This window comes from Candidatus Melainabacteria bacterium (assembly GCA_003963305.1).
Taxonomy (GTDB): domain Bacteria; phylum Cyanobacteriota; class Vampirovibrionia; order Obscuribacterales; family Obscuribacteraceae; genus PALSA-1081.
Genome location: RXJR01000024.1, coordinates 1 through 115,343 on the forward strand (window position 1 = coordinate 1; position 115,343 = coordinate 115,343).

Below are 115,343 nucleotides of genomic sequence, written 5' to 3' on the forward strand. Positions count from 1 at the left end.
AACAACAACAACAACAACAACAACAACAACTTTACGTCGCTCGTGCAGCCACCGCCACTGAGTGGCACAAACAATAAGTTGACCAATCTGACGAACACAATAAACTCAGCAGCGCACCGAAAACAGCAGCAGCTTCAATCGTCGAAACACTTGCAATCTCCCCAGGCGCAAGTTGGACAAGCGCTTGCCAATCAAAGTAGCCAACGACTCTCTCTTGTTGGTCAACCTGTAACCAGACACACGACACCACTTTCAGCGCCACTCCCACCCGAACTTTCGCACGCGAATGTGCCGCGCAAGGTACAGTGGAACGGTAACTGCGGTCGAATCAGTCCGCGCGATATCTTCGTTATCATGCTCGTCAACCCACTCATGTGGCTTATGGTAAATTTCGGTTCCAACGCCCTGGGAATCGATGCGCAGCTTGCAGCGCATGCCGTTACGGTGCCGGCCGTCGTCACCAACGTGGACACTAACTTAAGCTCAAAAAATTACAGAGTGGTTGATTACAAATACACATTCAACGGCAAGGTCTATCACCAATCAGAGGAGCGCAGCATTAGTGCTCCCGAGTATACGAAGGGAAGTACTTATCCAATCGCAGTTCTGCCCTCAAACCCGACAATAAGAGAGCCACTGGGTGCTTCACCCGGCAAAAAGCTTAGCGTGGATAATACATTGTTCGCGCTAATGGCACTGGTCAATCTTATCATTCTGACAGCACTACTTTCACCGGCGCTCTGGCAAAGAATGCTGGCAAGAACTGGACAGGCCTTTAGAGCCAGAGTCGACAGTACTCGAGTACTCGGCGAGAAGCTTTGCGTGGCAGATTTGAGCTGGCTGATGAACGGTTCGACGGTTCGTCGAACCATTCAGATTTCAAAAGACGAGTACTTCTCCTTATGCGCTGGCGACACAGAGATTATTCTGTGCGACAAAAACGCAAACAACGTTGTGCTGTATCGCTTCTGCCGTTACAACGCAGTACCGCCCAGGGCGCCGGCTATAACAGTAATCAATCCGTAGAAACTGTAGCCAATTTTTCAGTGCAGGCGTCAGCCAGATCTTTGAAGAGCTCAGCCAGCTTAACGCTGAACTGGTCACCCGATTGATTGACGACTTCAATAACTCGAGAGCCGACTATGACACCGTCGACTCCAACCTCAAGCAATGCTGTAGCAGTTTGCTTGTTGGAGACACCAAAACCAGCACAGATGGGCAACGGAGATTGGCTCTTCAAGCGTCCGATTAATGACTTGAGATTGGAAAGATTATTGGCAGACTTGTCTGTACCGGTGACGCCCAATCGAGACACGAGATAAATGAAGCCACCAGCATTAGTGGCAATCTTAGCCAACCGCTCTTCCGTTGTTACTGGTGAAACGATAAATATCAAATCAACATCGTTGGCTTTTGCGATCGGCAAGACCTCGTCCGCACTCTCAACTGGCAGATCGGCAATCAAGACTCCGTCTATTCCTGCAACTTTTGCCTGTTGGAAGAAAGCCTCCACGCCAAAAGCCAATATGTTGTTGTAATAGACAAGAATTCCAATCGGAATCTCTCCATCTATTTTTCGCACTTCACTGATCAAGAAAAAAGCATCTGCTGTCTTGAAACCAGACTCGAGCGTGTCGAATGCCGCCTTGGCAATTACCGGACCGTCAGCAACCGGGTCGCTAAAAGGAAACCCCAGCTCCAGCGCAGATGCACCAGACTCGATCATCGTTTTAATAATGGCTAAGGACTTTTCCTTGTTCGGCCAACCCAGCACCGTGAACGGCATAAACGCCTTCACGTTTTCCGTTTTGAGCTTCTCGAAACGTCTCTCGTAACGCTTACTCATGCCTGAGAACCTCCGCCAGATCTTTGTCACCGCGACCGGATAAATTGATGAGCACACGACTGCCAGGTTTCAACTCCAGGCAAAGCTTCTTTGCATACGCCAGGGCATGAGCGCTCTCAAGCGCTGGAATAATGCCCTCTCGCCTCGACAATTCATTGAATGCAGCCAGTGCTTCTTTGTCGTCGACTGAAACATAGCGAGCGCGATTGATCTCTTGCAGGTAAGCGTGTTCAGGGCCGACAGAAGGATAATCGAGCCCGGCCGCAACGCTATGAGCCTCGATGATTTGTCCATCTTCATCTTGCAAAACCATGCTCTTCATGCCATGCAAACAACCCGGCTTGCCTTTGCTCAAGACAGCACCGTGTTTGGTGCTAGACAAACCATGCCCACCCGGTTCAACGCCAATCAATTTAACATCTGCATCATCCAAAAACGCAGAAAACATGCCGATCGCGTTGGAACCACCGCCGACGCAAGCGATCACGTAGTCTGGCAATGTCTGATAGCGTTCGAAAAATTGTTGACGCGCCTCTCTGCCGATAATACTCTGGAAGAACTTGACCAGTGTCGGGAATGGATGCGGACCAGCAGCTGTTCCAAGCAAGTAGTGCGTATCGCCGAGGTTGCTTATCCAGTCGCGCAGCGCTTCGTTAATGGCATCCTTGAGCGTCTTGCTTCCTGTTGTGACCGGATGCACCGTCGCTCCCATCAATCTCATGCGCTGAACGTTGGGCTGCTGTCTGGCAATATCGACCTCACCCATATAAATTTCTGTCTGCAAATCGAGCAAAGCACCTGCCATGGCACATGCGACACCATGCTGCCCAGCTCCTGTCTCGGCAATGATGCGCTTCTTGCCCATTGATTTAGCAAGCAGCGCTTGCCCCAGGGCATTGTTTGTTTTGTGCGCGCCACCATGCAGCAGGTCCTCACGCTTGAGAAAAATGTCGGCGCCCCAGAGGCGAGAAAGATTTTTGGCATAGTAGAGAGGAGTTGGACGTCCTGCATAATCTCGAAAGAGATTGCCGAGTTCGCCCATGAAGCCTTTATCTTCCTTAGCTACAAGAAAAGCCGACTCCAATTCTTCCAGCGCCGGCATGAGCGTTTCGGGCACATAAACGCCGCCGTAAGTACCAAAATATCCAAGCGTCTTCATCAGGAAATTGCCTCATTGACCAGATTCGCACCAGTTCCAAAACTATCTTTGACGGCATCGCAGAATGCGATCATCTTGTCCATCGCTTTCAGCCCGGGAGCAGTTTCGACACCAGATGCAACATCTAGTGCATAAGGATTAAGTCGGTTCAAAACCCGCCTCACATTCGTGTGATTCAACCCACCTGCAAAGAAGTAGGGGCGGCTCACATTCAGACTTTCCACGAGTTCAATTGCTTCATCGAGCCATTCAGAGAAATCCAAATCTTTCGGCTTATCAAAAAGTATGTAAGAACAAGACTTGTACGCATCTATTAGACGTTCCAGATCAAGAGCCTTGCTGCCAGCCTGCAACTCGATTACCTTAATCACCGGCATTTGCAACGTTCGGCAAAAATCTGGTGACTCCGCTCCATGAAGTTGAATAAAGTCAAATTTGTGTATTGAGGCTATGCGCTTGATCTCATCAAGCGAGCTGTTCTTAAAGACAGCAACAGTCCTGGCGCGCCCCGCAATTGCCTGCGAAATATCTGCGGCAGCAACTTCATCGACTTTACGGGCGCTGCTGTCGACAAAAATCAAGCCCAGATATGTCGCTCCAGCAGTTATTGCATTCAAGGCATCGGTCGAATTGGTGATGCCGCAGATTTTGACTAGAGTCATGATACGACTCCTGCTTTCGGCTGCAAACTCACAAACTCTGATAACAAAGCATCCATATTGTCACTCTTCATGAGAGCCGAACCGATCAAAAAATTTGAACAATAGGGAAGCAATCTCTCAATGTCTGCTCGCGCTAAAATTCCGCTTGCGGAAATTAAAATCGTACCTGCCGGTATGGACGCCGCAAGACGCTCAGTCGTGCTCAGATCCATCTGGAATGTGCCTAAATCACGATTGTTAATCATCATGATAGTTGGTTTGACTCGCAAGGCTCTTTGCACTTCTTCAGCCGTCTGCACTTCAACAACGGCATCCATTCCCAGGGAAGTGATGCACTGGTAAAGGCTGCGCAACTGAGCGTCGCTGAGAATTTTCACGATCAGCAAGACCGCACTGGCACCAGATTCCCGAGCTTCAAAGCACTGATATGGTGTAATCACAAAATCTTTGCAGAGAGTAGGTAACTGGCTTTTACTATTGACTGAAGACAAGAGTTCAAGACTGCCGCCAAAGTATTTGGCATCAGTCAACACAGAAATTGCTCTGGCGTGGCGGCTGTAACAATTGATTATTTCATCAACATTGACTTGCTCGCGCAATACGCCAGCCGACGGCGATTTCGGTTTGAGTTCGCAAATCAAGTTCACCCCGGGCTGATTTAGCGCAGCAGCAAATTCGTGATTTGCCTTAGCAACACGCAGTCGGATTGAATCGAGCTCACGTCGCCGCATGCGCTCAGACAATTCGGATTTCTTATTCTCAACGATTTCAGCTAGCGAACCAGGCATAAGCCCTCCGGCATTCCTCATATTTAGCCGCCACAGCGCCTGTGAGCAGAAGCTCTTTAGCCAGAGCCACGCCATCGTCCATGATGCCGACCTTATCCGCCACAAGGAATCCGGCAGCGGCATTGGCCCAGACCAAATTCATGAAGTAAGGCTCCGCGCTGCCGACAAGAACCTGGTGAAAGACTTCGTGGCTGTATTCAGGAGTCATAATGTCCTGATCTTCCTCGATGTCATCAACAGGTGGCACAGTCATCGTCTCCGCCTTGCCATTAAAGATGTGAATATAACTACTGGTGGTGCAGGGATCGAATTCATCCAGCCCCCGCTCGGATCGCACCACAATTGCCCGCTCGGTAAACGAATCCGAAAGCAAATAGTCGGCCACCAGCCGCTGGATCAGTTCATCACTCGTACCCATGACGCGCCTTTTTGGATTGAGCGGATGCAGCAGGGGACCAATCGAGTTGAAAATACTGGGACCCGGCAAGGTGCGCCGAATTGCTGACAGTTTCGCCAGCGCCGGATAGTAATGAGGGGCGTAGAGAAAGACCAGCCCAACATTATCAAGCAATTCATTGATATGCTCGTAAGGTATAGAAGCGGGTATGCCCAGAGCTTCCAACAAATCGAAACTGCCGCTCAGACTGCTCGAGGCTCGATTGCCGAACTTCGCCACTCTAACGCCACCAGCAGCCAGCACAAAGGCCACTGTTGTCGATGTATTGAAGTGAGGTAATCCGCTCCCGCCAGTGCCACTGCAATCAAGAGCATCTGTCGCTCCGTCGAACTGCAGAGCACATTTTTCTTTCAGCGATCTGATGAACGAGGTCAATATGCGCAAGTCGATTCTGTCGCTGCTCAAATCGATCAAAACCTGTCGAATCTTGTCGTCAGGCAGTTCGCAATCGACCAGGCTGGTTATGGTATCTTCGCTCAGCATTTGTCGATGAAATTCTCCAACATCTTCTGCCCTTGCGGCGTACCAATCGACTCAGGGTGAAACTGAACTCCATAAAGACGGTCAGATTTGTGCTGCAAGGCCATGATCAGCCCCTGACCTTCCTCTTGCGCTGTCACGGTTATTTCGACAGGCACTGTGGACAGTTCAGCAATCAGAGAATGATAGCGCATCGCCTCGAATTCATCCCCGATACCATCGAAAAGCGGTGAAGTGCTCTTCACTCGAATTTTACTTGTCTTTCCATGAATGATCTGGGGCGCCCGAACGACTTTGCCACCGAGATGATGCACAATGCCCTGATGCCCCAGGCACACTCCCAATACGGCTGATTTCAGGCTCTTGCGATTCAAAATTACGTCTTTGCAAACGCCGAAGTCCGAATCGTTTCCGGGGTGTCCGGGACCAGGCGAGAGCACGACATGGTCCGGATTCAAGTTACGAAGCTCTTCGAATGTGATCTCGTCATTGCGAAATACTCTAATCGGCTCCGAGATAAGAGGTTGCAACATCTGGAATAAATTGAAAGTGAACGAATCATAGTTGTCAATGATTACCAGGCTCATTTGCTGCTCACCTCCGCATATTTAACGGCTTGCAGCAAGCTCTTCGCCTTATTGCGGGTCTCTCGGTACTCCATTGTCGGATCGGAGTCATAGACGATTCCCGCCCCAGCGTTAACGTGCACCTGATTGTCTTTTACAAGCGCTGAACGAATGGCAATCGCGCCGTCCATGTTTCCAAGCAGGTCAAAATAACCCACTGCTCCGGAATAAATGCCACGCTGCTCCGGCTCCAATTTCGAAAGTAACTGCATGGCGCGGATTTTAGGCGCACCAGATACAGTACCAGCAGGAAAACAACTGCGAAAGGCGTCGAAACAAGTCTTTTCTTTAGAGAGCACGCCGTATACTTCGGTGAACAAATGCATTACGTGCGTATATCTGGTCAGACAGGCGATCTCACCGACTTTGACCGTGCCGGCGGTGCAGACTCGCCCCAGATCGTTTCGGCCCAGATCGACAAGCATGCGGTGCTCCGCCATCTCCTTCTCGTCGGCCTTGAGCTCCTGGGCCAAACGATGATCGGCATCGTCGTCAACACCGCGCGGACGAGTGCCGGCAATGGCACGCAGCAAAACATGTCCGTTCTGAGAGCGCACAAATGTTTCGGGCGATGATCCCAGATAGACGAAGTCAGGACATTTTAGAAAGTATGCATAGGGTGATGGGTTGGTGGCCTGCAGCGCGCGATAAATATTGATAGCAGGAATAGAACAAGGCGCAGAGAACCGCTGCGAGAGAACAATCTGGAAGGCCTGACCCTCGGCGATAAATTCTTTCGTCGCGGCTACGGCATCTGTAAATTGCTTCTCGCTGAATGGACCGGTGACGTTATGAAAGATCTGTTCTTCATTTAATGCCTGCGAAGGAATCTCTTGCGGCGGCAACTTGACCGGCGAGAGAGCCTGCTCCAGAAGCTGCCTGGCGTGCGCCTCTCCGCGATGCGAAACAAATGAAACTTTTCGATATTGTTGGTCGAAAATTACTACCGAATCGTACAATCCATAACGGGCGTCTGGCACCTCGTATGGCGCAGATTGCTGACGCGGGATATTCTCCAGTGCCGTAACCACACCGTAGCCCATATAACCAACCAGACCGCCGATGAAGGGCAGCTCGAGCTTCTGTATGATCGAACCTTTCAAGAATTTTCGCAGCTCTTCCTCGCTGCCGAACGTAGACTTTACGAATTCATCCACCTGCAAACGTAAAAGCTCAATTGGATCGACCGCATCGATAGTGCTCACTTGCCCGCGATGATCGGCGGTCTCAGCCACCCCATCCTTTAGAGAGATAGTGCGAATCGGATCGATCCCGACCAGTGAGAAACGCGCTAACCGTCCGTCGCCTTCGGTACTCTCAAACAAAAATCCGTCTTTCGAGAGCTGACTGAGGTTGTGGAAAACAGAAACAGGCGTGCCAAAGTCAGACGCGACGGTGATAACGGCAGTATTGATAGCGGTTTTGATGTCAGATTCCAGATTCTGAGTTCCTGATTTGTTCATGGTAGGTTGCACTTCCTTTTATCCGAGACAAAAAACAAACGACCGCAAGCTCCATAACAGGTAAGCTTGCGGTCAATGAATTCGGTTTGGTGTTCGAAAGCGACTACCAACCGGGCATAAGCTTACCTGGCTGTTGCGACCAGCGCCACCAACCTTTAAAGCCAGGCAAATTTGTCTCGAGTTGGATCATTGTTCCGAGCAGTGCTTTCCGGTTTCTACCTTCGAGCTGCCATGGTAGCACAAGGGTAGAGAATGGCAAGCTGTTTTCAACTTTTGCAAAGTTAATGACTGTCTTGAGAAGTTTACGGGGCACCCGATTACGGAACGAAGTAGCTGACGATCCATAACGCGCCGATGAACAAGAAGACAAAACCAATGCGCGTCCCCATCGAAACTCCATTGTTGCGCTCCCCAGCAGCCTTGCTTGCCCGTCCCATGAGGAAAAACATAAACGCCATACCAATACAAAAAATTGGTGTGAAATAATGCAGCAACCAGATCGGTGTATTACTCGGCAGACGCACGATGCACAATTTGGGAGGTCTGCCGGCTTGGGAAGCGTTGATAGGCTCCGGCAAAAACTGTTTACCGTTGCTGAATGCCACTAAATAGATCGTTCCGGGAACGGAGCCTGCAATGAATTTGCTGTTGCGATCGAATGCGTGAGCAAAGAATTTACGCACTTCGCCGCCGGGCAATTTTTCAATCGCGCGTAAACAGTGGATACCACCGCCATACGGAGCCGCTTCTCTCAGCCATTTTCCATTTTCAGCAGACTCGAGAATTTTCTCGAGCGGTAAATTGTTCACAGGAACGTCGACAAAATCCTGCACATTCTCGCTGCCACTCTCGAGCCGATCGATAGAGGGAGTCTCAGGTCTGAGGCTGACGGGATTCTGCGATAGTTCTCCCAATTGAATTTCGCCCTGACGGCTTGGATATTCGCGTCGCTGTTGAAACCAGGAGCTGGCAATCTTCGAAATCAGTTCAAGCTGGCGCACCACCTTTAGCTCAGGTCCGTTCTTAGCGTATAGAACCGTACCGTCCTCGCGTTGCAAACCAAGGGGCGTCTCTTCGAACCAGATTTCTCTGTTCAGCAGCGAGCTCAGAATGGACTCCTTGAAGTCCATCAGATCTGGTCCCATGGCGGTGACAGTGGCAACAAAGGTTTGATTTCCAACTTTGTAGGTCGGGTCACCATTTGCCGAAATAACAAGGTCAATCTGACCGTCCGAAGTCTTGTATGCAGTGCCCTTCAGATGATTCAGTTGTGTTGGTTTCGTTGAACTGGTGTTCAATACATTGAGCATCATGAAACCACAGAAAATCAAAACACCGACGACAATGAGCGACATCACAACGCCACTGGCTCGCTGCATCGAAATCAGCAGGCTCTGCATTGCATCGCTTTTAGTTCCATCTTTCTTCTTGCCCGGCCGCGAACGTGGAAGATCCGCTGGAGGTGTTGGAGGTTCGACGTCTTTGAAGCGACTGGAGCGAGTTGCACCTGTCCTGACCGGCGCCGACTCAATACTTTCGGATGGAAGAGCCTTCACTTCAGGCAAAGGTCTGTTCAATGTTGCCATAGATGACTGCGACATCGTGTTGGCGCGTCGAAATAACGTCTCGGCATCGGCGTCGAGTCCGAGCTGCTGATAAGTCGATGCCAGACGCAGCACCATATCAATAACCATTGGGTGCTTGCGCCCAAGCACCTTTTCGCCGATGACGAGCAACCGCTTGTAGTGCGCCATCGCCTCGGTGTAACGGCCCATCTGATAATAAATGTCACCGAGACTTTGCAGGCAGGCGATAGTATCGGGATCGCTGGCACCGAAATTGCGTTCCAGCACCTCGAATGCCCTGCGGTAGATAGGCTCGGCAGCACTGTAGTTCTTCTGCTTAAACGCCTGCGCGGCATACTCTAACGATGCTACGACATCGCTAAGTTCTCGTTCTGAATCTCCGGCAGGCATCCACTAATCTCGGGTACTGTCATAAAAAACATACCCGAAATCGGTGGATAATCCCAGGAAATAGTCACCGATTCCGACTTGTCTGACTGCTCTGAGTGCCATGGTAATTGAAGAAGCTTCCGCTTAAAATGGCTCGGCGAGCGGCTTGAATGTCGGCTTCAGACATAGCATAAGAGCCGACAGACCTGACCATGGCTCGCCCTCCTCTCGGCAACATACCGGTCTGGTTAGAGTCGGCAGCGTGTGAGTTGTAAGCATTAGAGACACCACTCTGTGCAGCAGTCCAGGAGTCTACCGTTGAGTTTGGTGCAGATACCCCGTTTGAATAGTCAAACGGTTGGTTGGAAAATCCGGGGTTGTTTCCGGCAGCAACGCCGCCTGAAATGTTCTCTCCTTGATTGATTGCTGGGTAGTCGAAGTTGTACTGAGAACTAACCGATGGCGCTGCACCGGGTGCTTTATAGGCAATCTGATTTCTTGCCGAACTCGGCACCGCGTACATCTGCCCTTGCGCTTGTGCGCATTGCGGCAGAAGCGCGCAAACGAGAGCTAGCAGCATTGCTGCTAAAAGTGGTTGCATAGTAACCTCCCAAGTTGCAAGGCAACTTCGGCAGTGAGAATCTGGTAATGGAGCTAATCGGGCTCCATGTCAGTTATATACGGGTACGAATATTTTTGGACAATCGGTCAGAAATTTCGGTCAAGAATTTTCGGTCAAAAAAAAATTTCGATCAAGCGTTTCGGTCGGCATCATCATACGATCTGCCACCAAATATAGTGCTTCGCCCTGGAGCGCAAGTCGGCGAGGACATGACCCACGCCCCAGCTACGAAGCTCCTGAACCTTAGTGGAAGGTATCGACGTCAGTTTGCGCTTGAATCAAGCGCCAATATTTGGCCAGGTCGGCACTTGGTTCTGGTGGTCTTCTAAATCCTTCTCCAGTCCCGTATGGATTGTGAATAGTCCAGGAATCTTTTACTGCTTCGGCATATTTCTTAGCATCGGCATCGATCTTAGCAATTTGTTCGGGAGTCATGTGAGAACGTACTTCAGCGGTAATCTTCTTCTCTTGCTCTCGTGCGCGCTGCTGCACCAATTCATGCATTGGGCACTTAGGGGCCTCGGGGAATTCACCAGGCATAAGTGTCATTTGCAGTCCCCAGTTGCTCACTGCATCTTTATACTTCTGAATCGCTTTCTCTTCCTCTTCGTAAGCCTTGTACTTGGCTTGCTCCTTTGGATCTTTGCTGTTCTTCATGCCTTCGACGACCTTTTCCTGGATCTGCTCGTCGAGTGTCTGGTGATGCTTGCCAAAAAATTCCTGTACACCATGCCAGACTTTTTCCAAGCCGGTGGCATGATCTTTGGCTTCCTGTCCGAACCCTGTCAAATCAACTTGCGGTAGAAATTGCGAAACATCCTTCAAACCCTTATCGAGCTGTTTGAAAATGTGCTGGCTGCCTTGATCGTAAATTCCAATACGTGTGCTCTCCAGAACGTCAATTTTTTCTGCAGTGCGCACGCGTTCGGATGGATCTTCTAGTAATTGTTTAAAGCTCATGATGCAGCTCCTGGTAAAATCGGGCGGGCCACAAGATTCTGACAACAAATGTTGTCGGGGTGTTTCTTATGGAGAGAAAGGCATCTCTGAGGCTAATATATGCGACCGCTCGTGACAACCTTGTGACAACTGCGTGACACTCGGAAAAGCGGAGAGCCTCCGCCTCGAAAATGAAGACGGAGGATTTTTTCAGACTCGCATTGCACTGCAGCTAGTTGGGATAGCCCCAGGCGTCCGGCAGCGCGCTGCGATGACCGGTCGTCAATCCGGGGTTATAGATTCCGCGCTCGATTCTATGACTCTCGTCGAATCCGTAGAACGGAGGGGGTCCGTCGTAGCCCTCGTCTCCATAGATCAAATCAGCATTGCCGGCGGAATTGCGCACAAAGCTATCGGTCGATGTGGGAGGCAAAAACATCAGGCGTCCGAAAGTGCGATCGAGAATCGCTGTTCTCGCCGGAGCCATGACAACTCCCTGCGTCCCCGTCGTGCGCGGTGCGCCATGAACAGGTCGGCGTGTCGGGCCTGACGCGTTGCCGTAGGTTCCGCCCGTTCCTGATGTGCCGACTCCACCTGAAACACCCGACTCAACACTCTGAGAATAATTGGCCGACGCAGCAGAAAGACTGGAGGCACCCAGATCGAATTCCTGATAAGCCCCTGAAACTGGTGCGGCATAAGCGATGTCTGATTCGGCAGCCTGCGCGGGGGCATTAAAGAACATGAGGGCTGCAAATCCAAGAACTTGTAATTCAATTTCTCGTCCTGATTTGTTTTTTCGATGCATTGCTTTATCTCTCGAGAGGAACGACATCCTGCACATGTCCATGATGAGAGACTGGAGCATCATAAGACTGGAATAAGCCGTGAATTATTTGGGTATGTGTTCAGACTGGCTCGACTGGACTGAGATGGGCGCGGTTGAGACCTCTAAGAGGCTGTATTCACCTTCGTCTTTGACTTTCCGAAGCCCCGGACATACCGCCGGTAAAAGGTCTGAGACGCTGCTTTCCGCAATCAGCACATGCGGCGCCGGCGTGTCTCGCACAAATCGCAGGTAATCATCGACGGTGGAAAGACTGTTTATAGGTTTGCGCACATAAAACAGAGAGCCCGGAGCAAATCGTAAGAAACTTCCGACGCTTGAATTCTGAGCGGCGACAGTGCGGTACAGAGAGCGAAGAGATCTATTTTTCACCTCGTCATAGCAATGCAACGATGCGGCCAGCGAAGCAGTAATACCCAGCGACAGACCACAAACACTGATAGTCAAAACTTGAGCTGAGCGACGCGCCCTGTGCGCGAAAAAAGTGACAAAAGGAGCAATCGCCAGAGAGAGTGCAAGAACCAAAAGGTCATTTCGATCACATCTGAATCTAAACAGCAAAGCAGCCCCGACTGGTGCTGCAAGCAAAATGAAATTGGCTATCGAGGCTGATAGCACTATTCTTGAGGTTTTTCCAAGTCGAATCAAATAGTCCATCGAAATAGCCACAAGCACCGACATTGGAACGGCGCAAGGCACAATGTAAGTAGCCAACTTCGCTGAAGACAGGGAGAACGCCGTCAGGATCACAGCTATCCAGACCATAGAAAATCGCACCAGCCTGGAACGAATCCGAGTAGCAGGGCCAAATAATTGACGGACCGGTGAGACGAAACCAGTAAGAAACGAAGTCCACGGCAATGTACCGACCGCAAACACAACCAGATAAAAGTACCAGGGCTCCTGGTGACTGAGAGCTCCCTGCAAGCGGGAGAAATGCTGCCTTACGAAAAACTCCTGAAAGAAGGCACCCCGTGTATGCACGCACTCGTAGAGGTACCACGGCAAATTCACAGCCATAATTATGGCCAGAGCGCTGAACACGCCGAATGATGAGAGCCCGGCAAACAACTTGAAAAAGTAATCTGCAAAAGGCGGTTTTGCTGAGGCTGCCGAATGGTTCGACGACAACACCGCAGATGGTGCCACAGCAGCCCCAATCAGCTGTTTCAAAAGTATTATTGCAACAACCAAAACTATAGCAATTGGGCCTTTAATCAGAACGGCTAATGCCAACAGGAAATAGCCCAGAAGTAAATAATGCCCATTCGCGCTGGTGCAGGCATAGTAAAAAATAGACAACAGCGAACTGCTCAAACATGCACTCAGAGGCATATCGGTCAAGCTAAGACGCCCGACAATTCCGAAAAGTGGCATCGTCAGCAAAACCAGCGCACTGAAAAAGCCGACCCGACGAAGATGTAGTTTCGAAAGTATATATCCAGTAAAGAGCGCTGAGGCGATAGCAGCAAGTGCCGACGGCAATCGAGCCGCGAATTCGCTGATTCCAAATAACTTGTAAGCACCGATTATTAGCCAGTAAATGCCAATCGGTTTCTCGAAAAAAGTGTGGAAATTCAAATAGGGAGTAAGGAATTCCCGCCTTTCCAACATCTCACGGGAGGCTTCAGTATAAAAGCCTTCGCTTGGATCAATAACACCAAATAAATTCAACGAAAGGAGCAGACCCAGCGACGCCAGCGCGAAGCTGATTATGACCCATTTCTGATACTCTCTAGAAAGCATCGTCTTTGATTCCAACCAATATTCCGTTCAGATTTATTCAGTTAATGCAGTCAGGACCGCGCTGGTAGTTTCCTCAGCGCACGGGCTATTCATCGAACTTACGGTTATGAGCAGCTCCGTACAGTCGTCGCAACCGGGCACACAAGTAATAACAATGCTGTGAGAGCCGCGATCGAACAACTGCCCGGTTAGACCGTCCTGGCAGGTTTCCACAATGTTCCACCCCAGACTTTCGAGCCTTTTTGCAAAGTGCCTCAGCGCCTGCTTTGAACCTGCGGCAAATGTGACCTTTTTGTCAACGACGCATACATCAGGTGTGTACATCTCATGACCCTCACGATACTTTCGAGGAGTGACGCAATGATCTTTGTCGCGGCAGTAAACCGGCGCGATAGAATTTCGCAATATCGGCATATGTGGGACGAACTGTCGTTCCCAGAACGAAATCTGCGAATGGAAATACAACGTTCATGTTTTTTGATGGATACTTATGATGCATCAGGTGGTGGCGCGCCAAATATTTATAGACAGGCCACTGACTGAAAAAACGCCCCTCAGGCTTGTGCATCTCCAGATGAATCAAGTTCCAGATCATGTGATGCAGCGCCACCACTAGAACAAAAACAACCGCTCCAATTTTTGATATCAACGAAATAAACAGCGCAAATATCAGGGACTCGGCAACGCCTTCAGGAACACTCAAACGAATACCCTTGTCTTCGCCTTTAGCCACAGGGCTATCTGTAAAGGCAACAGCATATGTTGAATGGTGCAAACCAGCGTGATGACGAAACACTTTTTCCAACGCTGGAATTTTGCTGGCCAAGAAAAAGCGCTGGTGCATAATGCGTGCGTGCACCTGGTGTTCAACGAACGACATGAGCACGCAAGAAAAGACAAACCATACAAAACACTGGACGAAGAACATCGGATACCTTCAAAACCATGATCAAAGCTAAGCGGACAAGCAAGTGATCTCATCTTCAGCGTAATAGGGAAAGGTGTGTTTCTGGTGTAGAAAGTGAATTCGTCAGGCTAGCGGCAACAAAATTTTGAAAGTCGACCCCTGACCGGATTCACTGGTAACACTGAGGGAACCTTTATATTTTTGAACGATCGTTTGAGCGATCGACAGTCCTAAACCACTGCCAGTACTACCTGTAGCGATATTCGCGGCGTTTGCACCTGTGGTTCCTGAGCGTGCTTTATCGGCTCGCCAGAAGCGGTCGAAGATTCTTGTCTGGTCCTCAGGACCGATGCCGACACCAAAATCTTGAACCTCAATCTGGACAAGGGATTTGTGCGCTTTCAAAAAGACCATCACCTTCGATTCCGATGGCGAATACTGAATGGCATTTTTTACAACGTTGGACAAGACCCTCTTGACGTCGACGTCAGATACTGAAACCTTCAAATCGGGGTTCTCGACGTGAGGAACAATCTGAATATTTTTTTGCTCAGCAAAAATAGATAATTCGGCAAGCACTTCAGTAAGCAACACTCCCAAGGTGGAACGCTCCTCCACTTGCGGTTCAATTGCCTCTACTCGAGCCAAGAGCAAAAGATCTTGCACGGTTCTATTCATCTGCTGCGCCGCATCGGAGATGGAAGAAATCAATTGTTTCTCCTGAGGTTCCAGCTGCGAATACTGGGCCAGAACATCAGCGTTCATCTTAATGGCAGTGATCGGTGACTTTAATTCATGAGACGCATCAGCCGTAAATTGAGAGAGCTTCTCAATTACGTTTCGCGCACATTTTAATGCCTCTTTCACAATCAGCCAGGTTGCCAGCGCCGTAAGTCCAAGACTGGACAGGAGCGCGAAGACAAGCCCATTTCGCAATCGCTCGCGCGCACGGTCAGTAAATTCCATAGACATGCCCGTACGAACATAGCCAACCAATTTCCCTTTGCGAAATACAGGTTCTGTAAGCAGTATTGCGTGCGGTTCCTTTTGCGTTTCAAAACCGGCCGTTACTGACAATGGCAAATTGAGCTTGATTCCGCCCTTCGAGGCTAGCAACGTCCCATCGTCGCTATACCATTGCAGGCCGAGGCTCTGTTGATTGACTACAGGTCCATGTTGCTCGAGAACATCCGGTATCTTGCCCTCCCTGTCAGTAAACGCATGCTCTCGAGCCTCCTCATCAGGCGGCTCGATTGATGTACTGATTGTCCGACTGAAGGTTTGCAGGTTCTTCTTGTCCTCAACTTCAAGTTGATGACTCACCCACCAGTAAACAGCCACAGCAAAGAAACTAAATAGAACAAGAAAGACCGTAATGATAAGTGCAGTTAAACGGCGACCCAGGGCATCAAGCATTTTTTCTAAGCCTGTATCCCATGCCGTACACGGTCTCTATAATATCTTTGGAAGCTCCAACGGCTTTCAGTTTGCCGCGCAGCCCTTTCATATGCGTCTTAATGATATCGTCGCTGATTGACGTATTGTGTCGCCACAAAAGATCGATCAGGTCCTGCTTATCATAGACTTTCGAAGGGTTGGCTAGAAAGTGGGCCAGAAGCCGATATTCAGTAGGTGTCAGCTTGATCGGAGTACCACGAAAACGAGCGATGCAGGCATTTTGATCTACTTCCAGATCTTCATAGGACAGAATCGGGCGATCGAGTTCGCGCCCACGCCTGGAAATAGCTTTGATTCTCGCACTCAACTCACTGAGCTCGAACGGCTTAGCAAGATAATCATCGGCGCCCATTTCCAGTCCGGCAATTTTATCTTTCGTTGTATCGCGGGCAGTAATCATGATGATGGCGGAATTACATCCTGCGTTGCGTAGCTGATGAGCTACGCTCAGTCCATCCAATTCAGGCAGCATGATATCAAGCAATATAAAGTCGAATTGATTTTCCAGCGCCATAGCCAGGCCGGTAGACCCGTCGTAAGCGACTTCTACTTGATGATGTTCGTGCTTCAGATGCAATTGAAGTGGATGTGCAATGCGAGCATCATCTTCAACAATCAAGATATTCATTATCAGAATTGTAATCGATAAACATACTGCACATTATGTAAATGCGCACCATTTCCACACTTTCGAAAGGTAAGCGGATTAATTATTGTGATGGTGTCATGACAAAGGCAATGCTCCAGGCCCGATGTCGGCGTAAAGATTCTGTCAAGAATTTAAGAGAATCATCCTTCCTGTCAGCCCAAGAGCACCACAGGTACTGACTCAACGTCTTGTCGCGCAAAAGAGGCAATGTCCAGCACACAAACTCTGCACAATACTCAGCTATACAAAAATAGTTAGCTCTGATTTCGCTGGTGGCTGGCGCGCTGCGCCAGGCTGTCAGCGTGCGCATTTCGACGACTTACTGCGGTCTCAAGGAAGTCCCGTGAATAAATTTTTTGAGCACACACTGCACAAACCTTTTTTAGTGCTGGTGCTTGCGGCAATTTTGATCGCCTGTGGTCTCGCTGCATATCAGAAGCTTCCACTAGAAGCGTACCCAGACGTGGCAAACATGCAAGCGCGCGTGATCACGCAGGTCCCCGGTAAAGCGGCGGAAGAAGTAGAAAAATTAGTAACGATTCCAATCGAGAAGGAATTGAACGGAATTCCTCACTCCGACCCGCCTCGCTCTATTTCAATTTTCGGACTCTCAGTAATAACTGTTGTCTTTGACGACACAGTCGATCCGTACGTAGCCAGACAACAAGTACTGGAAAGGCTTGCCAATGCTGCCGTACCGAGCAATGTGCAACCGCAGCTCGATCCAAATGCCTCGCCGGTGGGCGAAGTTTTTCGCTATACGGTGGAAGGGAAACACTGGTCTTCAATGGACCGCAAGGAAGCGCAGGACTGGATTCTCAATCGCAAGTTCAAATCAGTACAAGGAATAGTCGATTCGACCGGCTTTGGTGGACCGTCAAAGGTTTATCAAGTAGAAATCGACCCTGGCAGATTGAGGGCGACAGGCATTTCTCAGTCACAAATAGCGGCTGCAATTACCAGTTCAAACGGTTCCACCGGCGGAAGTTATATTGTTCAAAACGATCAAAATTACATGGTTCGAGGTCTGGGTCTGCTGCGGTCAGTTAAAGACATCGAAAACGTCGTTATCACCGCCAACCAGGACAATGTGCCAATACGTGTTGCCGACGTAGCACATGTAAGCCTGGGTGCCGCAATCAGAAAAGGACAGGTAGGAAAGAACGAAGACGACGACGTCGTTGAAGGAATTCTCCTGATGCGTCGCGGTGAGAATCCATCTGACGCAGTCGACAATATCAAAGCACACTGGGACGAAGTGGCTCGCTCGCTGCCTGAAGGAATGCACCTGGAGCCGCTTTACGATCGTACCGCGCTGGTCAAAAGAACCATCAATACTATCGGAGAAAACGTCGCCGAAGGAATTGTTCTCGTCGTAGTTTTGCTCATGCTTTTCCTATTCCAGGTGCGGAGCGCACTGATTTGCGCCGTAGTGATTCCACTGGCATTACTCTTCGCATTCTGCATGTTGACGTTCTGCAAAGTGCCGGCAAACCTCCTATCACTGGGCGCCATCGACTTCGGAATCATCGTTGATGGTGCAGTTGTAATGGTTGAAAACATCATTCGTCACCTCTCCCATTTGAACGAACAGAATAAATACGGCGGCGTGGATGTGCGTCACACAATCGTTCACGCGGCCGTAGAAGTAGCCAAACCGATTCTGTTTTCGACATCGATTATCGTCATGACGTTTCTGCCGATTCTAAGCTTCGAAAGAGTGGAAGGAAAGCTCTTTCGACCGCTCGCGGTGACCATGAATTTCAATTTAATCGGAGCCGTAATCGCCACTATGACGGTTATTCCAGTGCTCTGTTATTTGATATACAGGCGCAGACTGCCGGCTGAAAGAGAAAGTCCGATTATGGCATGGCTGGAGAGACTGTATTTGCCGGTTTTAAACTTCGCCATCAGTCATCGCATCATGATCAGTATCGTTGCATTCAGCGCCCTCCTCTTTTCGCTCTGCCTGACGCCGTTCCTGGGCTCGGAATTTTTGCCTGAGCTGGAAGAGGGCAACATCTGGATGCGCGTCACAATTCTGCCGACCAGCGCATCGCTCGACAAAGCCGTGTCAGTAGCCAGAGAGATCAGGCACGTGATCAAAGAGTACCCGCAGGTCACCAACGTGGTATCGCAAGTGGGATCACCCGACGACGGGACAGATCCAAACACGTACTCGACTATCGAAATCCTCGTTGACCTGAAACCACAGTCTGAGTGGGGTCCTGAATTCAAAACCAAAGAAGCTCTGGTCAAGTCGATCGAAGCAAAGCTTGACCACGAGATGCCGGGATTCTTATACAACTTTTCGCAGTACATCAAAGACAACATGGATGAAGCCATCGGTGGTGTCAAAGGAGAATTCGGTGCCAAAATCTTTGGACCGGATCTCAATACCTTGACGGAAATAGGCAAACACGTCCGCAGAATTGTGGCCAGCGTGCCAGGCATGGTCGATGTCGCAAACGATCAATTGTTGGGACAACCGCAGCTTATCGTGACGATCGACAGGGAACGAGCCGCAAGATATGGCATTACTTCAAATGACATTCTGGATATTGTGGAAACGTCAGTTGGCGGTAAAAGTATCACTGAAGTGATTGATGGCGAGAAACGATTCCCGGTCGTCTTGCGATTCCAGAAGGCATATCGAGAGAATGAAGCAGATCTGCCGAACATTCTAGTCACCACTCCGGCGGGGCAGAAGATTCCGCTCGGACAATTGGCCAGCATATCAGAGCAAGCGGGTGCGACGGCAATTCTGCGCGACGAAAACGAGCGGCGCATTGCAGTCAAGGCTAACATTCGCGAGCGAGACCTTGGCTCGGCGGTGCTGGAAGCGCAAAAAGAAATCGCCAAAAACGTGATTCTGCCCCCTGGCTACCATATCGAATACAGCGGTCAGTTTGATAGAGCGCAAGAAGCAATGGCCAGGCTGGCTGTGGTTGTGCCAATCACCCTGGGACTGATTTTTCTTCTTCTCTACACTGCTTTCAACAGCGCATACATTGCGGCGCTCGTTATGCTGACGGTACCGCTTGCTGCGACCGGCGGCATTATTGCTCTGTTCCTTTCAGGAACTCACTTCAGCATCTCGGCAGGTGTCGGATTTATCGCGCTTTTCGGAGTGTCGATTCAATGCGGTGTAATTCTCGTATCCAAAATACGCGAAATGTGCGGCATCGAGTCGTTCGATAGAGAGGCGCTGGTGGCCGCATGTCTGATCAGATTGCGTCCGGACATGATAGCAACACTGGTGGCACTCGGCGGGCTGATCCCGGCAGCGCTATCAAATGGAATTGGCTCACAGAGCCAGAAACCATTTGCAATAGTGATAGTGGGTGGCATCCTGCCAGCCACCTTGCTAACACTTGTTGTTCTGCCATCGTTATATAGCTGGTTCGCATCCGGCTGCAAGATAACGTGGCGCTGGCCGGTCCGAGTACCTCCGGAACAACCACACACGGAGCCGAATTCGAATTTCTGAGTTAAAACTCGGAAACCCTGCACTGCTGATTCCAAGAATCACTTCTGCCTGTACAGGCTCAGCCTGCTGCCATCAGGCAGTTGATGACTGCCGACCTGGGTAAAGTGCTCTCCTGTTTGAACGAAGCGTATCAACTGCTCGAACGCCTTTTTCGATGCCGGATCAACAAAACCCTGGTAGTGATTTTCGCTTTGCAATAAATACCACTGGTAATACAAGGCTTCAGCAGGCGTAAAGTGCACCTCGTCACCACCAATGGTGTAATTTCGAGAAGTCGTCGGAACGACAGTGCTGTTTAGATCATGTGCGATCAACTCAAAGGTATGCACATTTAAGTCTGGCGAGTTGGAAAGAATATTCAAATAAACCTTATGGCCTTTATCTACTTTCTCAATCTCTCTCATTGCCCAGTATTGACCCCAATCGACGTCCGGGCGCGGATTGACAAAGGTTATCCCGAGTCGCGGCTCAGAAATTGTGTTCCCGGCGGCTCTGCCGAAGTTGCTGATCCACTGCGGCGATGATAGCGGATAAGGTGCAAACTCCAGAGAGATTATTTGCAATGTCGCAGCTGCAAGAATCAACCAACCACATCTCTTCAACAAGGTATTGCGATTCTCGATTAAGAGACCAAGGAAGCAGCCTGAAACAACTGCAGCAGTAATCAGAGCTGGTGCAATGTATTGAGGTTTTGGCAAAATCCAGCCCAGTGTGCTAACCGCAGCCACACCACCTATCGCAGAGAACAGTAGAGGATAGAGTTGTCGCGCGACAATGTTTCGCGCGGCAAACAATCCCACAATAAACACTGCCATCAAAAGCGGTGACATTGTGGCTGGAAGAACTTGCGCATAGTGCAGCAAATTCTCAGCGAATGATTGTGTATGTGTGATATGCACGGCGCAATCATCAGCCATCAATCGAGCTTTTGCCGCGTTCAAAAGAAACCAGGGAGCACTCAGGGCACCGGTGATAAAACCAGCCATTACTAATTTGCCCGCATCCGCATACGATTTCCTGTGTCCAATAACGCGCTCAAAAAAAACAACTGCCGCCGGTAGGATAAGATAGGCGACGGCTATCTGCTTGGTCATGCAAGCTGCGCCCAAACAGAGACCCGCTAACAGGGCGCGTTTCCAGGTCGGATTAACCCGAAAGTGGAAAAGGGAGAACAGTCCTAATCCAACCATAGCTGTGAGCGGGAAATCGAGCCAGAAGGCGCGATTGAGTAGAGCCAGCTCAGGATAGAGATTGATGATGACTGCTGAAAGCACTGCCGCAACATAAGAGCGAGTCAAGTGTTTTGTAATACCGTAGGTGCTGAGCGTAAGCACCACATTGAACAAAGTCAGCACAGCGATATCGACAGCCCGACTCGAGCCCCAGATTGCCTTAAACAGACCATTTGTCATATGTGCAAAAGGCGGGTAAAAACTGTTTACTGTAAGAAAGTGATGCCACCATTCTGGTTGCAGCAGCCGCGGGTGCCTGAATAAATCGGCGTAAGCGAAAGCATTGAGAATATGTCCCGATTCATCGATAGTCGGAATTCTGTGCTCAAACGCAAACCAAATCGGAACCAGAGCTGCAAAGAACAAAACTGTTGCCGGCAACAGAAAGATTCTCAACTGCCGCCACGGAGCATCAGCCGACTCGGATTTCGAGGCGACAGTAACATCATGATCGATCGTGTTGGACACGGGAACACTAAACCTGGCGGGAAAAACCGATGCCAAGATCCTACGACAATGTGTGAACCGAAGTCCGTGCGTAAAAGCAACTTAATGACGACAGCAAAACGCCTGAAGAGAGCCCTCTCAGACTGTCGAGCCGAGCGTCTGCTCCAGAAGCCACCAGGGTGGGAGATTCAAGGCTTAAAGTGTAGTGCCCAAAGCCACCGAAAGCAGCCGAAGTATGATAACTTCTCTAGCGAATTCGAGACATTCCTTAGCAAGGCGTGCGTCTCGCAGATGCTTTACTACTGCTCAAGTCAGTATTTGCTCAAGCCAGAGGCTGCAGCACTGTCCATTTCGGTTAAGGCGAAAGAAAATCCCAGGAAAGTGACGAGGTAGGCGAGACATTTCGACAATGGGGATAGCATGAACGTAGCGATTATTGGATGCGGACTGATTGGCCACAAACGAGCGAAAAACTTGAACGGGCACAACCTGGTCGTAGCTGCAGATGTGGACATGGACAGAGCCGAAGCGCTGGCGCGCCTCTACCCTGAAACGATTCCGATGCAGTCATGGGAAGCGGCAGTTTCGCACGAGAACGTTGAAGTTGTGATCGTTGCGACCACTCCTGACAATCTAGCACGCGTCACCCTGGCTGCACTGCAAGCAGGCAAGCATGTGCTCGTAGACAAACCAGCAGCGCGACACTATGAGGAGCTGGACGCGGTTGTCGAACTGGCTGAACAGAAGAATCTCAAAGTCAGAACCGGCTTTAATCACAGATTCCACCCCGCCATACGCAAAGCAAAAAAGATCGTCGATTCCGGCGAGATTGGGCAATTGATGTTCATTCGCGGTCGCTACGGACATGGCGGACGACCAGGTTACGAGAAAGAATGGCGCGCCGATCCTGCCATCGGTGGTGGTGGCGAGCTGCTGGACCAGGGCATGCACATGATTGACTTGTCGCGCTGGTTTCTTGGCGATTTCGTGCACGTCGATGGCTACGTCAAAACATACTTCTGGCAAATGCCGGTGGAAGACAACGGTTTCATGATGCTGCGCACTAAACGAGATCAAATGGCATGGTTACATGTGAGCTGGACCGAGTGGAAGAACACTTTCTCTCTGGAGATTTACGGACAGCACGGTAAGCTACAGATTGACGGACTGGGCGGCAGCTACGGTACAGAGCAGCTTGCCTTCTACAAAATGTTGCCGCAATTAGGTCCTCCAGAAACGACCATCTGGCAATTTCCAGGAGAGGACCTGTCGTGGAGCCTGGAATTTAAAGAATTCATCAAAGACATAGAGCAAGACCGCGACCCGGAACCGAGCGCCAGAGATGCAAGAGAAGCGCTGCGCATCGTAAATACGATTTATGAGAGGACCGTCGAAGCAGTTGCAGGGGGTATTCAATGATTATCGCGCGCAGTCCGCTTCGCATATCAATCGGTGGTGGTGGCACAGACCTGCCTTCATACTATGAGCAACACGGCGGATTCCTCATAGCAGGCGCAATCGACAGATACGTCTACATCACACTGCATCAGACATTCGGCGATGACATGATCATCAAGTACTCGCAGATGGAAAGAGTCCGCGATGTCGAATCCATTCAACATCCGATTATTCGCGAGGCTGTGAAACTACTCGAAATTGAAGAATTGAACCTCGAATTGACGAGCATGGCAGACATACCAGCGGGCACGGGACTTGGTTCCTCGGGCAGTTTCGCGACCGCGCTGTTGAAAGTTTTGCATCACTACAAAAAGAATCTGATCCATCCGAAAGAACTGGCAGAGCAAGCCTGTCATATCGAAATTGATTTATTGAAAGAACCGATAGGGAAACAAGATCAGTACATAGCCTCATATGGCGGTATCAATTGCTTCGAATTCGCCAGAAACGGAGAAGTTAAAGCCTGGCCCCTCAAACTATCGAACGAAGATCTGTTCAACTTCGAAGACAACCTGCTGCTCTTCTTTACCGGCTACTCTCGCTCAGCCGGTTCAATCTTGGAAGAACAAGATAAAAAGACGAAAGGTTCAGATAGCGAAATGGTAGAGAACCTGCACTTCGTAAAAGACCTCGGTCTGCAGATCAAAGATGCGCTCGAAAGCGGCAACTTGCATCAATTTGGGCTGCTCATGAACGAGCACTGGCAGTACAAGAAACGGCGATCCGGTGCGATGACCAACAAAGACATCGACGACTGGTACGAACTGGCACTTAAAAATGGCGCAGTCGGTGGCAAACTGATCGGCGCCGGTGGCGGTGGCTTCCTAATGTTCTATACGGAAGAAAAGGTGAAGCTTCGTCACTCCATGCGCAACGCCGGGCTCACGGAAGTGCGTTTCCGCTTTGATTTCGAGGGAACAAAAATTGTCGTCTGACTTTCCGCCAACGATCATACTGGCTGGCGGCGTTGCCACCAGGCTCGGTGCCATCGCGGAAACGACGCCCAAGGCAATGATGCCCATTGCCGGAACGCCGTTCATAGATTATCAGCTCAGACTGCTTGCCGAACAACATGTAGACGAAGTCATACTGAGCGTTGCACATCTTGCCGGACAGATAGAAGAATTCGTCGGCGACGGTTCTCGCTATGGCATTTCGATCAAGTACGCGTACGATGGTCCCAAAAGACTGGGCACAGGTGGCGCAATTCTCGCAGCGCTTGACACAGTCCCGGATAATTTCGGCATTCTATACGGCGACACCTATCTGGACATTGAATTCGCACCTGTATACAAAGCCTTTCTCAAGAGCGGTAAGAAGGGCTTGATGACAGTGCTTCAGAACAAAAACAGCTGGGACAAAAGCAACGTCCTATTCGAAAACGGTGAAATAAAGGTTTACCGCAAACACAATCCGACTGCTGAAATGCAGCATATTGACTACGGTTTGTCGATTTTAAGCAAATCCTGCTTCTCAGAATTCAAACCGGACGAAACCTTTGACCTATCGCAGGTTTTCGAACGCTGTATCGACCTCGGCGATATGGCGGGCTTCGAAGTAAGAAAACGTTTCTACGAAATCGGAACCCCAGCCAGTCTCGCCGAAACCGAACAATATCTGTTGGACCGTGCCCAGTCTCGCAATTAGACACAGTGGGTCCCCGCCCCGAATGTGGAGCGCAGGCATCCTGGTGCCTCGAAAATTGAGCGCGCGCATCCTGCGTGCCCCTCTAACCCGACTTGCGTGCCCCAAAAACCCCGCACACCACCAGTGCGTGCTCTATACTTATCAAATCACAGAACAACAAAGCCGAGAGGAGTTGTAAATTGGGTTCCTGGGATGTAAGCAGCTTTGGAAACGACGGCGCCCGTGACTGGCTCCAGGAACTGCTGCAAGCCAAAGGTGCAGACCGGGTCTTCCGTGCCCTGATGGCAGCAAGCAGACTCAGCGCTAACGACTACCTGCAATCAACGGAGTGCGAATGCGGCATCGCGGCAGCAGAAATAGTGGCTGCCGGCGCTGGCAATCCATCATCAAAGCTTCCTCCTGAAGCCGTGGAATGGGTAAAAGACCGCAACTTTATTCCCGGCGCAGAGATAGTAGATATGGCATTGCGCGTTGTAGAGCGCGTCAGCAAAAACTCAGAACTGAAAGAACTCTGGGACGACACTGACTCGGCCGAAGAATGGTATCGCATCATCGAAGACTTGACAAAGAGACTGCGCGAGAGCGAGGTCTATGCGACAAAACTAGCAGAGAGTATGCAGCAAGCAAGTTCGACCGTGGAAGGCACAAACCAACTTTGCGATGAAGCGCTGGCGCTTATATCGAGAGGAGACCACGAAGGTGCCGTTGCAAAATACGATCAAGCGTTGAAACTCGATCCAAATGCTCAGCTTGCTTATTTGGGAAAAGGCACGTGCTATCTGTCTCTCGGACGCTATGAGAAAGCCGTCGACAGCTTCGAACGTTCACTGCGCATCGGAAAGGAAGTCACGCAAGCCTACCATCTGCGAGCACAAGCTTATTTCCACCTGGAGCGCTATCACGAGTGCATAGACGATCTGACCACACTCATAGCGAAGAAACCTGATGGATGGGATGCTTACTGGATTCGAGGCATAGCCTATGAAACCCTGGGACTATATTTGAAGGGCGCTACAGACTTCACAAAAGTAATTGAACTGAATCCGAATTTCGAGGAAGCGTTCGGTCGAAGGGCTGATTGCTACGAGGCTCTGGGCAGCTTCGACATGGCAGCCAAAGACCGCGAACGCATGAAAAAGATGATGGCTAAATAGCAAGTAGCAGAGCGGTAGGACTTGTGCGACACACATTGAATCGCATCAAAGGGCGCTTGCAACGAGAGATTGAATCTCGTCGCAGTTTCGACCGCGTCGCAATTTTCAATCACATTCCGAAAACAGCAGGAATGTCGTTCCATCAATTCATTAAAGACAACCTGCCCAGCAATTCCGTTTTGGATTTTTACACGCTCGACAATCGTGACAGACTGGTCGAGTACGCAAGTCAGCCGCAGTCCCGCTATGCGGCAATCGTCGGACATCTGCCGTTCAGCTTCTTCGTAAACCTGACACTACCGGCGAAGCCACTGCACATTACCGTGCTGCGTGAGCCGGTGGCTCGACTGATTTCATATTATTACTACATCCGCACCAGTGAAAGTCACTATTTGCATGACTGGGTAGTCAATGAAGATATTTCACCGCAAGCGTTTTTCGAAAGCAAGCCGACGATGGAAATAGATAATCTCCATCTGCGCTTTTTGTGCAGCACCGATTGCTCGAACGTTCCTATAGGCGGTTGCACACGTGAAATGCTTGAAGAAGCAAAAGACAATGTGAAAAATCGATTTGCAGTGGTTGGTCTTCAGGAATATTTCCCCCAGAGTCTCGAGCTGACGGCAAGAGTCATGGGCTGGAAGAACATCACGAATCCTGAAATCAATCGAGCGCCTGAAAAATCAAAGGCAGCGGAGAAAGACGCGCAGACAATCGAACTAATTCGCTCTATGAATGAGCTGGACATCGAACTTTACGAATATGGTCAGGAGCTTTTCGTAAAGAAGTGCGCGGAGCTTGGAATCAAGCTCTAGTTGCATGTCCTTCAGAACATGCTTACTTCCAGGCGCTAACTCTGATTTGTCATCTTCCAAAAATTGTCGGCGACAGTGCGCATAGCCTGCAGTTGCCTCTCAAGTTGCAATCGCAGCGACTCACGCTCGTCATCAGTAGAGCCATCACGCACCACTATAGGATCACCAAAAACATGCAAGATAGGGCTACCGAAGTGAGTGGCCATGAAACTGTCCCACCCCCACATGTACATGGCGTTACGAGACGAAGCAGAGAAGGGAATAATCGGCAGTCCTGTAATTTCAGCCATCTTGATGATGCCCGGTTTTACTTCGTATGCCGGTCCGCGCGGTCCGTCGATCATAACGACAAGATGCTTTCCAGCTTCTGCTGCTTTGACCATCTGCAATCCGCCTTTGACGGCTCCTTGCTTCTGTGAACCGCGAGAAGCGGTCAAACCAAGATTGGTGATAGTTCGGGCGATAATTTCTCCATCGCGACTGGGACTGATCAAAATTGTTACTCGCGAACGCACGTCCTGAAAACGCAGTAAGCCGATCATTCTTCCGTGCGGAACAGCAAATAAAGCAGAATTGCCTGCGTCGAGGAAAGCTTTGGCTTTTGGCGAGTAGACGCGCTGAGTAGTGTAACTGCTATCGAAAAAGTGGATTCCGTTAGTGCAAAAGCCTTCCAACGCACTCAAGCGCAAGCCGTCGGTAAATGGCAACTTGCCGAGAATGTTGCGTACTCGAAATTTAGCCATCAGACTCGATTGTAAGCGCGCTTAAGAATATTGATTGGTGCTTTTTCCGGAAGCACGAGATCTCGCTTGTCGACTATAATCGTCTGCTCCATGGCATATCGCCCCGAGAGCACCGAGTGGCTGACCATGTCGGTGAAAACAATCCAGGAAGAATTGGGCGGAAATTGCCACAAATCCTTGCGCGTCTTTTCCTGAAACTCACTGTTCTCTTTCAGGAAATTGTGAAAGTCGAGCATCCAGCTATCGTATGGAGAAGTGCCGTTTGCCTTCAATCCCAACATTTTTTTGAAAGCGGTAAGAGCTGTAGGCGCATCCGGCGTGACTTTGTTCAAATCTCCGGGAACTCGCACATCAGATTGAAACTGCTCGACCAGCTTTTCAAACGTCTCAGATGTGTTCCAGACGCGGTTCTCGGTCGGGTTGATGTTGATAAAGGTGCGTAAAATTCTGTCACCAAATATGGGGCGCGTCGGGAACGAATCGACATGCAATAAGTCGTTTCGAGCGCGCAGACGCATCTTTCTGCCCTTCTCTTCGATTGGTCTGAAGCTGGCAAAATCGATTTTCCAGTGCCTCGCATATGGGGCGAGAAAGCTTGTCAGAAAGCGAATAGATTGGGAGTGAAAGTCCGCCATGATGCGCCGCAGTTGCTCAGCTTCCTCTTTGGTCGGCGAAACAAAGCCCGTGACGCGATCTTCTTTCGGTCGATAAGCGATGTTTTTGTGATAATCAGCGTCCTTCTGCTTTTGAGCAAGTAAAAATGCGCGATCACTTTCGCTGAACTTGAACGGTGATTCGGGGAAATAAATGACACCACCCTTCTCCAAAAACTGACACGCAGTTTCGGCGCCGGCTTGATCTCGTTTGACCGAGATTTTGGAACTGCCATCGGTCATGAAGACCTGGTAGTCGATAGATGTTGTTGCTGTCATATTTCACCGCTTACTTATCTTTGTTGACATCGGCTTTGTTAAGTCAAACTACAGCCAGACACTCATGACAAGTTCAAAAATGGAGGGAGGTCAAAAACCTCTGTCAGTTGGGTTACCACGTAATCAGGCACACATGCGCCAAGAGCGTTATAACCTTGTTGTAAGTATACCGTTCCAATGCCGGCAGCCTTGCCGGCTAAAATATCCTTATAGCTGTCGCCAATGATAATCGCTTCATCGGCGCGCCGGTCGTACTTTTGCAAAAGCCCTGAAATCATGCCTGGTTTTGGCTTTCGGCAGTCGCACTGATCCCGATCATCATGTACGCAATGAAGAATTTCTGTGAACTTAAATCGCGCCTTCATTTCGGCGATTATCTGCTCCAGGTCAGCCGCCGCGATAGCGCCCCGCCGCACATCGGGCTGATTTGAGACCACGAATACACTCAAGGAACTACTGTCGAGACGCCTGTAGAATTCAATGAAGTCCGGGCGTATAACGAACTCGGAAAGCGTCCGCGGCGAAGAGACAACGTCCTCGCGCATGACGATTTCGTTTATGATTCCGTCTCGATCTAGAAAAAGTGTCTTGAGCATCGGTCACCGATAAAAGCGAAGCCAGAGGAGATCATACAGCGTGTCTGACAGGCTAAAGAAGCTATTTAAGCCTGAAACGCTTGTGCCGGTCCTGATTTTGCTTGCGCTCTTGAACATACTATTTTTTCCGGTTATCTGGGGAAACAAGACACTGATTCATAGCGCCGGCGATGCCTCCAGTATTATGCCGTATGGCGCTTATGAGCAAAACAAAGAAGTGCGTCAGAGCCGCCGTTCAAATGACGATGGCGCTCCGGCCTGGTTCTCAGAGCCCAGCTACGCACTTTTGCATAACCAATACTTCAAGCTAATGATTCCACCGTTATGGAATCCCTACAACGGCTTCGGCGCACCGCTGCTGGCGAATATGCAATCACAGCCGTTTAACCCTCTCGTTTTGATCGCCTGTCTGGCGCCCAGCCCACGCACTGATGACCTTTTCGTATTGGCGCGACTCTTGCTCGCCGGAGTTTTGACCAACCTCTATCTGCGCCGGCTCATTGGAGCCTATGGCTCCATATTTGGTGCAATTTCTTTCATGCTGACCGGTTACATGATTATGTTTTTGAACATGCCGGAAATAAGCGTCTCGATGTGGATGCCGGGGTTATTTCTCGGGCTGGAGCTTTTAGCCGAATCCATCTCGTTCAACCGAGTCATCTTGAGTGGATTTTTCACCGCTATGATTCTTCTTGGTGGCATGCCAGAAGTGGCATTTCTAGAGCTTTTCATCGGCGGCATATATCTGCTCATCCGCGTGCTCACTCTAAAGACCGGCTGGAAAACGAGAAATCGATTCTTTCTTGCGTATGCGCTGAGCTGCATTATCGGGCTTGGCTTAGCCGCTCCTCAAATACTGCCTTTTCTGGAATATATTCGAGAATCGTTCAACTCACATGCCGGAACAATTGGCTCAGGAGAAGCGTCCGGGCCTGGTTCAGTCTTTCAGCAGAATTTTCCGGCGCACTTTCTGAACTATCTTGCGCCCCTCATTTATGGACCACTCGGGGAAGCAAAAGTCCGCCCAGGTTTTGGATACGATGGATTTAACGGATATTGGGGCGTGCTCTGCTTTGCGTTTGCAATGGTGGCTGTTTCATTCGCTTTGGATAGAAACGCTGGAAAGAGTGCAGCGGCAAAACCCATAATTCTTTTCTTTGCGGGCGCTGCAACCATCCTGCTTTGTAAGAAATTCGGCGTTCCCTTTATCAATCTTCTAGGTGCACTGCCACTCTTCAAACTGGTTGTATTTTGGAAATACAGCGAGCCCATTCTGGGCTTCGCTATGGCCACACTCGCGGCGATTGGATTCGATTTGCTATCCACAGGCAGATTGCAAAAACGCACTCTGCTAATTGGCTTTTCGACGGCGACCGCCATTCTGCTGGCTACGGCTCTCTACGACAAGCGCTTCTTGTGGGGAGACCATGTCGTTCATATGGTCTTCAACAAGATACTGTCCATCTCGATTGCACTTTTGTGCATCGCATGTGGTATCAGCCTGCTGTCAACAGCAAAGCCGCTATTGCGCCCTAAACTCTGCCGCTTTTTGCTAATTCTGCTTTGCACCGATTTATCTACTTGCTTTTTGCTACCAATGTTTTACTGGTTCCATCAGCTTGCAGACCAGCAAGCAAATCCATACAAAGGCGCTCCGTATGTAACCTGGCTCAAATCCAATTTGAATGACTCCGAGCGAGTGCTGGGATTCGATGGAGTGCTCTTTCCAAATTGGTCTAGTGCATTTCAGCTGCGAGACATTCGTAACCTGGATGCAATGTATCCAGCCAGATATCTTAATTTCATTCGCAATTTCTTGACGGAACACGAGCCAACTGAGCTTGCAGACTTCAACCTGACAAATCGATTCAACGGTACGGAAAAGCTCGCTGATCCGCTCTTTGCCAGCGCCGATCAATTCAAACTGGATAGGCTCTGGTATCTTTCTTCAATTCGGTATCTGCTAGCAACTAGAGATCACTTTCAAGGGAAACCGACTGAAATTATTCAGTCAATTGTCGATCGCTCGAAAGCCGAACCACAGTTCCTAAGACTGGATGCATTCACGATCGACAACCAGACGAAGCACGTCTTATTTCAGCATCCACGCGGCTCTCGAGCCCTAGACAGCGTGGATTATCAATGCATCGTTGATAGAACCAAACCATTTTTAAATTTCTCCATCGCGATCGATCCACAGGTGCGCGATATAGCAGACAGTGATGGCATGACCTTTGCGGTGCACGTAATTGCAAGCGCAAAAGACATCAATGTTTTTAGCCGCAACATAGAACCGAAGCGCAAAGATGCCGATCGGCACTGGCTCTCAGAATCGGTTGATTTATCTAAATTTGCGGGTCAATCAATCAAATTAGTATTCGAAGTCACGCCTGGTCCGGGCACGAACACATCAGGCGACTGGGGCGGCTGGGCGGACATTCAGCTTTCCAACTCGACACTCGCTCCCTCCAAACCGACGGCAGACAACACCGCAGAAGCCGCTCCTCAACTTGTTTACGACAAGGAGGTCAAAATATTCAAAACAGCAACTGCTTTGCCTCGCGCATCGATGTTTTACCAGGCATTAATAGCAAAAGACGATTCAGAGACCCTAACAAAACTAAGATCGAAAGACTTCAACATCCACTCGACTGTACTCTTGTCGCCCGATCAAATAGAGCCAGCGATGCTTCCGCCGGTTATAACAAACGAAGAGTTACGCAGCCAGAAGATAATCCTGGATACGCCGCTGACAGTAAAAGTTGCGGTGGATTCGAAACACGACGGAATTCTGATGCTGAACAACCAGTTTTACCCGGGCTGGACCGTGTACGTCGATGGTAAGCCTGATGAGTTGCTGCGCGCAGATTACTTGTTCGACGCAGTGCTGGTGAAGGAGGGTCAACACGAAGTGCTATTTCAGTACGAACCGCTTTCGTTTTACGGAGGCGCCTGCCTCTGGGCGTTGACACTCTTCAGCATCTCGGCATACGCCTTCTTCATCGGTCGACGAAAGACAAGCGCCAATGACCATTCCGCTTGACTATTTCGATCAAAATGGTTAAAATGTACAAAATAATCAATTTGGACATAATCCTGAAAAACCGCAACTATGGCTAACTCCCCTGGACTTTGAATCCAAATGTCATCTGCAATCCGAGGCTGGCTATGAAGACGATCACGGCGACCGAGCTGAAAACAAAAACGGGGGCGACTCTGGACGCAGCACAAAGAGAGCCAGTTGCCATCGAAAAAAATGGACGTCAGGTTGCTGTCATCATCCCCAAAGCCGATTACGACCGCCTTATGAAGCTTGAAAACGAATATTGGTTGGCACGAGTTGAAGCCGCCGAGAAAACTGGTTACATCGGAACAGAAGCCACAACAGCATTCTTCAAAGAGAAACTAAAAGGCGATGCTGAAACCGGATCTGACTAATGATGCAATGCGATTCCTGAAAAAGCGTGATGGTAAGCAGTTTATGCAAATATTTCAGGCAATCACAGCTCTCTGCAATGAACCGCGACCAACCGATTCAATTTCGATGGGGAACGGCGCCCACTTCAGAAAAGACGCAGGCGAGTTTCGGGCAATTTACAGATTCGACGAAAACACTCTTTATGTAACCGTCGTCGGTAATAGAAATGATAGTGCTGCTTATCAAGAATTTGACAGAAAGTAATACGCACGCCCTTCGTGCTGTGCCCGTTAACTTGACGTAGCCGGCAATATATCTAATTTCTGCCAAAATCATCGCTGGCGCTTGAGTATAGGCAGCCATTTGAGTAAGCTTGTGCGGTTATGAGTCAATCATCGAGTACCTCCACCTTAGTTTTGACCGCCCCCGGCATAAATGTTGCCGGTTACCTCACATCAGAGTCGGGCGTGGCTGAAGGCGCACGTGGATATGTGAAAGCGCTTCAGCACTTGAATTACAACATTGCCCTCAATAATTTCGAAGTTGCGGCAAGCAGAAAAGAAGACAAAACGTTTACGACTTTTGCCACTAACAACCCGCATCCAATCAATCTTGTTTGCGTGAACGCCGACCAGCTCCCGGCGTTTATTCAACAATTCGGCGCAGACTACTTCAAAGACAAATACAACATTGCTGTCTGGTGGTGGGAAACTCCTGAATTTCCAGAGGAATGGTGGGAGCATTTCAATCATTTCGACGAAATTTGGGTAGGCAGCTCATACATTCAGCGGACTCTGGCAAATGTAGCGCCGGTGCCGATCGTCGTGGTTCAGCCCGTCGTCGAACCAAAAGCATTTTCTGTTGACAGAAAGAAATTTGAACTGCCGGAAGACGAATTTTTGTTTTTGTGTGTTTTCGATTTCCTTAGCAGCTTCGAGCGAAAGAATCCCCTTGCCACCATCGAGGCTTTCAAAAAAGCATTCTCTCCAGAAGAGCCGGTGAGACTGGTTCTTAAATGCATCAACGGAGAAAGGAACCCCAAATTATTAGCCGAATTACAAGAACGCGCTAATGGACTGAGAGTGACAGTTTTGGATCGTTATTTGTCGCCTGATGACAATCAACTCCTGAGTAATTCCTGCGATGCATACGTTTCGCTGCATCGCGCTGAGGGGCTTGGATTCCCGATTGCAGAAGCCATGCTGAATAAGAAACCGGTCGTCATTACTGGATGGTCCGGCAACATGGATTTCAACTCCATCGCCAATTCTTACCTCGTTTCATACGAATTAATTGCAAACCAAATTCAAGTTGGACCCTACAAAATTGCGGATACGTGGGCGAATCCAAGCCCTGAGCATGCGGCGCAACAGATGCGTTCTGTTTATACAGATGCGATAACGCGCGAGAAGATGGTCGCCAACGCCTTCAAAACGGCATCGGATTACTTCTCACGGCAGACAGTTGGTGAAATCATCCAGACCAGACTGACAGCTGTTGCGGCATTCAATCGACCAACTTCAGAGCCTCCGACTGACGCAAAAATATGCGACATCGATGCGCTAACAGAACAAAGACTCAAGATAATTGAATCTGGTGAAGACCCAGCCGACACAAGCGCTTCCAAGTCGCGGATTCGCAAGGTAATGATGAATTTCGTTGAGAAGAGCGGCTATCTAAACCGCATCTACAGCGCTCTTTTCCGAAAAATCTTTACCGACTCATCTAAAATCCAAACCAAAGTTGAGCTGATTGATTCTCGCACCAGACGAGCGGTCGCGGATGCAGATCGCAGAATAGCGATTCTGGAAGAACGAATACGAGAATTGGAAAAACAAAATCAATGACTCTAGAAATGGTGACAGCGTGGTGCACTTAAGACATGACGAACGGCATTTCACGGACAATGATACGGTGCGAGACATCGTCATTGGCATGTCTGACGGGTTAACGGTTCCGTTCGCTCTTGCGGCTGGATTGTCCGGCGCCGCGCTGAACTCAAGCCTTGTAGTCACTGCGGGGCTGGCAGAAATCGCCGCCGGCTCCATTGCAATGGGACTGGGCGGATACATGGCTGCAAAAGGCGATGAGACCCACTATGCCCAAGAATTGCACAGAGAAAACCGAGAAGTGGCTGAGATTCCTGAGGCCGAGAAAGCCGAAGTCAAAGCAATTTTCCACGAATACGGACTATCAGACGACGAGATCAAACCAATCGTAGAGACCCTCTCGGCAAGACCAAATGACTGGGTGAAATTCATGATGCGCTTTGAATTGAACATCGAAAAGCCGGACCCTCGCCGCGCGCGCATCAGCGCATTCACAATCGCTGCTTCCTATGTAGCCGGCGGCATTGTGCCGCTCGTTCCCTACATGCTGGTGTCTAACGCAAATACTGCGTTGCTTATCTCAGTAGCTTGCACGCTCATAGCACTGTTCATTTTCGGCTTCGTCAAAGGGAACTTTACCGGCGTGCCACCACTGAAAAGTGGAACAGAAACGCTGCTCATCGGCGGAGCGGCGGCCGCTGCAGCGTTTGGCATTGCGAAATGGGTTAGTCATTAGTAATTGAAACTATGTCCCTAGATTCACAAAAATACGCTCGTGAACTTCGTGCCCTCATGGAAAAAGATGAATGCATTGCTTTTTTCACAGTCTCACACCCAACGCTCAGTACTCAACAAATCTCTGAGTTGCTCCAGTTGGAGCCGGTTTATGCGCTCGAAGATGGAGACACCATCTATGAATCCAAACGTCATCATATAACTCAAACCGGTTCATACTGGCGCATTGAGGTGTGTGAAACCGGTTGCCGGATCTCGTCGGAGCAACTTTTATCCGATCTAATAGCTCATTTATCAGGAAAGTTACCGACAATCAGGCGCCTACAAAATGAAGGTGCAAAAATGTCGCTGAACCTCCACTACACTTTAGCTTCTAATGTCTCATCACTTGAGTTATCCCCGGATTTGCTGACTCAGCTGTTCCAGCTACGGATCAGGCTTCGTGTCATGACGATAAAACCGGTAGACGAATAGACAAACCAGACCGGAACCTAGTACTAAAATCAAAGGACAACGCGCTTTCAGCGTACTTTTACCAGTGACGGAATCAATAATCAGCACTAGCATTTAAGAACTAAAAGGGTTCGCTGATGCTTGACCGTAGTCATAAATTTCTAGTGAACACTTGTCTATCGCTGTTTTGTGTCACCACAAGCCTGGGAATTCTGAGACATCTAATTTGTCTTCACAGATTTAAAGTCGAATTCAATGATTCAACGGCAAACATAATTGCCTTTTGTCTTGTGGTACCTCTAGTCGTGGCATTGAAGATTCGCACGGAAAGAACGGATTGCTTCAACACAGCCATCCTTACAGAACTACACCTTAACAAAACGTCCGTGAAAATATTTGTAATCATGAGAAACGTTTTTCTCGTAGCGGGGTGCATGACATTACTTTTGTTCAGCACGTATTTTTCGTACTTCGGATGGCGCTTTTACGGAACAGAAGTGACAGCAAACATCCTAGACACACTGGGTTACTACGAACTAGCAGAACAAGTCTATCGCTCTGTTAACACTAGCCAGCAATATTCGTCATTTGCAGTTTGGCACACAGTGCGAATAGATGATAACTGCGAAGATTTGCTAACCGAAGAACGGAGAAACCAAGTCATAAGCCAAATCTACGGCAAAAACAGTATTCAGATGGCCGATCGATATTACTATCTGGGACGGGTGGCTGAATATCAAGATTCTTACGCACAGGCAGAGAAGTGGCTGCAGAAATCGGCAACGGTCTATCTGCGGAATCGAAAGTTCTCTAAGTTGATCGATGCACTTACTCAAATGACCTTCTCAATAAGCCAGGTCCGCGAAACATATGATGAGGACTGCCACAAACTAGTCAAAGTTGCAGCTGAGATAATGCCTTTGACGAACGAACCTCTAAATTCCACATCCCAAGTTCTGCTGCCATACTTCGCTAGACGAATGAATGACGCCCCGCTGGCGAATTATCTGTACGAAAAAATTGGCGTGTTAAATAGTACGAGCGCAGAATATTCTGACACCGCATCTGCTCAAGATAAGACTACAGACTTCCTTTGTATCCTTTTCTCTGTGCTCACGTCTGGCGTTGGTTCGCTGCTCCTAACAGAGATAATGCTTCTCGAACGAATCGAATCCGCAAGAAAGCGGCTCCTAAAGACCTTTCAGGATTCAGATGAAAGAATTAACGCACTCAACGAACTTATTATCCTGCATCTATTCCGCCAAGAAATAGACAAAGCCGCACACCTTAGCGAGCATCTAATTCCTCTAGCAGAGGAAAGCACCAGTGTACAAACGGTTTCGAAAACACTGGCGTCACCGATGAGAGTTCGGGTTTGCGTAATCTCGCGCGAATTAGTCCGCACAGTTATAGTCTCATTAATATTGTGCTGGTACTATTGCATATCCTGATGCACTCTTTCGGAGGGATAGCGTTAGAAATCATCGAAATTGGTGCGAAACTAACCAGTATGATTGCTGCGAGAACAGATTTTGGATGTCGAAAAAGATAAATCTAGCGGTCCTGGCAGCACTGATTGTTTTGACGATTTTCGCTGTATCTGTCGCCAACAATCCAACATCGCTCGCTGAATGGCAATTGCGCACGAAGTATCTGAACAAGGTTGTAAAACTGCCGGTTCCATTTTTTCCTCAGGAGCACAACCTGAGCTGCGAGATTGCTTGCTTAAGAATGGCTTTGAACTATCAGGGTGCACCGGTTAGCGAACAAGAACTGATCAAAATGTTGCCATTCGATGCTACGCCGAAGAAAGGTCGAACCTGGGGCGACCCGAATAAGGGCTTTGTCGGGGACATAGACGGCGAGATGTGCGTAAACGGTTATGGAGTGTACTGGGAGCCGATCGCTCAAGTTGGGCGACATTGGCGTAAAACCGAAGTTATAGAAGAAGGTACCGCACAAGACTTAGCAGCGAATCTTACAGCGAAAAGACCGGTAATAATTTGGGGACATTCCGGTGCAGGAGTTTCCCATTCAACTGAGTGGGAAACTCCACTCGGAAAAACAATTTCTGCATTGCAAGATGAGCACGCACGAGTTGTGACTGGATTTGCCGGCGATCAACAGCACCCCGACGTCTTTATTGTCCTGGACCCAGTTCTGGGTGAACTGTTCTGGAATCGAAAAGAACTCGAAAAGAACTGGCATTCGCTAGGAAATCACGGTGTCGTCGTTTATGCACAATAGAGACGCAGCGCGCCCTTTAAAAGGAAAAGATCCGCTACCAGTTCAAATCATCAGCATAGCCCAGCTCAATCAAGAGAGAGCCTGCCAAATTCTTAAAAATCACCTTCTGCTCATCACTCATCTGGGTGATCCACTTTTTGCTAAAGTCAGTAAGCGGTTGATTAATTTGCCAGTTTCGATACTGCTGATGTGTTGCACTGCTGATTATGTCCGGCTTCTCTAGATTGTCGCTGTACCATCGTTCTGGTCGAAGCTCTGTATGAACGATTTCCGGTTCAAACTCCTCGCCGATAAAATCAAAGAGGTCGGCGAGTGTACGAGTCGAGTTGGTGACAAGGTCTTCGTACTTCACCATCATGACATTTGGATTGTCTAAGTACTGCTCAGCTACACGATATTCCTCAACCCAGCGCTTCACGGCTTGCTCAAAGCACCCCCAGGTCTTTGACTGCGACAGCGCAACGTCCCTGCCATCCCTCAACATAACAACCACTTTTGCATCCGGGTAGTAGTTGAAAATGTCTTTCAAATACCAGAGGTGCTTCGGCGTCTTCTCTGCCCATCTTTCCGCACCAGTTTTTAGCGTTAGTTTGTTCCACGAAATAAAGCGACGCAATTTGCTGAGTAACCCCAGCCAGATGAAACAATCAGACTCTCCTTCAACCGCGTAAATATGACTGTGATTGGAAAGAATCTTGAGCATAATGGAAGTGCCGCTGTGCCCAGACCCAACAACAAAAATCGGCGAGAACAGCTTACGCCTGCGAGATTGACTGATCCCGAAATATGACTTTTGCAAAACAGAGGTTGAAAGTCGGGGAATTCTGGTAGCCTCGGCGCGACGACTGATACCAGATTTAATGGCGAGAAAAACGCTACGCGCATTGAAGGCTAGTGGAATCGCAGGCTCTTCTACAGGTGCCAGGTTAATGGACCGATACCGTTCATTTAGAAGCTCAAGCTCGCGCATTGTCGGCTCTTCCAACCGCCTTTTTTTCTCTTCCAGGAATTGTCCAATGCTATGCATTGTCTGCGTTTCCGTTGGTCCCCTAAGAAGGGGCTGCCCATTATCTTAACGCCGATAACACTTTCCCGAAGTGTTGCGTTGTATTCTTTTGTACTGCAACGAGACGCAGATTGCTATCACACCTTCAGGTGATTTATGCCTGAGGAGAGGCGTTTGTGCATTATGGAAAGTGCGAAATCAACCAATTTTCAACTTGTGCTTAAAAACGTACAGCAAAGTTCAAACTTGATAGGCACCACCAAGTAACCACACGAAAAGGAGCGAAATCAGTGGTTAATCAGAGGTTTCTGTCTTGGCTTGAAAGTAATTCCAATAATCAAATTGATGTCGACTATCGGCAGCATAAAAGGGAAATATTCCTGATGCACCGGTTCAAAATAACGCGATACTTCTTTGATAATTTCGTCCGGAATACTGATATGTTCGCTGTCAATAAACCACTTATACGGCTGCCCATATCGCTTGCGGAACATCTGCTCGGTCGAAACAAATCGAGCAAGGTTGTACGCGACTCCACCTTCGCAAGGAATCACAACGCTGAAAATGCCCTTCTCTTTGTCGCACAACCTGTACATCTCTTTGACCGCTGAAGGCAAGTCAGGAAGATGCTCCAGAACGTGGATAGCGATAATGCGGTCGAAATATCCATCTTCGAAGTCCAGACGTCCCTGGCAATCACCCTGCCGTGCATCTATGTCGGGAAAACGGGCGCGAATCTGCTCAACCATGTTGGTACGCAGTTCAACCGGTATGTAATTCCGGCGCTGCTCTGCGGTGAGCTTTTCGAACTCCAGATGCTCGCCGAGCCCAGCGCCGATTTCCAGCGTGCGAACGAATCCGGCCGGCGAGTTGCGCACGGTATAGCCGTGATTGAATTTTTCCAGCGGCACAAACGACTTTTGGGATGCAAGTTGCTCATGCCAGTAGCGCATGAAATCATCTTTGGTGGCAAGCTGCTCGGCTGTCAAAACCGGCAACTGTTTCGGCCAGGTGTATGAGCCCTTCAGCTTCAACGCGCTTCCTCGAGTACGAACAAACGAGTTTTCGAAACCGGCTGCTTATCAGCATGCAATGAAGGAATAGCAATCATTTTCTGAAAGAGTTCCAGACTTCGGCCGATTCCAATCGGCAATCTTGTCTGTTGGTCGTGTGTCCATTTGACACCAATTTCCTTCACAGTAAGACCCATTTTCATGGCCACATAAAGCAGTTCTGCATCAAAATAGGCGCACTCATAGACGACATGCGGGAATAACAACTTCACAGCATCGGCCGTGAACATTTTGAAGCCACATTGCGTATCTGGATAAGGCATCCTCAATATAGCGCGTTGCAAATACCCAAATCCGATGCCAAGCTGCCGCCGCGGAAACGCCTGCGGAGTTCCTATTCTCGTGTCTTGATGCGAACGTGAACCGATAATCACATCGCCACCCTTCTCAATTTCGGCGAGGAAATTGGTGAGATATTCAATTGGCACGGCATAATCCGCATCCATGAACAATCTATAATCTCCCAGGGCGTTAATCATACCGTATTTAACTGAAAACCCCTTGCCTCGATTTTTGGGCAGAGAAATCAGTCTGATGCCGCCATAGCGAGCCGCAGCATCTTCCACGACCTGCTCGGTGCCATCGGTGCTGCCATCTGTCACGACGATAATTTCGCTGCTATAAGCTTGCTGCGCAAGGAATGTCGCGGTTTTCATCAAAGTATGCGGCAGCCGCGACTCTTCGTTATAAGCCGGGATGATGATTGAGACTTTGACGCGAGGCTTCCGCACGGGCAAAACACCGAACTAGTGACAGTCAACTAATGATAGCCTTGAGATCTTGCAAGCACATTGCATCCCCTTAATTCGTGAGAATTCGTAGCTTAAGGCTGCTTCAGGCGGCGGTGCGGATGTATTTTGGGCTCAAACAACCTTGAGCATTGGCATCAGACCTTGATATAGTCGCCTCGGGTTGGACTTGAGATGATTAGCCAGAACACGAGCACTGTGCCAATGCAGTCGGAGCAGCAGTCGCGCACAACAATGCGGCAACATACGGTTTTTATCGCCCCGTTGATTGGCATAACGCTGCTTTTCTTTTCGCCCGTGTTGCTTCACGCACATTGGGGATTATTTGATGATCCGTCGCTAATTTTGCAGTCAAGTCGCCGTTTGATGGATGACCCATCAACTCTGAGTTACATCCTTGCCGCTCAAATGCGTATGGGCATCTTTTACTGGGTAACAGTGCTGTGGCGGCTGTTTCCCGAGAATCCGACCGGATTTTTTGCAACCAACTTCTTGCTCATATCGGGCGCGCTGACAATGCTTTACGGCATCTGCTACAAACTGACCGGCAACGCCAAAGTCAGCGCCTTAAGCACTGCAACTGTTCTCGCCTCGCCGTCATTGTTCGAAGTGATTTATACGCTGGATAAACAAGAAGTATATTTTCCATTCCTATTTTCAGCAGTGGTCCTGCTACACCTTGTGGCATCGAAGTGCAAACCAGTGCTTCTGCCACTGTTCGCAGTGCTTTCGGCGCTTTGCGCAACAGCCGCTTACCTGAGTAAAGAAACGAGCATCATTCTTGCTTTGTTCAGCGGCGTGCTTTTATTCGCCAATGTTATATTCGCGAGAGGCAACAAGAGAGAGGCGCTGGCTCGCCACGTTTTGATGTTTGTCGCGACGATTGCGCCATTACTGGTCTTGAAGTTTATGGTCTTTCCAACGATAAACGACAAGTACGTCGTAATGACTTTTGATATCCATAAGCTTTTAGCAAAGGCATGGCAGTATGCCGTGGTTGTACCAGACTTCTTTGCCATGCTTATATTCACCACAGGCAGTGGCATCCACCTGGCGTTCAGCAAGAAGTTCTATAAGTCGACCGAATCATGGTCCGGCTTTGTTGCCCTTCTTGCAGCGGCACTTGCCTCGGCTGTCGCGCTGATAAGCTTCGACACATTCGCAGGCGTTTTGATGTACATATGGCTGCCGATCTACTTTTTCCTTGCTCCCTGTCTGGCATTTTCCGTCGTCAATTTACCGAACACTCTAACAGCGGGAAAGCAGATCACTAACGGATTTATCGCAGGGCTCGTACTCCTGCTCTTAAGCCAAATTCCAACAAGAGTCTTGCAGGCACAATATCAATTTTCGTTCGACGCGATGACATCGGAGCTGGCACGAAAGTTGAGCATTATCGCCAGTGATTCAAAAGAACCCATCATCTGTGCAATGCCTACTTACAGCGTAGGCGAGACAGAAATTCCAGAGCAAATTGAGACACACGTACGCAGCATTTTGCAGAAACGATATTACGAAACAAAGTCGGAGAAGACTTCCGGGCAAAAGTTCACGATGCTGAACTTCCTGTCCCCCGACTGCAGCAATGTTCACGAAGCGGGCGATCCACCGAACACCTATAAACTCGCCGAGTTCAGAGGACATTCACTTTCATATACCAATGAATGTCCGCCGGAATATGTGGGCTGGACAGGATTCCAGATCTTGAACGGAGCGACGCCGTTTCAGCAGTGGGTAAAACGGCCCTTCGGAAAGAATGATCTGTTAATCGTCCCTTACGGTGAAGTGACGCCAGATGCGATTCAATATCGAGGTACCGGCATATTTGCTCATCCCTGGAAACTCAAACTGCTCAATTTCCCGCAACTCAAACTGGAAGATGTTGGACACGTGGAGCGCAAATTGACCAATCCGATCGGACATAGACAGACGATGGGCTGGCGGATTTTGAAGGTCACTGAGGCTGAGCCTGTCACATTTGAGACTTCGACAGATGGATGGCTAAAGAATGACGGGAAGATTTTTTACCATCGGGACGCTGCTAAGCCAGTGCTCAAAATCACATCCAACCAGCCAGCACCGAAAGCTTTGACTATAGAACCAGCACCGAATACAGTGACTTTAGAAACATCAGCGAGCGGCGCGCCTGCAACAATTGTGCGAAGCAAGGATGGCGACTCGACAATTATCGAAATTCCGCTCAAGCAGCAGCCGGAGAGCGGTGTGCTGAAGCTTCACTCGCTCGACGAAGGTTCGCGATTACACATTGATGCCGCGACATATGAGGTACAGCAGGCGCTCGAGCCTCGAGAGACTATTTAAGCTCGAGAGGCAACGAATGAATAGGAATTTCCTGAGTATTTACAGGAGTCGAAGAAAGGTGCCGAAATTGCTTTGAAAAATCCAGCGACTTCAATCTATGTCCTTCTAAATCAACGAGAACTATCTGAGTAACCGGTGCTACGTTCTGATGTTCGTCAACAACAAACGGATAAACCTGCTCTGTACCAGTTTTAGCCCAATTCTCAACAACTTCTTGCATACGATCAATTTCTGCAGGCCGCTTGGATGGTGTACCGGAATATGTGACAGTACCCGGATCTACGTCGTATACATACCAGAGGGTCTCAAACGCGCGCCCCGAGTTGAAACCTGACCAGAAATTTCGCCAACGTCCAGTCAATTCGCTTGTCGCGCGGGGAATGCGGACATAAACTTCATCGCCTTGTTTGACTGTGGGATGCAAGGCTTTGATTTGTCTTGCAACTTTCAGATCAAACTCATCGACCTCAGCAGCCTGCCTAAGTAGGCTGCAAAAAGCTTGTCCCTCTCTGACCGTGACGACCAGCGTAAACAAAGGCGCAATCATAGCGATGGCAATTACGATTGAACGCTTCCAGCCATTGGTCCGACGAGCCCAAAAACAAATTGCTTCAATTGACGCGCAGACCAGGAGCATGAGACCGATCGACGGAATCCCAGTCAATCGCGATGGAGTAACCATGAAGTTAGATACAAAACCAATAAACGCTGAAATAAACAAGGCCGCTGCGCCAATAATTGCATTTTCTCCAACCGCTACCATATTCGGTGCCCAAGCTATTGTAGTACCAGCACCATAGATCAGAGCGAAAACAAAGAGACCGACCCCAAGCCAGAGCAGAACATTCAGCACTGGTTCATCTTTTGCATAGAACTCACGATAAGAATGAACGGCATTTTTTACATCCCTGGCATGCTTACGCCCGACCGTAGCATCGAGAGCGGACGTGAACCCAGAAGCTAAACGGGCCTCAAACGGAGCCTTGTTAATGGTGGATTTTTCAAAGAGAAATATCGGCTTATCTGCAGAGGCAAGGGTTCCGACATGTATAAATGTCAAAATTAGCGGCAAACAGGCGAAAAACCAGTCCGATTTTTTAAGCTTTTTGATGTCTCGCTTTCTTCCGGCCAAAAGAATGAGCGAAATAAACGGAACGAGAACCAGGAAAACTTCGTAAACATACAGAGAAGACAGAACGATGGCGGAAACCAATAAACTCTTAACTCGAAAGCCCAACTTGCTTTCCAGTGCCGCCATCAAGCCGAAAAACGCAGTCCAGACAATAGTGTACGCACCAGCAGACCACCAGGTAAGTGGTTCAAACTTACTCGCATAGCACAGATAGAATACGGCTCCCGTCAGAGCAACAGTTGGGCTAAAAACCATACGCATATAGAAATATGCGGCAAAGGCTGAAGCGACGTAAATTCCGAGCCATATCAAATTGCCTCGTTCGATAGAATCGCCAGCCAGCTTGAACTCGTCGTATAACAACGCCACTACGTGCGAGCGCGAGCGCGTCCAACTCAAATAGTCGTATTGAAAATTTGTGCGCTTCAACATGAGACGATGCAGTACGCGGACGTCATCCCCATTTATAGGTGCCTTCCCTTGAGCGCCCCAACAAATAAATAGTGCAAAGACAGCGATACAGCCCAAATGCAATATCGTGAGCAAGGTTCGGTTTGGGCGTCGAACTTTCCAGCCAGCTCCGTTCGGGCTGCCTGCTTGATTTAGAGGAGCAGGCTCGTTCGAAGCTGACCTCGAGCATACAGAATCGACTAAGCTTCTTTCTGCATCGACGCTGCTCATTATTGAGTCCTGGATGCCGCTACGGTAGTCCGCAAATCCTCAATCATGCGATCCGTTCTTATGTCTCTACCGACCTTGTCCAGGTGATAATGCCCACCGAAAATGTGCTCATCGGCAAAGGCGTACCTGTCAGCAGTGGCTAGAATTGGGATAGGGAACTTGACTTTGGCTTCCTCAATTACATTGTCTATATCGGTTTTGCCTTTTTGATACATCGACTCTGGTATCGAAGGCGGTATCAGAACGAACTGAGCACCGTGAGATTTGCAGAAGGCGTCGAATTTTGAAACTTCATTGATCGTGTAGTCATCAATATGCTTCGGCGCCCGAATGAGGATTTTACGCTCCATCGCATCCTTACCAACCGGCTTATCCAGGTGCCAAACGAGGTCACCACAACTGTTCAAATTTTTGGCGTTCAGAATAACTAAACCAGGATTCGGTTTATTGTAAGACCATGTGGCTCGGTGCTGGACAATCTGCCTGGCGTGCGAAATAACGTACTGCAATTTCTGCAGACCGAGCGTGCGCAAATGGAAAAGGATTTTTCCTTTCTCATCCCACGTGCAGCCATTACACTTTAGAATCCACTCAATAGCTCGCGGACAGCCATCCAAAATATCAGCCATAATCATCGGACGCGCGAACTCCTGAGAGTAAGACTGGTACTCGGGAGAGAGCACGACAATATCACCTGGTTTGATCGAGTCCTTAATTTCCTCAAACAAGTAAGAAAGCGGAAACATCAGACAGAGTCCCATATCTACAACTTTGCGATTGAATACCTTGCCAATCTTCTCGCTGTCGACGCCGAATAAAACGTTGGAACCACCCGTCAGAATTATTTTTGGAGACCCGGCCTGCTCTAATACCTGGTGCTTGTTATTGAGAACAGTGAAGCAACAGATGTCTTCCAGGCTAGGTAGCGCAATCGCTGCCCAAAAAACCACTGCCCAGGCGAGCAAGTAGAACACCAATGAAACCGGCGTTCTCGGAGCACTTATTCGTCCGCTTACACCCCCTCCAGCACCATCAGGCGCGTTGTTCTGGTGCGCGGGTTCCGTCACGATTGGTTGAGGAAAAACGCCGGTTGAATTCACTGAGATTGCTACTCGAAAGTAATTCGGGTATTTTCGCATCCTCTTATTGAAAACCTATGACAAAATGCTAACTTTTGAGCACAGTTCGCTGTTCCAGAACTCCAATCACAGACAAGCGCAGACTCTGTCGATAGCATGCAAAACCAGCTTGATAATTTATTTAAACCCAACATGAGACAACGCTCATCGACACGGACTGAATTGCCTTGACCGCTTATGATCATGGTCTGAAAAGACAGGTCAGTGGTGAGCAAGTGCAGCTAAAAGAAGTTGGAATCGAAGGCGCGTACTTGCTGGTGCCCCAGGTTGCGAGAGACGACCGCGGCACTTTCGCTCGCACATTCAGCTCAAAAGAGTTCGAACAGCTGGGGTTAGTAACGACACTCGATCAGTGCGCCATCTCGCACAATCCCCAGAAAGGAACTTTGCGGGGTCTGCACTACCAACTCAAGCCATTTCAAGAAATCAAAATTGTTAGATGTTCCCGTGGTTCGATATTCGACGTGCTTGTTGACTTGAGAGAAGAATCACCGACCTACAAAAATTGGTTTGGTGTTGAGCTTTCAGAAAACAATTTGCAGATGCTCTATATTCCTGGTGGCTGCGCCCACGGCTTCATTTCACTGATTGACAACAGCGAAGTTTTCTATCAAATCTCCGGTTCCTATAACCCGGAATTTGCTCGGGGCGTACCGTGGAATGACCCCGCATTTGGAATTTCATGGCCGATTCAACCTACTTTGATGTCGCAAAAGGACCGTGAATGCCTGCCATATCGAGAAAGGGAACGCGCGTGAGCTCAGGAAAAATCGTCATCGACATTGATGCTAATACAGTTTCACAAGAAAACGGGAACGAAGTTGCGACGTACAAGTTCGGCTCACCGGAAGCATTCAAACTGATTTCAAAAATCTGGCTCAGATGTGGATGGGACGTGAAATATGCCTATTCGTTTTCCTGGCTCGGGCGACCGATCATACAGTTGCCTGAGGACATGATAAGGGTGCAAGAAATCGTGTCCGAATTAAAGCCTGACGTTATCGTCGAAACTGGTATCGCTCATGGTGGCTCTCTCGTCTTTTATGCCACAATTCTCAAAGCGCTTGGAAAAGGAAAAATAGTCGGCGTCGACATAGAAATTCGAAAACACAACCGCGAAGCCCTTGAGCAGCACGAACTCGCTTCTTACCTGACCCTAATAGAAGCCGACTCGACCCTGGAGACAACGCTCCAAAAGGTTCGCAACGAGATCAAAGAAGACGACATCGTGCTGGTGATATTGGACTCTTGCCACACGAAAGAACATGTTGCCAAAGAACTGGAGAAGTACGCCCCACTGGTTTCAGTAGGTTCGTACATTGTAGCGACCGACGGAGTAATGAAAGATTTTGCCGGTGCGCCGCGCTCTGAAAAGGACTGGAATTGGAATAATCCTCAAACTGCGATCTTTGAATTTCTGGAGAGGAATGAAAGCTTCATCCTGGACCAACCGAAATTTCCATTCAACGAAGGTTCCGTCACTGAGCCAATCACATATTGGCCGAACGCTTATTTGAAGCGGGTAAAATAGCCCCGATCAGATGACAACAAACTCAGGCCTTAGATTCATTTCTTGTAGTTGCTGACGAATTTCGTTGTAATAGTTTGGATTCATAATAAAAACCACATCGCAGGGATTACTTTGCAAATGTTCGGGCGCACATATCAACTGCCCCGTTCCGGCCACATATTTGCCCTGCTTTCTGGGGTTTATGTCAACAACGGTAGAAACTATTTCGGGGACCAGGCTCAGCTGATTCAGAAACGTAGAGCCCTTAGCCGCTGCACCCCAGACTGCCATGGACTTGTTGGCGGCTTTCAATGCGAGCACCTGCTTGCGCATTGCTTCTAACTTGTCCGTAAAATCTCTAGAAAAATCATCGTATAGGGTTGGGAGTGTTGTGTGTTCTAACCCGCTATTCGAAGCATTAATTGTCGCAATTGAGCCCGCTTGAGGTAAATCGGCTACAGGTAAGTCAGCAACAGGTAAATCGGACACAGACAAATGCACACTCAAATATTGCCCGGAAAAAACTGATTCAATCCGCTCCACAGCAAAACCACATCGCTGCATCAGGCTCGCAATCGACCCTGCCGTAAAGTAGTTACAGTGCTCATAAAAAACATCCCAAAAGGCGAGGTTATCGCAAATCCACTCAAAACTTGGCACTTCAAAATAGAGATGAAGATTCTGTCGATTGGGAATTGCCTGACGAATCATCGATACGAATTCGTATGGCTGCGCAATGTGCTCAAGAACATGTCGGCAAATAATCTGATCTGGGTTCCACCACTCCTCGTTACCAGGAAAGAAATCACGAACGAAAGAAAGCCCGGATACATCATCGTACTCGTTGACATAGCTTGGATCAAAGCCTTTGCCTTTGCCACCGGCGATGTCGACGATCAACTTGAGAAAACTGCCCTTACCGCAGCCTATTTCCAAGAATCGTTTTCCACGCAGTGAATTGCGATCGACTAACAAACCTGCCACAGAGCGCATATGCTCTGAAAAATGTCCGGATTTATCTTGTGAATTCTCATAATCTTGGCAATAATCGAGCAAATTGCTGTCAAACTTCTCATTAAAAACAAAACCGCATTGTCGGCATGCGACAAGATGCAGCCTTCCCGTTTTACATGCGATTGCCTGGTCATAACTGGAGTAAAGCAGGTTTTGGTGCACAGGTCCGTCGACGCCCCGCAAAATAGTTATTGCAGAGAAACCACCACATGCAGTGCAGCAATACTCTCTCTGATTGGTCTCGACATTGGAAACTTGCTGTTCACTTTTCATTTTGGCACCACCCCATGAAAAGCAGGTGATGATTCGGAGCCAAGTTTGGCTTTCCACCATGCAATGGTAGCGTTCAGACCATCTTCAAGCGAATGCTGCGGTGCAAATAGCAACTCAGTACTTAATCGAGAAACATCGGCACGAACGATTTCCGACTCAACACGATCACTAGCAATGGCACCCAAGCGAATCAAATGCCGACCATCCAACACGTCAGCGATGTGCGCGATAATATCCTTAACAGCCACTGCGCTGCCAGAAGCAACGTTTATCGGTCCGACAACATCTGATTCGATCAATCTAACAAAAGCTTCGGCCACGTCATAGACGTGCATGAAATCTCGGCGTTGCTCTCCGCTGGAGCAGTCAACAGTTCGCCCTTGCAAAATGCCGGTAACAACATGGGGAATCAATCGCAGTGGATGCTCGTGCGGTCCATACAGCCAAAATATTCGCCCCCACGCATCAGCAATACCTGACTCCCGAGCACGTTCGTGAATATACCTGAAAGTCGCCAGCTTCGCCTTTCCGTACAGTGTGTCAGGCTCCGATTCTGTCACTGATTCACAACATGGGTTTTCATTCCAAACGTACTCAGCGACGGAACCGGCGCCGACGAAACGTCTTCCACCATTACCGGCGAATAGATCGAAGAGTCCTCTAGTCGCCCGTTCCCAGTGGTGATTATCTAAAGAACTCCAAAACTTGCCAGGTTCCGTCGTCCAGGCTAAATGCATCAGATGGGATGGTTTGAGATCAGAGAGCAAACGGCTCACAGCCAGGTCATCCATCAAGTCAACCCTATGCCATACAGCACCAGAAATTTCGATAGGGTTTCTAGCGACGGCATGAACTTCATAACCGCGCTGACAGAGTCGTTCAGTCACCTCTCGCCCGATGAAACCATTCGCACCAGTAACCAGAACTTTCATTACTTCAATTCTATTACTTTGATCTGTTGAGTTCGTTCACTATCGGCCGCAGGTCCTCAATGATTTTGTCGGCGCGGAGGTCACGCCCCTTCTTATTGAGATGGTATTGGTTGTTAAATATCATTTTGACAGGGAACGCATAACGAGCTGGAGTAGCCACGAATGGTGGCTTGACACGCTGATTACACTCAGCGAAAAGTGAGTCAACATTCGTCTTGAGAGCTTGATACTGAACCGTCGATACTGATGGCGGTATCAAAACAAAGCGTGCACCGCGCGAAGCGCAGTAGGCGTCGAAATCATTAAGCGTTTTCGCTTCACTATCACCGAGATGCTTGGAGACATAGAAAAGCACATCTGAAGGCTTGTTATCATTTTTCTGTTTCAAATGCCAGGTCAGATCACCACATCTGTCAATGTTCTCAGTGCTCAAAACACCGAGGCTGGTATTCCACTTTCCGTGTGACCATCTGCAGCGATTCTGAACAATCTGCCGAATGTGATGCACTGCGAAATCCAGTTTGTCTAAGCCAAGCGTACGCAGATGGCTAAACAGAACGGGCCACTGACTCTGGTCGAGGCAGTTGCTTCGCACAATCCAAAAAATGGCCCGAGGATAAATATCAAGAATATCTGCAACAGCAAGATTGTTCGAATATTCAGAAGAAAAATCAGCATATTCAGGCGACAGCACAACCAGATCGCCGGCGTGTACTTCGTCTTTCACTTCATCTAGAAGATATGCCAACGGAAACATCAGGCACAGTCCCATGTTTACTACCGGACGATGCAATCCAGCTTCAATTTTTGGTCCATCCAGACCGAACAAAAGATTCGAGCCGCCAACAAAAATAATCTTGGGGGACGGCGCCTTTTCCAAAATTTGATGCTTGTTCCGAAGCAGTCCAAAACACATCGGATCGTCCAAGCCCGGCAAGCAGATCGCCGACCACAGAACCGTTAAAAAGCAAAGAAAATAAAGTCCAATCGACCAGACCGCGGTAGACGCTCGAGCTGGCTTCGTGTATGACGCCGTATACCGTTCAGTTCCGACGTCTTGATATGTTTCTCGTGTCGTCAGCGAATTCAAGGAAAACCTCTAAATCGTTGCGCCATTGTCGCATTGTCCTGCTGTAAACCCATGACAAACAACTAACATTTGCGGCAAAATCGTTAACCAGATGGCATGGCTTCGGCTTTTTCTACTGACCCGACCAGGGCAGTTTTGCTAAAATTCGCACTTCGATGCCCGAATGGAGCACCCGTGACGACTCCGACCCGCCCAGAAACTGAAGTACCGCGCTCTCACTCGCATCTAACGAGCTGCCGCATATGTGCCGGACAAGAGCTGCCCGTCATTCTGTCGCTTGGCGAGACGCCCCTGGCTAATTCACTTCTGAAGGCAGAACAGCTTGACCAACCGGAGCCCCGCTACGCTCTGGAGCTGGCGATGTGTCCGACGTGTTCGCTGGTCCAGATAAAAGAGACTGTAGCACCTGAACTTTTATTCAGAAACTATCTCTATTTCACTTCATTTTCAGAAACAATGCTTCGCCACGCCCAGGAATTGAGTCGAGAGGTGGTGACGGCTAAGAAACTCGGAGCGGAAAGTCTTGTTGTCGAAATCGCCAGCAATGATGGCTATCTACTGCAATATTACAAAGCGCTAAACGTGCCGGTCATTGGAATCGAGCCAGCCAAGAACGTTGCCGAAGTCTCGGTCGGCAAGGGAATTGAGACGATTACAGAATTTTTCAACGCCGAGTTGGCATCGAGTCTGGTTTCGGCTGGCAAGAAAGCCGACGTCATTCATGCTAACAACGTGCTTGCTCACGTTGCTGATTTGCATGGCGTGGTGAGCGGAATTTCCGTCCTACTTAAGGAAGACGGCGTTGCCATCATTGAAGTGCCCTACCTGAAGGACATGATCGACGGCACCGAATTCGATACCATATACCACGAGCACCTTTGCTATTACTCACTCTCATCACTTGCAGTTCTCTTCAGGCAGCATAACCTTTACGTCAATGACGTCAAAAGAATCCCCCTGCACGGCGGCTCACTTCAGCTTTTCATTGGGAAGAATGACAATCCAAGCCAATCAGTCAAAGATTTGATGGCAAGCGAAATTGATTGGGGCATGCGCGAACTTAATTTCTACAAGGATTTCGCTACCCAAATTGAGACTCTCAAAGCCAAATTGACGGAGCTTCTCGACAAACTGAAAACCGAGGGCAAGTCGATAGCCGCTTATGGAGCGTCAGCAAAAGGAAGCACGCTTCTGAACAGCTTCAACATCGGCAAACAATATCTGGACTTCATCGTCGATAGAAGCAGTGCAAAGCAAGGCTACTACAGTCCAGGCACGCACCTTCCAATTTTGTCGCCGGAAGTATTATTGGAGCGCCAACCGGATTACCTGCTCTTATTAACATGGAATTTCGCCGACGAAATCATGCAACAACAAGAGCTTTATCGCAGCAGGGGCGGAAAGTTCATCGTGCCCATTCCCAGACTGAACGTAGTTTAGTTTTCTCTTTGACTTTCGAAGACCGATCGATCAAGATTTCGTCTTGAGCAAGTCGCCGAAAGACTTGAGAAAACCTTTGCGTGGCTCGACATTCGGTACAGCGGTATCGGGCGTTTCAGCACTGGTCTTGTGAGTGTTGTCCTGAACGTATAAAGAATCTACATTCACGCTCATCGAAGCTACATGTTGAACCAGTTTATCAATTGTTGGATAAAGGTTCTCATTCGTATAACAAGAAAAGCTGATCAAATCTCGCCCGGCATCCATCGAATAGTTATTCACCAGCGTCTGTGGTCCCGGAAATTCAGTGGGGATTGTGAACTGGTCGATGGGAACAGCGTTTTTCCTGGCGATAGATTCAATCTCGGCGACAATTTGCTCTGTGCCGCTAGTATAACGCGTCGCCGCCTCACACATGCTACGTACAACACCAAGCATATTCAATTCGATCGACTTATCGCCGGGAAAGAAATGCTTCTTAGTCTTGATTTTAGTGTCGGCCATGATCACTTCTGTTAAACGGCTTGGAACCAGAGTTTCATCAACAGGTGCATCCCAGAGCTTTTTGTTTTCGCTGTGGAACTGATCCACCGAGCTACTCGCCAGATGACTGAATGAGTAAGAAACCCCTGTGCTATGCTTCGATAAGCCCCATACCGAGAGCGGTCTGTACGAGTAGATATGATTCTCAGTGAAGTATGAATTGACTATTCCAGAATAAATATCAGGAACCGGGCTAAAGAAATATTTGCCGTGATCGGCGCAGAACTTGCGCATGAACGACATCGGCACAATGGCGTTGTACACACCCGGTGACTCATGGAAATTGTTTTCGTACGAGTAGAGTTTTCGCAAACTCTCTTTCGAATCACGCAACTCCACTTTCTTAGAGATGTGCATGTGCAGCACATTGCGATAAGGTTCTACGATCGTCGTTGGCCACATCCATACAATCGGCTTCCATGCCAGAATCTTATCGGGATACCACTGATGAATGCGCATTGCCAACTGTATGGCATCGGGCATGATTCCATCGTCATCACCGAGAAAAAAGACGTAGTCACCAGTTACCTTGCTGAGCCCCAGCTCCCAGTTTTCAGACATCGAAAGTCGAACGTCTGAACGGTGATATTTGATGCGCGAGTCGTCGTATTGCTTAACCAGTTCATACGTCTCCGGAGAACTGCAGTTATCCATTACTACAATTTCGACGTTCTGCTGAGGCAGAGCCAGTGCAGTTCGCAGCGAATACTGCAGCACATCGTGCCGCTCCCGCGTCGGGATAACTATGGAATAAACTTTTTCAGCCATCAAACTCGCCCTTCCAACCTCGGCAATTGTCGCATGCGGCATCAGCCAATAGTGAGCGTCTTAAGAGCCCTTAAATATTTCGAGGGTTCGATTCACCGCAACGTCCCAGGAGAACGTCTTTGTGGCAAGGCTTTCTGCCGCACCACCGATAGAATTCTTCAATGCATTGTCTTTACTAAGCCAATCAATCTTCGCGACTAAGTCGGAAACATCACCTGGAACCGCAAAAATGACATTCTGCTTATCCACGAAGAGGTTTTCAGTCGAATCACTCCTTGTAGCTACAATCGGCAAGCCGTGCGCCGCAGCGAACCAGAATGAACTATTATGCTGGTTAAGGCCATTTGTGAATGGAAACACGCAGACATCCGACAAGCGCAGCCTGCTACTCGGCTCTGTGCTTCCATAGGGCGCATATTCTGACCAGATCAGACGCTCGTAAATTCCAAGCTTATGGGCGAGACTTTTCAAGTCGTATAAGTAATCAGGTTTGCCCTCGCGGTCCAGAACATACTGCTCGGGCACATCTCCTACAATCATCAACTTAACGTTGCGTTCTTGCATGGAAAGTCGTTTCACGACCTCGAACAGAAGCTCCAGACCCTTGCCTGGATAAATGTATCCATAAAAGCTCAAAAGCAAATCACTATCGTTTTTCAGCCCAAGTCGCGTTCGCCCTATACGCCTATCTCTCTCAGACAACGGGGGGGTAACAGGCATTATGGGCGGTGGCGAAATGGTGGCTGACTTTGTGCCAACTTCCTCGTGACGTTTGATCAGCTCAGCTCTGTCTCGTTCACTCAAAGTAATGACAGCATCGCTATCGCGCAAAAGCGTACCGTATTCATAAGAGAGCGCACGGCGTCCAGCCAGAACGCTGGCAGCGAACCGAGAAGCGGACCGGGCGAAATTGCTGTGCTCGCGCCTGATACCGCCTAATGACTCAATGTGAACCACCACACGCACGGACGGTGAGCTCTTCTTGATCATGTCCGGCAAGAAAGTAATGGCCGGGTGGTCGTGATACATCCAGCCTGTAAAAACAATATCGACGACATCTGGTTTGTACTTACGCACCAGTGCAGCGCATTTCTGCACAACTCGCCAGTTCCAACGCTCATCGACCCGCTCGAGACGAATTCTATCGTCATGCAAAAAAGCGCCTTCCGACGTAATTATCGTGACATCCACGGCGCGGGAGGTTAGCTCGGAAGCCAGTCGATGAACAAAATCTGCGCCGCCTGTGCGAAGTGGCGGAAATGCTGCAGATACAATAAGCGCCTTCATGACTATGCCCAGAGCGAGAACAATGATTACACGAGAATCTTAGATGATCGCCGGTCGCCGTTCTAGAGAAGGGCGGGGCAAGCTTAATCTGGCGCAACCAACTCTGCATCAGTCGATAGCTGTAACTTCTTCTTGTAGAGCAAAACTGTGACCTCAATGGTAGTGGCAAGTAGCCAGAAGAAGAAAACAGTAATCGACAACATACGCGCTTGAGCCCAGGCGGAATCAGGCACGAATTGATAATGTAATTCGGTACTTTGGGGCATGTCTACGGCGATGCGATGATCGTGCTCCAGCCGCTCGATGTCAGCCCCGTTGGCTTTTACATAGTTCCAGGGAAATTGCTGGATATTCGTTTGCCCTATGCCAACAGGAGAGATTACCGGCTTGACCTCGCCAAAGACCTCGGTTGATGGCTCAAATGGGCAATTGTGATACTGGGCCACTTTATCGGGCGTCAACTCAGGAAACAGATTCGTTATTGTGTAAGCGTCAGAACCGTAGAATGAATCCGGCATTTTGAGAAGCGAAAAGCTAAATGTCCTGGTTCTGGCAAATTCAGCAACAGTATGCACCATTGCCTGTCGTGCAGAGTAGAGTTTGATGGAAAGCCCAGCAAAAGAGAGAATCAAAAGCGAGACGAGCGCTCTTCTGTTCGTCAGCAAGTGCAACTTTCGGTCGCTCCTCCAAAAACAAAGAATGACTGCAATTAGCATCGAAAAGTTTATGTAGGTAACCATTCGATATGCAAACTGAATGGTCCGAAAGTTGTGCCCAAGCTTATCGAGCGTTCCCTTTGTCACGGAAGCCCAGAGCATGAGTACCATGATCACAGCGAAGACACCGATGGCAACTACCGAGCGCCTGTTTCTGACGACGCCCTTTCTAAAAACCTCTGAGAGACAAGCAAGGAAAAACAAGAGCAGAGACACGTTTATCTGTGTATCAAGATGTGGTGTCATGACGTGATCGTCAGCCAGCTTATGCCTGTACGATTTAGTTTCAATCGGAAGCGGCACCAGGCGTGCGTAAAGAGAATCAAGGCTGTGATAGTAATACCCGACATGCTTAAAACTAGCGGCCAGTGCCATTTGCGGCGTAAACTTAGTGGTCGCCATTACCCACGGCAACAAAGAAAAAACGCCGAGCACGACTGGAATAGCCAGAGCCAAAAGCACATCTTTTATCTTGACCCGGCCTATCCAGATGGTCGCGCCGACCAGGAGCGCCATGAAACAAGCGCCGTATAAAGCAGTGATTGGATGACTGCCAGCCGCTAGAACAAATACCAGCACGAAAACGTTGCACAGTGCGAAGCGCGTCAAACTGTCCTTCGCCTCTAAGACAAAAAACCAGATCGCAGCAGCACAAACGAGCAAGCCAGTAGCAAAAAACTCAGGAATTGCGCCCCGGTTGTACAGATTAGTCATGGGATAAATTGCCCATGTGACAAGAGTAGCCAGACAAAATCCGCTAAATCGATCGCTCGTGACCCGACTTGCCAATCTGTAGACAAGGAAAAACTGCAAAGCGTACAAACTCACAGCGATCAAACGAACGGTCAGATCGCCGTTCCAGAAAAGGCTGAGCGTGCCCATCAATGGAAAAAACAGGTACCCGTAAAAGACAGGATACGGCATGCCGATCAAGGTATATGTATGAATCACGTCAGGGAAATAGTGACGCTCAACCAGAAAAGAGGCGACGTAATTGATCAACCAGACCTGGTTGGGCCAATCTACGGCGAAGACGGAATTCAAGTCAAGCAGCGGAATGCAGGGCAACGCGATGACGACGATACATGCGATCAGAAAACGCAAATTTATGCGTTGAGAAAGAGGTTCATCCATTCGCTACCACTAACCAATCTAGATTCGGAATGAACTATTCGCTCGGAGCATTGAAGAACACCATTTTAGGGCTTCCTTGAAAACATCGTAATCTCGAAAGAAAATAGCATTACCCCAAGATCCTCTCACAGACTGATCGAGGTTGCAGTAGAACCGAGGCTCGACGTAAGCAGTGCCCGCCGGTCTGTAAATAACAATGTGCCAGTTGTAGCCACGAGCCCGCAGGTGGGCGACAGTGTCCTGCATAAGACCGAACTCGCCGTTTGAAAAATAGTGCTCAGCATCCCAGAACTCGGAGACGATCACAGCATATTTTGCCGTGCCCATTCCTCTAATTACTTCCAGGTCACCGCCTTCGGTATCAATTTTCAATATACTGATATCAGCAGGCAACTCTCCGCTGCCGTGCAAGCTCTTGAGCGAACGCACTGTTACGTCTATTGGCTCAGAATAGTTCATGCCTTCAGGCACAGCATGCTTAACCGTGGTGCTATAAACACTCAAATCCGGCTCCATTGTTTTGCTGAGCTCCTGGTCAGGCACTTCCAGCGCATAAAAAGATGTGACACCGTCTTTGGCGCCCACGGCGATAGGAAATGACTTAAAGCCGCTTTGAACTTGCTCAAATCTTTCGCGCAAGCGCTCGAAAGTCTCCGGCATAGGCTCGAAAGCAAATACACGGTATCCGGCAGAGAGGAGCATAGCGCTGACATCACCAACATTAGCACCAATGTCTATAGCATTAGGACTGGGCAAATAAGACCGCAGATACTGCAGGAGAGCGACTTCAGGGTTGCTGCGACGATAATCCTCCAGACCGTCAGGGTACGAGAAGCGATCGCTGGCAGGCACAAGCTCACCAAAAATTTGTTCGTGATGTTGCTGCTCGATTGTCTTCGCCTCTCTGGCGAGGTCGTGCATTTGGGCGTTCAATACGTCAATTTGACTGCGCAAGTCGGCCTGCCTGCTGCGAATGTCTTCTTGACCGCTCTTTAGTGTTTCGAGAGAGGAAAGAATGTGATCCTTGACGCTCTTTATTCTCTCAACTATTCCGTTGCTCATGAGCTGCCGCATCCTTACTTACGGGTCTTCGAAAAACCCAATGATCGAGAGGTGCGTACCTGAAAAGCGCCTGCTTCAGCTTCACTTCTTCGAACCAGAGCTTTTCGTAAAAGGAAAAACGCTCGACATCAGTCGACTTATTTACTGTCGAGTAATGCTCCATAAATATATCCGACATTATCTCTGGAGATGTATTCGTTCCAAAATATTCTTTTTGCAACTTGGCAATTTCAGGCAGTCCTGTTGACTGCCACTCTTCAGTACTTTTCTGACCTGTGTACCACCTGAAGTAACCGAACACAGTGTCGACAGACTCGAACTTGGCTCCGTGCTTGAGAAACCTCAACCATAATTCATAATCCATCGCAAACTGATACGACTCATTCACTCGGGAGCCGGCCTTCTCGTAAATTGACTTAGTCCAGAAACAACACTCCTGGGGCAGATAACAAGCCTGCACGAGTTGCTCAGCGTTAAATGGACGAAACGGGTAGGAGAGAAAAAAATAGCCGTTCACGTCTATGTAATATCGCTTACCGTAAACCACATCCACATCCGGATTTTCGACCAGATGCTTGATCGCTTTTGATACTGTATCTGGTGCAGCATAACAATCGTCGGAATTCAAGTACGCAAGAACCTCACCATCTCCCATGGCAAAGCCTCTATTAATAGCATCGGCCTGACCCTTATCCTTTTCTTCGACGACGATCGAAATTCTGGACCGATATCGCTCCAGAATCTCATGCGTGTTGTCCTTGGAAAGAGAGTCCAGAACTATGTATTGCAGGTTAGGATAATCCTGCTCGATAACACTTAAAATGGTCCGTTCAATGAAGCCACCCTGGTTGTAGGAAGGCGTAACTATGGTCACTTTCGGCGTTGTAGAGCTGAATTGACAGGTCGACTTCGCAACAACCGGAGCGTTATTGGTCATGATCTGCTCGTTGGTGACCCCGACGTCGTCAGGAGACGCTTATTCTCATTCATCAAGCTTTCAACTCTGCCGGACAACTCAGCGTATCGCTCTTCCAGCTCCCGAGTTCTATGAATTGCCACTTCGTTCATACCGCCGAACTTGGCACGCAGCGCAAACACCGTAGTCAAAGGCAAGTCATGCTTTTTGCAGACTTCGATGGCGCCAATACTGCTGTCAACATCTTTGATTACCGCAGCGATTTCGGCGTCTGACATTGTCTTGGTCTCGTCAGGACCTATTTCCTGAGCGCTGCCGCCGTTTACGACGTAACTTAAGCGCAAAAGCTCATCCAGGATTTTTTTGGTCGTCTTTTCATTGTGCTCAACATTGGCCCGCACCACTTCTTGCATTTGCAGGCTCAACTCCAAATGCAGCCTGCGATAGAGCGGCCCGGTGAGCATGAAATACAATTTGTATAGAAAACTGCGCATCTACTTCGAGGTTGATACCAGCTGTGGTGACTGACTGAGATACCAGTTAATCGTTTTTTCGAGTCCATCAGCAAGCGACATCTCAGCCTTGAACCCGAACAGCTTTTCGGCTCTTGTCGTATCAAGGCGGCGACGTGGTTGACCGTTCGGCTTTGTTGTATCCCAAACGATTTTGCCTTCATACTTGACCAATTTGGCGATTTGTTCCGCCAGATCTTTGATCGTTACTTCCCAGCCAGAGCCGAGATTCACAGGTTCACTATCGTTGTACTCTTCCGCAGCAGTGACGATGCCACGAGCTGCATCTGTAACATATAAGAATTCGCGAGTAGGCGAGCCATCGCCCCAGAGCTCGACTGTTGGCGAATTTGCGGCTTTTGCTTCCAGGCATTTGCGAATCAATGCAGGAATAACATGAGAGCTGGCGTGGTCGAAATTATCGCCCGGTCCATACAAATTGACCGGCATCAAATAAACGCCGTTGAAACCATACTGGTCGCGATAAGCTTGCGATTGCACGAGCAGCATCTTCTTGGCTAAACCGTAGGGAGCGTTTGTTTCCTCGGGATAACCAATCCAGAGGTCTTCCTCTTTGAACGGCACCGGAGTGAATTTAGGATAAGAGCAGATCGTTCCCACGGAGACAATTTTTTCGACACCTGCGCGACGTGACTCCTCGATGAGCATGACACCCATCATCAAGTTGTCGTAGAAATATTTGCCCGGATTCTCGCGGTTAGCGCCGATTCCGCCCACAACAGCGGCCAGATGAATGATCAGATTTGGCTTGGCGTCGGCTATCAACCGGCGCACTTGCTGCTGCTCGGTCAAGTCGTAATCGCGACTACGCGGCACAACAATATTGTTGTAGCCGCGCTGTTTCAGTTCGTTGACGACATTTTGTCCGAGAAAACCGGCGCCGCCTGTGACAATAACTTTTTCGTACTTGCTCATTGCTAAATAACAGGCACCGACTGCAAGAACGCACCGAACAGAAGTTGTTCGAATTCGTTTCTGGTTTCGGTCAAGTCCTTAACTGTATCGATTGTTCTCCAGAAGGCTCGTGTTTTGAAGACACGCAGATCGCCTTGCTTCGCCAGTTTTGGGAAGGTCAGCTCTTCATGATCACCAAGGGTGGGCAGCTCGGTAAGAATGTTTGGATTGAGCAGATAGATGCCGGCGTTGATCCAGAATGGCAGCTCAGGCTTTTCGGTAAAACCGGATACTTGCGAGTCTCCGGTCACTTCGAGAATACCGTAGGGGCTGCGTAAGGGCACAGAGACGATGGTTGCAGCTGGATGATGCTGCTTGTGGAAAGCAATAAGCTCACCCAGATTCAAGTTTGTGAGCAGGTCGCCGTTCATGGCGAGCACAGGGTCGTTGGAGACAGGCATGTTCTCCAGAGCGCGACGCAAGGCACCGCCCCGGCCAAGTGGAGTTTCTTCGACCAGGTAATTGATCTTGACACCATATTTAGTGCCGTCACCAAAATGATCCTGGAGCACTTCGTTTAGATAACCACAGCAAATTGTGATGTGGTTGAAACCGTATGAGCTGAGAAGGCGAAGCTGGAAGCTAAGCAAGGGGTTGCCAAGCACGGGAATCATGCACTTAGGTCTGTCTTCGGTATAGGGGCGCAGTCTTTCGCCTTTTCCACCCGCCAGGATTACCGCACGGCTCACTTTGATTCCCTCCATTTGCCTTCGCTCAAAAGATCACTTGGTGATCTAAGAAATTCGGAGTATGACAGAGTTAACAGCGCTTGAAATTTCAATGCTTTTAACTAACTCATCCCACTTGACAATTCAAACAAGCTAAGTGAAAGCTGATTCAGCTCCATTCAGTGCACCTTTGCCCGTCAACTATTCAGTACATCGGCGGTGTCAGGAGAATCCACTTTGTCAGGCGCTAACGTGATCAGGCTCTTTACTCTTGAGCCTTTCGCGCCAGTAATTCAGCAGATCCGTCATCATCTGCTCAAAGGTGAATTCTTCGCTCCAACCGGTCGCCTGTTTAAACTTTGTGGGGTCTCCACGCAATATTTCGACATCACTTGGACGCAATCTTGCTGGATCAATCTTAACTTCGATCTTTGTTTTCGTTTGTGACAGAAGGAAGTCAAGCATCTCACGAATCGTCCTAGACTTTCCGCTTGCAATTACATAAATCTCGCCCGGTTTACACTTGTTGACAGCCAGCCAGTACGCGCGTACGACATCTCTGACGTCCATCCAGTCACGCTGGGCGTTGAGATTGCCAACGTGAATGACTGGAAGCTTAAGCCCCAGCTCGATTTCGGCAATTTGCTTGGCAAAATTGCTGGTCACAAATACTTCGCCACGTCGAGGTCCTTCATGATTGAAAGTGCGGGTGCGCACTATCTTCATGCCATAACTCTCGTGGTACTGATACGCCATCATGTCTTGAGTGACTTTGCTGACTGCATAAGGGCTGAGTGGGCGCAGATGATTATCTTCATTAATCGGCACTTCGTCTGGATATACTCTGCCGTACTCCTCGGAGCTCAAGGCGACCTGAACACGCGGATCAATGTTGGCATGACGAATCGCTTCGAGCAGGTTGAGCTGCATCTGCGTGTTGCCAATTAGTGTGTTGTTAGGATTTTTCCAGGAATCAGGGACGTAACTTTGAGCCGCCAAATGGAAGACATAATCAGGCTTCACAGTTTCGACCAGATTGAGCGTGCCGGATGAGTCTGTTAAGTCGCAGTCAATCAGAGTAATCTGATCTTTGATCTGGTTAATATTGGCGAGCGAACTGCGCCAGCGCTTGACGCCAAAGATCTCGACACCGGGCTGATCTTTCAGCAGGAATTCGGCTAGATGCGAACCAACCATGCCAGTGATGCCAGTGATTAAAACGCGCGTCATATCGGCTCCAGAAAGGGCATAAGCGTCTGCGATAATACCATGAGGTCCCGCCCTTGCCGCTCTTATTTAGTTCTCACCGAGGCGCCCGATGCTAGTTTCGATCTGTATGCCCACTTACAACGGCGAACGATATATCGCCGATGCGATCCAAAGCGCTCTGAATCAGACTTACGCTGATTTTGAGCTTTTGGTTTCAGATGACGGATCGACCGATTTGACGGCTGACATTGTCGGCGAATTCATGCGCCGCGACGACCGCATTCACTACTGGCGCAATGAGAGCCGCCTGGGGCTGTTCGCCAATTACAACGAGTGCATGACTCAATGCAAAGGTGACTTGATCAAATTGTTTGCACAAGATGATTTGCTCAGCCCGAAGGCGCTGGAAGTCATGGTTTCGGCATATGTATCGAATAAAGTGTCGCTGGTTTGCTGCGATAAAAACATACTCAACGATTCGCCGTCATCTTTTTCCGAGGTAGTGGAAACGGTTCTACCACCCGGTCTGGTGAAGGGCCGCACAGTCATTGAGGAGTCATTGCGCAGCTACAGAAACTTAGTGGGCGAACCAGTGGCGGTGCTTTTCGATGCAAAGAAAGTCGGCAAAGGGTTCAGCGAAAGCTACTATTCACTTGGGGATCTGGAATTCTGGTTTCGCATTTTGAAGAAGGGCGATCTGTTTCATGTGCCTGAAGAACTGGTTTCTTTCAGACAGCATCCCGAAAGCACGACCTTTAAAAAACTCGAAGACATGACCTGGGTTCTGGACTTCTTCAGGCTCGGTAAAGAGTATGCCGAATATGTCCATCGCATCGGCATGACCGAAGAAGAATTTTTCGTCGGTTTTCTGGAACGCGCAGGCGAACTGATTGACCGCCTGGTGACAACCAACGAACTTTCGGTAAAAAACTTGAGCGGCTTCAAAGAAGTTGCTTTCCATTCGATGCGCAGGGCTGCTCAGCTGGCGGCCAAGGGGCGCGCTTATGACGCGCTGGTAAATAGCACCTCATGGCGAATAACGAGCCCTCTGCGCTACCTCAAGACGCGCATCGAAAACAACGCCCACATCGACCGCAAACTCTAATAAGCGCACGCGTCCCGCGTGCCATGGAGCGCACGCGTCCCGCGTGCCATGGAGCGCACGCGTCTCGCGTGCCATGGAGCGCACGCGTCTCGCGTGCCATGGAGCGCACGCGTCTCGCGTGCTCAACGGCAGACGTTTTGTGCACCCAAATTGGCTACTAATCTATTTGCAAATACGGGGGCACAATCCACACGGGTGTTTGTCGACCAGCACTCGTGTACTTCCACTCCTGCGGAGTCTTACATAGACCAGCCTTTACGGGATTGTTCTCTATGTAATCTTTAACACGGTCAAAGTGTCGCGGATTTCGGACAACCCGGTCGTAGTATTCTTTTTGCCAAAACGGTCCTTTCCTTCCAAGAATTTTGTTGGCTTCTTTTGCTGTATATGACTTCCAACCGCCTACGATTTCAGCCAGCCCATCAGCCTTTTTAGGAGTAAAAAGAGCATGAACATGATTTGGCATTACGACCCACCCATGCAGGTCGTAACGCTCCCCGTCAAAAAAGAGCATTGCTCGCTGGACTAAATCCGCAATTTTCGGTTGCATAAGCCATTTAGCACCCTCGCCCTGGTCAAGACAAGAATCCAGCATAAAAACCTCTTGTGATTTTCTTTGTTCTGGCGTAAGCCGTCCCTGCTCAATGCTCCATCGATAAATCTGCTCTGGAGACAAAGAATCGAATAATCGAAAAGTTATGCTTTGCGGTACGGAACCGGCGTCGAAATGAGGTATATAGCCGCGAGAACGCCACTGCGGACTGCCCTTTGGATGCATATGGTTACTCCAGTTGGTTTTGAAACTTCAACTAGACATACGCGGTTTCAATCGAAAAAGTTCAATCTCTAGAACCATAAAGGAGATTTTGACGTAGTGCACGCGGGACGCGTGCGCTCCATATGCAGCGGGACGCGTGCGCTCCATATGCAGCGGGACGCGTGCCCTCCATGCGTTTACTATTAATCGAAGAGGTAACCGGCGAACGGCAGGTTGTACTGGCGCCCGAAGCCGCCCAAGCCGTATTTCCGCAATTCAAAGATGCGTACCGGAGCATCAACGCCCTGCACGTGCACGCGAATCAAGAGCGGTGTTTTGTCGGAGTTGGCAATTGGTGAGAAATTGAACTGCAATGGTCTATCGTCGCGAACATCGGCGATTGAAGCGACTGACGAAGTGATGTATTTGTCGGGAGCCTCGAAAATGCGGATTACCAGCTCGCCAGAAGTGAGCGGCACATCGACAACTGGAGCTAACAGAATCGATTTTAAGTTCGGTTTTCTCAAATCCAGACTGTATGTCTGAAAAGCAACCCGAAGCAGACTGAGACTGGGTTGCAAGCGAAAACCTTTGAGACTGCCATTAAAAATTGCAGAGTCGTCCTTGAGCTGTTGAAATCCCGGATTCATCAAATTCCAGGCGTCGAAAGTGTTGCGAAACCGATCAGACCAATAGACAATGCGCCGCTGCCTGAACAAATCGACTTCTTGAGAAAGCAGCTTGCCCTTCATGCGAACAAGATCAAGCTCTTGTTCAAGCTCCAAAATGCGATTCTGCAACTCCTCAACCGACTCCGGACGTGATGACGCCGGCAGTGCTGCTGCGGTGCTGTTTAGCTGATGTTCGTCAGTCGGTGGTTGCGCCACCATAAAATTCGATGTTACCGATAAAGGGCTTAAACTCATGGATACTCTATCACGGTCACTTCTGGTACAACATTTGAATATAGCCCGAGTTCGGCAACCAGAAAGGCGCTTCAGGATCAGACTGTTCTTCCGCCACGCTCGTAAACTTGAGCAAAAATTCCTCCTGACGAGAGTTGGCAATCGGAGCGAATGAGAAAACCAACTTGTCTTCAGCTTCTTCCTTAAACAGAATCGTCGTCGACGCCTCTCTCAAAAGGTTACCGGTAACGGTACGCACTTCCAGCAGAACCTTCCCGACCGGCTCTTTGTCGCCCGGCGAACTGGCTGGAAACCGAACGCCATGCAGCCCATTAAAATCAGCACGAATGAGAATCTCGCTCGTCCGCAGCGGAGAAGTCGCATTCAAAGAATAAACAGTGCTGCTCGCCAGCAGTTCTTCGATCTCCCGCAGCCATTCTTGTTCTACAACGTCCTGACTGTACTCCTTTTTGACACAGGCATATGCATTCCTCTGAATAGACTTGCGCAACTCGGCATCAGTAACCAGCTTAGAGATGCCCTCGAACCACGAGTCAGCGTCATTGTCGACCAGAATGCCAGTGACATTGTTTTCCACGCAACTGGAGTAGACCGGAGTATTCGAATACACACCAGCAACATTACTGGCACCGTAGTCACGGAACTTAGTGTTGGTCTTAGATCTATGGAACGGTGTATCTTCAAGTGGTGCCAGACCGATATCGAAACCGTGCGAAGAGAACTCACGCAAAAACCGCTCGTAATCGGGGATAAGCGGCATGAATTTAACGCCACGATAGCCCACCAGCTCGCTCGATTGACAGCCCCAGATGGTCAACTCGACTTTGTCTGAATAAGTGCTGAGCACTCGCTTGAGCGATTCAGAAAATAGCAAGTACTGATTGTCGACGATGCGACTGGTAGCGTAGACAATTTGCAGCTTATCGGAACCACCCTTAAACGTCGGCTTTCGCAACATGCCAAAATCGAAACCAGCTTTGAGCAACCGCACTTTCGGGTTGAGCTTAGCCACGATATCCTTCATAACCGGGCTATAAACACGTATTAAACTGGCGTGAGCTATATATTTCTCGAGCTGTTGAATACGCAAAGGAAGACGGTGATAGCGAGCCAGCTCCGGGTCTGACTCAAACGGCACGTCCCAAAAATTATCGTCCAGATCGAAGATGATCGGCTTATGCGTCGCCACTGCCTGGTTCAATAGATGAGAATAAGCAGGCTCGGTGTTGCGACAGAAGACGACAAGATCGGCAGAATTGATGGCATTCAGCGAAGCCTTACCTTCCAGACAGTAATCGAATTGAATTTTGCCTTTCGCAGCCAGTGACAGAAGTGGCTTGATGACGCCAATCTGACAGGAAGCAATCATCGACGGAACAATCGCTACAACTTTGGGAAAGGTCTTGAGTGGCATTGAAAATCTCTTCCTACTTGACGAGCATCTGTGGCTCTACCGGTGGTGCCACAGCCGCGGCAGCGGCAGGCTTAACAAGGTGGGCAACGTCGTTGACGTAATAGTTGATCATTTCTTCGGGCGGCCCGTCACCGACAATTTCGCCCTTATGCATCACTATGACGCGATTGCACAAATCGAGAATCTGATGCAAGTTGTGCGAAACAAGCAATGTAATGCCGGAACTATTGAAAAGATGACGCATTCTGTCCGTAGCTTTCTGCACAAAATGCGCATCGCCAGTGGCGAAGATTTCATCAACGAGCAATATCTCAGGCTCAACGATGGCACCGATAGAAAACGCCAGCCGACCATGCATACCCGATGAATAGTACTTGATCGGCAAATCGATAAACTCTTCCAGCTCGGAGAACTCGATGATTTTGGCTTCCAGCTGACGCATCTGCTGATAGGAGCGCCCGAGCAAAGCTCCATTCAAATATATGTTTTCTCTTCCACTCAGCTCGAAATCAAATCCCGTGCCAAGCTCGATCAATGGCGTGATCTTGCCCTGCACCAGCACACGCCCTTGATGCGGTGGATAAATGCCAACGATCATTTTCAGCATCGTGGATTTTCCAGCACCGTTCAATCCAATCACACCAAGACGATCACCAGCACGAATGGTGAGGTTGATTTTCTTGAGAGCATCGAATTCGGTGACTGCGTCTTTATCACGCTTGCCTGTCAGCATGCCGATGACAGCTTCTTTCAGGGCTGGAGCCCGGTTTCGATAAATTCGAAACTTGAGCGATGCATTCTGAATTTGGATCTGTTGGGTCATCTTAGAGTCTGTAGATCAGGTCTTTATCGGTCTTTTTGAGCGTATAAAATGCAATCGTCAGGGTACAGAAAGTAATCAAACTGGGAATCGCCCAGCGCGTAAAATCAGGCACCTCGCCGACATAGATCAGAGCTCTGAACAAATCGATGAAGTAGAAAACCGGATTGAGCAAAAAGAGAACGCGGTATTTCTCAGGCACCATATCAAGGTTGTAGATGATGGGCACAAGATAAAACAGTGTGCTCAAGCCGACTTTGATGATATGGGTCAGGTCGCGGAAATAAACGGTGGCAACCGCCAGAATCAAAGTTACAGAAAAATTGAAAAGGAAAAGCAGCGCAATCGCTGCAGGAACGAGAAGTACAGTCAACTTCATCTGCACGCCGACAATCATGGCCAACAACATCAAACTGGCGAGACTGAAAGCGAAATTGGCTGTCTCAGTGGAGACGGCAACAAGCGGAAAGAAAGATTTCGGAATATAGACCTTCTTCAAAAACGCTTCAGATTGAACGAGCGATTGACTGCCCATCATGATCGAATCAGTTATATAGGTCCAGGGAAGAAGCCCTGTAAAAACGTAAACACCAAAGCTCCTGGGATTCGAATGCCAGAGAAGCGAGAAGACTGCAGTCATAACAGCCATCGTCAATAGCGGATTGAGAAGGCTCCAGGCAAAACCGAGCACCGACCGCCTGTAGCGCCGTCGCAAATTGTTGACGACAAAGCTGGCCAGGGCGAACTTGATGTTTCTGAGTTCGGAAAGGGCGCGACAGGTATAGCCGAATACAGATTCTTTCTGCTCAAAAGCACCAAAGTCGAAATCATCCACAGCAACATTATCGCGCGAACTTTCGGAGTCCTGCGCATGCTGTTCTGGTTTGTCTAGAAGGTCGGTTGATTCGGCTGTGCGCATTAGCTCTCTGAGCACGTGAACGGTTCCCAAGAATGATACTGACCGACGGGGCTGCGGCGCAACCATCCGCCCGTGAGGTGTTGTTCATGTAACGGATATCGAGCATATGCGATGCGTGTGCACCTTGCACATCGTGAATCGCGCAAGGTCAGGTGCTGCAACTAGACCCGGGAATGTACGAGATAGCAGACATTAATCAAAATTAGAAAAACACTACTCAGCTTGCCGATCCCTTAATGACTGCCCAGATGACGCTTAGGTCGATAATGCCGACCGCCCAGATGATGGAAATATCATCAACACGGATTGTGCTTGAGATCTTTTAATGGTCCGCAAAGCTAAACCTATCCAATGTGGCCGATTTGCAGGCACCGTGTGGGTTAGACTTAGCTGGTCCAAATGGGCAGAACCCACTTTTGTTAGCCGTTCAGTCGGAAACGAATCACGTGATAAAGAACTTGCAAGTGAACGAACTCACCACAAAAAGTCCGAAACAAAGCGCTTCTTCTGCTGCCGAAATGACCGGATTGAAGTTGCGCAAGACGATCATCGAGCAATCGAGACGCGCTGGCGTCGGGCACATCGGCTCGGCTCTATCGGTCGCCGATATAGTCTCCTGCCTGTACGGCAAGGTGATCAAGGCGAAGACACCGCGCGACCCGGATCGCGATCGGTTCGTACTTTCGAAAGGACACGCTGCACTGGCGCTCTATGCAGCCTTCGCAGAACGTGGATGGATTACCGAAGAGCAACTCAACACGTATTGCGGCGACGGCAGCCAGCTTGGTGTACATCCCGAACACTGCTTACCCGGCGTCGACTTCGCAACCGGTTCGCTTGGACAAGGTCTTTCGTTCGGTACTGGAGCCGCACTGGCTGCGAAAAGACAGAAGTCAGAGCGCCGCGTCTTCGTTCTTCTCAGCGATGCTGAATGTAATGAAGGTTCGGTCTGGGAAGCGATCATGTTCGCCGCCCAGCACAAGCTCAATAACTTGTTCGCCATTCTCGACTTGAACGGGCAGCAAGCATTCGGCTACACCAAAGATGTGCTCAACCTGACACCGATGGATGAGCGCTGGAAAGCTTTCGGCTGGGACGTTCATCTCGTCGATGGACACGACGAAAAAGCCATGGCTGAAATCATCGAAAAGAATTCAAACGTCGGCGACAAGCCGCACGTGCTGATTGCAAAAACAACTTTCGGCAAAGGCGTCTCCTACATGGAAAGCCAAATCAAGTGGCACTACAGCCCACTCAATGAAGCCGAGTACGAACTGGCGATGACCGAATTAGAGAGGCAATCATGAGAGGCGCATTTGCCAAAACGCTAACTGAACTTGCAGCAAAGGATTCCCGAATTTATTTGCTCACAGGCGACCTGGGCTACATGGCTCTCGAGCCATTCGCCGATAAATTTCCCGACCGCTTCATCAATGTCGGTGTTGCCGAGCAGAACATGGTTGGCATCGCAACAGGCTTAGCCGAAGCTGGATTTATTCCAGTCGTATATTCCATCGTCACCTTCGCATCGCTCAGACCTTACGAATTCATTCGCAACGGCCCGATACTTCATCAGCTGCCAGTGCGCATCGCCGGTGTAGGTGGCGGAGTAGAATACGGTCACAACGGCGCCACTCACTACGGCATGGAAGACGTAGGTGTGATGCGGGTGCAGCCGGGAATCACGGTCGTGGCACCAGCAGACGCCGGTCAAACCAAAACAGCTCTCGAAAAAACATACGACCTTCCCGGACCGGTCTATTACAGACTGGGCAAAGACGATCGCATTGTAGTGCCTGGATTGGACGGAAGATTCGACCTGGGCAAAGTGCAGTCCATCAGAGAAGGCAAAGACATCTTGCTTCTCTCCATGGGTGGCATCAGTTTCGAAACAGCAAAAGCAGCCGAACTTTTGAGCAAGGAAGGCATCGAAGCGAAAGTTGTCGTCGTAGCAAGCATCAATCCGCCGCCTGTCGAAGATTTGAAGCAGATTCTTTCGCAGTATCGCCAGGCAATCACAGTTGAAGCGCACTACGCATCAGGTGGTCTGGCATCACTGGTGAGCGAAGTGGTGGCACAAGCCGGAATCAACTGCAAAGTTTCTCGTTGCGCGATCGAAGAATCGCCAGACGGAGAAACCGGCAATCAACCATATCTGTACAACAAATTCGGTCTGTCGTCAGAATCTGTTGCCGCCAAGGCAAAGACGCTGCTCTGTGGGGTACCTGCGTGACCGCCCAATCAGTTTCTATAGTTCTGCCGTTCTACAACCAGGAAGACCACATAGAAGAGATCATTACGTCGTACCAGGAAGTGCTTCGCAAGATTCCAGGCGACCACGAATTGATACTCGTGACCAATAACTGCCGCGACAAATCACCCGAGATTTGCCAGAAACTTTCAATCAATTATCCGAACGTCAAACACATTGACACCAAAGATAGTGGCTGGGGTCTGTCGGTGAAGCTCGGACTGAAAGCAGCTAAGGGCGACATTCTCTGCTACACGAACTCGGCTCGAACCAGCTCCGAAATTCTCACTCTGTCACTTTTATACGCCGTCGCCTATCCGGAAGTGGTGATCAAAGCAAACCGAAAAATTCGCGAAAGTTGGAAGCGCAGACTGGGCTCCTTGCTCTACAACCTGGAATGCCGCGCATTCTTTGATCTGCCCACCTGGGACATCAACGGCACGCCGAAAATATTTCCGCGCAAATTCACAAAACTGCTGAATTTGACTCGTGATGACGATTTGATCGACGCTGAATTCAACGCCATCTGTCGCCGCGAAAATTATCCAATGCTAGAAGTGCCTGTACTGTCAACAAAACGGCACAGCGGCAAATCAACAACCAACTATAATTCTGCATTCAAAATGTACTGGGGAGCGTACGAGCTTTGGCGAAGCATGCGTCAACAAGCGAGCCTGTGAAACTTCCGGCAGCGGAAGACATGGAAGAACTGTGGACGCGCCACAGCGAAGCCTGGCGCGACAATGCGCAAATTCTCAGTCACTGGCAAGATGCAGCGGCAATCGATCCGATTTTGCTCGAATCACAAGCAACCGGCGATTTCTGGAATGTGCTGAAGCGGCTGGACATCACGCTTCTGGTCGGACGAGAGTACGAGCATCTTCTGCTTGGGATGAGTTGCACAGAATCTCCTCATCTGACATATATGCCGATGCCGCATCCATCGGGAATTGCCGTGGATCGCGAAAAAGGAATCGTGCACGCAGCAAGCACGCGAAATCCAAACCAGATCTTTGACTTGATGGCAATATCGGGATGCACAGACCGTCTGGACGTATCAGCAGACGCGCCCGCCGACAAACCTCTGGTTCCTGTACGCTCCAGGTTCATGCCTGGCTGCCTCTACATGCACGACTTAGCCATGATTGATGGGCAGCTCCACGCAAATTCGGTGGGACAAAATGCCGTCATTCGCATCAATGAAGATTCTTCCTACGAAAGAGTCTGGTGGCCAAAATGCATCGAAACCGAGAGTGGACCTCGCTTTGGTCAAAATCACATTCAACTCAATTCAATTGCGGCCGGTGACACCCTCGAATCGTCATTCTTCTCGTCATCGTCTACAGAGCTTGCGGACGTCAGACCGGGTGACCCGAAGTATCCCGTAGACGGACGAGGCGTAATCTTTTCCGGAGCAACAAGAGAGCCCATAGTCCGCGGTCTGACCAGACCTCATTCGGCTCGACTGGAGCAAACGACCGGTAAATCGAGAGTTTGGGTCGACAACAGCGGCTACGGTGAACTCTGTTTAATAGACGCCGAAAAGTATCAAGTTGTAACAAGATTACCAGGATGGACCCGAGGACTGGCTTTCTGCGGCGAAGTGGCGTTTGTAGGTACTTCCAGAGTCATTCCGAAATTCGCGCAATACGCTCCGGGACTGGATGTTAATGCCAGTATATGTGCCGTTCACGCAGTTGATATAAGATCTGGTGAGGTTTTAGGAAGCATTGTCTGGCCGTACGGCAATCAGATATTCGCCATAGATTGGCTTCCAAGGACGCAGAGCGCTGGTTTCCCCTTCGCAGTAGAAGACCGGTCTCGCGACTTAAAAACAATGTTCTATACGTTTTCAACTAATGTTCAAAAGGATTGAGATAAGGAGATAGTTCATGAGTGGTAAAGGGTTTAAGTTACTAATGATTGGCGCCATGTATGAAAATGGCGGCAATACAACCCATCGTTTTCTCGATGGCCATCCGCAGATGTTTGTTTATCCTTTTGAGTCACAACCAGGTACAAGACTCATCAACGATAACCTTTCTGCGATGTTCCCAGTCAAATATCGCTGGCCTCTTTTCGCACTAGATGCGACACCAGAAGAAGACTACTTCGCCATCATCGACGAAGAAGGTAAAATCCGCGCTCGCACACCACACGTGAGCAAATTCCGCCACGAGCCAATGGACTTCAACGACGATGTACGTCGCGACTATTACGTCAAATACGTAAAGCAAACTGGTCGTTCACGCGCCAACAACATGGCTGCATTTTTCCAGGCAACTTTTGATGCATGGAAAGACTACAACCGCACCGGTCGTGAAGTATTCCACGTTGGCTACAGCCCAATCATCGGCGTTGATGCAGACAAGATTCTCACCGATCTTCCTGACTCTCACTTCTTGCACATCGTGCGCAACCCATGGTCAGCATACGCAGACACCAAGAAGCGCCCAGTGCCATTGTCATTGAAGAACTACATGCTCGCCTGGAACATGAACCAATATCATGCGTTGTTGTTCCAGAAACAGTTCCCAGATCGCATGCACGTCATCCGCGCTGAAGACGTAATGGCTGATTCATTCAAGACTCTCGGCGACCTCTGCGAAAAGCTCGGTCTCGAAAGAGCAGAATCACTCAAGACTCCAAGCTGGAACGGCAAAGAATTGACCGAAGTGTACCCATGGGGCACAATCCGCAAAGCCAATCCGGAAGCCAACCTCGCTACAGCTAACGAACTGTCGCAGGAAGAGAAAGATCAGATCAAGCATTACACATGGCAGTATCTCGATACTTTCGACTACAAGAACTTCCTCAACCAGAAGGCTCTTGCAGCTCGCTAGTTGATCAATTCAACTCGCAAGTCGAATCAATAAAATTGAAAGGCAAGCTCATTCCGGGCTTGCCTTTTCATTGCCGCTGGCATCGCAGCTGTGAGAGAATCATCGCTGGGTATTCCCGGGCGGTCAGGTCTCACGACAAAAAGGAATTTCAGTGCGCTGCCACTCAGTTTCGGCAAGAATCAATTGGCGCGAACAGATAGCAGCACGCGGATACGACATTTCACTGCTCGATCATCCACCGCACTGGATAGAGGCTTATGACGATCCTTTTTGTGCGGTTTTTTCTCGCCACGAAATCGACAACATCATCACCGGAGCCACACAGCAATTAACAAAACTGATTCTGGAGCTTGTCGAAGAAGTATGTTGCACTGGTGGATCAGAATCTTACTTTGATCGACTACAAATCGCGCCTCCTTTCCGAGAACCAATACGCCGCTCATGGAAACGACATGACCAGTCACTCTACGGAAGATTCGATTTTTCTCTCAACGGTGATTCACTCAAGCTGCTTGAACTGAATCTCGACACGCCTACTTCACTCTATGAAAGCGCACAACTGCAGCGAATGTGGCTTGAAGAGATGCGTCAATTTCAAGAGATTCCTTTTGCCGCGATGCAAAGTAATTCTATTCAGGAAAAGCTGATTGGTTGCTTGCGCCTTCACTTTTCGAGCCATGAAATCTTCCACCTTGGCACCTTTCAGCACGCGCGAGAGGAAATCGACAATCTCAAATACGTTCAGTCCTGCGCAGATATGGCTGGTCTGAAAACACAGTTCATTTACCTGGATGAGGTTCGCTATGACCCCGAAGGTCTGCCGTTGGACAGAGAAGGACGGCGAATAACATGCGTGTTCAAGTTGTTTCCCTGGGAATTACTATTCATCGAAGATGCGAGAAGCCACGCCGAAAACGGGAAGTATCTCTTTTCTCCACTTGTGACCTCAAATCGCACAACCTTTATCGAACCAGCCTGGAAGAGTATTTTGTCGAGCAAGAGCGTGCTTCCGCTTCTCTGGGACTTCACCCAGCAGCGAGAGTTTCTCCTCAACCCAGCATTCGATGCCGGCAGCGATGCAGCCACTTATCGAGACTTTCATCTGGTAATCGGAAGCTGGGTTGTCGGTGACGAACCAGCCGGAATTAGCGTAAGAGCCGACTTTAGTAAGACCAGCGGGCGCCGAGCACTCTTCGTTCCGCATTATGTGACGGACTGAGATCACCCGAGCGCCTTTGCAGAGTCTTAAATACTCAAAAGTTGCAGAATTTTGACGACCGAATGGATTTCGACAGGTAATGTTCTAAGATCTGACTGGACTTTAAGGGGCTAGACCATGGCTGCACAGAATATTTTGATTACCGGCGGCACCGGGCTGATTGGCTCGCATCTCAGCGGCGCCCTTGCTGAGCAAGGTCACAAAGTACAAGTGCTGTCAAGGAACAGCCGCTTCTCGGTGCCGGAAGCAATCAACGCAAGCGTGAGCTCAAAAATCGAAGTGATCGCAGGAGAACTCGACAACCGACCGCTTCTCGAAGAATTAGTCAATAAATCCGACATCATCTTCTACAAAGCAGCCAGCGTCGGTGCAGCCGGCGCTGTAGAGAATGCAAAAGACTTTGTCGAGAACAATCTCGGCGCTACAGCCAATCTCGTAGATGTCTTGAGAGCTTCCAAGCACCGCGTCAAACACATAGTGCTCGGCTCATCAATAAGCGTTTATGGTGAGGGAGTCTACAACTGCTCGAATTGTCAGCTAGTCAGACCACCACTGCGTTACAAGCTCGACACCGCCTCAGCGCCGATAAACTGGGATCCTCTCTGCCCTAAATGTGGATCTACCCTTACTCCAGCCGACACAAGGGAAGATTCTGAGAAGCTCGGTGAATCAACCTACGCTGTTACTAAAAAGGCGCAGGAAGAACTCTTGATCGGCACTTGCAAGCTGCTCGGCATCGACCTTTCCATCTTTCGCTATGGCACCGTAATTGGTGCAGGACAATCCTGGCACAATCCTTTTACTCGCTTTCTTGAACTTGCACTTTCAGGAGAAGCACCTGTATTGCACGAAGACGGCAAGCAGAGCCGCGATTTCATGTTTGTAGAAGACGTTGTGAAAGCCAATCTTGCAATCATGGACAGACAGCTTTCCGGGATCAACATTTTCAACGTCACGTCCGGCGAATCGACGACGCTAATCGATTTCGCAACTTTAATAGCAGAAGACATGGCATCGGCGCTGAAAAAGAAGCCTGTCTTGCCGACAATAGACGGCAGGTTCATTCCCGGAGACGTGAGACACTGTCACACGGACTGCGGCAAACTTGCCAGCGCAACCGGATTGAAGCCGCAGAAGAACCTGAAAGAAGGCGTCGCACATTTAGTCGAATGGTTCGTGCGAAAAAAGCACCATCCAGTCAGTAACGTGTAACAGCGACAAGCCACCGAACGCCGCGGTAATGCAGCGCAAAACCACTGCTCGTTCTAGCGGATTGTTACTCAAGAAAGATTTGCTTACCAGCTCGTGCGTAACTCCAAAGTCGATTCACGTTCGGATGACAATCCTCTTCGTCATCGAATAGCTCAGGTAGTAGGACGTCTTGCCATTCTCCATCATCATCGCAGTGAGTCCTGGCTGGTCTTCTGCCAATCACCAATCCATCGTGATCAAACAACAAATAAGCGGCAGCATCCAGATTTCCACCAACGCGCAACGTTCCGTCGTTGTATTCCCCAACGACTATACCGCTGGCGTTTACATTATCCAGCACCAGCACGGTTGAACCACTTTTGATTACGTTACGAACAGAGAGGGTACCTTCCACAAACAGGAGCACACCACTCTCTAGCGTCCTGTTCAAGAGGTCTCCATTTATCGCTAAATCTCCTTCGCATATTACTGCACAGATTTTATTACTCGATATCCAGGGTTCACTCCAATCCAGGACCAGATCACCATCTAGTACTGTATTCGGTGGCAACACCAGTACAGATTCGGCAGCGAAGCTCTTAAATTGCGCTCGTACAAACTCAGCAAAACTCTCCGGATACGCACACTTTGCAGGGTCGTACACAATCTTAGCCTTGATTTTCTCTTGAACCACGGCTGACAGCTCACCAGTCTTTCTGATGGTGCCAAAACTAATCGGATCGCAACTTCGAACAACAGGTGGTTCCACTTCCGGAACTTTCCTCTCCATTTGCTGCAATGGGTCATCACGCCATATGGACTTGCCTTCAAGTCCATATCTGAACGTTGTAGCCGTATTGAACCAGCTGTAGTTAAGTGCCTCCGAAACTACAACTCGCCGAAGATCATCGCGTGAAAATTCCTCTCTCGCATCAAATATTTTTGCTTCTATCGAACCTTCAATGACATGCCCACGCGCCTCTTTCCTGTCTTTCGCTCTGGGCACGTATCCAAGCGCGATCAAGTTACCACCCACCCGCAGTGGACCGTCATTGTACTCACCTACCATATAGCCACTCAAATGCAGGTTCTTCCAAACCAGCAGAGGCATACCGCCTTTGAGAACGTTACAAGCGCGGAAGTCTCCAGCAACGGCTAATACAGGCCAGTAGTGATCGTCATTATTTATTAGATTCGACTCTACGTGAAAGTCACCAAAACAAACGATCAGACAGATTTGATTTTTCTTGATCCATCCCTGATCGGTATCGATATCCAATCCACCTTCAATGAATGTGTCGCCCTCAAAAACCAGGGCATTTTTAAAGCTCGTATGGAACTTGGGCAACGACAATAACATAGTCGAGTCCGGCAACTGAGGCTTACGGTGCGTCAGCGAATCCAGCCGCGACTTAATCGAAGAAAGAGGTACGACCTCTCCTCCAAACAGGTTTTTACTTGTCATGTTTGATCTCGGGATTACCAATATGAAGCTTCAACGGCATCTCTGAAAAAAATAGGATAGCTTTCCCGGAATATATTCAAAGATAAACAAGTAGCTCCAAAGCATACTGAGTAGTCCAGGGCGCAGATAACTTCGGTAGCCCAATAGCTCTGATTGCAGAAGCGAACTTCCTACTCATCTCGAAACAGCTTCCTATCAACAATTGCGGCCAGTATCTGCTGAACAAGCGTATAAAAAATCATCGGGAGTAAAACAGCCGGATGATCGGACAAAGCAGCAGCAGCGAGCACCAAGCCTGTTCCATTGTTGTTCATTCCCAGCCCGAACATTAGTGCAGCTTGATCCGATTTGTCAGCTTTCAACCATCGAGACAGCAGCCAACCAGATGCAAAAGCGGCAGTGCATAGAGACAACGTTGTGCAAAAAACAAAGATCAGGAAATCTGCGTCAGGTTTTGCGAATGCTTCCGGCAACGTTGTAGCCGCATTTGAATAATTTAGAAGCAACAGAACTATGAAATTTACCAGCTTCAAATATGGCTTGAATAAGCTAGTGCGCTTTTCACCAAGCAGAAAGTGAACAACTATCCCCAGCAAGGACGGAACGACTACGGTGAACACCATAAAAGCATTTGTTCCTTGAGACGATGCCAACTCATGCAAGTCCTCGGAATAATCACCACTGGTTAAAAAACCGAACGTATGCAGTACTAGTGGAGTCGTGAACGGACTGAGCAAGGTCGACAAGAATACCAAGCCCAAACTGAGGATGAGATTTCCGTTGGCATTTTGAGACCAGGCCGTTGAAGACCCCGCGATTGGCATCGAAACGATCAATGCCAGCCCAACCAACAAGTTTTGCAGCTCGTCTGAGTTATGCCAGAGTTGCATCAATCCGCGCAAAGCTAAAACCAAGAGAATCGGACCCGCTGTGTTTGCGACAAAGCCAGAAACGATTGCTGCGGGACGCTTCCACAGGTTAGTCAATTCATGAGCTTTAACGCCCAATCCCGCGTTGAACAAAAGAAAAGCAAGCATAACAAGGGAAAGCGATACTTTCATTTCGCTTCCGTCGGGGCAGACGAGATTCCCGAACTGAACATTCCTCAGCAATAGCCCAAACTGAGGCAAAACAGCTGCCAGGAAATAGACTGAGATGAGAATTACCAGGAAGTGCTTATGAATGAAGTGAGTGCAAGCAGATACAACTCCACCGATCGAAGCGGTCGAGTGATGATCGTCCGTCTTATTTTGCATTCGGCTAGTTTATCAAGTCAGTGCCTGAAAAACTGCGAAATAGCTTACGCGATTTTCAAATTCCAACGGACTGAATGTAGTAATAACGAATGCACTCAATTCGATTTATTCGCACATGGAAATTTTTATCACGGACTGCGCAACCAGGCGTTCTCTTCTTCCCAGTTTGTAATCTGTGGTGTTGGCTTCCAGTTCGGCCTGGGCAACTCGTCAACGCCGACGACCGACACGCCCTTGATTCTGTAAGCCTGCAAAAGCGTATTCACTTCGGAAATTTTTGAGTCAGGCACGTAAATGTGTGTAATCTCCGGTTTACTCAGACCGACTCTTGTCGATAGCGAGCTTCCCACCTTCAGCCTATCCACAAGCTGCTCTCCGGGCTCAAGCATGCCGGCGCTACGCAGTTTCGGAACGACGTCGGCAGAAATACCGAAGACAACTGGATACGTATCGAGGCTGAGCGGGCTGTGGCGATGGTAAGCCCAGCCTTCATTGAAGTCCCGAGTGACGGATATAGCCTTGCGCCCGTATTCGTGCGTAGCAGCCTCTCCTGCATGCGTCATGCCGCGCAAACGTATCTCGGCGGATGGTAACAACCCTCGCTCGGCAAAAACGCCTGGAAGGGACGACGAGACCGTTCCATGAAAGAGATTGGGCAACTTATCAGTCGGCTCGAAAGGCATCCAGGACATAGGAGACAAACCCTCGCTGTCCTTGACTGCGTGTTCACGTGGCATCGACATCTTCTTCTGGAGGGCTCGCTCATCGTAGCCGAAGAATTTTTCCTTGGCGAATTCAATGCCGTTGGCGACACTATTGGTTTCGGTGCTGTCGCGGCCCACGAGTCTGGCAATCGGCTCATCGAGTTCGCGGCCCATTGTCGAAAATGCTTTTCTGATTTCGGCAACTCGTTCAACTGGAACAGTCGGCGTCGCCAACTCCGCATCGGTGTACTGCTTCAGCCCCGGCTCAGTCGCCGTACCGTGCCACCATTTCAAAAGCTGCTCGCCAAAGTCAGTGGATTGCCGCCGATTTTCCTCAAAAATCTGATGAAATTGGCTGCGTTGAGCCTGTTCGTATTTTGCGTCGATGCGGTCAAAAGCGTCGTAAAACTTGGGAAGATCTCGCTCAATCGCAACAACAGGATTGTTTTCTGCTGTAAGCGTCGGTCGTGGCGCTTTCTCAAGTATCGCCTTTGACCCAGTCAGAACGTCACCCAGCCGCGAAACTGGATGCTGCAAATCGTGCTCCTGCAGAAAGCCATACACTTTGGTCTTAGCGTTCTTTGCAGACTCTTCCGCTGACCACTTCAGATCGTAATACTTTCCTTGAACGGCTCTATTGCTTGCCACTTTGTTGATGCCAACGTCCAGGGCTCCAAAACCTGCTCCGAACAGGGCAAATTCACCGGCGCCACTTGCCAGTTCAGACGCGCTCGCCATTCTATGCTCGGTAAAATATGTGTTGCCAACTGTATTGACTAAACCGCCGGCAGCCCCTGCGATTGCATTGTTGCCGATTTTTGAAACAAACGGATTAGAGTAAAAAAGTTTGGCATCCTCTAACGCTCGCCCTGCACTACCCATAGTGGCAAAAGTCACGCCGTTGACCGCGGCATTCTCCAGACGTCCCTGCAGGAGACTCTTGTTTTCTGCACTGGGAGTGAAAACACCGCCGTAGAGACCTCCGGCAAGCGCCATCTTGGTGCCGCTTCTGACAGCCTGAGAGCTGAAAATACCAGCGGCAGATTCGCCCATCAGCTTGTCTGCAGCGCCGCCGGTCAGCCGCGATAATGCCGTGAAATCCAAAATGAAACCAGCCATACCGCCGGCTTTGTAGGCGATGGAGGAATTGCTCTCATCATGTCGTTCCACATGACCGCCAAGCAACTGTCGAACGCCATCTAGTGGTTGCTGAATGGCAGTATCGTATAACCCCTGCACGCACGAAATCCGAGGCGACGTTACTGTTCTTGCTCTGGGTTGGCTTATCCAGTTCCATGCCCCCAGTATGGTGGGCGGTGGGGCGGATGTCATTGGGGGAATTACGGTGTCGTGTTTTTTAACATGTAAGCAAGCTCGAACTGCTCATGCTCGATTTCTGACGGTGACGTGTAGAGCGTGTAGAATTCGGTCTGATCGGCTGAACGTGGCACCAGGATGGAAAGACCAGCCATCGTCACCGGCGGCTTGGTTTGCGGCAGTTCGTAGGAGAAACTACACGCCAGAGCATTTGTGCGGTATTTTCCCCAGGGCTCAACCGATACCACTGCCAGGCTCGGATAACGCCCGCTCTCAGACGCCTTGACTAGAAGCTTCTTAAGCAACTGACGACTTTCGAGTCCTTCTGAGTCGATAACACCGATCTGCAAAAGTGACACGCCACCGCTCGAATCGGTTCGGACAAATGTAGCTGGGGCGTTGGGATTAGCACTCGCCGACTGTGTATTCTTTTCGTCAGTACGGCGCCAGGTTGTCGCGATCGGAACCTCGTGAGAGACAGAGAGAACTTGCTGCCGCTCGAATTTCAAGTGAGACTGACAAATTGCCCACGGAATCAAAACAAGTTCAACAGTTGCCACTGCAGCGATCAAAGTTACCGGAGTCAGTAAAGTCGCCTTCTTATCGCGGTCAGACTCTTCCAGCTGCGGCGCGACGTGCTTCAAAAATAACGCTACCAGTAGCATAAACAGACCAACTGGAATCATCATCAGCGTATACAGGGAGCTATCCGCACGCCAATAGACTTCGAAGTGCGAGTAAGACCATGAAATCAAGAAATGACTTGCCATTGCCAGCGGTATCGCAAACAGAAACATCTTGCCAGGACGGGAACGTCCGTAAAGCTGCGAAAGACCCAGTATCAACGCAGGTATCCAATACGCCAGGTAGGACTGAAACAGATTGCAATTGAACAACAATTCCTGCTTGCACGGCGCTAGAAGCGCACGTACTTCCGGAGGCAATGGCAGCTCAACTAGAGTCATAGAGAAGGAAGCGATGCCGCTGCCAAAGGCGACTAGAAGAAAGAGAACAGCTTCACGAACGTTCTCGCGCTCGCCTATTTTTCGTTTCGCAAACACATAAACCAGTGCAAGCAAACTGATATAGAGTACTGTACGAATTAAAAACCACGCACCCGGTATTACGAGATCGATGTTGATCGAACCGAGCTCTCGCAACGACTGACATTGAGCATTCACGGTCTGAGTCAGGAGCGGAATCGACCAGCCGACAGCGCAGAATTTCTCCAGGACATTGAAGGCTAGTCCTGTCAAAGCACCAAGACAGAAGACGCCGAGAAGCGGCGGGATTGTAAGCGGAAGCTTCTTAACGCGATTGGTCGTCCAGACCAGGAAGTAATAGGGCAAACCGATATCGATGACACCGTGAAACATGGCGAGAAAAATCTCGTTCATCAGCTTGAAATCTTTGCATGCAGTACGAGCAAAAATCTCCAGCAGGGCGAACAGTGCAATCCCGCCGTAAACGGCGAGTCGCCCGGGAGAAGGCCATGCAGGCGATGATTTGCTGCTTAAGTCCCAACCAACCGTGTGCAACAACCAGAGCAATCCAACCGCGAACAGAAAGAGAAGGGTCAATGAATGCGTGGGTGTGCGCAAAAACGACGACATCTGGAACACATACTCCCAGACTAATAGAAAAGCAAAAACGTTGAGGAACAATAACCGCACAAGCGCTTCATTAGTGACTCGACGTTGGACGGCAAGAATACACACGAGAACGCAATCAAACAACAAGACGTAGCTGAACCAGTGGACAGCCAGTGTGGTGAGAGGGTCTGACCATATCCATGGTTTGAAAAAATTGTATATGGCAAAGAACAACGGCAGCAAACTGACAAGGTTGGCAGCGCTCGGTTTGGACAGCAACACACAAACAGGTTGACTGAAAGCCACTATCATCGACAAGCACAAAAGCGCGATCAACAGCGGTTTCACAGACTTAGCTGGAAGAACGTCACCGATGGAGTTTGCGAGAGTTTTGCTGCTCTTGCTTATCTTATGCAAGATTCCGACGCCCATAAAATACCAGAGCGGCCAAAAATAGCTCGTCGTCAAGGTGAGCGAAGAAATAAGCTGACTGCCCGATTGTGCCAGGTCACCGCGTGCCAAACCAGCAAACAAATAGACGCTCAGTAAGAGCGCTATGGACCATGCACAAACGGCCATAGCATATGTGCGCTTCGCTTCACCTTCCTCAGCATCACCAGACCCAGCCTCGCCGGACGCTTCGTCTGCCTCAGTTCCAGCTGCCTCGCGGGACGCTTCGCCGGCCGCAATTCCGCCGGACTCCCCCTCGGCTGCCTCAGCTCCGCCTGTTTTCCCTTCTAATGCATCAGCCGCGCGCGCCTCAACTGCCTCAGGTACGTTGCCTGAGAACAACGAGAATCTGGCGTTACGAGCGATTTTAAAACATCCCAGCCCGATCAAAGAACCGATCAGAGCACCACCACCGATACTAATAACCGGTCCGGGTAAATTGATTATAGTCCCAAGGAAAGGTCTGATCGGAGTCAGGATCAGAAAAGGAATGCCGGCTGCTATGCCGCATACAATCGAATTGAGCAAGCCGAGTGCCGTGCTAAATTTTGTCGTATCCTCGCGACAACGATACTCGCAATAAAGCAGACCGATCAGAAGTGCCAGCGGCGAACAAATATTGAAGAAGCTGCGAGGCAAAAGTACCACACACGTAATCAAAAAGTAGGAAGCGCAGATCGCCGCCACCATAAAAGCGATCCTGTTCGATCGGGCGGCTCCAGTCAAAAGTGCAGCCCAAGCGCACGGCAAACTAATCATCCAGAGCACCACAGCCCAACCTGGCGCAATTCCTTCGAAACCAGAGAAAGCAGTTATTTTGACCGCCCAGAGGTTCCATGAGGTAAGCGGAATGAGCATGCACAAGATAGCGCACATCTGAAAAATGGGGCGCAAAAGAGCAACCGTTTCTACCGGTGCCCCAGTCAGGTCTAACCTGTTTTTAGAGTAAGTTCGCCAGTAAAATCTTTCGACAACTTTCCATGTCGGTTGCACTAATTTGTTGTCTTTGAACTTTTTCCATCGTGGCGCAATGCGCGGATGTTCAAGGATTTTTCCCAGCAACCCAGTCAGAAAGTTGACGGCAGTAACGAACCACGGAAATAGTCCGGCCAGATAGTTACCGAACTTTCTCAGTGCGGCGATGATCTGAATGGGATTCATCAGAATGGCGCCCGGGGTCTCATGACACGAAATTCCTCGATCTTCGTATGGAAACCATAGATAATAACCTCTTGACCGCGGCACCGGCAGAAGCAGTCAAAGGCACTCCAGGTTTCTATTGCGGAGACGCCGTCGCAGCTGGTGGCAATAATAGTATCCTCATCTAAGTTGAAAGATGCTACTGGTGATATTTTATCGGGATTTTATAGTGCAAAAGTTATTGTTAGGCTGGCGCAACAAGTATTTTGAAAAGCAGTTAAACAATCGGATAGGAGATCTGGACGGTTGACCGTATACGATCAAATTGGCACCGGATACGACACCACTAGAAAAGCGGACCCTTTTATTACCGCGCGCCTGGCTGCGCATTTACAGATTCAAGAAGACCAAAGTTATTTAGATGTTGCATGCGGCACAGGTAATTACACTGTCGAAATTTCAGTCAAGCACGGCGGGCTCTGGACGGGAATAGACGAGTCTTCAAAGATGATCGCCGAAGCACGTCGAAAAAGCGATCGGGTCAATTGGGTACTGAGCCCATGCGAGTCTATTGCAGCCGATGACGAGACCTTTGATGGCGCCATCTGCACCCTGGCCATTCACCACTTCGCTTCGCTCGATAAAGCATTTCGAGAGGTATTTCGAGTGATGAGAAGCGGCAGATTCGTAATCTTTACCGCAACGCCGCAGCAGATGCAGTCTTACTGGCTCTGCGAATATTTTCCACAGGCACTAAAGGCTGCAATAAAGCAGATGCCTTCTGAGCAAGACGTTTCGGAGTCGTTGCGTAACGCCGGGTTCAGAATATGTTCGACAGAAAAATATGAAATCAGGCGTGATTTAAGAGACTTCTTTCTCTACAGTGGAAAGTTCAACCCGGAGATGTATTTAGATCCAATCGCACGATCTGGAATCTCGACATTTGCCAATCTCGCCAGTCCTTCAGAGATACAAATCGGCTGCGAACGACTGTCGCACGATATAAAATCAGGCAAAATTTACGAAATTCAACGCAAGTACGAACATGACAGTGGAGACTATCTGTTTATCACCACCGAGAAACAGAACGAGTGCCACACAAACGAATAAAACTAGATACTTCTATTCCAACGAATGAACGCTAGATATTCCGCACCAACGAATGAAGGCTAGATAACAGCCGTTCCAACAGGTGACGTGAAAGCCTTTTGCTTATAGTCTGTCTGAGCCATAACTTGCTCGTAAATGGGTTTGACTTCTTCAACCGTGCCCTCGGCGATCAGCCGCCCTTCATTGACAAGAACGGCTCGCTGACAGAATCTATCGACGATGCGCATATTGTGCGTCACCACGATAATTGTGGTGCCCTGCTCTTGTAGCTCACGCACTTTCTGATTGCACTTATTGATGAATCGCTCGTCTCCAACGGCCAGCGCTTCATCAACAAGAAGAACTTCCGGATCGACACTAATTGCCGTAGCGAACGCCAAACGCACGCCCATGCCGCTCGAATAAGTCTTGAGCGGTTGATCGAAAAATTCTCCAACTTCAGCAAACGCAGCGATGCTGTCCATTCTTTCCAACATTTCTTCTTTGGAAATGCCGAGCATCATTCCATTCATCAAAACGTTTTCGCGCCCGCTGTAGTCAGGCTGAAAGCCTGCTCCCAGCTCCAGAATGGCGGTTACACGACCACGAACCGTTACAGTTCCATAGGTCGGACGCATCACTCCTGCCACCAACTGCAGTAGCGTCGATTTACCGGCTCCATTTGGCCCAAGAACTGCCGTCGTGCAATTTTCAAACTTTACTGACATATCGCGAAGTGCCCAGTACTCCCGGTGATAGCACTTACGATTACGAAAAACGACTTCTTTCAAACGGTCAATTGGACGGTCATAGATGTTATGACGCTTCGAGACGTTGTCTAATTCAACTTTGTATTTTTCTACTTGCTCTGTCATCTTACATAATGTCCGCAAATGACTTCTTCGTCTTCTGGAAGAAGCCGTAACCCAGAGCCCATACGATTACTGCAACGGCAGTATAACTTGCGTATACCGGCCAGTTTGGTGCCAGTCCTTCCAGCAAAACTCTTCGATAGTCAGTGACAATTCCAGCCATCGGATTGATCCAGATCAGAAACTGCAAATTCTCAGGCAGCGCTGTGGCGGGATAGACAATCGGCGTGGCATACATCCAGGCAGACAAGCCAAGCGCCATGATATGACGGATATCGCGGATGTAGACACCCAAGCTGGCGAGCAGGCAGCTCAATCCACCGGCGAAAAGTATCTGTGACACCATGATTAGAGGAAGGAAGAGAATTGTCGGGTGCACGGTGTGCAACGCAAATACCGATGCGACAAACAAAATGCTGAATGCCACCAATTCGCTCATCAAAGACGAAATTACCAGCACCACAGGTAGTATCTGTAGCGGAAATACGACTCGCTTGACCAGATTTGGCGATTCCAAAATCACCGTGGTCGAACGCGACAACGACTCAGCCAGGCAGCTCCAGGGGAGCAGCCCAGCCATGAGATAAAGCGCGAAATTGCCGGTGCTGTCACTAGCTCCGAACTTGACTTTCAGAACAACAGAGAACAAGAACGTGTAGAGAATCAAGTGACCGATGGGATTGATCAGAGGCCAGAAGGCGCCCAGGAGCGAACCTTTGTAGCGCCCAATGAAATCACGATGAACCATCAAGCGAATCAGCGCTCGATTGCCCCAGAGCGTTGTTGGAGCTTCCGCGCCCTCGGCTACGGTCGAAATGCGACGACCAGGAACCCGGGGTTTTGATTCTTCTTGCTGTATCGGTCTTTCTGAAATTGCAGCGGTCACTTGAAAACCCGAAGCCTTGATGCCAATCCCGAATCCATTTGGATTTCAAGATGGTAGCACCTTACTCGTAATTGCTCATTACAAGCCTGCTAATGTTCGGCTCCGATTAAGGAGTGGTCGAAGTGCTTGTTGTCGTTTCAGTGCTGGTTGCGGTGCTTGTGCTTGTTTCAGCAGCTGGAGCGTCTGTCGTTTCGGACTTCTTAACAGATGTGCTCTTTTCGGCAACAGGTTTTGCTGGCTTGGCGGTCTTGCCACCCTTTGGTGCAGGGGCGGAACCATCCCAGTTCAAACCTTTGCGAACTTCGTCGGCAGGAAGGTCGAAAGCGGAGACCACAGTCACCTTTGCGCCGGTCTTGTCGGTGTATTGCAAGATACCTGTGTATTTGTCGCCAAATTCATAGATTTCGCCAGGATTTTTGACCTTGTCTGACTTCATCTGAGAATCGTCTACTTTCGACTGAGGCGGGGCATCAGCAGGAAGCAGGAGTTTCAATGATTCAAGCGCATCTTCTTTTGGAATTGGAGTCGTAACGTAGAGCGACTGCAACACGAAACACTTGCCATTTTTGCACTTTGCGACGTATTGACCGTTCTTCTTGTCATAAGTCCGGCTCAGATACTGGCTGCTGCCGGCGGCAGTGGCGGCTGGTTTAGGGTCAACAACGAATGTGATGGTGGCATCTTTGAATGTTGATTCAGGCATACCGACTTTGACTGTGTCCAACTGAACTGTGCCTTGCGGGGTCACGTTGGTGGTATTGCTGGCATTCTTTGTGCACGAACTGAGGCTCACCACAGAGACAAGCGCAACGCTCACGGACAGTGCATTTTTCTTGAAGAGGGTCACATCGAACATTCTTATTACTCCGAAGGATATACGTTTGCAGCCCTGAATGACGAGGGAATTGCTAGTTCAGTTTAGCCGGTTGCATGGCGTATTTGGGCGCTCGTAACGCGCTCATTATGAATTCTATATAAGCGCTGGAGCTGATGAATTTTGTTGCCGTTGAAGGCGAAAACGCTCAGCCAATAATGCTTTACAAAGGATGCGAACTCTTTGCCGCGGCAATTGCAGAGAAATTTGTTTGTTTAACTAAATTTTGTGCAAGAGCGTTGAAAAACTTCTTGGCACCACGACCGTTCAAATGACTGCAATCCTCGAAATCGGTCAAACTGAACATGCTGTGATCGTCCATGTCCATATAAGTGACGTGATACTTCTCAGTTGTATCTTTGAGGAATTTGTAATAGCGCTCGCGCAGAGTCGGATCGACCAGAGCGCGATTGGGAGCGGTAATCGGCATGTTAACAACCACCATCGGAATGCCGTTCTCGTGCGCCATGCGAATCATCTCACCGAAATTATGTTCGTGTTGATTGAAAAGCTTCACATTGGGCGGATAGTAGCGCATTTTGTAGTGAGCGAGGTCTGCCAGCGGATTGTTCTTTTTGACCGTGTCTGAGATGGCATCATCAATATCAAGGCGAGTCTTCGAGGCGTAGGCAGTGGGCAGCATCTGACCTTTGTTGCCTTTGTATGCGGCAGCACGAAACAGATCTGTAGGATGCCCTGACAGATCACTCAAATACGCCGCACCATACAACCTCAAGTAACCAAAAAACTTTTCTACAGCGTCCAGATTATGCGGTGCAACGGTGCGCTCGACATTCTGCGCAATCACCTCATAAAACGGCTTGCCCTGCGGAAACTTGTACTTCAAAAGGGATTGATGCACATAGGTATTATCGACAACAGGCTGATCGTTAGACATAAACTCAGCCGGTGCTGTAGCTACGATGACAAAGTTTGGACGTTTGCCCAGTTCCATAGCGCGCTGAAAGATCAGCTGATAATCAGATGCCATACAGCCTCTCAGCGCCATATTAAGCACGTTCACATCAGCGCCAAGATCTTTCTTGAGTTGATTTTCAAAGTATGTCGCTTTGTCGTAGTCGTTAGCAAAACGAGCTTCTCGCAGCTCCTTATTGATCGACATGTCACTTACTTCAGCAGCAGTACGCATCAGAGACGATCCCATTAGCACCACTGACGGTTCATGATCGTTAGTAGATAGGTACTTGATCGCTTTGCTGCAGTGCCGATCAGGATTGGGGAATTGCTGCTGATACCATTCCGGCAGAAGCACAGGTACAAGACCGGTTGCAATGGCGTCCACACCGATAAGCAAAATAACAATCAGCACAAACGGGCTACTGGCTAAACGCCTCCAGCCCTTCTGCTTTGTCGTTGTCGATTCTGCTCCCATTGTCGCCCTAGAATTGGAAATAGATAAATGGCGCGGACGCGTTGGAAAGGAATGTGATCATGAGCACTACCAGCGCACTCCAGTAGACGGCTTTGACCGGCACAGGAACCACCTTGAATGCCTGTTTTTCAATCAGTTTGCCGAGCGGATAATTGATCAGCAGAAGCACCACAGTCATTGCGATCACGATCGGCACGACAAGAGGCATTTCCTGCTTCAAAACAAGGAACTGATGCCCTTCGACCGGCGTAAAGATTGGATGCAGCAGTACCATGCGCTTAATGTAGTTGAATGCGACATTGATATTGGTCATTCCGAAAAACACGCAACCGACCACAACAGCATTGAATGTAAGCAGCATGGAAAGCGCATGGAAGATTTTCGACTCCCAGAATTTCTGCAGTTGCGGCAGCATGGCCTTGAGCCCGACGAATTCACGATGAACGATCAAGCAGAGTCCATGGTAGATACCCCAGACGACGAAGTTCCAGGACGCTCCATGCCACAATCCGCCCAGCGCCATTGTGACGAAGAGATTCCAGTTCACCTGCCACTTGGTACCACGGGAGCCACCAATCGGTATGAACAAATAGTCGCGCAACCAGGTCGACAAAGAAATGTGCCAGCGCTTCCAAAAATCAGCCATATTGGCGGCGATGAAAGGCAAGTTGAAGTTGATTGGAATGTGGTATCCGAACAACATCGCCGAACCGCGACCGATGTCGGTATAAGCCGAAAAGTCGAAGTAAATTTGGAAAGCGAATGCGTAAGCGAAAAGCCACAGTTCGATGGCGCCGAATGCTGATGGATCGGCAAATCCCATCTGCACGAAAGTAGACAGGTTGTTGGCCAGAAGCAGCTTCTTAGCCATTCCGGTAATGATCAAAGGCACGCCTTCGTCGAAGTCCGAAAGATGCGGCTTCTTCTCTTCCAGCATCTGCGCCACAAAATCTGGGTAGCGCTTAACTGGTCCGGCAATTTGAGTCGGGAAAAAGGCGGCAAAAAGGGCGAAGAGCACAAATGAGTTGACCGGCTTATTGCCCCGGTAAATTTCGAATAGATAGTGAATAAACTCAAATGTGAAGAACGAAATACCCAGCGGAAGGATGATATTGGTCACCCAGCCCGGGTTATGGTGTGTAACGAGCCCTACGGCCGCGGAAGCAGAGGTGACGGCAAAACCGGCGTACTTGAAAATGCCAAGTGTGAGCAGGTTCAAACCGATGCCGATGCCGAGAAGAAGCTTGCGCTTATCCATATGCCGATGCATATAGAAGCCCCATAGCCAATTCAAGAAAGTCATGGGGACGATCAGCAAAATGAACTGGGGAATCCAGCTCATGTAAAAGATATAGCTTGCGATAAGCAGCATCGGCAGGCGCAGCTTATGGGGCAAAACCCAGAACAGCGCCACTACGCATGGCAGGAAAAGAAGGTATTGGAGTGTGGTAAACAGCATTTTTTGGTTAGCCAGCCAGGGTTGCGTCTAACGGTTGTTGAGAGCGCCCAAGTCGGCTGTATGGTAACACGCGCCCCTGTTGTCAAACCGGAGAAAGATTTTAGGTCTTCAAGCGCCAGTTGATAGAATGAGAGGAGGATCAGACAGCGGAGGAGCGCTATGACCTTCCAGACAGACAAAAAATGCCCCTATTGCGCCGAAACAATTCGCAGCGCCGCTGAGATCTGTAGATTTTGCAATCGCGCTGTTCTGAATGCGAAGTTGTGCTCCGCCTGTTGTGAGCCAGTTCGCCAGACAGCCAAACGTTGCCGTTTCTGCCAACAAGACCAGGTTCAGATGCCGGGCTGGATGGAAGAAACGCCCAAAAGCAACGTGGTCACCACTTTGACGCCGAGCTTCGGCTTCCAGTTGCCGGTGCACACGCCCACTTATACACCGGTCGAACCCAAGAAGCTGCCTGAGCAATGCCTGGCTGAGGAAGAATTCAAAAAGTGGCAGAAGCAGCGACGAGACGCCATCGCATACGGTGGCAACAATGAGTGACAAACCAAAGCAATGCCCACATTGTGCTGAGCTTTTGATGCCGGAAGCGATTATCTGCCGTTATTGCGACCGGGGAGTGTGCGCAAGCAGCTTTAAGAATTGTCCTCATTGCAGTGAAATGATCTGGACTGCTGCCAAATACTGTCGATACTGTAGATCGACGGTCGAGAACAATCCCTTTGCGGAGTGGGGTCAACCGAACCGAAAGTCCATCTATGACAAAGTCAAAGCCGAAACAGGCATTCATCTTGATGATGATGCGATTGACAAACTCTTTCAGCGAATAATGACCAGGAGACCCGATTGAGCTTAAAACACATTTTGTTTGCCACCTCGCTTTTGGCAATCTCGGCTAGTGCAGCTGTCGCAGAAGACCCGTACCGCCGCGCCGTGATGAACTACCAGGCGCACCACTATTCAGCGGCTCTCACAGACCTGGAAAAGCTCGTCGCACAATATCCGAACAATGCCATGGTGCGATACTACCGGGCGCTTGCCTATCAGGGAACAAATCAGATGTCTCTCGCTCGCAAAGACTTCGAATGGGTGGCGACCAACTGCCCGGACGGCAAAGTGAAACAACAAGCTGCAGCCGGATTACGCAACCTGGGCGGTTATACCGCCAGTACGACTTCCGGTTATAACTCGCTGATGAACAATGGCGTTCCGAAGTTTTTCGCCCAGGCACCTTCGACTAACAGCGCTTCCTCCGGCTCTTCTTCATCCTCAACGACAATATCATCTTCGGCTGGTGGTTCAGCGACGTCGCAATCCAGCGGCAGCGGGGTTTCCAGACCCGGCGGCAAACTACAAAAGATTCTTGAATTTACGAGCCAGACTTGCGGTCCATGCATAACTTTTGCCCCCATATTTGAGCAGACCAAAAGCAAATTTCCCGATATCGACATGCAGGCGCTCGATGTTGCTGATGCAGGCAATGCCGCGCTGGTCGAGCAGTACAGCGTCAAGAACTATCCCACTCTGGTCTTCATTTCCAACACCGGCAATTTGCTTTTGAAACGGGCCGGCGCACCAGTTTCAGTGGCACAGTTCTCGCAACTAATTGATATGTATCGATAGAAAGCTGGCGCAATCAATGCCAGCATTACTCGACGCTGTTTCCGTCCAACAAGTGATTGGGTGTTATTGTCTTGGTATTGCTATACCGATCCGCAAATTATAAGGCGGACGTTTTTTCGAGTAGTATTCGACTGGAAAATACATTTCCCGATTGTTTGGATTCAAATGCGTGAAAACTTGCGCATATCCATCGATTACACTTACATCACAAAATACCCCCCGCCGCACTGGCACATTATTTGGGCAGCGAGCAAAAGATATTTCCTTCAATACTGCTAAAACGCTAGCGTCTAAGTTCTCCAGTCCAGAAGAACGTTCTATGTTCAGATTACGGATCGAGCCATCGCGTTGAATGTCAAAAGAGCAAATCAGAGACTCATGTTGCACGGTTCTAACAATCTTTAGGCTATTGATTCGATTTTCAAGCTTTTTATCAACAGCAATAAACCAAGGTTCAAGTCGTCCCACAGCCATTAAAATAGATCCACCTGGTGCGGCGTGGAAACCTGCTTGTACGGACTGAGCGCTACATAACAAGGCGAAAATTCCAATGCAAAAATTTGTTCTCTTTTTCATAACACCTCCGAGTTCACTGCGTCCATTTCAAATTAGAGAGACTGTGCGGATCAACCGGAATCGAGCGTTGACTAATGCCCGTGCAGGTCGCAGTCGATCTCTTCCATCAATAAACGAGCCCGCTCCACAAGCTGGTCTTTGCGTTCAGGCGCCACTTCGTCCAGGTATGTCTCAAGAGCGCTTATAGGCGATGCTACAGATGTCTCGGTGAGCTGAGGCAACCTGGCACGGCTGTTGTTGGAGACGATTTCGGGATAAATCTTGAATGTCAGGGCCGCACGCGCACTGGCAGCCAGCGCATCTTCATCGACTTGCTCCAGCTGCTCCTGATTGATTTTGTAGCGCACACGCAGAACACAACCAGGCTTAACGGACTTCTCGATTTTTTCAATCAGACGTGCCGTTGGATTTTCAAAACTGGTCAAATCAGCTTCAACAGTGACGAACGGTCGAGGGTCAATGGAATGAAACTTGAAATCGACTTTCTTTCTTTCCAAAATCACATGAATGAAGCCTTTGTCCTCTTTCTCCTCACCGAAATCTACACGTTCGAGACTGCCGGCATACGCTATAGCAGGCTGCTGCTCACGAATCACCTGATGCCTGTGAATGTGACCGAGCGCGACGTAGTCAACGCGAGGGTCGACAAACATTTCAACAGGAAATGTCAAAGTGTATCCAATCAACAACTCCTGCTCTATACCAGCCAGCGCCCTGTCGAGGCTCATATGCGCAGTCACGACGGTCGGCAGGGCCGGGTCGAGCGATTCATAATAACCGCGCAACATGTCGGTGATTTTCTCAACCAAAAGTCGATCCAACGCAGCGGCAGGCAAATTCGCATACTTCTCCAGTGTCATCATCTGATGCCTGGTTATGTGAGGCAGACCAATCAATTGAAAAGCACCATTAGCGGTGTCAATGACACGACAGACGGGCTTGTCTATGGTGATCACTCCAGGCACTTCCAGGCTCTGAAACACAGACATGGAATGGCTCGAGGTAGAGCGCAAAATCTGGTCGTGATTGCCGACCACCAAAATCGTCTGGATGCCGGCGTTGGAAAGCCGCTTCAACTCAGCAGCGAACATCTTCTGATAGACAGGCTCCGGGGAAGCGTTGCGATAAGCATCGCCCGAGAACAAGAAAACATCGACATTTTTATCTATGGCAAAATCGACGGTTTTCGAGAGCGCCAGCACGAAATCTTCAAAACGAACGTTCAAACCAGTTTTAGGATTGACGCGTCCGTGCGACTCGCCAGATCCGAAATGGATATCAGATACGTGAATTAGTTGTATCGGCATAGACAAACATCTTAGGCTAAACATGCGAAGCTAACCAGTTAGTTATTCCTGATGCAATGAGCGCTAAAATAATTTCATGTCAAAACCAAGCCGAACTCACAACCTGTCCAAAGGGCAACGGCACACAGTCACCATCGAGTCTCTCGCACCAGGCGGCGAAGGCGTAGCAAAGAGCCTCGGACCGCCGGTATTCGTCAATCGCGTGGCCCCGGGAGACGTAGTAGAAATCGAGCTTTACGACGTCCGCAAAGATTTCGCCAAGGCAAAGGTGAGTCGCCTCATCACGCCTTCGAAACACAGAGCTGAGCCGCCCTGCCCTGTCTTCAAGGTCTGCGGAGGCTGCCAGTGGCAACACCTGAGCTACGAATATCAGCTCACCGCCAAAGAAGATATCGTCAAACAAGCGCTCAAGCACATCGGCAAATTAGACGGCGAGCTGGTTAAGACAATCATCGGCGCGCCGGCCGCTCTGCATTACCGCAACAAGGCACAGTTTCCGGTCAAGCACCCGCAAGGCAGCGACAGAATATTGGCCGGTTATTATCGGCAAGACTCGCACGAACTGGTCAATATCAAGCACTGCCCGGTCCAGCCCGAATCCATGGACCACCTGCTCGACCTGGTAAAAAACATCTGCGAGGAGCATGGCATCAGTGCTTACGACGAACGAAGCCACAAAGGACTGCTTCGCCACATCAATATCCGCTACAGCTTCGGACAACAGAAATTGCTTTTGACGCTCGTCCTGAATGCCTCGGCGTCGTCGGCTGATGACTTCCAAAATCTCAAGTGCTACGACCAGATTGTCGGAGCTGCGCAGGCTCTCAAAGATGCAGTTCCCGAACTGATCGGCGTGTCAATCAACTTGAACAACCAGCGCGGCAACAAAATTCTCGGTGATTTGACCTTTCCGCTTGAAGGCGCAGATCGGATTCAAGAGATCTTGCAAACCGACCGCGATGACTTTCCTGACAGATTGAGGGAAGGATTGAAGTTTGATCTTTCATCGAGCAGTTTCTTCCAGGTAAACACGCACCAGGCAGTCAAGCTGCTGGAGCAGGCCTTCCTGCCAATTGCCCAACTGCAAAGAAGCGATTTGAAAATAGTCGATGCTTATGCAGGCGTGGGAGCCATTTCGCTGTGGCTGGCGCCACTGGCCAGCCAGGTTATTGCCATCGAAGAGCATCCGGCAGCCGTTGCGGACGGCAGAGAAAATGCCCGGCTGAACAGCATTGAGAACGTGGAATTTCGGGAAGGCCGGGTGGAAGACGTGTTGCTTGAACTGCGCAACGAGCAGGCTTCCATCGATGTCATAGTGGTAGATCCGCCACGAAAGGGTCTCAGTCCGGAGGTCGTAGAATCATTGCTCTGGGCGGAACCCGAGCTGATCGTCTACGTCAGCTGCAATCCCTCCACCCTGGCAAGAGACCTGAAATTGCTCGAGCAAGGGCTGACTAAATCGACTGGCGACGGGGATAAAGAGACGTTTGTGGGGTATAAAACAAAGCAGGTTCAGCCTGTTGATTTGTTTCCTCAAACTTTTCACGTAGAATCAGTTTCGGTCCTCGAGAGGCGTCGACAATAAAATGGTCCTTTCAGGAATTTGGAAGAGATACGAAAACTCTAAAGAACCAATTCCGCCGAATCTGGTGATTCGACACAACAAAGATGTGCCGCCGGAAGACGTTCAGGAGATTTGCGCTTCGGTCGGATGGAGCCGTCGCGAACCTCTTCTGATTACCAAAGCGCTCGAAAACAGCCTGGCCGTTGTCTCGGCCTGGGACGAAGCCCTTATGGTCGGCTTCGCCAGAGCTACAGGAGACAAGGTTTTCAACGCCACTATCTGGGATGTAGTAGTACGGCCGAGCCATCAGAGGCGCGGCATCGGGCTGCTGGTCATGAACGAACTCTTGAAAGACCTGGATACTTACGACATTCCACTTGTCACGCTGTACGCAGACCCCGGCACAGACGGCTTCTATCGGCGTTTCGGCTTCATGGCCGACCCTTCGGGCGTGCGCGGTATGTTCAGAGAAAAGCTTTATTAGAAGCGGAATATTTCGTTAAAACGGTAACAGTTGGCGTTCAAGCGCTCTCGTGCAGCGTCGGTCATGCTAAAGTTTGAGTCCGCGGATATAGTCATTGCCTATATCCCATTTATAGATTGATTCGTAAGCTGCTGGCTCAGGGGATGTCATGAAGATTATTTTGCAACAGAATGTTCTAAAGCTCGGCAAGGCGGGCGATATAGTCGAAACGTCAGACGGCTACTTCCGCAATTATTTGCAGCCGCGCAAACTCGCTGTAGTCGCTACAACCGGAACGCTAAAGAAGAGAGAAGAAGATCTCGAAACCTTGAAAAAGAAAGCAGCCGCTGCTCATGCTGAGACAGTAGCGCTGGGAGAAAAAATCAACGCCCTTGACACTATCAACATGACAGTCAAAGCTGGCGAAGGTGGCAAACTCTACGGCAAGATCACAAACAAAGAAATTGCCCATGAGCTCTCAACGATCGTAGGCGTCGAAATTGACAAACGCATTGTCAGACCGGTTGAAGAAATCGGAGCACTGGGCGTTTACCGCGTTATCGTCAAACTGGCTCCTGACGTACAAGCTGAAATCACAGTTGATGTTCTGAAAGAAGGCGCTCCGCCCAAAGTCAAGAAAGAAGTTTCCGAAGAGACTGAACAACAGGCTACAGAAGAAGCCCTTGTCGAAGAGCCATCAGCAGTCTAATACTGATACCGCATTTAGTGCCCTGAACTACCGGTACTGAAGTCATTAAGAGAGTCGTTCCAATCGCCTTGCCGCAAACTGCGAGCTGAGTGCCTGCCGAACGGCTCTATTGATTTTTGTCGTTGCTTTCTAGCATGCGAGCCTCGAAGGGCTCAGTCGTTAAGCCGCTGGCAGTACGTTTAAGAATTTCGATTTTTTGTTCAGCGCCCTTGAGAAAAGTCTCGCAATCCATGCTCAGTTTCATGCCGCGATCGAAAAGCTCGAGTGCCCGCTCGAGCTTGACCTCGCCATCCAACTCAGAAACGACCTTCTCGAGTTCTCCAAGAGTGGCTTCAAAATCTAAAGAAATTGACTGTGACATTTTTCCTCCATCAGCCGGACTCATATCCGGCGCTAAACTCGTGAACTATTAGCGGTCTTCGTTTACTTCTTCAACTCGCAGCTTCAGCCTACCCTGAGACAAGATGCCTTCGATGATATCTCCGGCCTGAACGTCATTGTACGTACGAACAATCTGACCATCGATCTTCCGCAAGATTGAAAAACCTCTGGACAGAACATTTTGAGGACCAAGAACGCTGAGCTTCTCATGATTCTGGCGCCATTTGTATTGAGCAGTAGTGAGCGCATGAGCCATGCGGTGATTGATTCGATCTCGATAACTCAATACTTTCAGCTGTTTGCGTTTCAGACGCTCGTGATAACGAAGCAACGCATTCATTGGATCTACGCGTGTGAGAGTATGTCTGGCGCGTGCGATGCGGTCTTCCATTCTGTGCAGCAAGCGTTTCTCCAACCCCTGCCAGCGGTCGAGCAACTCGGCACTGCCCCGCGCAACAAGTTCAGCCGCTGCCGTTGGAGTTGGCGCGCGCAAGTCTGCAACCAGGTCGCAAATGGTAATGTCGGTTTCATGCCCAACACCAGATATAACCGGCACGGTACACTGGCTAACCGCCCGCGCCACCATCTCAGTATTGAATGACCAGAGGTCTTCGATAGAACCGCCACCTCTAGCAACGAGGATCACATCAACGTCGGGGATTCTCTGCAACTGCTTGATGGCATAAACAACTTCTTCAGCGCTGCCTTCACCCTGCACCTTCGCTGGTGCAATCACTACATTGACCAATTTATTACGCCGTGCGAGCGCACTTAAAATGTCTCGCAATGCGGCTCCAGCCGTGCTTGTCACGACACCAATGCGGCGAGGCAAAATAGGAATCGGTCGCTTTCGCTCAGGTGCAAGCAAACCTTCCTTACCAAGTTTTTCCTTCAACTGCTCGAAAGCTAGCTGCCATTCGCCGATGCCCACCGGCTCAATCGAAGATGCCACTAACTGGTAGGCCCCACGAGGGGGATAGACGTTCAGCTTTCCCCGCAGAACTACCTGCATACCGTCTTCCAGCTTAAAGCGCAAACCGGTATTGTTGATTTTGAAGCAAACGCAGGGCAGCGTAGCGTCCTTATCTTTGAGCGAGAAGTACCAATGCCCTGAGTTATAGAGCTTGGCGTTACTTACTTCGCCAACTACCATAACGTTCTCGAAAACTTCCTCCAGCACTTCCCGTATCTGTGCAGTCAGCTGCGACACGGTAAGGACTGGATGTAGAGCAGGGGTGGTTTTAGGACTCTGCACGACGATTCCTTTGATTGTCGCCAATCAGGTGTTGGTGAGGCCGATGCTTCTGCATGCTTAGATTATCGCGCATAAGAAGCTGATTGCCACAATCAGCGAGATTAGCCGTTTTCCAGCTTCATTTACTGTGGTGACATCTAGATATACGTATAAGGAAACGAAAAAGTTCAACACGTTTGCAATCCACTGCTTCGATTACATTCCTTATGTATAAAGATTGCCGGCATTGCGCCCGTCAGCACTCAGAACCAGTGATTTTGCGGTCTGCAGTTAGCCCGATTCGCTATCTATATGTAGTCCACAGAGCACTTTTAATGTAGCGACTGATAAACCATACATACAACCGATCGCTATTCCAGACGGATCGATCATCTATGTTTATCTGACCCCAAATGGTCAACTTTCGGATCGATCTTGATATGTCCAAAAGCGCGCTGTCAAGCCGGTTTCGACCATTCTGAACGGGGAACTATATGAGTACGGAGATGTCTTTTTAAGTGAGAACTGCAAGTTTCATTTGACGATATATCTCGTATGGCATATATTGGTATGACATACAAACGTAAGGTATTAGTTCGAAGGGGGTGCGCTATGCACAGGACACTTTTTACACCTGCAATGATCGAAACTTTCCGCTCTTGCAAAAGAGCTTACGAGTTGGCATCTTTGAAGTTCACTAATGGCGGTGCCCCCGTACGAGCGAGTGTAATCTGCAAGAAGTTCATCTTACGTGCATTGGCAGAGATTAATAGAGGAAAGCTGGAGTCAGTCAACCAGGTACAAAAATACATGGGACAAAACTGGCCGACAGAAAAACTGGAAGATCAAATTGGCGAAAAAGAAAAAGCTACGAGAGCTTTTCTCTTCGCTTACAAATCATTGATCAAGTATGCAAGCAAGCCGTACAGACCCCGCAATGCAGAAGTAGCCGCCGTCGCCTTGAAAGTGCGGGCCCGCATCGCGACTGTGCGAGTTTATGTCGAAGATACATTAGACCTGGTGCTCTGGCATCCAGACGAAAAACGCCTCGAGATCGTAGACTTTCAATTGCAACCACTAAAACCTTTTGATCCAGCCTGGCCATCGTCTTCGGTGCTCGTCAAATACTATCTGGCGGAAAAACTGAAAACACGTTGGGCGTTTGAAAAGTTGACTCTAACTACATATCGCGTCGGCACACAGAGCTTCCAACCGATATGCATAAATGTCGAGGAGTCCATTTACAAACTGCACTGGGCAGAACTCGTAAAGACTCTAGACGAGATGAAAGACGACAAATCTGGAGCAAGCGCCTGCACACATCAAGCCAAAGGTTCGTGCCGCTATTGCAGCAACCTCGTCTCGGAAACAGCCGGTAACAAGACGACTGATGCAGAAGCATCCTTTCGCCTGAGCGCCTGAGCGCGAGATATCCACAAGACATACCCAACACCAAATATGGTGCGCAGTCGAGTCAGCGGCGACTGTCCGGATTCAATGAAATGACCGTCGCCGCAACAAAAGTACGAACACAAACGCTCCCAGAATAGAAGGGCAGGATTAGTTTGATATCAGCAGATTCAATTCGCAAAGATGCAGAGCGATTTGGATGGTCAGCATCAGTCTGGCTAAGCAAACAACTAAATGGCAGACAACCAGCCCTGATGGCTAGAGCGGTAGTCTCGACCACAGATATTGCAGAGAATATCAACGCACGACGACAGTTCGAAAAGTCTTACAAACAAGCGCGCCGATGCCGCCTGTAATCACGTCGTCGTCCTGCCGACAGAGTTGTTAATTCTACACTTGCCAACGTCGGTGCGACTCAGTCCTCAATCGTTTCGCATACTATATATTTGACGAACTGAGGAGCCGCTATGCCTGAGAATTCAAGAGCATCTACTCAACAGAGAGATGCAGAAATGCCGCCAGAAAATGCACGGAAGATCACCATGATCATCCATTCCATTGGTGAACTGGCTATCCCTCCTGCCGGCAAAAATGGTGCGATCCACGGCAAAGAGATGGCAAACGTGGATCGTCATAAGAATGCGGCTATTGCGATTGCCGGCGAGAGAATTGTTGCCATTGGTCCTAGCGACGAAGTGCTGAAAAAGCACAGCGAAGTCAAAGATATCGAATTAGTCGACGCTGGTGGCAAACTTGTTACCCCGGGTCTTGTTGATCCACACACCCACCTCATATTCGGTGGCAATCGCGCCAACGAATTCATCATGCGCTGCCAGGGTAAGACTTACACTGAAATTGCAGAGGCCGGCGGTGGCATAGTGGCCAGCATGCGTGCCACCAGAAGCGCCACCGCAACCGAACTGGCGCAGTCTGGATTGAAGCGACTGCAGCGTATGCTGCAAGCGGGCACTACCACCTGCGAAGTAAAAACGGGTTATGGTCTGGATGCTCAGTCCGAACTGGCTATGCTCGAGGCCATTTACCAGTTGCAGAAGCAGCAGCCGGTTGAGTTGATAGCGACCTTTATGCCAGCACATGCGGTGCCACCCGGCACCGATCGTGATGCGTATGTCCAGGCGATCGTCGATGATATGCTGTCTCGCGCTGCCAGTCTATCCAAACAGCATGGTGTTGATGCTCCAATAATCGATGTCTTCTGCGATCGGGGATATTTCACCCTCGACGATACACGCAAAATTTTTGAAGCAGCCCGGGCTCTTAAAATGCCGACCAAGGTGCATGCAGATGAGTTTGTAAACCTCGGTGCCACCAAATTGGCAGTCGAGCACAAAAGCTTGAGCGCCGATCATTTGCTCAATGTAAGCGACGAGGAAATAGCGAAACTGTCCGCTTCTGAAACCGTTGCCGTCTTGCTGCCCGGTACTTCGTTTTATCTGAATCTGGCAGAGCACGCGCCCGCTCGAAAAATGATCGAAAGCGGTGTTGCGGTGGCACTTGGTTCAGATTTCAACCCGGGCTCCTGCCACATATTTTCTCTGCCGCTGATCTGGGGTCTGGCATGCCTGCACCTGCGAATGACTCCAGCGGAGGCTTTGACCGCACTGACGGTGAACGCGGCATACGCGATTGGTGCCGGAGATAAAGTTGGACAGATCGCTCCCGGGTATCAAGCGGATATAACCATATATGATGTCCAAACGATGGAAGAGGTGCCTTACAATCTTGGCTGGAATCCTGTAGCCATGACGATCAAGAAAGGATCGATAGTGCACCGTATTTGATCCGATAATAAGAAACTCACTCCAGAAATCTTTTCGTTTTTTGCTTGCACTATTATCGCCTTTAGTTATAATTCTATGGACGCCACCATGGCACTATGGACGCGGCGGTTCCTTGGATATATATTTTGAATTCTAACTGCACGACTGATGGTGCAGATATTATTTTGCTGCACCCTTCGCGGAGGATTTTGGTTAATGGCTGAAGCTAAGCGCAAACCCCTGGAAAACAATGAGTCGAATGTAGGTCTTGAGGGTTTCGATCAAATCTTCGATGACGAAGAAGGCGAAGTCTCCGCGCCTGATGCCACTACAAGCGGTGTGGTATCAGATCCTTACGTTCAAGCTCAAGTCGAAAAACTGCTCGAACGCTTTTCTGAGTTGATCGCATTGAGCGTCGACCAGCGTGTTGAAAGTTCGAGAATGGCAACTCAGCTGATTGAAAATCAACGCCAGCTGATTGCAACTCAGCAAATTTTGATCAAACTGATGGACAAATCAATCGAACTTACTCGCCATATCAGCTCGATAGAAGAAAGATTACCAGCGGTATTCGAATTGCCCCGTATAGTCGAAGCAATGAGACAAAAACTGGCTGCTATGGAAGGCATCGAAACCCGATAAACCTCCCAGCCTGAAAACTTCGGGGTCTGCCAGGCGGCAGGCCCCTTTTTCTTCCCCGCCTCCAGCCTCCAGCCTCGAGCTGGCTTCAGCTCACTCCTGCACTCCAGCTATCAAGTCCGCGTCCCCTTCATTTCCCGGCAGATAAGCTTCCCGCGCCGATTAGCAAAAAAATATGTCTCAAATAGCCGCCGCGTGTGGGAATTCCCATTGTCAACGTACCTGGGGGCACTAAAATACAGCCTGGGGACATACACCCCGGTAGGCACGTCGGAGCGACTGCATGAGCGGAACTTTCATGGATGGAGGAGGTCATGACCACGGCGGTCATGCCAGCCATGGTGGTGGCGGTGGCGGAGACGGCGGCGGCTTCATGGATGGAGGCGGCCACGACCACGGACATCATCACGGGCACGCAGTGCATGGCAGCGGTGGTGAGGGCGGCAATTTCCTGAATCACGTCCTCGGTTACAACAACAACAACGGTCATCACAGTTTTCTTTCCCACTTGCTTGGTCTCGACCATGATGCCCACCATGGAGGACATGGCGGACACGGCGCAGATGGCGGTCATGGCGGCGACGGTTTCCAGGCCGACGGCGGTCAAAATCCGTCCCAGACACCAATCTGGTCAAGCGCCCTGCAGGGCATGAAGCTCTCACACGCACTGGAAGGGGTCAACATCAGCATCAACGGCTGGTTTTTCATATTTTACTTACTGTGCATTCTCTGGCTTTTCATCGTTTACTGGATCCGCCATCACGAACCTCTGGCAAACGCAGTCCTGGGACGCGGCGCCGCAAAATATGAAACAGCTGCGGCAGATCGCCGTATTATCGACAACTGCCGCGATGCCACGCCCATACGAACTTCTCAATCTCAGGCGTACTACGCGCCAATGCCACAGCAGTTTCACGATCCGAATGCCCAAAAAGCAATTGCAGCAGCAGCATTCAACCCCGGCAGCTCTTCGCAGCAATATTTTGCAGGCTCTGCGACGCCACCGAATACGACACCACCAGCAATTTCAACCATGCCTGCGCCCCCAGCTCCGACGTCTGGGGTAGGGACCAGCGACATGGCTTCTTTCTACAATCAGGCCAGCCCATACGGCGCCCCCGCAAGCGCTCCGGCAGTTGCGGCACCACAAATCATTCCCAATGCAAATGGTCCAGGACACATGATTGCCACACCCATGCCTTTAACCCCAGGTGCTCAAAGGCTGAAGATGATCATTAATAGATAAGGGGACAGAAGGGACGATTTAGTTCCGCGTTACTTTTTAAAGCCCTTTTCTCTCAGTACTGCAATCTCTTGCAACTCCTCAGAAGAAAGAGGCGGACTGTCAGAAGCAGCGAGATTCTCTTCGATTTGCTCGGGAGTTTTGGCACCCGAAAGTACCACCGATACATGTTCATTCTGCAGCGCAAATTTCAGCGCAGACTGAGTCATAGTACGGTTTTTGCGTGCCATGAACTTGAGTTTTTCAGTGGCGAAAATTCGTGCCAGCAGGTAATCCTTTGGCCAGTTATGACGAATATCACCCGTTTCAAATTTGGTGCCCGGCTCAAATTTCCCTGTAAGGAAGCCGTTTGCCAGAACCTCTCGCACAATAATCGCACAGCCGACACTTTCGGCTTTTGGAAACAATTCTTCCGCCGGCTTCACGTTGAACAGGTTATACGAAACTTGAATACTGTCAGGCTGACCGATTTTCAGCGCTGTCAAACCTTCAACAGGATCAAAAATTGAAACGCCCCAGGCACGGATCTTGCCTTCCTTTTTCAGTTCTTGCAAAACCTCATAAGTTTCAGGCTTGTTTAAAATGCGCAAAGGCGGGTTATGGAGCTGATAGACATCGATGTAATCGGTCCTCAAGCGTTTCAAAGTCTTTTCAAAAGCATAAAGGATGTAGTCAGGAGTGAAGGTCTGGAATCCCGTTCCTTGATAGAAGTCAGAGCCCACCTTAGTTGCGATTATCAAGTGATCGCGCTTTCCTTTTATAGCCTTGCCGAGAAGCTCCTCACTATGCCCCCAACCATACACATCGGCGGTATCGAAAAAGTTGCAGCCCAGGTCGATCGCCTTATGAATGGCTTCCACAGAGACTTTGTCGTCGGTTGGTCCATAGCTGTTGCCATGCTCATTACCCCCGATAGCCCACCCGCCGAAGCCAACCTCCGAAACCTTCAATCCAGTTTTTCCAAAATCGCGATACTTCACAGGGTTCTAAATATCTCTCAAGCTTTACAAGACGCAATCACAGCGCAGGAGCAGCAAAACAGCCTTGTTTGTGGCGGATCGGCAAAGCAATGCTAGTGAGATAGCTTGCTCAGGACCTTCATTATTGATGAAAACTGAAGCAATTAGCGACGGCAGTGTATTACAATACGGTCGATTAACTGGCTGGTCGGGGAGACTCTACTTACTCATGGATGTGTATGACATTACCATCATTGGCGGTGGTCCAACAGGGTTGTTCGGGGCGTTCTATGCTGGGCTCCGCGGCCTGAAAACCAAGGTCATCGATGTACTGCCCGAGCTGGGCGGACAACTAACCGCTCTGTACCCGGAAAAATACGTTTACGATGTCGCCGGACATCCGAAGATTCTGGCCAAAGATCTGGCTAAGAATCTGGCAACCCAGTCCAATCTCTTCAAACCTGCCATCTCATCAGGCGAGAAAGTGACTTCGCTCGTGAAGGTCGATGACCAGACCTGGCAAGTAGTCACAGACAAGTCTTCAGATCACTACACTAAGACAGTCTTGTTGGCTCTGGGAGCCGGTGCCTGCGTTCCAAAAAAATTGGACATCGAATACAACCACAATTTTGAAAACGACAGCATCTTCTATGCCGTCAAGAATAAAGAACTGTTCCGCGACAAGAACGTGCTCATCATCGGCGGCGGAGATTCAGCCGTAGACTGGGCAAACGAGTTTTCACAGCTGGCAAAGAATGTCACTTTGATTCACCGCCGCGACCAGTTCAGAGCAGTGCAGACCTCGGTTGAGGAGATGAAGCGCAACAAAATCGACATCAAAACGTTCTATGAACTGAAAGATATTCATGGCAAAGAACGAGTCGAAGGCGCAGTTATCTTCGACAATCGCACTGGCAAAGAAGAAACGCTACCGCTCGATGCCATCATTATCAATATTGGTTTCGTAATCAACCTCGACTTCTTGAAGAGCTGGGGACTGAAAATGGAAGTTAACGCCATCACAGTTAATGAGAAGATGGAAACCAATTTGCCTGGCGTCTACTCGGCCGGTGACATTGCAGCTCACCCTGCTAAGTTGAAACTGATCGCCACTGGCGCAGCCGAAGCAGCTACAGCTGTAAACTTCGCCTGCACTTACATCAATCCAACGGCGAAGCTCTTCCCAGGTCACAGCTCAAATCTGAACCTGTCTATCTAAGCAGCATCAAAACCAATAGAAAGCACACGGTCTTCTAGCCCAGGGCAATCCGTGTGCTTTTGCTTTGCTACATTGAGCCACTAACCCTGTGCTTTCCTGAGTAGCAAGCTGTGCGCGCTTTGCCACATTGAAGGCCCAGCCACTTTCACCTGACCAGCTCGGGTGTCTAACCAGCCCGACTTTACATATATAGAATGTCGTCGTCCTCGATATGCCAGTGCTATTGACGACCTGCGTCGATGGACCCCGATCAGACTGCTCAGACTCGTAATATTCGAACCGAAACTAAGGCAAATACTACATATTGCGTCTAAAATTTCGAGCACCGCTACCCGTAGTACCATACAAATGTAGTATAATTGTGGTACACTATTCAAGAGCGGATCGATCAGGCGAAATCAAATGGGGAATCCAGCCATGTTTTCACAAAATGCCTTGAAGGTACTTGAGAAGCGCTATTTTATGCGCGATGAACAGGGCAGTATCGTTGAGGGGACAGAAGAGCTTTTTCGCCGGGTAGCCACCGCAGTCGCTGCAGCCGAGAAGCGCTGGGGCGACGAGCAAACTGTTGCCACACTGACTGAAACGTTCTATCAAGCAATGCTCAATCAGGAGTTCATGCCGAATTCTCCTACATTAATGAATGCGGGAAAAAGAAACGGTCAGCTCTCTGCCTGCTTTGTGTTGCCAGTGCCAGACTCACTGGAAGGAATTTTCGAAACCTGCAAAAATGCGGCCCTGATCCACAAAACCGGCGGCGGTACAGGTTTTTCATTCAGCAGGTTGCGACCAGCCAACGATCGCGTTGCCAGCTCGGTCGGCGTTGCCTCTGGTCCTGTCAGCTTCATGGCTGTATATGACGCCGCGACAGAAGCGATTCGGCAGGGTGGCACCAGACGTGGTGCCAATATGGGCATGCTCAGAGTTGATCACCCAGACATCGAAGATTTTATCGGGTGCAAGCGCGACACCTCACGTCTCAACAATTTCAATATTTCAGTAGCTGCAACGGACGCATTCATGAATGCTGTTGAGCAAGACTCTGACTATGACCTGATTCATCCACGCTCGAAAGAGCCCGTGCGTAAAGTCAGAGCCAGAGACATTTTCGCAAGACTTGTCGATAACGCTCATGCAACAGGCGAACCAGGACTTATTTTTATTGATCGAATCAACAACAGCGATCCGATAACAAGCGCTGTCGATGAGAGCGGCAACGTAATTGCCGGCACCGAAGACATCGAAGCAACTAATCCATGCGGCGAGCAACCGCTTGGTCCTGGAGACGCCTGCAATCTCGGCTCTATCAATGTGGCACGTTTTGTAAAAGACGGAGACTTTGACTGGTCACGACTGGAAGAGATGGTCAAAACAGGCGTGCGATTCCTTGATAATGTGGTTGACGTCAATCATTACCCGCTTCCGTTCATCTCGCAAGCGACCTTGAACAATCGCCGCATCGGGCTTGGCATCATGGGTTGGGCAGAATCATTGATCGCATTGGGCATTCCATACAACACAGAAGAAGCAGTTGAAAAAGCCGAGCAACTGATGAAATTCATTCAGAATGCGGCTCACAAAGCCTCACAAGAACTAGCTTCGGTCAGAGGCACTTTTCCAAACTGGCGATTTAGTGCCTGGTGCGATAAAGGTATTCCCATGCGTAATGCCACAGTCACCACAATTGCGCCAACAGGCACAATTTCAATCATTGCCGGCACCAGCTCTGGTATCGAACCACTGTTTGCAATCTCCTTCATAAGGCGTGTACTCGGTGGCATGGAGCTGCTCGACGTCAATCCAGTCTTTGAAAAAGCAGCGCATGATGGCGGTTTCTATAGCGAAGAAATAATGGCCCGCATTGCTCACGAAGGCACACTCGCACACATCGAGGAGATTCCCGACGAAATCAAACGGGTCTGGGTATGCTCGCACGATATCCCATACATATGGCACGTGCGCATGCAGGTAGCTTTTCAAAAGCATGTAGACAACGCCGTATCCAAAACCATCAACTTCCCGAGAGAAGCCACTCTCGACGACGTGCACAATGCCTACATGGCGGCTTGGCAACAAGGCTTAAAAGGAATCACGGTCTATAGAGACGCCTCGCGGTCGTCCCAGGTACTCAACATAGGCAAAACCGATCCTCTTAAAAAGATCGTGGTCACACCAATAAAAAAAGCACAGTCTGCGGGCCGCTCGGGGACTGCGACTAGTCCCCGGGCTTCGCATGATCACAATTTCAACAAACAAAAACGGCACAAATCGCAGTCCACCACAAACCTCGTAGAGCTCGCACGCAGAGAGTTTCAGCCGAAAGTCGATTATATATACAACAATCCATGCCCGGAATGCAGCTCCAGCAGCGGTGTTTCAACGAAGTATGAGTCATGCTCGATGTGCGTTTCTTGCGGTTATACTAAATGCTAAGTGCAGCACGAGCTGTTAGTTGCGACCCCTGTCATATATCTGTCAGGATCGCCGCATCATATGAGGTCTGAAAAATGTCTATTCTTGTAGATCATGAAATCCGCAAAGAAATTGGAGAAGGCAGGCTGATCCTCGAGCCTTACGACGATTCACTTATCCAACCCAACTCATATGATGTGCGACTGTCAGATCGCTTTTCCTGGCATGAAAAGGGTGAATACAGCAAGAGCATTATCGATCCCTATCAATCTGAGAGCATTCTAGAAGGTCTTGTACATGTCGTTGACGAAAGCATCGTCATTGAGCCAGGATTTTTCGTACTCGGTGCGACGCTAGAAAAAATATGCCTGCCAAAAAATATTGTCGGTCAACTAACCGGTAAATCCAGTTTGGCCAGGTTGGGCATCATGGTGCACGTAACTGCAGGTTTTATTGATGCCGGCTTCAGCCATCCACCTGCGCAAATCACCCTTGAAATAGTCAATGTCGGCAACCGCCCGGTTCGCCTGCACGCAGGCATGTCCATCGCACAAATGGTCTTCACGCGAACTGCAGACTGTCTCGTTCCATATAATGAAAAACCCAATGCCAAATACAATGGGCAAGTTGCTGCTGCTCACAGCAAATATTATTTGAACCCGACTCAAGTGCTCTGATCGAAAAATCTACACTGTTTTTTGCCTCGCACTAAAGTTACTGCGGTGCGTCAAGCTTTTTATATTGGGATGGTGGGGTCAGGTCAACGACGTTGATTTGTTCAGCGGAAACCTTATCCTTGAATGAATGATTCGTGACAGTAAAATGAAGCGCACCGCCAAAGATAAGTAGTTTTTCGCTCGGGTGCCCGGCAAGAAACGTTTTGACCTGGGCATGCCAGTTCGTATCTTGCTCAGCTTCAAAAGTTTTCGACGTAATATCTGGTTCCAGTCCCACGACTTTCAACCCTGTAGCTTTAAGGCCTTGAAGCAAACCAAAGGTTTTTTCACGCCAAAGTTGATTGGTTCTGACGGTCTCCGGACTTGGTTTGTCACCATCAGGTTGCGCCTGCCTTAGATAGGAACGAATCTTCGATTCCAGCTCAGTTGCGCTATTTGAACCGTTTGGCGCAGCCAGCCAGGCACTTGCGAGGTCCTGTCCATTTCGGTCCAAGCCCTCGACTGCAACTGCGCCAAAACCAGCGTTTCTCAATTTTTCAAGTGACGCATTTAAGTGCTCCACTGATTTCGGGTCGGAATGATCGTCGCCCCAGAAGCCCACTTCGCTGTTTCCGATGCGTCTGGTTACATCGACTTGCGAGGGCGTTGCTCCGTCCCATCCTTTTGTTAATTCCTTGTTTATGACAAGTTCTGCATTCGTACGTGCGGCAATATCATCGGTCAATTTGGTGTTCGACGAAGCAGTGCTTGCATCGGAAGACTCTTTTGGTGAATTTAGTTTTGCAGGAACGGCGTCATTACTGGTAATTTCAAATCCTTTTAAAAAGCTCATTCCATTCTCGTGTTCATCACGAAAAGTGTTGAATAGTTTTGCCTTCAATCCCGTTTCGAGATATTTTGCTCCTTCTCCCTTGTCCCAAGATGAGCGGCTTTCATCAGGTGAAGGGCAAGAATCTCTATTTTGCCGGAAATCGGTCTGATCTTTTCTAAAGCCATGCATATCCTGTGGTCTCACTGATTCCACCATTTTGCAGCACACACATAAAACAGACGTCAAAAAAGCCAATAAACGTGCGCGGCACTTTTTGCCGTAGCGGTTGGTATGGCATGAGGGCGTGAGCCCGGCTGGTAGGATGGAATTACCAGACGAACGGGCAACGGAGTATGAATTTCAGGGCTAGAGGGGTAAATATCCCATAGCATACGTAATTTCACCAATGCCAAATGCTCTGAGCCAGATCTAATATATGCTCACGGGTAGGAGCACGCCCAAGCTCACATCCTGTTTGTTTCTACTGTTGGAGGTTTCTCTTCTATGGCTGGGCTAGACAATACAAACGAGAGAAGACCGGCGGCGCCTCAAGATGAGGCTACGGCGAAACTTCTTGCGGATGGTACCAATCAGCCATGGCGTCCACCCATCGTAACAGCGGACAATACAGGCTCACAGCTGCAAGGCTCAGCTACTCAAGACGTTTACCAACGCACAGACCAGCCCTGGCGAGCAGGCTATGGTCAGGTTGCACCGGCTTACGGTCAAGTCGGTGATCAACAACAGCAACAAACTCAGACTGGCGGGCAGCCGTGGAGACCAACTTACGGTCAGGTTGCACCAGGTTTCAATCCAGGAAGCGATCAGCAGCAGCAGCAACAACAGACAGGTGGTCAAGCCTGGAGACCAGGCTACAACCAGGTAGCACCTGGAGCCGGCGGTACAGACCAGCGACAACAACAAGACCCGAATCGTAACGGTGATTCACCGACGGGACCACGCTGGACACCAAACCCACAATACACCTGGAGCTCTCCAGGACCAGCTCAAAACCCTCAAATCGCTCAACCAGGTCAACCGGGTCAGCCAGGCGCTCCCGGTCAAGCAGGCAGAGGCGACAATCTTTACGATCCGCATCGCACTGACATTGATCTCGGGATGCAAAAACAGATCGGATTTCCAGGTCAAATGGTCATCGGCGGTCTCAGTGGTGTCGCATTCGGTGGTCCTGTGCCATGGATTTTGAATCGTACTGCTGATTCAATTCTGCTTACACCAGAGCAGAGAGCGGCTGCTCGCAGCGGCGCTCCAATCATGTCTGACAACGGTGCTGCAGGTAAGATTCTTCCCGAAAGCGTGCGACAAACAGTCAACGAAACCGGCGAGAAACTCAACGCCTGGCGCGATCGCATATCGCCCTCACCAGACGGCGCTCTAGGAAAGAGCGCGAAGTGGTATCAAGAGAATTTCGATTCACGTTTTTTCCGCCGCAACGATCTTGTTCTGCAACAAAATCAATTTGCTACCCTGGACACACAAGTTCAGGAAATGATCAAAGCAAACACAGCTAAGATCAATGAACTGACAACAACGGTTGGATCAGGTGCAGCAGCAAGCGAGGCGCAGCTTGCCGAATTGAGTCGGCTGAACAGTCGTAACTCATGGCTGAACAGCGAACAGTGGAAAGAAAATGGAGCCAAGCAGCTCGAGAACCTGCGCGGTTCAATGAACCTGAACGAAAAGGGTCTGTTCACAGAAGCAGAAATGAAAACGCTTGCCGATAGACAAGCCGCAAGAGCTTCCGTTGCCGATATCACCGCAGCGCAAGCTAAGGGTCAAAAATTCTGGGGTGAAAGCCCTGGCAGCAATTTCGTTAAAGGCGCAGCGTTTGTCGGCTTGACGATGGTTGCAGACCACTACCTCGATAAAATCTTCACCGGCAAAGACCACCAGGACGGCTTGACCAACAGCAGCATGACCGAAGCGATTCCGCTTGTCGGAGGCATGACCAAGTCTTGGAATACAAACTCATTGCTCGTGCCGATGGCATTTACAACCGGTAGTTTCACCAGTGGCAAAGGCTTGCTAACAAAAGCTGCTTACACAGGTGCAGCTCTCGTCGGCGGCAAAGTGCTGGACAGCTTGTTGCCGGCTAGTGATCATCAAAGCTACAGTAACTGGCTCAGACCAACAGGCGTCGATTCGATCTTGATGGGCGCAGCTTTCTTGATGCCTGCAGCCGAGAACAAGACGCGACTGGCCATGATAGGCGGAGCCTGGGCACTGGGACGCGTCTACAACATGTTTGAAGGTCCGTCCAAGGGCGACATCAAAGATGAAGGCTTCGATCGTATGAAGACCGACATGAAAGACCGCACCTCTGGCTCAATGAACGCTGCTATCAATAGCTTCAAAGAGCTGGGAGAGAAAGACAACTACGCCCTGCGACTCTATACGTCCGACTGGTTGAGACCGAATCGCCAGTATGACGGCATGCTGAGCGCCTATCGCGGTGCTGTCATTCTCGCAGATGCATTCGGCGAAAGCAGATTGGACAAAGGCACCCTGTTGCCCAATTCTCAAAAAGACTTCATTCTACCTGGCAAAGATCTCGATATCGGCGCCCAGGCAACGCGTGCTTTGATCATCGCTCAAGTGAATCTCGACCGCGCCAAGCAACAAACCCAGAATGAAATGGGCAAAGACGAGAAAGGTAAGAAAGTCTCCGATCAAGAGTTGAGAGATCTCGACGAAATCGGCAAACGCATTAATTCCACTTTGCAGAACCGCATTTACGGCAAGCACGACATCCCAGGCGCAGTCAACGATCTGGCTGACTTCTACAGGGGCAATGAGAAAGACATGCTCCTGATGAAGATGGATCTGGACAACAGTCTCGCTTTGAACCGTGGCAGCAGAAATACTCAGTTCACAGCCAAATTGTTCAGAGATCAGGCTTGCATACTTCTGGCCATTGCTCAACTGAAAGCAAGCGGACCAGACGCCATGGGAGCGCAAGACGTGCTCTACGGAACAGCGGCTGGACGTCAAACTGCATACAACAACGGACAGCCTCGCGGATATGATGGCGCACTCGACGCAATCGCTCTCGCCAAGCAGATGGATCCAAACAATCCAGACAATGCACAGCTAGAACAAATTGCCAATCAACTGAAAGCAAAGTTGCCGCAAGCCGTTCAGAACCAACAATCAAGCACTACGTTCAACCCCCTCAACGTAAACGATCAAGTCAATAATCCCGGCAGTCAGAATCCAATCGGCAACTGGGCTAAGCGGTAGAGGACCCAGACATAAAAATTCCAGCTGGCAACGCACGCTTGACGTATGCGTTGCCTCTGCGTTGATGAGCATACGTAATCTTACGATTGCCAGATATTTACGCCCGCTCTAATATAAACTCATTAACAGAGCAACCCCTCGCTCATCAGATCGTTTTTTCTGATTTGGGAGGGTGTCTTTTTTTATGGCTGGACTGGACAATATAGGCGCAAATAAGGGAATCACTCCCGCGAATGAGGCGTTATCTAAACTTCTTGCAGATGGTACGAGTCAACCGTGGCGTCCACAGACTCCAAACACACAATATAACTGGAATTCGCCAGGTCAAGCTCAAAATCCGAAGATCGAACAATCGGGTCGACAGGAGCGTGCGGGTGGACAAACGCGAACGGGCGAAGGCGCCAATCTGTACGATCCGCACAGAACCGACATAGATTACGGTCTGCAAATGCGAGGCGCGTTTGCAGGTAACATGGTATACGGTGGAGTCAGTGGTGTCGCATTCGGTGGCCCGGTGCCATGGATTTTAAATCGCACTGCTGATTCAATTCTAACTACACCAGAGCAGAGAGCGGCTTTCCGCAGCGGTGCGCCGATAATTGCTGACAACGGCGCGGCAGGTAAAATTCTTCCTGAAGGCGTTCGCATATCAATCAACGAATCTGGCGAGAAATTCAACGCCTGGCGCGACAGGTTCTCACCTGCACAAAATGGCGCTCTGGGTAAGACCGCTAAGTGGTACCAGGAAAATTTCGACTCTCGCTATTTCAGGCGCAGTGACCTAGTCTTATACCACGATCAATTTGCCGATCTGGACAGACAAGTTCAGGAACTGATCAAAACAAACACCGCCAAAATGGGTGAACTGTCAGCTCAACTGGGAAATGGTAAAGCAGCGACGGATGCGCAACTGGCCGAACTGAGTCGTTTAACCAGCCGTAATTCATGGCTAAACAGCGAACAGTGGAAAGAAAACGGCGCTAAGCACCTCGAAAGCCTGCGTGCCTCGATGTACTTGAACGAACAAGGTCTGTTCACAGAAGCAGAGATGAAGACGATTGCTGATAGACAAACAGCACGAACTTCGGTCACCAATATCATGGACGTTCAAGCTAAAGAGCAAAAATTCTGGGGTGAAACACCTGGCAGCAACTTTGTCAAAGGTGCAGGCTTTGTCGGAGTGACGATGGTAGCCGATCACTACCTCGACAAAATCTTCACAGGCAAAGACCATCAAGACGGCTTGACCCACAGCAGCATGACCGAAACACTTCCGCTTGTCGGTGACGTCACCAAGTCATGGAGCACAAACGCACTGCTCGTGCCGATGGCATTCACCACAGGCGGTTTCGAAACTTTCAAAGACTGTGCTGTAAAAGCAGCTTACACAGGGGCTGCTCTCGTCGGTGGTAAAGTTCTAGACAACTTGTTGCCGGCTAGCGATCATCAAAGCTACAGCAACTGGCTCAAACCAACAGGCTTCGATTCGGTCTTGATGGGAGCAGCTTTCTTATTGCCTGCTGCCGAGAACAAGACCCGCCTGTCCATGATTGGCGGAGCCTGGGCGTTGGGACGCATCTACAATATGTTCGAGGGTCCGACCAAGTACGAAATCAAAGATGAAGGCTTCAGCCGAATGAAGACCGACATGAAAGATCGCACCGCCAGTTCAATGAACGCTGCAATCGACGGCTTTAAAGAATTCGGCGAAAAAGACAATTACGCGTTGAGGCTCTACACATCTGACTGGTTAAGACCGAATCGCCAGTATGACGGCATGCTGAGCGCTTATCGTGGTGCTGTCATTCTCGCTGATGCATTCGGCGAAAGCAGATTGGATAAAGGAACACTGCTTCCTAAGTCAACGAAAGACTTCATTTTGCCCGGAAGAGATCTCGACATCGGAGCGCAGGCCACTCGCGCTTTGATCGTTGCTCAAGTAAATATCGACCGTGCCAAGCAGCAAACCAGGAATGAACTGGGCAAAGACGAAAAAGGTAAAAAGGTCTCAGAACAAGAGCTGAGAGATCTCGACGAAATCGGTAAACGCGTCAATTCGGCTTTGCAGAACCGCGTTTACGGCAAGCACGACATAGAAGGAGCCGTCAATGAGCTGGCAGATGCTTATAAGGGCAATCAGCAAGAGATGGTTCTTTTGAAGATGGATCTGGACAACAGCCTGGCGTTGAACCGTGGCAGCAAAAACACTCAGTTCACGGCGAAACTGTTTAGAGACCAGGCTTGCATCCTTCTAGCCATTGCTCAACTGAAAGCAAGCGGACCAGACGCCATGGGAGCGCAAGATACGATTTACGGAACCAGCGACGGAAGAAAAACTCAATATAACAACGGACAGCAGCGCGGATACGACGGTGCGCTAGACGCAATCGCACTCGCCAAGCAGCTGGACCCAAATAATCCAGACAATGTAGAACTCGAACAGGTGGCAAATCGACTGAAATCCAGGTTGCCGCTAGCGGTTCAAGATCAGCAATCGAATCCGATCTTCAATCCCTTGAATGTCAACGACCAGGTCAGCAATCCCGGCAGCCAGAATCCATTTGTAAATTTCGGCACCAGACGTTGAACTTATTTTCGGTTCAGTACGTAATTACAGATAGAACCCGGCAGAAAGAACAAGCACATGATGGTCCTTTCCAACATGAAAGTGACTGCGCTGGCGGCCGCCCTTGCAGCTGTCGGCGCAGTAACGAATAGCACGGAGTGCTCACCGTTTGTACCGATCATGGCTACAGCGGCAGGACTGACTGCGGTGCTTCTTCTTGCATTTAGAGTGCAATCAGAACCAGGCGCACGGCAACTAACGCCGGAAAAACGGCGTGCAACTGGTCGCTCAATTGCAGTGGGGATGGCGCTCTCTTGTCTGCCACTGGCAAGTTTTCTCTACGCACAATATCGAAACGAGCCTGCTGCAAACGACTTATCAAGATTCAGCGGCAGCGATGTAATTTTCTTCGCCACAGCCAGCCCGGACGACCTCTCAAGAGCCAGCCGTGACCTTGTTTTGAACTGCGATTCGCTCATGTTCCCCCGCACTCAAAAGCTGACAGGAAAAACTCTGTTAGTTCTTCCACAGAACTCGAACACAATTAGAAAGCTCTGCTCACAAGTAGATGGACAACAGCCTTTGCTGAGAGTGCGCATCCAGGGACGCGTCCAT

Annotated in this window: 100 protein-coding genes (1 of these 100 running past the window's edge); 44 read left to right on the plus strand and 56 right to left on the minus strand. The window is 49.5% G+C overall.

Annotated features, from left to right (window positions below):
* The coding region (locus tag EKK48_22890) for a DUF3592 domain-containing protein (GenBank protein RTL37538.1) at positions 1 to 1,026 on the plus strand (1,026 nt) is incomplete at its 5' end.
* Here the strand turns inward: EKK48_22890 and trpA are convergent.
* The 15 genes from trpA to EKK48_22965 form a co-directional block, all read right to left on the minus strand.
* The gene (gene trpA, locus EKK48_22895; GenBank protein ID RTL37539.1) at positions 1,016 to 1,846 is read right to left on the minus strand and encodes a tryptophan synthase subunit alpha; all 831 of its coding nucleotides are present in this window, start codon (positions 1,844 to 1,846) and stop codon (positions 1,016 to 1,018) included. The two genes, EKK48_22890 and trpA, sit on opposite strands and share 11 nt — an antisense overlap.
* Positions 1,839 to 3,005, minus strand: a complete 1,167-nt coding sequence (gene trpB, locus EKK48_22900; GenBank protein RTL37540.1) for a tryptophan synthase subunit beta — start codon at positions 3,003 to 3,005, stop codon at positions 1,839 to 1,841. The genes trpA and trpB overlap by 8 nt, the downstream gene beginning before the upstream one ends.
* Entirely contained in the window at positions 3,005 to 3,667 is a 663-nt protein-coding gene (locus EKK48_22905) for a phosphoribosylanthranilate isomerase (protein RTL37541.1), read from the minus strand. Before EKK48_22905 ends, trpB begins: the two co-directional genes overlap by 1 nt.
* The gene (locus EKK48_22910) at positions 3,664 to 4,578 is read right to left on the minus strand and encodes an indole-3-glycerol-phosphate synthase (protein RTL37542.1); all 915 of its coding nucleotides are present in this window, start codon (positions 4,576 to 4,578) and stop codon (positions 3,664 to 3,666) included. The genes EKK48_22905 and EKK48_22910 overlap by 4 nt, the downstream gene beginning before the upstream one ends.
* On the minus strand, positions 4,436 to 5,395 hold the full coding sequence (trpD, locus tag EKK48_22915) for an anthranilate phosphoribosyltransferase (protein ID RTL37543.1): 960 nt from the start codon (positions 5,393 to 5,395) through the stop codon (positions 4,436 to 4,438). Before trpD ends, EKK48_22910 begins: the two co-directional genes overlap by 143 nt.
* Positions 5,389 to 5,979, minus strand: coding sequence for an aminodeoxychorismate/anthranilate synthase component II (locus EKK48_22920; GenBank protein ID RTL37544.1), 591 nt, complete (start codon positions 5,977 to 5,979; stop codon positions 5,389 to 5,391). Before EKK48_22920 ends, trpD begins: the two co-directional genes overlap by 7 nt.
* Positions 5,976 to 7,481, minus strand: a complete 1,506-nt coding sequence (locus tag EKK48_22925; protein RTL37545.1) for an anthranilate synthase component I family protein — start codon at positions 7,479 to 7,481, stop codon at positions 5,976 to 5,978. Before EKK48_22925 ends, EKK48_22920 begins: the two co-directional genes overlap by 4 nt.
* 317 nt (positions 7,482 to 7,798) lie before the next feature.
* Positions 7,799 to 9,457, minus strand: a complete 1,659-nt coding sequence (locus EKK48_22930) for a tetratricopeptide repeat protein (GenBank protein ID RTL37546.1) — start codon at positions 9,455 to 9,457, stop codon at positions 7,799 to 7,801.
* A 64-nt stretch (positions 9,458 to 9,521) separates the two neighbouring features.
* Complete coding sequence (locus EKK48_22935; GenBank protein RTL37547.1) at positions 9,522 to 10,037, minus strand: hypothetical protein; 516 nt, start codon at positions 10,035 to 10,037, stop codon at positions 9,522 to 9,524.
* A 264-nt stretch (positions 10,038 to 10,301) separates the two neighbouring features.
* The gene (locus tag EKK48_22940) at positions 10,302 to 11,018 is read right to left on the minus strand and encodes a hypothetical protein (protein RTL37548.1); all 717 of its coding nucleotides are present in this window, start codon (positions 11,016 to 11,018) and stop codon (positions 10,302 to 10,304) included.
* Positions 11,019 to 11,229: 211 nt separating this feature from the next.
* A complete protein-coding gene (locus tag EKK48_22945; GenBank protein ID RTL37549.1) occupies positions 11,230 to 11,805 on the minus strand; it encodes a hypothetical protein in 576 nt (191 codons plus the stop codon).
* An 84-nt stretch (positions 11,806 to 11,889) separates the two neighbouring features.
* Positions 11,890 to 13,605, minus strand: coding sequence for a glycosyltransferase family 39 protein (locus EKK48_22950; protein ID RTL37550.1), 1,716 nt, complete (start codon positions 13,603 to 13,605; stop codon positions 11,890 to 11,892).
* Positions 13,606 to 13,924: 319 nt separating this feature from the next.
* The gene (locus EKK48_22955; GenBank protein RTL37551.1) at positions 13,925 to 14,470 is read right to left on the minus strand and encodes a hypothetical protein; all 546 of its coding nucleotides are present in this window, start codon (positions 14,468 to 14,470) and stop codon (positions 13,925 to 13,927) included.
* 150 nt (positions 14,471 to 14,620) lie between these two features.
* Complete coding sequence (locus tag EKK48_22960; protein RTL37552.1) at positions 14,621 to 15,913, minus strand: HAMP domain-containing histidine kinase; 1,293 nt, start codon at positions 15,911 to 15,913, stop codon at positions 14,621 to 14,623.
* Positions 15,906 to 16,583 (minus strand): response regulator transcription factor, encoded by a 678-nt coding sequence (locus EKK48_22965; protein ID RTL37553.1) that lies wholly within the window; start codon positions 16,581 to 16,583, stop codon positions 15,906 to 15,908. The genes EKK48_22960 and EKK48_22965 overlap by 8 nt, the downstream gene beginning before the upstream one ends.
* Positions 16,584 to 16,743: 160 nt before the next feature.
* Between EKK48_22965 and EKK48_22970 the strand changes: the two genes are divergently transcribed.
* On the plus strand, positions 16,744 to 20,094 hold the full coding sequence (locus tag EKK48_22970) for an efflux RND transporter permease subunit (GenBank protein RTL37554.1): 3,351 nt from the start codon (positions 16,744 to 16,746) through the stop codon (positions 20,092 to 20,094).
* A 38-nt stretch (positions 20,095 to 20,132) separates the two neighbouring features.
* On the opposite strand, the gene EKK48_22975 is transcribed toward EKK48_22970, so the two are convergent.
* Entirely contained in the window at positions 20,133 to 21,794 is a 1,662-nt protein-coding gene (locus EKK48_22975; GenBank protein RTL37555.1) for a phospholipid carrier-dependent glycosyltransferase, read from the minus strand.
* A 399-nt stretch (positions 21,795 to 22,193) separates the two neighbouring features.
* Between EKK48_22975 and EKK48_22980 the strand changes: the two genes are divergently transcribed.
* From EKK48_22980 to EKK48_23000, 5 genes are all read left to right on the plus strand, one after another.
* A complete protein-coding gene (locus tag EKK48_22980) occupies positions 22,194 to 23,192 on the plus strand; it encodes a Gfo/Idh/MocA family oxidoreductase (GenBank protein ID RTL37556.1) in 999 nt (332 codons plus the stop codon).
* Positions 23,189 to 24,166, plus strand: coding sequence for a galactokinase (locus tag EKK48_22985; GenBank protein ID RTL37557.1), 978 nt, complete (start codon positions 23,189 to 23,191; stop codon positions 24,164 to 24,166). Before EKK48_22980 ends, EKK48_22985 begins: the two co-directional genes overlap by 4 nt.
* Positions 24,135 to 24,878, plus strand: a complete 744-nt coding sequence (locus EKK48_22990; protein ID RTL37558.1) for a nucleotidyl transferase — start codon at positions 24,135 to 24,137, stop codon at positions 24,876 to 24,878. Before EKK48_22985 ends, EKK48_22990 begins: the two co-directional genes overlap by 32 nt.
* A 92-nt stretch (positions 24,879 to 24,970) precedes the next feature.
* Positions 24,971 to 26,032 (plus strand): DUF4259 domain-containing protein, encoded by a 1,062-nt coding sequence (locus EKK48_22995; protein RTL37559.1) that lies wholly within the window; start codon positions 24,971 to 24,973, stop codon positions 26,030 to 26,032.
* A 23-nt stretch (positions 26,033 to 26,055) separates the two neighbouring features.
* A complete protein-coding gene (locus EKK48_23000; protein ID RTL37560.1) occupies positions 26,056 to 26,847 on the plus strand; it encodes a hypothetical protein in 792 nt (263 codons plus the stop codon).
* A 35-nt stretch (positions 26,848 to 26,882) separates the two neighbouring features.
* On the opposite strand, the gene EKK48_23005 is transcribed toward EKK48_23000, so the two are convergent.
* The 3 genes from EKK48_23005 to EKK48_23015 all read right to left on the minus strand — a co-directional run bounded on the left by EKK48_23005 (position 26,883) and on the right by EKK48_23015 (position 29,118).
* Complete coding sequence (locus EKK48_23005; GenBank protein ID RTL37561.1) at positions 26,883 to 27,590, minus strand: DUF374 domain-containing protein; 708 nt, start codon at positions 27,588 to 27,590, stop codon at positions 26,883 to 26,885.
* Positions 27,590 to 28,522 (minus strand): hypothetical protein, encoded by a 933-nt coding sequence (locus EKK48_23010; protein ID RTL37562.1) that lies wholly within the window; start codon positions 28,520 to 28,522, stop codon positions 27,590 to 27,592. The genes EKK48_23005 and EKK48_23010 overlap by 1 nt, the downstream gene beginning before the upstream one ends.
* Before the next feature lie 62 nt (positions 28,523 to 28,584).
* Entirely contained in the window at positions 28,585 to 29,118 is a 534-nt protein-coding gene (locus EKK48_23015) for an HAD-IIIA family hydrolase (GenBank protein RTL37563.1), read from the minus strand.
* A gap of 40 nt (positions 29,119 to 29,158) precedes the next feature.
* Between EKK48_23015 and EKK48_23020 the strand changes: the two genes are divergently transcribed.
* The 7 genes from EKK48_23020 to EKK48_23050 all read left to right on the plus strand — a co-directional run bounded on the left by EKK48_23020 (position 29,159) and on the right by EKK48_23050 (position 37,800).
* Positions 29,159 to 32,161, plus strand: coding sequence for a hypothetical protein (locus tag EKK48_23020; protein ID RTL37564.1), 3,003 nt, complete (start codon positions 29,159 to 29,161; stop codon positions 32,159 to 32,161).
* A gap of 125 nt (positions 32,162 to 32,286) precedes the next feature.
* Positions 32,287 to 32,556 (plus strand): type II toxin-antitoxin system Phd/YefM family antitoxin, encoded by a 270-nt coding sequence (locus EKK48_23025; GenBank protein ID RTL37565.1) that lies wholly within the window; start codon positions 32,287 to 32,289, stop codon positions 32,554 to 32,556.
* A complete protein-coding gene (locus EKK48_23030; protein ID RTL37566.1) occupies positions 32,534 to 32,800 on the plus strand; it encodes a type II toxin-antitoxin system RelE/ParE family toxin in 267 nt (88 codons plus the stop codon). Before EKK48_23025 ends, EKK48_23030 begins: the two co-directional genes overlap by 23 nt.
* Before the next feature lie 119 nt (positions 32,801 to 32,919).
* A complete protein-coding gene (locus EKK48_23035; GenBank protein RTL37567.1) occupies positions 32,920 to 34,383 on the plus strand; it encodes a glycosyltransferase family 1 protein in 1,464 nt (487 codons plus the stop codon).
* 22 nt (positions 34,384 to 34,405) lie between these two features.
* Positions 34,406 to 35,101 (plus strand): iron transporter, encoded by a 696-nt coding sequence (locus EKK48_23040; protein RTL37753.1) that lies wholly within the window; start codon positions 34,406 to 34,408, stop codon positions 35,099 to 35,101.
* 11 nt (positions 35,102 to 35,112) lie between these two features.
* On the plus strand, positions 35,113 to 35,574 hold the full coding sequence (locus EKK48_23045; protein ID RTL37568.1) for a DUF4279 domain-containing protein: 462 nt from the start codon (positions 35,113 to 35,115) through the stop codon (positions 35,572 to 35,574).
* A 1,515-nt stretch (positions 35,575 to 37,089) separates the two neighbouring features.
* Positions 37,090 to 37,800: a hypothetical protein gene (locus EKK48_23050; GenBank protein ID RTL37569.1), complete on the plus strand. Its 711-nt coding sequence runs from the start codon at positions 37,090 to 37,092 to the stop codon at positions 37,798 to 37,800.
* Between the two features lie 34 nt (positions 37,801 to 37,834).
* Here EKK48_23050 and EKK48_23055 read toward each other — a convergent pair whose 3' ends face one another.
* The 3 genes from EKK48_23055 to EKK48_23065 all read right to left on the minus strand — a co-directional run bounded on the left by EKK48_23055 (position 37,835) and on the right by EKK48_23065 (position 40,616).
* Positions 37,835 to 38,827, minus strand: coding sequence for a sulfotransferase (locus EKK48_23055; protein ID RTL37570.1), 993 nt, complete (start codon positions 38,825 to 38,827; stop codon positions 37,835 to 37,837).
* Positions 38,828 to 39,093: 266 nt separating this feature from the next.
* Positions 39,094 to 39,759, minus strand: a complete 666-nt coding sequence (locus EKK48_23060) for a class I SAM-dependent methyltransferase (protein ID RTL37754.1) — start codon at positions 39,757 to 39,759, stop codon at positions 39,094 to 39,096.
* Positions 39,760 to 39,836: 77 nt separating this feature from the next.
* Positions 39,837 to 40,616: a glycosyltransferase family 2 protein gene (locus EKK48_23065; protein ID RTL37571.1), complete on the minus strand. Its 780-nt coding sequence runs from the start codon at positions 40,614 to 40,616 to the stop codon at positions 39,837 to 39,839.
* 186 nt (positions 40,617 to 40,802) lie between these two features.
* Here EKK48_23065 and EKK48_23070 point away from each other — a divergent pair, with 186 nt between their 5' ends.
* On the plus strand, positions 40,803 to 42,950 hold the full coding sequence (locus EKK48_23070) for a hypothetical protein (protein ID RTL37572.1): 2,148 nt from the start codon (positions 40,803 to 40,805) through the stop codon (positions 42,948 to 42,950).
* Here EKK48_23070 and EKK48_23075 read toward each other — a convergent pair.
* Both EKK48_23075 and EKK48_23080 read right to left on the minus strand, forming a co-directional pair.
* Positions 42,943 to 44,514 (minus strand): hypothetical protein, encoded by a 1,572-nt coding sequence (locus EKK48_23075; protein RTL37573.1) that lies wholly within the window; start codon positions 44,512 to 44,514, stop codon positions 42,943 to 42,945. The two genes, EKK48_23070 and EKK48_23075, sit on opposite strands and share 8 nt — an antisense overlap.
* Positions 44,515 to 44,762: 248 nt before the next feature.
* The gene (locus EKK48_23080; protein RTL37574.1) at positions 44,763 to 45,863 is read right to left on the minus strand and encodes a hypothetical protein; all 1,101 of its coding nucleotides are present in this window, start codon (positions 45,861 to 45,863) and stop codon (positions 44,763 to 44,765) included.
* A gap of 254 nt (positions 45,864 to 46,117) precedes the next feature.
* Between EKK48_23080 and rfbC the strand changes: the two genes are divergently transcribed.
* Both rfbC and EKK48_23090 read left to right on the plus strand, forming a co-directional pair.
* The gene (gene rfbC / locus EKK48_23085) at positions 46,118 to 46,660 is read left to right on the plus strand and encodes a dTDP-4-dehydrorhamnose 3,5-epimerase (GenBank protein ID RTL37755.1); all 543 of its coding nucleotides are present in this window, start codon (positions 46,118 to 46,120) and stop codon (positions 46,658 to 46,660) included.
* Positions 46,627 to 47,433, plus strand: a complete 807-nt coding sequence (locus EKK48_23090) for a hydroxylase (protein RTL37575.1) — start codon at positions 46,627 to 46,629, stop codon at positions 47,431 to 47,433. Before rfbC ends, EKK48_23090 begins: the two co-directional genes overlap by 34 nt.
* 6 nt (positions 47,434 to 47,439) lie before the next feature.
* On the opposite strand, the gene EKK48_23095 is transcribed toward EKK48_23090, so the two are convergent.
* The 3 genes from EKK48_23095 to EKK48_23105 are packed head-to-tail and all read right to left on the minus strand — an operon-like array spanning position 47,440 to position 50,568.
* Positions 47,440 to 48,759 carry a methyltransferase domain-containing protein gene (locus EKK48_23095; protein RTL37576.1) on the minus strand — a complete coding sequence of 440 codons (1,320 nt, stop codon included), beginning with the start codon at positions 48,757 to 48,759 and terminating at the stop codon, positions 47,440 to 47,442.
* A complete protein-coding gene (locus EKK48_23100; protein ID RTL37577.1) occupies positions 48,696 to 49,631 on the minus strand; it encodes an NAD(P)-dependent oxidoreductase in 936 nt (311 codons plus the stop codon). Before EKK48_23100 ends, EKK48_23095 begins: the two co-directional genes overlap by 64 nt.
* 13 nt (positions 49,632 to 49,644) lie before the next feature.
* The gene (locus tag EKK48_23105) at positions 49,645 to 50,568 is read right to left on the minus strand and encodes a hypothetical protein (protein ID RTL37578.1); all 924 of its coding nucleotides are present in this window, start codon (positions 50,566 to 50,568) and stop codon (positions 49,645 to 49,647) included.
* A gap of 249 nt (positions 50,569 to 50,817) precedes the next feature.
* Here EKK48_23105 and EKK48_23110 point away from each other — a divergent pair, with 249 nt between their 5' ends.
* On the plus strand, positions 50,818 to 52,161 hold the full coding sequence (locus tag EKK48_23110) for a class I SAM-dependent methyltransferase (GenBank protein RTL37579.1): 1,344 nt from the start codon (positions 50,818 to 50,820) through the stop codon (positions 52,159 to 52,161).
* A gap of 30 nt (positions 52,162 to 52,191) precedes the next feature.
* Here EKK48_23110 and EKK48_23115 read toward each other — a convergent pair whose 3' ends face one another.
* The 9 genes from EKK48_23115 to EKK48_23155 form a co-directional block, all read right to left on the minus strand.
* Positions 52,192 to 53,514, minus strand: a complete 1,323-nt coding sequence (locus EKK48_23115; protein ID RTL37580.1) for a glycosyltransferase family 2 protein — start codon at positions 53,512 to 53,514, stop codon at positions 52,192 to 52,194.
* An 18-nt stretch (positions 53,515 to 53,532) separates the two neighbouring features.
* The gene (locus tag EKK48_23120; protein RTL37581.1) at positions 53,533 to 54,759 is read right to left on the minus strand and encodes a glycosyltransferase; all 1,227 of its coding nucleotides are present in this window, start codon (positions 54,757 to 54,759) and stop codon (positions 53,533 to 53,535) included.
* 83 nt (positions 54,760 to 54,842) lie between these two features.
* Entirely contained in the window at positions 54,843 to 56,609 is a 1,767-nt protein-coding gene (locus tag EKK48_23125) for a hypothetical protein (protein RTL37582.1), read from the minus strand.
* An 18-nt stretch (positions 56,610 to 56,627) separates the two neighbouring features.
* Positions 56,628 to 57,683 carry an FkbM family methyltransferase gene (locus EKK48_23130; protein RTL37583.1) on the minus strand — a complete coding sequence of 352 codons (1,056 nt, stop codon included), beginning with the start codon at positions 57,681 to 57,683 and terminating at the stop codon, positions 56,628 to 56,630.
* Entirely contained in the window at positions 57,652 to 58,608 is a 957-nt protein-coding gene (locus EKK48_23135) for a glycosyltransferase (GenBank protein ID RTL37584.1), read from the minus strand. Before EKK48_23135 ends, EKK48_23130 begins: the two co-directional genes overlap by 32 nt.
* Positions 58,605 to 59,081 carry a hypothetical protein gene (locus EKK48_23140; protein RTL37585.1) on the minus strand — a complete coding sequence of 159 codons (477 nt, stop codon included), beginning with the start codon at positions 59,079 to 59,081 and terminating at the stop codon, positions 58,605 to 58,607. Before EKK48_23140 ends, EKK48_23135 begins: the two co-directional genes overlap by 4 nt.
* Positions 59,082 to 60,035 carry a GDP-L-fucose synthase gene (locus EKK48_23145; protein RTL37586.1) on the minus strand — a complete coding sequence of 318 codons (954 nt, stop codon included), beginning with the start codon at positions 60,033 to 60,035 and terminating at the stop codon, positions 59,082 to 59,084. It abuts the gene before it with no gap.
* A 2-nt stretch (positions 60,036 to 60,037) separates the two neighbouring features.
* Positions 60,038 to 60,778, minus strand: a complete 741-nt coding sequence (locus EKK48_23150; GenBank protein ID RTL37587.1) for a nucleotidyltransferase family protein — start codon at positions 60,776 to 60,778, stop codon at positions 60,038 to 60,040.
* 204 nt (positions 60,779 to 60,982) lie between these two features.
* Positions 60,983 to 61,972, minus strand: coding sequence for an SDR family oxidoreductase (locus EKK48_23155; protein RTL37588.1), 990 nt, complete (start codon positions 61,970 to 61,972; stop codon positions 60,983 to 60,985).
* An 88-nt stretch (positions 61,973 to 62,060) separates the two neighbouring features.
* On the opposite strand from EKK48_23155, the gene EKK48_23160 reads away from it, so the two are divergent.
* Positions 62,061 to 63,056, plus strand: a complete 996-nt coding sequence (locus tag EKK48_23160; protein RTL37589.1) for a glycosyltransferase — start codon at positions 62,061 to 62,063, stop codon at positions 63,054 to 63,056.
* A 157-nt stretch (positions 63,057 to 63,213) separates the two neighbouring features.
* On the opposite strand, the gene EKK48_23165 is transcribed toward EKK48_23160, so the two are convergent.
* The 5 genes from EKK48_23165 to EKK48_23185 all read right to left on the minus strand — a co-directional run bounded on the left by EKK48_23165 (position 63,214) and on the right by EKK48_23185 (position 67,958).
* A complete protein-coding gene (locus EKK48_23165) occupies positions 63,214 to 63,834 on the minus strand; it encodes a transposase (protein ID RTL37590.1) in 621 nt (206 codons plus the stop codon).
* A 182-nt stretch (positions 63,835 to 64,016) separates the two neighbouring features.
* Positions 64,017 to 64,739, minus strand: coding sequence for a hypothetical protein (locus EKK48_23170; GenBank protein RTL37591.1), 723 nt, complete (start codon positions 64,737 to 64,739; stop codon positions 64,017 to 64,019).
* 16 nt (positions 64,740 to 64,755) lie between these two features.
* A complete protein-coding gene (locus EKK48_23175) occupies positions 64,756 to 66,153 on the minus strand; it encodes a glycosyltransferase family 1 protein (GenBank protein RTL37592.1) in 1,398 nt (465 codons plus the stop codon).
* Positions 66,154 to 66,166: 13 nt separating this feature from the next.
* Positions 66,167 to 66,976: an ABC transporter ATP-binding protein gene (locus tag EKK48_23180; protein ID RTL37593.1), complete on the minus strand. Its 810-nt coding sequence runs from the start codon at positions 66,974 to 66,976 to the stop codon at positions 66,167 to 66,169.
* A gap of 1 nt (position 66,977) precedes the next feature.
* Entirely contained in the window at positions 66,978 to 67,958 is a 981-nt protein-coding gene (locus EKK48_23185; protein ID RTL37594.1) for an ABC transporter permease, read from the minus strand.
* A gap of 452 nt (positions 67,959 to 68,410) precedes the next feature.
* Here EKK48_23185 and EKK48_23190 point away from each other — a divergent pair, with 452 nt between their 5' ends.
* From EKK48_23190 to EKK48_23220, 7 genes are all read left to right on the plus strand, one after another.
* Entirely contained in the window at positions 68,411 to 69,199 is a 789-nt protein-coding gene (locus EKK48_23190; protein ID RTL37756.1) for a transketolase, read from the plus strand.
* A complete protein-coding gene (locus EKK48_23195) occupies positions 69,196 to 70,125 on the plus strand; it encodes a 1-deoxy-D-xylulose-5-phosphate synthase (protein ID RTL37595.1) in 930 nt (309 codons plus the stop codon). Before EKK48_23190 ends, EKK48_23195 begins: the two co-directional genes overlap by 4 nt.
* Positions 69,999 to 70,823: a glycosyltransferase gene (locus EKK48_23200; GenBank protein RTL37596.1), complete on the plus strand. Its 825-nt coding sequence runs from the start codon at positions 69,999 to 70,001 to the stop codon at positions 70,821 to 70,823. Before EKK48_23195 ends, EKK48_23200 begins: the two co-directional genes overlap by 127 nt.
* Positions 70,790 to 72,019, plus strand: a complete 1,230-nt coding sequence (locus EKK48_23205) for a DUF4915 domain-containing protein (protein ID RTL37597.1) — start codon at positions 70,790 to 70,792, stop codon at positions 72,017 to 72,019. The genes EKK48_23200 and EKK48_23205 overlap by 34 nt, the downstream gene beginning before the upstream one ends.
* A gap of 16 nt (positions 72,020 to 72,035) precedes the next feature.
* Positions 72,036 to 72,986 (plus strand): sulfotransferase, encoded by a 951-nt coding sequence (locus EKK48_23210; protein RTL37598.1) that lies wholly within the window; start codon positions 72,036 to 72,038, stop codon positions 72,984 to 72,986.
* 145 nt (positions 72,987 to 73,131) lie between these two features.
* On the plus strand, positions 73,132 to 74,205 hold the full coding sequence (locus tag EKK48_23215) for a hypothetical protein (protein ID RTL37599.1): 1,074 nt from the start codon (positions 73,132 to 73,134) through the stop codon (positions 74,203 to 74,205).
* Between the two features lie 117 nt (positions 74,206 to 74,322).
* The gene (locus EKK48_23220) at positions 74,323 to 75,417 is read left to right on the plus strand and encodes an NAD-dependent epimerase/dehydratase family protein (protein ID RTL37600.1); all 1,095 of its coding nucleotides are present in this window, start codon (positions 74,323 to 74,325) and stop codon (positions 75,415 to 75,417) included.
* Positions 75,418 to 75,481: 64 nt separating this feature from the next.
* Here the strand turns inward: EKK48_23220 and EKK48_23225 are convergent, their stop codons facing one another.
* The 4 genes from EKK48_23225 to EKK48_23240 all read right to left on the minus strand — a co-directional run bounded on the left by EKK48_23225 (position 75,482) and on the right by EKK48_23240 (position 83,341).
* On the minus strand, positions 75,482 to 76,861 hold the full coding sequence (locus EKK48_23225) for a hypothetical protein (GenBank protein ID RTL37601.1): 1,380 nt from the start codon (positions 76,859 to 76,861) through the stop codon (positions 75,482 to 75,484).
* Between the two features lie 170 nt (positions 76,862 to 77,031).
* Positions 77,032 to 78,117, minus strand: a complete 1,086-nt coding sequence (locus EKK48_23230; GenBank protein RTL37602.1) for a Na+-dependent transporter — start codon at positions 78,115 to 78,117, stop codon at positions 77,032 to 77,034.
* Between the two features lie 128 nt (positions 78,118 to 78,245).
* On the minus strand, positions 78,246 to 80,060 hold the full coding sequence (locus EKK48_23235; protein ID RTL37603.1) for a hypothetical protein: 1,815 nt from the start codon (positions 80,058 to 80,060) through the stop codon (positions 78,246 to 78,248).
* A 101-nt stretch (positions 80,061 to 80,161) separates the two neighbouring features.
* Positions 80,162 to 83,341 carry a hypothetical protein gene (locus tag EKK48_23240; GenBank protein RTL37604.1) on the minus strand — a complete coding sequence of 1,060 codons (3,180 nt, stop codon included), beginning with the start codon at positions 83,339 to 83,341 and terminating at the stop codon, positions 80,162 to 80,164.
* A gap of 285 nt (positions 83,342 to 83,626) precedes the next feature.
* Between EKK48_23240 and EKK48_23245 the strand changes: the two genes are divergently transcribed.
* On the plus strand, positions 83,627 to 84,430 hold the full coding sequence (locus EKK48_23245; GenBank protein ID RTL37605.1) for a class I SAM-dependent methyltransferase: 804 nt from the start codon (positions 83,627 to 83,629) through the stop codon (positions 84,428 to 84,430).
* A gap of 59 nt (positions 84,431 to 84,489) precedes the next feature.
* On the opposite strand, the gene EKK48_23250 is transcribed toward EKK48_23245, so the two are convergent.
* From EKK48_23250 to EKK48_23270, 5 genes are all read right to left on the minus strand, one after another.
* Positions 84,490 to 85,284, minus strand: coding sequence for an ABC transporter ATP-binding protein (locus tag EKK48_23250; GenBank protein RTL37606.1), 795 nt, complete (start codon positions 85,282 to 85,284; stop codon positions 84,490 to 84,492).
* Between the two features lies 1 nt (position 85,285).
* Positions 85,286 to 86,167 carry an ABC transporter permease gene (locus EKK48_23255; protein ID RTL37607.1) on the minus strand — a complete coding sequence of 294 codons (882 nt, stop codon included), beginning with the start codon at positions 86,165 to 86,167 and terminating at the stop codon, positions 85,286 to 85,288.
* 106 nt (positions 86,168 to 86,273) lie between these two features.
* Positions 86,274 to 87,023, minus strand: coding sequence for a hypothetical protein (locus EKK48_23260; protein RTL37608.1), 750 nt, complete (start codon positions 87,021 to 87,023; stop codon positions 86,274 to 86,276).
* 181 nt (positions 87,024 to 87,204) lie between these two features.
* On the minus strand, positions 87,205 to 88,434 hold the full coding sequence (locus EKK48_23265) for a hypothetical protein (protein ID RTL37609.1): 1,230 nt from the start codon (positions 88,432 to 88,434) through the stop codon (positions 87,205 to 87,207).
* Positions 88,435 to 88,441: 7 nt separating this feature from the next.
* A complete protein-coding gene (locus EKK48_23270) occupies positions 88,442 to 89,893 on the minus strand; it encodes an MBOAT family protein (GenBank protein ID RTL37610.1) in 1,452 nt (483 codons plus the stop codon).
* A 159-nt stretch (positions 89,894 to 90,052) separates the two neighbouring features.
* Between EKK48_23270 and EKK48_23275 the strand changes: the two genes are divergently transcribed.
* From EKK48_23275 to EKK48_23285, 3 genes are read left to right on the plus strand one after another with little or no spacing between them, the layout of a single operon-like run.
* On the plus strand, positions 90,053 to 90,436 hold the full coding sequence (locus EKK48_23275) for a hypothetical protein (GenBank protein RTL37611.1): 384 nt from the start codon (positions 90,053 to 90,055) through the stop codon (positions 90,434 to 90,436).
* On the plus strand, positions 90,429 to 90,743 hold the full coding sequence (locus EKK48_23280) for a hypothetical protein (protein ID RTL37612.1): 315 nt from the start codon (positions 90,429 to 90,431) through the stop codon (positions 90,741 to 90,743). The genes EKK48_23275 and EKK48_23280 overlap by 8 nt, the downstream gene beginning before the upstream one ends.
* Positions 90,740 to 91,516 carry a hypothetical protein gene (locus EKK48_23285; GenBank protein RTL37613.1) on the plus strand — a complete coding sequence of 259 codons (777 nt, stop codon included), beginning with the start codon at positions 90,740 to 90,742 and terminating at the stop codon, positions 91,514 to 91,516. Before EKK48_23280 ends, EKK48_23285 begins: the two co-directional genes overlap by 4 nt.
* A 63-nt stretch (positions 91,517 to 91,579) precedes the next feature.
* Here EKK48_23285 and EKK48_23290 read toward each other — a convergent pair whose 3' ends face one another.
* Positions 91,580 to 92,092 carry a hypothetical protein gene (locus tag EKK48_23290; GenBank protein ID RTL37614.1) on the minus strand — a complete coding sequence of 171 codons (513 nt, stop codon included), beginning with the start codon at positions 92,090 to 92,092 and terminating at the stop codon, positions 91,580 to 91,582.
* Positions 92,093 to 92,163: 71 nt separating this feature from the next.
* On the minus strand, positions 92,164 to 93,423 hold the full coding sequence (gene sbcD, locus EKK48_23295; protein RTL37615.1) for an exonuclease subunit SbcD: 1,260 nt from the start codon (positions 93,421 to 93,423) through the stop codon (positions 92,164 to 92,166).
* A gap of 52 nt (positions 93,424 to 93,475) precedes the next feature.
* Here sbcD and rlmD point away from each other — a divergent pair, with 52 nt between their 5' ends.
* From rlmD to rplI, 3 genes are all read left to right on the plus strand, one after another.
* Positions 93,476 to 94,984 (plus strand): 23S rRNA (uracil(1939)-C(5))-methyltransferase RlmD, encoded by a 1,509-nt coding sequence (gene rlmD / locus EKK48_23300; protein ID RTL37616.1) that lies wholly within the window; start codon positions 93,476 to 93,478, stop codon positions 94,982 to 94,984.
* A gap of 1 nt (position 94,985) precedes the next feature.
* Entirely contained in the window at positions 94,986 to 95,447 is a 462-nt protein-coding gene (locus EKK48_23305) for an N-acetyltransferase (protein ID RTL37617.1), read from the plus strand.
* A gap of 148 nt (positions 95,448 to 95,595) precedes the next feature.
* Complete coding sequence (rplI, locus tag EKK48_23310; GenBank protein ID RTL37618.1) at positions 95,596 to 96,135, plus strand: 50S ribosomal protein L9; 540 nt, start codon at positions 95,596 to 95,598, stop codon at positions 96,133 to 96,135.
* A gap of 106 nt (positions 96,136 to 96,241) precedes the next feature.
* Here the strand turns inward: rplI and xseB are convergent, their stop codons facing one another.
* Together xseB and xseA are read right to left on the minus strand one after the other, a co-directional pair.
* Positions 96,242 to 96,496, minus strand: a complete 255-nt coding sequence (gene xseB / locus EKK48_23315; protein RTL37619.1) for an exodeoxyribonuclease VII small subunit — start codon at positions 96,494 to 96,496, stop codon at positions 96,242 to 96,244.
* Positions 96,497 to 96,544: 48 nt separating this feature from the next.
* Positions 96,545 to 97,771, minus strand: a complete 1,227-nt coding sequence (xseA, locus tag EKK48_23320) for an exodeoxyribonuclease VII large subunit (protein RTL37620.1) — start codon at positions 97,769 to 97,771, stop codon at positions 96,545 to 96,547.
* Between the two features lie 591 nt (positions 97,772 to 98,362).
* Between xseA and EKK48_23325 the strand changes: the two genes are divergently transcribed.
* The 5 genes from EKK48_23325 to EKK48_23345 all read left to right on the plus strand — a co-directional run bounded on the left by EKK48_23325 (position 98,363) and on the right by EKK48_23345 (position 102,826).
* The gene (locus tag EKK48_23325; GenBank protein RTL37621.1) at positions 98,363 to 99,172 is read left to right on the plus strand and encodes a hypothetical protein; all 810 of its coding nucleotides are present in this window, start codon (positions 98,363 to 98,365) and stop codon (positions 99,170 to 99,172) included.
* 143 nt (positions 99,173 to 99,315) lie between these two features.
* A complete protein-coding gene (locus EKK48_23330) occupies positions 99,316 to 99,516 on the plus strand; it encodes a hypothetical protein (GenBank protein RTL37622.1) in 201 nt (66 codons plus the stop codon).
* A 111-nt stretch (positions 99,517 to 99,627) separates the two neighbouring features.
* Entirely contained in the window at positions 99,628 to 100,962 is a 1,335-nt protein-coding gene (locus EKK48_23335) for an imidazolonepropionase (protein ID RTL37623.1), read from the plus strand.
* 195 nt (positions 100,963 to 101,157) lie between these two features.
* The gene (locus EKK48_23340; GenBank protein RTL37624.1) at positions 101,158 to 101,583 is read left to right on the plus strand and encodes a hypothetical protein; all 426 of its coding nucleotides are present in this window, start codon (positions 101,158 to 101,160) and stop codon (positions 101,581 to 101,583) included.
* A 280-nt stretch (positions 101,584 to 101,863) separates the two neighbouring features.
* Positions 101,864 to 102,826, plus strand: a complete 963-nt coding sequence (locus EKK48_23345) for a hypothetical protein (protein RTL37625.1) — start codon at positions 101,864 to 101,866, stop codon at positions 102,824 to 102,826.
* Positions 102,827 to 102,855: 29 nt separating this feature from the next.
* On the opposite strand, the gene EKK48_23350 is transcribed toward EKK48_23345, so the two are convergent.
* Entirely contained in the window at positions 102,856 to 103,803 is a 948-nt protein-coding gene (locus EKK48_23350) for an aldo/keto reductase (protein ID RTL37626.1), read from the minus strand.
* 208 nt (positions 103,804 to 104,011) lie between these two features.
* Here EKK48_23350 and EKK48_23355 point away from each other — a divergent pair, with 208 nt between their 5' ends.
* From EKK48_23355 to dcd, 3 genes are all read left to right on the plus strand, one after another.
* Complete coding sequence (locus EKK48_23355) at positions 104,012 to 105,001, plus strand: NAD(P)/FAD-dependent oxidoreductase (GenBank protein RTL37757.1); 990 nt, start codon at positions 104,012 to 104,014, stop codon at positions 104,999 to 105,001.
* Between the two features lie 402 nt (positions 105,002 to 105,403).
* Positions 105,404 to 107,434, plus strand: a complete 2,031-nt coding sequence (locus EKK48_23360) for an adenosylcobalamin-dependent ribonucleoside-diphosphate reductase (GenBank protein ID RTL37627.1) — start codon at positions 105,404 to 105,406, stop codon at positions 107,432 to 107,434.
* A 74-nt stretch (positions 107,435 to 107,508) separates the two neighbouring features.
* Entirely contained in the window at positions 107,509 to 108,090 is a 582-nt protein-coding gene (gene dcd / locus EKK48_23365) for a dCTP deaminase (GenBank protein RTL37628.1), read from the plus strand.
* A 37-nt stretch (positions 108,091 to 108,127) separates the two neighbouring features.
* On the opposite strand, the gene EKK48_23370 is transcribed toward dcd, so the two are convergent.
* Complete coding sequence (locus EKK48_23370; protein RTL37629.1) at positions 108,128 to 109,105, minus strand: hypothetical protein; 978 nt, start codon at positions 109,103 to 109,105, stop codon at positions 108,128 to 108,130.
* A gap of 300 nt (positions 109,106 to 109,405) precedes the next feature.
* On the opposite strand from EKK48_23370, the gene EKK48_23375 reads away from it, so the two are divergent.
* From EKK48_23375 to EKK48_23385, 3 genes are all read left to right on the plus strand, one after another.
* On the plus strand, positions 109,406 to 112,162 hold the full coding sequence (locus tag EKK48_23375) for a hypothetical protein (GenBank protein RTL37630.1): 2,757 nt from the start codon (positions 109,406 to 109,408) through the stop codon (positions 112,160 to 112,162).
* 184 nt (positions 112,163 to 112,346) lie between these two features.
* Positions 112,347 to 114,749 carry a hypothetical protein gene (locus EKK48_23380; protein RTL37631.1) on the plus strand — a complete coding sequence of 801 codons (2,403 nt, stop codon included), beginning with the start codon at positions 112,347 to 112,349 and terminating at the stop codon, positions 114,747 to 114,749.
* Between the two features lie 57 nt (positions 114,750 to 114,806).
* Positions 114,807 to 115,343, plus strand: partial view of a ComEC family competence protein gene (locus EKK48_23385; GenBank protein RTL37632.1) — the start only. 1,611 nt of this gene lie beyond the right edge of the window; the window shows 537 of its 2,148 coding nt (coding positions 1-537); its start codon is at positions 114,807 to 114,809; its stop codon lies off the right edge, out of view.

Coding starts and splice junctions, on each gene's coding strand:
- EKK48_23060 (RTL37754.1), bottom strand. CDS start 39,759: ATGCGCTACTGGCATGAGCAACTTGCATCCCAAAAGTCGTTTGTGCCG.
- EKK48_23190 (RTL37756.1), top strand. CDS start 68,411: ATGACCGGATTGAAGTTGCGCAAGACGATCATCGAGCAATCGAGACGC.
- EKK48_23375 (RTL37630.1), top strand. CDS start 109,406: ATGGCTGGGCTAGACAATACAAACGAGAGAAGACCGGCGGCGCCTCAA.
- EKK48_23360 (RTL37627.1), top strand. CDS start 105,404: ATGGGGAATCCAGCCATGTTTTCACAAAATGCCTTGAAGGTACTTGAG.
- EKK48_23025 (RTL37565.1), top strand. CDS start 32,287: ATGAAGACGATCACGGCGACCGAGCTGAAAACAAAAACGGGGGCGACT.
- EKK48_22930 (RTL37546.1), bottom strand. CDS start 9,457: ATGCCTGCCGGAGATTCAGAACGAGAACTTAGCGATGTCGTAGCATCG.
- EKK48_23325 (RTL37621.1), top strand. CDS start 98,363: ATGCACAGGACACTTTTTACACCTGCAATGATCGAAACTTTCCGCTCT.
- sbcD (RTL37615.1), bottom strand. CDS start 93,423: ATGTTTAGCCTAAGATGTTTGTCTATGCCGATACAACTAATTCACGTA.
- EKK48_23230 (RTL37602.1), bottom strand. CDS start 78,117: ATGCAAAATAAGACGGACGATCATCACTCGACCGCTTCGATCGGTGGA.
- EKK48_23225 (RTL37601.1), bottom strand. CDS start 76,861: ATGACAAGTAAAAACCTGTTTGGAGGAGAGGTCGTACCTCTTTCTTCG.
- EKK48_23355 (RTL37757.1), top strand. CDS start 104,012: ATGGATGTGTATGACATTACCATCATTGGCGGTGGTCCAACAGGGTTG.
- EKK48_23115 (RTL37580.1), bottom strand. CDS start 53,514: ATGCCGCATGCGACAATTGCCGAGGTTGGAAGGGCGAGTTTGATGGCT.
- EKK48_23180 (RTL37593.1), bottom strand. CDS start 66,976: ATGACCCAACAGATCCAAATTCAGAATGCATCGCTCAAGTTTCGAATT.
- trpA (RTL37539.1), bottom strand. CDS start 1,846: ATGAGTAAGCGTTACGAGAGACGTTTCGAGAAGCTCAAAACGGAAAAC.
- EKK48_23030 (RTL37566.1), top strand. CDS start 32,534: ATGCTGAAACCGGATCTGACTAATGATGCAATGCGATTCCTGAAAAAG.
- EKK48_23010 (RTL37562.1), bottom strand. CDS start 28,522: ATGACAGCAACAACATCTATCGACTACCAGGTCTTCATGACCGATGGC.
- EKK48_23125 (RTL37582.1), bottom strand. CDS start 56,609: ATGGATGAACCTCTTTCTCAACGCATAAATTTGCGTTTTCTGATCGCA.
- EKK48_23380 (RTL37631.1), top strand. CDS start 112,347: ATGGCTGGACTGGACAATATAGGCGCAAATAAGGGAATCACTCCCGCG.
- EKK48_23070 (RTL37572.1), top strand. CDS start 40,803: ATGATTAGCCAGAACACGAGCACTGTGCCAATGCAGTCGGAGCAGCAG.
- EKK48_22965 (RTL37553.1), bottom strand. CDS start 16,583: ATGAATATCTTGATTGTTGAAGATGATGCTCGCATTGCACATCCACTT.
- EKK48_22940 (RTL37548.1), bottom strand. CDS start 11,018: ATGAGCTTTAAACAATTACTAGAAGATCCATCCGAACGCGTGCGCACT.
- EKK48_22945 (RTL37549.1), bottom strand. CDS start 11,805: ATGCATCGAAAAAACAAATCAGGACGAGAAATTGAATTACAAGTTCTT.
- EKK48_23290 (RTL37614.1), bottom strand. CDS start 92,092: ATGAAAAAGAGAACAAATTTTTGCATTGGAATTTTCGCCTTGTTATGT.
- EKK48_23145 (RTL37586.1), bottom strand. CDS start 60,035: ATGAGCAAGTACGAAAAAGTTATTGTCACAGGCGGCGCCGGTTTTCTC.
- EKK48_23095 (RTL37576.1), bottom strand. CDS start 48,759: ATGGTGGAAAGCCAAACTTGGCTCCGAATCATCACCTGCTTTTCATGG.
- EKK48_23345 (RTL37625.1), top strand. CDS start 101,864: ATGAGCGGAACTTTCATGGATGGAGGAGGTCATGACCACGGCGGTCAT.
- EKK48_23275 (RTL37611.1), top strand. CDS start 90,053: ATGACCTTCCAGACAGACAAAAAATGCCCCTATTGCGCCGAAACAATT.
- EKK48_23005 (RTL37561.1), bottom strand. CDS start 27,590: ATGGCTAAATTTCGAGTACGCAACATTCTCGGCAAGTTGCCATTTACC.
- trpB (RTL37540.1), bottom strand. CDS start 3,005: ATGAAGACGCTTGGATATTTTGGTACTTACGGCGGCGTTTATGTGCCC.
- EKK48_23250 (RTL37606.1), bottom strand. CDS start 85,284: ATGACAGAGCAAGTAGAAAAATACAAAGTTGAATTAGACAACGTCTCG.
- EKK48_23175 (RTL37592.1), bottom strand. CDS start 66,153: ATGCCACTCAAGACCTTTCCCAAAGTTGTAGCGATTGTTCCGTCGATG.
- EKK48_22905 (RTL37541.1), bottom strand. CDS start 3,667: ATGACTCTAGTCAAAATCTGCGGCATCACCAATTCGACCGATGCCTTG.
- EKK48_23220 (RTL37600.1), top strand. CDS start 74,323: ATGGCTGCACAGAATATTTTGATTACCGGCGGCACCGGGCTGATTGGC.
- xseB (RTL37619.1), bottom strand. CDS start 96,496: ATGTCACAGTCAATTTCTTTAGATTTTGAAGCCACTCTTGGAGAACTC.
- EKK48_23335 (RTL37623.1), top strand. CDS start 99,628: ATGCCTGAGAATTCAAGAGCATCTACTCAACAGAGAGATGCAGAAATG.
- EKK48_23140 (RTL37585.1), bottom strand. CDS start 59,081: ATGCGCAGTTTTCTATACAAATTGTATTTCATGCTCACCGGGCCGCTC.
- rplI (RTL37618.1), top strand. CDS start 95,596: ATGAAGATTATTTTGCAACAGAATGTTCTAAAGCTCGGCAAGGCGGGC.
- EKK48_23170 (RTL37591.1), bottom strand. CDS start 64,739: ATGAGTTTAAGCCCTTTATCGGTAACATCGAATTTTATGGTGGCGCAA.
- EKK48_23130 (RTL37583.1), bottom strand. CDS start 57,683: ATGCGGCAGCTCATGAGCAACGGAATAGTTGAGAGAATAAAGAGCGTC.
- EKK48_23160 (RTL37589.1), top strand. CDS start 62,061: ATGCTAGTTTCGATCTGTATGCCCACTTACAACGGCGAACGATATATC.
- EKK48_23090 (RTL37575.1), top strand. CDS start 46,627: ATGCCTGCCATATCGAGAAAGGGAACGCGCGTGAGCTCAGGAAAAATC.
- EKK48_23305 (RTL37617.1), top strand. CDS start 94,986: ATGGTCCTTTCAGGAATTTGGAAGAGATACGAAAACTCTAAAGAACCA.
- EKK48_22955 (RTL37551.1), bottom strand. CDS start 14,470: ATGTCGTTCGTTGAACACCAGGTGCACGCACGCATTATGCACCAGCGC.
- EKK48_22960 (RTL37552.1), bottom strand. CDS start 15,913: ATGCTTGATGCCCTGGGTCGCCGTTTAACTGCACTTATCATTACGGTC.
- rlmD (RTL37616.1), top strand. CDS start 93,476: ATGTCAAAACCAAGCCGAACTCACAACCTGTCCAAAGGGCAACGGCAC.
- EKK48_23280 (RTL37612.1), top strand. CDS start 90,429: ATGAGTGACAAACCAAAGCAATGCCCACATTGTGCTGAGCTTTTGATG.
- EKK48_22985 (RTL37557.1), top strand. CDS start 23,189: ATGATTATCGCGCGCAGTCCGCTTCGCATATCAATCGGTGGTGGTGGC.
- trpD (RTL37543.1), bottom strand. CDS start 5,395: ATGCTGAGCGAAGATACCATAACCAGCCTGGTCGATTGCGAACTGCCT.
- EKK48_23270 (RTL37610.1), bottom strand. CDS start 89,893: ATGCTGTTTACCACACTCCAATACCTTCTTTTCCTGCCATGCGTAGTG.
- EKK48_23165 (RTL37590.1), bottom strand. CDS start 63,834: ATGCATCCAAAGGGCAGTCCGCAGTGGCGTTCTCGCGGCTATATACCT.
- EKK48_22980 (RTL37556.1), top strand. CDS start 22,194: ATGAACGTAGCGATTATTGGATGCGGACTGATTGGCCACAAACGAGCG.
- dcd (RTL37628.1), top strand. CDS start 107,509: ATGTCTATTCTTGTAGATCATGAAATCCGCAAAGAAATTGGAGAAGGC.
- EKK48_23120 (RTL37581.1), bottom strand. CDS start 54,759: ATGAAGGCGCTTATTGTATCTGCAGCATTTCCGCCACTTCGCACAGGC.
- EKK48_23150 (RTL37587.1), bottom strand. CDS start 60,778: ATGGAGGGAATCAAAGTGAGCCGTGCGGTAATCCTGGCGGGTGGAAAA.
- EKK48_23100 (RTL37577.1), bottom strand. CDS start 49,631: ATGAAAGTTCTGGTTACTGGTGCGAATGGTTTCATCGGGCGAGAGGTG.
- EKK48_23075 (RTL37573.1), bottom strand. CDS start 44,514: ATGTTGAAGCGCACAAATTTTCAATACGACTATTTGAGTTGGACGCGC.
- EKK48_23185 (RTL37594.1), bottom strand. CDS start 67,958: ATGGTTGCGCCGCAGCCCCGTCGGTCAGTATCATTCTTGGGAACCGTT.
- EKK48_23260 (RTL37608.1), bottom strand. CDS start 87,023: ATGTTCGATGTGACCCTCTTCAAGAAAAATGCACTGTCCGTGAGCGTT.
- EKK48_23240 (RTL37604.1), bottom strand. CDS start 83,341: ATGAATCCCATTCAGATCATCGCCGCACTGAGAAAGTTCGGTAACTAT.
- EKK48_23340 (RTL37624.1), top strand. CDS start 101,158: ATGGCTGAAGCTAAGCGCAAACCCCTGGAAAACAATGAGTCGAATGTA.
- EKK48_23110 (RTL37579.1), top strand. CDS start 50,818: ATGGCTTCGGCTTTTTCTACTGACCCGACCAGGGCAGTTTTGCTAAAA.
- EKK48_23035 (RTL37567.1), top strand. CDS start 32,920: ATGAGTCAATCATCGAGTACCTCCACCTTAGTTTTGACCGCCCCCGGC.
- EKK48_22910 (RTL37542.1), bottom strand. CDS start 4,578: ATGCCGCTGCCGGATTCCTTGTGGCGGATAAGGTCGGCATCATGGACG.
- EKK48_22925 (RTL37545.1), bottom strand. CDS start 7,481: ATGAACAAATCAGGAACTCAGAATCTGGAATCTGACATCAAAACCGCT.
- EKK48_23050 (RTL37569.1), top strand. CDS start 37,090: ATGTCGAAAAAGATAAATCTAGCGGTCCTGGCAGCACTGATTGTTTTG.
- EKK48_23135 (RTL37584.1), bottom strand. CDS start 58,608: ATGACCAATAACGCTCCGGTTGTTGCGAAGTCGACCTGTCAATTCAGC.
- EKK48_23195 (RTL37595.1), top strand. CDS start 69,196: ATGAGAGGCGCATTTGCCAAAACGCTAACTGAACTTGCAGCAAAGGAT.
- EKK48_23155 (RTL37588.1), bottom strand. CDS start 61,972: ATGACGCGCGTTTTAATCACTGGCATCACTGGCATGGTTGGTTCGCAT.
- EKK48_22935 (RTL37547.1), bottom strand. CDS start 10,037: ATGCAACCACTTTTAGCAGCAATGCTGCTAGCTCTCGTTTGCGCGCTT.
- EKK48_23055 (RTL37570.1), bottom strand. CDS start 38,827: ATGCATAGCATTGGACAATTCCTGGAAGAGAAAAAAAGGCGGTTGGAA.
- EKK48_23015 (RTL37563.1), bottom strand. CDS start 29,118: ATGCTCAAGACACTTTTTCTAGATCGAGACGGAATCATAAACGAAATC.
- EKK48_23045 (RTL37568.1), top strand. CDS start 35,113: ATGTCCCTAGATTCACAAAAATACGCTCGTGAACTTCGTGCCCTCATG.
- EKK48_22920 (RTL37544.1), bottom strand. CDS start 5,979: ATGAGCCTGGTAATCATTGACAACTATGATTCGTTCACTTTCAATTTA.
- EKK48_23265 (RTL37609.1), bottom strand. CDS start 88,434: ATGGGAGCAGAATCGACAACGACAAAGCAGAAGGGCTGGAGGCGTTTA.
- EKK48_23210 (RTL37598.1), top strand. CDS start 72,036: ATGAGTGGTAAAGGGTTTAAGTTACTAATGATTGGCGCCATGTATGAA.